The sequence below is a fragment of the Aeromonas sp. Marseille-Q5825 genome, from assembly GCF_946892685.1.
Taxonomy (GTDB): Bacteria; Pseudomonadota; Gammaproteobacteria; order Enterobacterales; family Aeromonadaceae; genus Aeromonas; species Aeromonas rivipollensis.
Window position 1 is genome coordinate 1,368,308 of the sequence record NZ_CAMPOU010000001.1, and the last position, 109,231, is coordinate 1,477,538.

A 109,231-nucleotide genomic window follows, 5' to 3' on the forward strand; every position below is an offset into this window, starting at 1 on the left:
CCGCGCAGCGGGTGCTGGGCCAGCTCGGCACCGAACTGCTGCTGCAACTGGGCCGGGAAGCTGGTGACCAGCATGTTGGCGAGGAAGGGCTCCTCGGTCACTTCCGGGCAGTTGAGCTGCTCTTTCAGTACCATCTTGCCGTAAGCCACCAGCACAGCTAGCTCGGGACGGGTCAGCCCCTGCCCTGCCGCCATCCGCTCGGAGAGCTCCTCGTCGGAGGGCAGGAACTCCAGCGCGCGGTCCAGCTTGCCTTCACGCTCCAGCCCCTGGATGAAACGCTGCTGCTCTTTCAACTGCTCGGCGCCACGGAAAGCGGTGACCGAGATGGACTGGGACTGGCGATAGGCGTTGGTGATGACGATCTGCGCCACATCATCGGTCATCTCGTACAGCATCTGGTTGCGCTGCTTGAGAGTCATGTCACCTGCGGCCACCAGCTGGTTCAGCAGTATCTTGATGTTGACCTCGTTGTCGGAGCAATCCACCCCGCCCACGTTGTCGGTAAAGTCGGTGTTGATGTGACCGCCCTGGCTGGCGTATTCCACCCGACCCAGCTGGGTGAAGCCCAGGTTGCCACCCTCGCCCACGATGCGGGCACGCAGGTCACGGCCATTGACCCGCAGCACGTCGTTGCTGCGATCCCCCACGTCGGCGTCGCTCTCGCGGGCGCTCTTCACGTAAGTGCCTATGCCGCCGTTCCAGAGCAGATCCACGTTGAGGCAGAGCAGCGCCTTGATCAGCTCGTTCGGGGCCATGCTGGCCTTGTCGGTGCCGAGCAGGGTCTGAATTTGCGGGCTCAGCTTGATGGACTTGGCGGAGCGCAGGAAGATGCCGCCCCCTACGGAGATGAGCTCCCGATTGTAGTCATCCCAGCTCGAGCCCGGCAGCTCGAACAGCCGCTGCCGCTCGACGAAGCTCTTGGCCGCATCGGGAGTCGGGTCGATGAAGATGTGCATGTGGTTGAAGGCGCCCACCAGCTGGGTGTGCTCGGAGAGCAGCATGCCGTTGCCGAACACGTCGCCAGCCATGTCACCTATCCCCACGCAGGTGAAGTCGGTGGTCTGGCAGTTGACGCCGATCTCGCGGAAGTGACGCTTGACCGACTCCCAGGCGCCGCGCGCCGTGATGCCCATCTTCTTGTGGTCATAACCGACCGAGCCGCCGGAGGCGAAGGCATCGCCGAGCCAGTGGCCATACTCCTGGCTTATCTCGTTGGCGATGTCGGAGAAGGTGGCGGTGCCCTTGTCGGCGGCCACGACCAGGTAGTAGTCATCCTCGTCGTGGCGTACCACGGATTTGGGCGGGATCACCTCCCCCTTGATGATGTTGTCGGTGACATCGAGCAGACCGCGAATAAAGAGGCGATAGCAGGCCTTGCCCTCTTCCTGGATGACGGCGCGGGGCGCCCCCACCGGCATCTGCTTGCAATAGAAGCCGCCCTTGGCGCCGACCGGCACTATGACGGTGTTCTTCACCTGCTGCGCCTTGACCAGACCCAACACCTCGGTGCGGAAGTCCTCCTTGCGATCGGACCAGCGCAGGCCGCCACGGGCCACCTTGCCCCAGCGCAGATGCACCCCTTCCACCCGCGGCGAGTAGACGAAGATCTCGAATTTGGGCAGCGGCAGCGGCATGTCGGTGATGCTGGCCGGGGCCAGCTTGAAGGAGATGTAGGGCTTGGCTTGACCCTCCTGATCCGGCTGGTAGTAGTTGGTGCGCAGGGTGGCGTCGATCATCTCCATGTAGCGGCGGATGATGCGATCGTCGTCCAGGTTCGCCACCTGATCCAGCTTGGCGGCGAGCTGCTCGTGCAGCTTGACCTGTACCTTGGCATCCTGCTTGATGGCGGGATTGAGGCGCTGTTCGAACAGGGTGAACAGCAGCTCTGCGATGTCGGGGTAACGGGTCAGGGTCTCCTCGATATAGGACTGGCTGAAGGAGACACCGGTCTGGCGCATGTATTTCGCATAGGCGCGCAGCACAGAGACCTGACGACCGGTGAGGCCGGCCCCCAGCACCAGACGGTTGAAGCCGTCATCTTCCAGGGTCTTGTTCCAGATGGCGGCGAAAGCCTGCTGGAAGCGCTGCTGGCTCTGGGCCAGATCGAATGGCTGGGTGCCGCGCAGCAGCATGGAGAAGTCGAGGATCCAGAAGATCTCGCCGCTCGGGGTGCGTACCTGGTACGGGGTCTCGCCGATGACGCGAAGCCCCATGTTTTCCAGCATGGGCAGCACGTCGGAGAGATGGATGGGCTCGGTGCGGTGGAACAGCTTGAGGCGCACCCGGCGATCGTTCTCTTCTTCCTGGGCGCGGTAGAACAGCATGCCCAGGGGCTCGGCTTCACTCAGGCCATCGAGGGCCATGATGTCGGCGACCGCAGAGCCCGGCAGCACGTCCTCTTTATAGGCGCGGGGGAAGGCGGTGCTGAAACGGCGGCGCAGCTCGTTGCCACGGGCCTCCCCATAATGGGAGAGCAGCACGGAATCCAGGCGGTCGTCCCAGCTGCGGGCCGCTTCAATCAGGTTGTTCTGTACTTCGTTCACATCCACATCCACGTTGTTGTTGTTGACCCGCACTATGTAGTGGGTCCGTGCCAGCACGCCCTCGGTGAAGTAGACGTTGAACTCCACCTCTTCGCTGCTGCCAAAATACTTCTGCAAAATCTGTTGGGTCTTGACTCGCAGCGCCGTGTTGTAGCGCTCCTTGGTGACATAGACCATGCAGGAGAAGAAGCGGCCGTAGACATCCCGGCGCACGAACAGGCGCAGCATGTCGCGCTCCTGCATCTCCAGCACGCCAAGACCTGTGGCCAGCAGCTCCTCTTCCCGGGCCTGGATCAACTCGTCGCGGGGATAGGTTTCCAGCACGTTTAGCAGCGCCTTGTAGGCGTGGGAACCCTTCTCGTGACCGGAGGCGGCCATGATGCGCTCGAGGCGATGGCTGATGAGGGGGATCTGGGTGGCGCTGGTGTTGTAGATGGAGGAGGCGTAGAGACCGATGAAGCGATCTTCCCCCACCACCTTGCCGTGTTCGTCGAAGCGCTTGATGCCGATGTAGTCCACATAGGCCGGGCGGTGTACCCGGGACTTGGAGTTGGACTTGGTGAGGATCAGCAAGTCAGAGCTCAGGGCCGCGTGACGGGCACTGGCGGGCATGTTGCCAAGGCGCTGCCCCTCGTCCTTGATGGAGTTCTTCATCAGGCCGAGGCTGGACTCTGGCAGCGGCAGGATCTCGTGATCCCCCTCCACCGCTTTCACGTCATAACGGCGATAGCCCATCAGGGTGAAGTTGTGGGCGGCGACCCACTTGAGGAAGGCCACACAAGAGTCGACCTCTGCCTGGCCGACCGGGTTCTTGCGCTTGGGCAGCTCCTCGATGATCTCGTTGAGGCGACCCAGCATGGGCTGCCAGTCCCCCACCGCCAGGGCCACTTCCCTTGCCACCGAGTTGAGCTCGGCGGTCAGGGCATCCATCTGTTCCTCATCCGTAAGATGATCGATCTCGATGAGGAAAGCGGTCTCGACCGAGGTCTGGGAGGCCGTGTTGTCCAGATCCAGGATGGCGCCTATCTTGCCATCGTTGCCGCGAATCAGGTGCAGCGGCTGGTGCAGCATCATGTGGGCCGTGATACCCCGGCGCTTGAGGGCCATGCGGATGGAGTCCACCAGGAAGGGAGAGTCCTGCAGGATGATCTCGACGATGGTATGGGGAGACTGCCATCCGTGGCGGGTCAGCTCGGGGTTGTAGACCCGGATATAGGGCTCTGTGCTGGTGCGCTGGTTGAGCGCATTCCACAGGCTGAGCGCCGCCCCGTAGAGATCGCTGTCATTGCGATCGTGCAGGTCGGTGCTCGCCATGTTGCCGTAGAACTTGGCGACGAAGCATTCGACCAGGGAGGCGCTGTTCTTGGGCAATTTCTGATGGATCAGGCTGAGAACGTTTTCGAGCAGAACTGAGGTAGGGGCGTCTTTCAATGCCATTGCTAGTTTCCTTATCGGACGACATCACAGACACGGCGACATCCACCCAGGATGCGCGCCGGTACAGAGTTGCTGCGAAGTGTAATGACTTGGATCGCGGAAGGCGAGCAAAGGTGATAACGGGATGTTAAAAACAAGGGGCAGATCACGGCTTGGGTTGTGATAAATTTTGCCAAGTCGCTAAAATTTAGAAAATCGCACTGGTTGTCAGTCGATTTACCGGATAGATAGTGACTTAAAGCAGATATTTACCCGGAATAATGTTCATGTTTTGTTAATTTATGCGTTTTGGGCTATCGGGGCGCTCATCGTCCTGCATTTGACACCGCAAGCAGGGGTATTCCCCTCTAGTAGGACGCTCACACGAGCGGTTCGACTACGGCAAGCTACCCTTTCGAGGCAAAGGCCACCGGGATGAACGGCGCGCTCTTGGATGGTGAGCGGCCCTCAGGAGATCCTCTCCAGGCGAACAAAGCGGTGATCCTCCTGGGTCACCAGCCGAAAGTGACCGTGCACCCCGTTGACGCTGACGAAGGAGCGGATCTTTTCCAGGCCCAACTCTATGGTCAACCCCTGTTCGGTGCGCACCACCAGGCGTCTGGCCTGGCCCTGGTACATCAGCATGATCTCGTCGCGGCCAAGGGCCAGTCGAAAGGTGTACTGCCTCATTCCCCCTCCTCTTGATGAAAAAACGGGCAGGAGAGCCTGGCTCCCCTGCCCGTGACCAGCACGCTTACTGCGCCAGCGCCTTGCTTACCTTCTCGAACAGATCCCGTGCCAGCCCCTCGAGGGTGGCCAGACGGGTCAGCTCGGCCCGGATCAGCGTCTTGCGCCCCTCATCCAGTCGCTTGAACTGGATGAGCGGCGTGATGAGGCGCGACGCCACCTGGGGATTGACCTCGTTGAGCGTGATCAAGAGATCGGTCAGGAAACGATAGCCGCTGCCATCCACCGCGTGGAACTGCACCTGGTTGTTCATGGCAAAGCTGCCGATCAGGGCCCGCAGCCGGTTCGGGTTGCGGATGCTGAAGGTAGGATGGGCCATCGCCTGCTTCACCTCATCCAGCACATCGGCGGCAGGCTTGCAGCCCACCAGGCGCAGCCAGTTGTCCAGCACCAGGCCGTCATGGGCCCACTTGCCTTCGAAGTCCGCCAGCAGCGCGCTGCGGCATGGCAGCAGATGGTTGTTTGCCACCTGCAACGCCGCCAGGGTGTCGGTCATGTTGTCGGCCGCGGCGTATTGCTCGCGCACCAGCACATCGGCCTGCTCCGCATCCAGTGCAGCCAGATAACCGAGCACCACGGCCTTGAGGGCGCGCTTGGCGGTGTCAGCATGGATCACCCTGTAGCCCGTCAGCCGCAGCCCCTCATAGGTGCTGGCCAACCGGGCACCAAAGGCGTGGGCCAGCGAGGTGTGGATCTCGTTGCGCACCCGATGGATGGCATCGATATCGGCCACTTCGAACAGCTCGGCCAGGGTCGCCTCACCGGGCAGCGCCAGGATCTCCGCCTTGAGGGCCAAATCCAGCTCGGCTTCGTCCAGAATGGCGACAAAGGCCGCCAGCAAGGTTGGGGAGAGCTCAACCCCCTGCCCTTGCTGCACCCGCGCCACCCCATCGATGACCGCCTTGTTGATCAGCATCTGGGCCGCATCCCAGCGGGCAAACTCGTTGCGGGCAAAGCGCATCAGGAAGGCCAGCGCCTCGTCGCTGTAGTCATAGTGCAGCTTGACCGGGGCGGAGAAGTCCCGCAGCAGGGAGGGAACCGGCTTGACCGGCACCCGATCGAAGACGAAGGTCTGCTCTGCTTCCAGCACGTCGAGCACGTTGCCGATGGCCTTGCCCTGGTATTGCAGCGCAATGGCGGCACCCTGCTCGTCATAGAGTTCGATGTCGAGGGGGATATGCAGCGGCAGTTTTTGCGGCTGATCCTGGGTCGGCGGGGTGTGCTGGCGCACGTGGAGGCGATAGACGCCGCTGGCGGCATCGTAGTCGTCGGTGACTGTCAGCTCGGGGGTGCCGGACTGGCTGTACCAGCGGCGGAAACGGCCGAGATCCACCCCGGAGGCATCTTCCATTGCCTGCACGAAGTCATCGCAGGTGGCGGCCGAGCCGTCGTGACGCTCGAAATAGAGCCGCATGCCGGCCTGGAAATTATTCTCACCCAGCAGGGTGTGCAGCATGCGGATCACTTCCGAGCCCTTCTCGTAGACGGTCAGGGTGTAGAAGTTGTTCATCTCGATCACCACATCCGGGCGGATGGGGTGGGCCATGGGGCCGGCATCTTCGGCAAACTGCGGGCCGCGCACTGTGCGCACGTTGTTGATGCGGTTGACCCCGCGCGAGCCCAGATCCGAGGAGAACTCCTGATCCCGGAACACCGTCAGCCCCTCTTTGAGGCTGAGCTGGAACCAGTCACGGCAGGTGACGCGGTTGCCGGTCCAGTTGTGGAAGTATTCGTGGGCGATGACCCGCTCTATGCCGTGGTAGTCGCCGTCGGTGGCGGTGGCCGGGTTGGCCAGCACGAACTTGGAGTTGAAGATGTTGAGCCCCTTGTTCTCCATGGCGCCCATGTTGAAGAAGTCCACCGCGACGATCATGTAGATGTCGAGGTCATACTCGAGGCCGAAACGCTGCTCGTCCCAGCGCATGGCGTTGATGAGGCTCTCCATGGCGAAACCGGCGCGATCGAGGTTCCCCTTGTCGACAAAGATCTCGAGGGCCACCTTGCGGCCGCTACGGGTAGCGTAGCTACCCCGCTCCACATCGAAGTCACCGGCCACCAGGGCAAACAGGTAGCTCGGCTTGGGGAAGGGATCCTGCCACTGCACGAAGTGGCGACCGCCGTCCAGCTCGCCGCTGTCGACCTTGTTGCCGTTGGAGAGCAGATAAGGGTATTTGGCCTTGTCGGCGGTGATCCGGGTGCTGTAACGGGCCAGGATGTCGGGGCGGTCCAGATAATAGGTGATGCGGCGAAAGCCCTCCGCTTCACACTGGGTGCAGTAGGCATCGCCGGACTTGTAGAGCCCCTCCAGCGCCGTGTTGGCGGCGGGATCCAGATCCGTGACTATGGTCAGCACGCACTCGGCGGGCAGGTTGAACAGGGTCAGGCTGCTCTCCCCCTGCTCGAACCGGGTGTAGGGGACACCGTCCACGCTGACGCAGTGCAAGACCAATCCTTCCCCATCCAGCACCAGGGGCTCGTTGTGCTCGCCGCTGCGGCGCAGCCGGGAGATGGCGGTCACCCGGGTCAGGGGCTCCTGCAGCTGAAAATCGAGATCGATGCTGTCGATCCAGTAGAGGGGCGCCTGGTAATCCTGGCGATACTTGGCCGTCATGGCCTGGGAGTGATCGGTCATTATTGTGTGCTTCCACGCGTTGTTATCAACGTGTCAGAGGCTGTCACAACGGTCCCGCAGGGTCAAATAGTTTGCATTCAGCCAAAAGAGAGGGCGACCTGAGTCGCCCTTGTATTCATGTGGATGTCACCCAGGACACTCAGCCCTTGCTGAGTTTCGCCAGATCCGCCGTGATGTTCGCGGCTTCGATCTGATACTCGTCGGGGGCCTCGAAATCGGCAGGCAGTTCATCCAGGCTCTTCACCGTCGGCTTGCCAAGGCGGGTCAGTCGCTCGTTGGCTCGCGCCAGCGCCTTCTCGTCCTGCTTGGCCTGATCCGCCAGTCGCTCGGCTTCGTTCAGGGAGACCGACTTCTTGTCCTTGTCCGCCTGATACTCCTTGATGTCCTGCATCACGTAGGCAAATTCAGGATCCTTGGCGATCCGCGCCTCATGAGCCGACTTCAACTTGGACAGCAGACCGGAGAAGTCCCCCAGCTTGTCGTAACTGGCCGAGGCTATCTTGTCCCAGGGCAGAGCGTTGAACTCCCGGCTCTCCCCGGTCTCGTCAGGCGAGACGGCGGTCGGGAAGTTGATGTCCGGCGCCACCCCCTTGTTCTGGGTGCTGCCGCCATCGATCCGGTAGAACTTGGCGATGGTGTACTGCACGTGACCCAGCGGCTGCTCGTAGAAGTCGTAGACCTTGGCGAGGCTGCGATGCTGCTGCACAGTGCCCTTGCCGAACGAGTTTTCACCGAGGATCAGGGCGCGGCCGTAATCCTGCATGGCGGCGGCAAAGATCTCGGAGGCCGAGGCGCTGTAGCGGTCGATCATCACCGACATGGGGCCGCCGTAGTAGACGTTGCCATCATCGTCGCCATTGACGGTGATACGACCCATGTGATCACGGATCTGCACCACGGGACCGCTGGCGAAGAAGAGACCGCTCAGGGCCGAGGCTTCCGTCAGGGCGCCGCCACCGTTGCCGCGCAGGTCGACGATGAGACCATCTATCTTCTGCTTGTTGAGGCTGGAGAGTTCCTTGATGACGTCGTCATGAAGATTGACATAGAAGCTCGGGATCTCGAGTACCCCTATCTTCTTGCCTTCGGCGTTGATCACCTTGGACTTGGCGGCCCTGTCTTCCAGGCGCACCTTGTCGCGGGTCAGCTCCACCAGTTCGGTCTTGGCGGTCGCGCCCTTGCCGCGCTGGATCTCCAGCTTCACCTTGCTGCCCTTGGGCCCCTTGATGAGTTCGACCACGTCGTCGAGACGCCAGCCGATCACATCGACAATCTTGCCATCGTCCTGCCCCACCCCGGTGATCTTGTCATCGGGTTTGAGGTGGTTGGACTTGGCCGCCGGGCCGCCGGGCACCAGGGAGCGGATGACGGTGAAGTCATCTTCCGCCTGCAGCACGGCACCTATGCCCTCCAGCGAGAGGTTCATCTCGGTGTTGAAGCGATCGGCGCTGCGCGGCGAGAGGTAGCTGGTGTGGGGCTCGATGGCACGGGCGAAGGAGTTCATGAAGAGCTGGAACACATCTTCGCTCTCGGTCTGGGACATCCGCTTGATAGCGTTGTTGTAACGCTTGCCAAGCAGCTCCTTGATCTCGGGCCACTCCTTGCCGCTGAGCTTGAGGCTCAGGGCATCGAACTTGACCCGTTGACGCCACAGCTCGTTGAGCTCGGCCTCGTCTTTGGGCCAGGGAGCCCCTTCCCGATCGAAGATGTAATTGTCAGGCTGGGTGAAATCCAGGGGAGTGTCGAGCAGTTTGAGGGCGTATTCGAACCGCTCGTAACGCCGCTGCTGACTCAGGTTGAACATCTCGTAGGCCGGAGCCAGACGCCCTCTCTCGAGGTCGGTGTCAAAACCGGTACGGTACTTTTCAAAACGGCTGATGTCAGAGGCCAGAAACAGGTTGCGGCTGTAGTCCAGATTCTCCAGATACTTGTCAAATATCACGGAGGAAAAGGCATCGTCCAACTTGAACTGTTTGTAGTGAGAGCGGGTAAACAGATTGGCAATTCGCTTGCTGGCCGTAGCATGTTGGCTCTCTTGAGCCAACACAGGCAAATCACTTTCCTTGAGCACCGGCTCGATGGCCTGCGCGAGCCCGGCAAGCGCCAGGCTACAGGCAACGAGGGAAAAACGAATCACGCCATGCTTCAACATTCGTCTCCTTAGAGAACCAGATGCTCGAACTTGACCCGCAACATCATGCCGGTCTGCAATTGAACCTGTACGTCATCCTTGGTCACTTCCTTGATGGTCGCAGGCAGGGGAGACTTGCCCAGCATGACGCGCACGCCTTGATCCACTTTCAGGGTGGCGGCATCCACCTTGACCAGGGGAGCATCGGCTACAGGCGCGGCCTTGGGGGCAGACTTGGGCTTGTCGGAGCGAGGAGCATCGGCCTTGCGCGGCGCGTTGCGGCGCGGCTGCTTGGGCTTGTCTTCCTTCTCCTTGGTGTTGGTGCGGCGGCTGGCAAAGACACGCTCTTTGCTCTCCTTGAGGGCCTGTTTGGCATGTTCGATGTGCTCTTCGGTCAGCAGCTCACCGGGGTTGCCATCCAGATCGACACGGGCCTGGCCAGCCTTGAGGCCATGCAGGTAACGCCAGCTGGAGGTGTATTGACGCAGAGCAGAGCGCAGCATGGTCTTGGAGACTCTCTCGTCATCAGCAAGACGCGCGGCCAGATCCTGGAAGATGCCAATCTTGAGTGGCTTGGCCTCTCCTTCAGCGATGAAGCAGGCCGGGAATTTCTCGACCAGGTAGGCAACGATCTCTTTACTGTTCTTCAGCTTTTCAGTGTTTTCCATGTATAACCTTGGCTTTCATATAGACGCACGGGCATGCCCGAACACAACAAAGGCCCTATTATAGAGAGCTTGGGACCTTTTGCGAACCATCTAGCAATGACTTAGAGCATGCTTTCCAAAATTTGCACCGTTTCTTCGAGGCCAATTCGGTCCTCCTGGTCGAAACGGTTAAAAATCGGACTATCCACGTCCAGCACCCCGATGATCTCACCACCGCGTCGCAGCGGAATCACGATTTCAGAATTGCTGGCGCCGTCGCAGGCGATGTGACCCGTGAACTGATGTACGTCGTCCACCAGCTGGGTCTTGCCCTCGGCCACCGCAGTGCCGCAGACGCCGCGGCCCACCGGAATGCGCACGCAGGCCGGCTTGCCCTGGAAGGGGCCGAGCACCAGGGTCTCCCCTTGCAACAGATAAAAACCGACCCAGTTGATGTCGGCCAGCTCCTGATTGAGCAGGGCAGACAGGTTCGCCAGGTTGGCAATCAGGTCGGGTTCACCCTCCAGCAGAGCCTGGGCCTGTTGGTTGAGGGTGCGATAAAATGCTTGTTTTTCAATCATGATTAAATGAACTTCACTCCTTGATAATGAATGCAAGGTACCGACCTGCCTGAAAAATTCAAATCAAATTTCACCTCTCCCCCCTCCTGGGCCATAAACAACGGCCCCCTGTCAGGGGGAAACCCCCAGCGCCAGTTGCTGGCGCTGGCCATTGCTCCACTCGATATTGAGCAGCCACTCCATGGCCTCAGTGGTGCAACTTCCTACCTGAGCGGCCCCCTGCCAGCCCCCGTCCTTCGCCTCGAGTTGCACCGGGATGACCCCCATGAACATGGTCTTGCCCTCCAGCCAGGCCTTGGTGGGGGTGATGGCGGGGGATCCCCCCTGAAGACGCAACACAAAGTCATGTTCAGGGCGGATCGGCAAGCCCTCTATGCTGGCCGTCAGGGGCATGTCACCGACCAGAAGGGAGCAACTGCTGTGGGACAGATCACAAATCTGATCATTTGTTCCTGTCGCCTCCCCCCTCGGCGGGCCCGAAAACCAGGTCCGATAGGCCATCAGGGAGAGCAAAATAGCCAGCACTATGGTCAAGTGCACGATTTTGCGTGAAGTGAGTCTCTCTTTCATGAAAAAACAGCCCTGTAAGGTACTTTAAAAATGCGATTTTCGTGATCTTGCGCAAGGTAAAAACTGGCGGGCACGAGACCCGCTGGAGCCAAATATATCACTGTTTGTACTGTTATTTTACCGGTCAGTTCAGTATCATTCTCAATGAATTTTCATTTAACCACCTTTTGCTTTTCCTTTTATTAACAGATGTTAACGAGAGGATTTTGCAAATCAGGGGTGAAAATGGCCCCGATTACCGGGCGAAAAACAAACAACAGCATCGGAAGCGGAATACAACGATGAGCCATACAACAAACCACCCTGAGTACAACTACACCGTTGTGCGCCAGTTCACCGTCATGACGATTGTCTGGGGAATTGTCGGTATGTCGGTTGGTGTACTGATCGCAGCCCAGTTGATCTGGCCTGCCCTCAACTTTGATACCCCCTGGCTGACCTACAGCCGCCTGCGCCCCCTGCACACCAATGCGGTCATCTTTGCATTTGGCTGCAGTGCGCTGATGGCCACCTCCTTCTACGTGGTACAACGTACCTGCCAGGTCAGGCTGTTTGGCGGCCCGCTCGCCTCCTTCGTGTTCTGGGGCTGGCAGGCGATCATACTCGCCGCCGCCATCACACTGCCGCTGGGATACACCACTTCCAAGGAGTATGCCGAGCTGGAGTGGCCCATTGACATCGCCATCGCCGTGGTCTGGGTGAGCTATGCCATCGTCTTCTTCGGCACCCTGGTCAAGCGCACCACCTCCCACATCTATGTGGCGAACTGGTTCTTCGGTGCCTTCATCATCACTGTGGCCGTGCTGCACATCGTCAACAACATGGAAGTGCCGCTCTCCGGCATGAAGTCCTACTCCATGTACTCAGGTGCCATGGATGCCATGGTGCAGTGGTGGTATGGCCACAACGCGGTCGGCTTCCTGCTCACCGCCGGCTTCCTGGGGATGATGTACTACTTCGTGCCCAAGCAGGCGGGTCGCCCGGTATACTCCTACCGCCTCTCCATAGTGCACTTCTGGGCGCTGATCTCCCTCTATATCTGGGCCGGTCCGCACCATCTGCACTACACAGCCCTGCCCGACTGGGCCCAGTCCCTTGGCATGGTGATGTCCCTCATCCTGTTCGTCCCCTCCTGGGGCGGGATGATCAACGGCATCATGACCCTGTCCGGTGCCTGGCACAAGCTGCGCTATGACCCCATACTGCGCTTCCTGATCGTGTCCCTGTCGTTCTACGGCATGTCCACTTTCGAAGGCCCCATGATGGCGATCAAGACGGTCAACGCCCTCTCCCACTACACCGACTGGACCATTGGTCACGTCCACTCCGGCGCGCTGGGCTGGGTTGCCATGGTTTCTATCGGCGCCGTGTATCACCTGATCCCGAACCTGTTCGATCAGGGCCGCATGTACAGCATCCGCCTGATCAACGTTCACTTCTGGCTGGCGACCGTGGGCACTGTGCTCTACATCGTCTCCATGTGGATTTCCGGGGTGATGCAGGGTCTGATGTGGCGTGCGGTCAACGATGACGGCACCCTGACCTACAGCTTCGTGGAGGCGCTGCAAGCTTCCTATCCCTTCTACTTCGTGCGCTTCCTGGGTGGCTGCTTCTTCGTCACCGGCATGTTGCTGATGGCCTACAACGCCTACCGCACCGTCACTGCGCCCAAGGGTTCCCTGGAACCCGTCGCACAGCCAGCCTGATCTGAAGGGGTTTAAAGCATGAGCAACAACAACCGTCACGAAATTTTTGAAAAGAGCGTCCCCATGCTGGTGATAGGCATCATCTTTGCCATCAGCCTGGGGGGCCTGGTCGAGATCACGCCGCTGTTCTTCCAGAAGCAGACCAACGAACCGGTGGAGGGCCTCAAGGCCTACACAGCCCTGCAGATGGAAGGACGCGACATCTACATCCGCGAGGGCTGCACCGTCTGTCACAGCCAGATGATCCGCCCGTTCCGCGCCGAGACCGAGCGCTATGGCCACTACTCGGTCGCCGGTGAGAGCGTGTGGGAGCACCCCTTCCTGTGGGGCTCCAAGCGTACGGGTCCGGATCTGGCCCGGGTCGGCGGCCGCTACTCCGATGATTGGCATCGCGCCCACCTCATCAACCCGCGCGACGTGGTGCCCGAGTCCAACATGCCCGCCTTCCCCTGGCTCGAGACCAATGTCCTGACCGGTGAGCTGACCGGCAAGAAACTGGCGCTGTTCCGGGATCACTTCGGGGTGCCCTATACCGATGCCGACATCGAAGGTGCGGCCGAGGCAGTCAAGGGCAAGACCGAGCTGGATGCCCTGGTGGCTTATCTGCAATCACTGGGTCATGCCCTGAAATAAGGAGTCGGGATATGGATTACGGCACATTTCGCGGCCTGTACACCCTGCTGCTGATGATCATCATGATCGGCATCATCGTCTGGGCATACAGCAAGCGCCGCAAGGCCTCCTTCGATGAGGCTGCCAACCTGGTTTTTGCCGATGACGAGCAACCCAGTGCTGATAACAAGAACGCAGGAGCGAAGCAATAATGAGCACTTTGTTTAGCATTTTTGTGACCGTCATAAGTCTGGGCACCATACTCGGCTGCTTCCTGCTGCTGATGTGGTGCATGAAGGACAAGATGGGGACCGAAGAGGGCAAGCCCATGGGGCACACCTTCGACGGCATAGAGGAGATCAACAACCCGCTGCCGAAGTGGTGGTCCTATATGTTCCTCTTCTTCATCGTCACCGGTCTCATCTACCTGCTCGCCTTCCCGGGTCTGGGCAACTGGAAGGGTCTGCTGGGCTGGCAGAGCTCCAACCAGGACGTTCGCTCCCTGGCAGAATCCAAGGCGGCGGCAGCCTCCGCCAAGGACGAAGGGCGCGCGGTGGAATACGATAGGGAACTGGCCAAGGCCGACGAGGTCTATGGCGCCAAGTTCCGCGAGCTGACCTACCAGGCCGACGGCAAGAGCTACAAGGAGATCACCGAGATCGCCAAGGACCCGGAAGCCCTGAAAGTGGGCCAGCGCCTGTTCCTGCAGAACTGCTCCCAGTGCCACGGCTCCGATGCCCGCGGTGGTCGCGGTTTCCCGAACCTGACCGACAGCGAATGGCAATGGGGCGGAGAGCCTTCCCAGATCAAGACCACCATCATGGGCGGTCGCCAGGGTATCATGGCCGCCTGGGGCGAGATCCTGGGTCAGGACGGAGTCAAGGAGGTGGCCTCCTATGTGCTGAGCCTCTCCGGCCGCAAGGTCGACTTGGTTGAGGCCAAGAAGGGGGAAGCCCGTTTCGCCATGTGCGCCGCCTGTCACGGCCCGGATGCCAAGGGCGGCATCGCCTTCGGCGCGCCGGATCTCACCAACAACACCTGGTTGTATGGTGGCTCCCGTCAAGTGGTCGAGCAGACCATCACCCACGGTCGTCACGGCGTGATGCCGGCCTGGAAGGATATCCTGGGAGAAGACAAGGTCCACCTGCTGGCGTCCTATGTCTATAGTTTGTCCCACCAGGCGCAGTAAAATAAGCAGTAACATGTGATAAGCACGTGATTACGCAGCAAAAAGCCTCGACTCTTCGAGGCTTTTTGTTATCTTGTGTTGGCTAAAATCCCTCCATTTCGTTAACCATATGTTTCGGTAGCACCATGACTCAACCCTGGTATCGCCAATTCTGGCCCTGGTTCATCATCGCCCTCCCCTGCGCTGCCGTGATAGGCAGCATCGCCACCGCCATCATCGCCAGCCAGGATGGGGTCAACCTGGTGGCGGAAGACTATTACAAGCAAGGCAAGGAGATTAATCAGGATCTCAGCAAGTTCGATCGCGCCGAGGCCCTCGGCATCCGCGTCGAGCTCTCGGTCAGCGACAAGGAGCTGACCCTGAAGCCCCTGTCGGGGGAGATCCCCGCCGGTCAGGCGCTGCACCTCTCCCTGTTCCACCCGACCCTGGCGGGCCTGGACAGCGATCATCTGCTCACTGCCGATGGCAAGGGGGTCTATCGCCTGATGCTGGACAAGCCCCTCACCGGCAAATGGCACATCCGGGTCGATGCCTTCAACCACGAGTGGCGCCTGCAAGAGACGGCGCAGTTGCCGACCAAGGCCCCGGTGGAACTCGATCCCAAGGGACGCTGAACCCTGGATGAGCGGCTGCGTTCATCCAGACATGACGGCGTCCTCCCTTATCTCGCCCACGCGGGCAGCTTCCAAGAGGGATAATGACCATGACCGGCTGTTTTCACTGTGGTGAACCGGTTTCCACTGGCAGTGACTTTACCCTGGAGATCAAGGGGATAGCGCAACCCATGTGCTGCCCTGGTTGCCAGGCCGTGGCACAGACCATTCTCGAATGCGGCCTTGCCAGTTACTACGAGCACCGCACCGCACCCGGCATCAAGGGGGAGCTGGTACCCAGCGAGCTGGCCGCCCTCACCCACTACGATCTGGCCGAGGTGCAGCAGGAGTTCGTCACCGAGACGGGTACCCTGCGGGAAATCCAGCTCAGCGTGGAGGGGTTGACCTGCGCCGCCTGCGCCTGGCTTATCGAGCGCCACCTGATGGGGTTGCCGGGCCTGCACTATGTCAACGTCAACACCACTACCCACCGCGCCCGCATCAAGTGGGATCCGGACAGGCTCTCGTTAAGCGACATCCTCAAGGGGTTCGCCAAGATAGGCTACCGCGCCTACCCCTTCCAGACCCACAGCCAGGAAGCCCTCTACGCCCGCAAGGTGCGCAGCTACATGTTCCGCATGGCGCTGGCCGGCCTCGGCTCCATGCAGGTGATGATGTGCGCCGTGGCGCTCTACATGGATCTCTTCATCAGCGTGGAAGAGGAGTTCATGATCTACTTCAAGTGGATAAGCCTGCTGCTCTCCACCCCCATCATGATCTACTCGGCCCAGCCGTTTTACGCAGGCGCCTGGCGCAGCCTGAGACAGGGGCACCTCTCCATGGATGTCTCTGTGTCGCTGGCCCTCATCGGCGCCTTCGTCGCCTCCATCTGGGCCACCGTCTTCAACACGGGTGAGGTCTATTACGACTCCATCACCATGTTCGTCTTCTTCCTGCTGCTGGGGCGCCTGCTCGAGCTGAGGGCCAGACGCAAGGCATCCGAGTCAAGCTCCAACCTGGCGCGCCTGGTGCCCATCATGGCCACCCGCATCGACGCAGATGGCGAGCACGAGGTGGCCGCCAAGACGCTGCGGGTGGGGGACAGGGTCCGGGTGCTGGCCGGCGCCACCCTGCCGGCAGACGGCATCATCACTTTGGGGCAGGCCAGCCTCAACGAAGCCATGCTGACCGGCGAGCAACTGCCCCTGCTCAAGCAGGCGGGGGATCCCGTCTTCGCCGGCACCATCAACACGGATGCGCCGCTGGAGATCCGGGTCAGCCACCCCATCGAAGAGTCGCGCCTCGCCCAGATCATGCGGCTGCAGGATCATGCGCTGGATGACAAACCCGCCATCGCCCAGCTGGCGGATGTGCTCTCCCGCCATTTCATCCTGGTGCTGCTGCTTATCGCCGCCGGGGTCTGGACCTTCTGGCACTTCCATGACCCGGAGCGGGCCTTCTGGGTCACCCTGTCGGTGCTGGTGGCAACTTGTCCCTGCGCCCTGTCGCTGGCGACCCCGACGGCGCTCACCTCGGCCACCGCCCACCTGACCCGCAGCGGCATACTGCTGCGCCGCGGCCACGTGCTGGACGTGCTGACCCGGGCCAACCGCATAGTGATGGACAAGACAGGCACCCTGACCACGGGCAACATCAGCCTGGTGGGCGTCCAGCCCCTGGCGGAGCTTGGCGAAGACGAGTGCCTGGCCATCGCCCGCGCGCTGGAAGCCTACTCCGAGCACCCCATTGCCCGCGCGTTTCGCAGCCAGGGGGCAGAGGATGCCGTGCTGCCGGCAGCCAGCGAGGTGACCCCCGTCATCGGCCACGGCATCCAGGGCAGGATCGCAGGCAAGCATTACCGCATCGGCAGCGCCCGCTGGCTAGCGCTGGCTGACGAGCAAGAGGCGACCCAGGGGCTGGCCATCTATCTGGCTGACGAGACAGGGCCGCTGGCCCGCTTCACCCTGGCCGATACGGTGCGGGCGGATGCCGGTGCCCTGATCCAGGCCTTCAAGGCGGCCGGGCTGCAGACCACCATCCTCACCGGCGACAGCTCCCCTCAGGCCGACGCCGTAGCCCGTGAACTCGGGGTCGATGAGCTGGTGAAAGGGGTCACCCCCGACGGCAAGCTGGCCTACCTCAAGGCCCGTGAAGCGGCGGGAGACATCAGCATCATGGTGGGGGATGGCATCAACGACGCCCCAGTGCTGGCCGGTGCCCATGCCTCCTTCGCCATGGCGGGCGGTACGGATCTGGCGAAAAACAGCGCCGACGCCATTCTGCTGGCCGACGATCTCTCCCGCCTGCTGACTGCCCGCGCCCTGGCGCTGCGCACCCGCAGGATCATCCAGGAGAACTTCGCCTGGTCCATCGGTTACAACCTGCTGGTGTTGCCACTCGCGGCCAGCGGCTGGCTGCCCCCCTATCTGGCGGCGGCGGGTATGTCCCTGAGCTCCCTCATAGTCGTCACCAACTCCATGCGCCTCAATCGATGAGCAGGCTGGAAAATAAGCTGAAAATGTGGCCTGCCTTCGATGCAGGCCACATTTCTCGCTGATAGCGGCTGGCCCCCTGCCCGAACAGGGTTACCATAGGGGTCGATTGCCACGGATGAATGCAAGGTAGCTCCCATGAACATCATTTTTGTCCTGATCCCCATCGCCATCCTGTTCGTCATCATCGCGGGAGCCGTCTTCTTCTGGGCCATTCGCTCGGAGCAGTTCGAAGATCTCGACCGCCAGGGCTCCAACATACTGTTTGACGAGGAGCAACCCGCCACCAAGGGCAAGGATCAGCCGAGCGATGACAAGCAGTCTTGATCTGATGGGCGCCCTGCTGGTGGGACTGGCAGGCTCAGGCCACTGCATCGCCATGTGCGGTGGCGTCTCCGCCGCCCTCTCCATGGCCATCCCCGCCGGGAAACAGCACTTCTGGGGGCGACTCGGTTACCTGCTCAACTACAACCTGGGGCGGATCCTGAGCTATGTGCTGGCCGGCGCCCTGGTGGGCGGATTGCTGGCCACCACCAGCGAGCTCGGGGCAGGTAAACACGCCATCGCCGGCTTGCGCCTCGTTGCGGCCCTGCTGATGATAGCGCTGGGCCTCTATCTCGCTGGCTGGTGGCAGGGGATACTGCTGCTGGAGCGGCTCGGCGCCAAGCTCTGGCCCTTCATCAAGCCGCTTGCCGGCAAGTTCATCCCCTTCACGTCGGCCTGGCAGGCACTTCCCTTTGGCATGGTGTGGGGCTGGCTGCCCTGCGGTCTGGTCTACTCCATGCTGACCTGGAGCGCGGCGGCAGGCTCCGCCGGTGGCGGCGCGCTCATCATGCTGAGCTTTGGTCTGGGCACCCTGCCGACACTGTTCGCCCTGGGGGGGCTGGCAGACAGATTGCGCTACTGGTTGACCCTGCGCAGCCTGCGCCTCGGCGGTGCCCTGCTGCTCATTGCCTATGGCCTGCATACCCTCTGGATCGGGCTGGCATCCTTTTGAAACCCTATCCAAAACGGATGAGTTGGTGGTAAACTTGTTTGATATAAATCAATTATTCATATGAGCCTATGATCCCGGACAAGAAACCTGGCAGACGTATTCAGAGCGGTGGCTGTGCAATTCATTGCCAGGATTGCAGCATCAGTCAGCTCTGCATTCCCTTCACCTTGAACGACAGTGAGCTCGATCAGCTGGACAGCATCATCGAACGCAAAAAGCCGATCCAGAAGGGTGAGGAATTGTTCAAGGCCGGCGATGAACTGAAGTCGCTCTACGCCATTCGCTCCGGGACCATCAAGTCATACACCATCACCGAACAGGGTGACGAGCAGATCACCGCCTTCCACCTCGCGGGGGATCTGGTCGGTTTCGATGCCATCCACAAGCAGGCACACCCCTCCTTCGCCCAGGCGCTGGAAACCGCCATGGTGTGCGAGATCCCATTCGATGTGCTCGACGATCTCTCCGGCAAGATGCCCAAGCTCCGCCAGCAGATCATGCGTCTGATGAGCAACGAGATCATGGGAGATCAGGAGATGATACTGCTGCTCTCCAAGAAGAATGCGGAAGAGCGCCTCGCCGCCTTCCTGCACAATCTCTCGGTACGCTTCTCCGAGCGCGGCTTTTCCGCCAAGGAGTTCCGTCTCTCCATGACCCGGGGTGACATCGGCAACTACCTCGGCCTCACCGTCGAGACCATCAGCCGTCTGCTCGGTCGTTTCCAGAAGTCCGGCCTCATCAGCGTCAAGGGCAAATACATTACAGTGCTGGATCACGTGGCCCTCGGCGTCATGGCCGGTGCCACTCGCCCTGCCTGCGGCTGATCACCCCCTTTCCCCTCTGTTGCCGGATCGGTTCACCCTGAAATTTGATCCGGCACACCTTCCCGTCTCCCCCCTTGGGCTAAGCTGTAATGGCTAAAGAATTGCCATCATTGGCGTTTTTGCCAAGGAGGAGAACATGGTCAAGTACCGAAACATTCTGGTGGTGATCAACCCGGAAGAGGAGCGCCAGATCGCGCTCGAACGCGCGGTCAAGGTCGCCGAGCTGGACGAGGGCGCCCAGCTGACCCTGCTCCTGACGATTTACGACTTCTCGTACGAGATGACCGCCATGCTGTCCGTGGATGAGCGGGAAGAGATGCGCCACGGCGTCATTGCCCAGCGCCGGGAGTGGCTTGACGAGATACTGCAACCCTATCGTGCCAGAGGGCTGGAGTGCGAGATCAAGGTGCTGTGGCACAATCGCCCCTTTGAGTGCGTCATCCAGGAAGTGCTGGAGCATCGCCACGATCTGGTGGTCAAGGCGACCCACAAGCACTCCTTCCTGCAAACCTTCATCTTCACCCCAACCGATTGGCACCTGCTGCGCAAATGCCCCTGCCCCGTCCTGCTGGTCAAGGAGGGTCATTGGCAGCGGGGCGGCAACATCATTGCCGCCATCAACTGCTCGAGCGACGATCTGGAGCAGAAAGTCCTCAATGAGCGCATCACTCGCGAGGGCGTCGCCATCGCCGATCTGCTCGGCTCCAACCTCTATCTGGTCAACACCTACCCCGGCACGCCGGTGAATGTGGCCATAGAGCTGCCCGAGTTCGACCCCAACGCCTACAACGACGCCATCCGCAAGCATCACGAAGATCTGCTGCGAGAGCATGCCGATCAATTCGGCATCAATCACATGTGGACCAAGGTGGCGGAAGGATTGCCGGAGGAGGTGCTGCCGGACATGGCGGACGAACTCAAGTCCACCCTGATGATCATGGGGTGCGTCGGTCGTACCGGCCTCTCCGCCGCTCTGCTCGGCAACACGGCAGAGCATGTGGTCGATCGCCTCAACTGCGACATCCTGATCCTCAAACCCGACGATTACAGCTGCCCCGTGGATGACAAGCGTCATCCTGCATAAGCGTTTCTTGCCCTCCCCCGGGACATGGCTATAATAAGCCGCTTATTTTTGTCCCGGGTTTGAGGCCATGCTAGAAGAGCTTAACGCCAAAGAGAAATACAGTTTCAACAAGCTGCAGAAACGCCTGCGGCGCAACGTGGGTCAGGCCATCGCCGACTTCAACATGATTGAAGAGGGTGACAAGATCATGGTGTGCCTGTCTGGCGGCAAAGACAGCTTCGCCATGCTCGACATCCTGATGAGCCTGAAGGCCAGCGCCCCCATCCATTTCGATCTCGTGGCCGTCAACCTGGATCAGAAGCAACCCGGCTTCCCCGAGCACGTGCTGCCGGAATACCTGGCCGCCCTCGGCGTCGACTTCAAGATAGTCGAGGAAGACACCTACTCCATCGTCAAGGACAAGGTACCGGAAGGCAAGACCACCTGCGCCCTCTGCTCCCGCCTGCGCCGCGGCATTCTCTACCGCACCGCCCAGGAGCTGGGCTGCACCAAGATTGCCCTCGGCCACCACAGAGATGACATTCTCGAGACCCTGTTCCTCAACATGTTCTACGGCGGCAAGCTCAAGTCCATGCCCCCCAAACTGGTGAGCGACGATGGCAAGAACGTGGTGATCCGCCCGCTGGCCTACTGCAAGGAGAAGGATCTGGTGCGCTATGCGGAGGTCAAGGCCTTCCCCATCATCCCGTGCAACCTGTGCGGCTCGCAGGAGAACCTGCAGCGCAAGGCCATCAAGCAGATGATGCAGGACTGGGATCGCCGCTTCCCCGGCCGGATAGAGACCATGTTTACCGCCATTCAGGACGTGATCCCGAGCCACCTGCTGGATCACAAGCTGTTTGACTTCAAGAGCATCAACCGCGACTCCGGCATCATAGATGGCGGCGACAAGGCATTCGATCCCCCCGAGCTGCCGACCGCGCCCCTGCTCAACATCGATGAGATGGACGTGCTGGATGTGATAGAGGTGCGCTGAGCGCCCTGCCAACAACCACGAAAAAGGAGCGCCATGCGCTCCTTTTCTTTATCTGTCTGGCTCGAGGCGTCTTCAGCCTTTGTGCAACCAGGGTGTCAGTCGCAGTATATCTCCCTCAAGCTGCAACTTGCCCGCCGCGAAGTCCGCGAGTTGCTCGTTGCGAAGCAGCAGCTGACCATCCTGCCAGGGGAGAGGCTGCTGACGGGCACCGTCGATGAGGTAGGCGGTGCCGCTCGGCTGCACCAGGGTCACCCGTACCCCCGCCATGTCCGGCAGGAAGTGCTTGCCGACCATGCCTGCCAGCTTGTCCAGCAGCGACTGCATCTCCTGCTGACGTGCCACCACCTCGCTCACCCTGAACGCCGGGCCATCCGACGCAGGGGGCGCATCGGCCATCACCTGTACCGACATGTCGCAGGCGGCGTGTGGTTCGGTCAGCTCCACCACCACGGTTGCCTTGTCGAGATTGAGATCGTCGTCATAGGGCAGGCGCAGCTCGCTGTCTATGGTCACCTCGGCGGCAACGTCCCTGTCCAGGGTCGAAACCCGGGCCGAGGCGAGCCCGCAGCGCTGGCCACTTTGCGGATCGGTCAGATAAAACCCCAACCTGGCATCACCAAACTCGCCCTTGGCAAAGGTCTTCATCTGGCTGTAGAAGGTGCTGTATTGCAGATCCAGCGAGGGCGCCGCCGCGCACAGCACCGGCACTATCAGCAGACTTGCCGCCATGCCATGTCGAACCAGCTTCATATGCCATCCTTTTGCATCACGCGTTGAAATGATCGGGCCCTTGCCCGGTGGCGGCATTGTCCGCCACTTCGGTCACCTCCACGGCGACCCCGCACAGATCCCGATAGAGGATCCCCTTGAGATTGAAATAGAGGGGGGCCACCCAGATAAGGCCTATGCCCATGGGGATGATGGCCAGGAAAAACAGCGCCAGCATGACGCCATGCAGCAGCACTATGCTGGGCCAGCCGCGGGCGAACAACTTGAGGGAGACCAGGATGGCCTGGGCCGGCGACAGGCCGCGCTCCAGCACCAGGGGCACGGTGAACACCAGCCCCATGCCCACCAGGGCAGAGGGAATGAAGGCCAGCATCACCGGCAAGCCCAGCAGCTCAAACAGGGGGCCAAACAGGCTAGTGATCAGGCTGCCGAGCAGGCTCAGGGAACCCAGACGCAGGAAGTGACGGAAGAAGTCGAACACCTGGTTCGGGCGAGCCCGCACCCCCACCGACTGCTGCAACCCCAGCATGTCGAGGGAAGAGGTCATGGGAGACATGATGACGGTGATAAGCAGGCTCAATATCAGGGCCATGTCCATGTCACCCCCTTCCTGGCTGACATAGGGGGCCAGCAAGGTGTTGCTCAGCAGGATCCAGATTGCCATGACCCCGGCGATGGCCAGCGTCAGACCGAAACCGGTGCCCCGGGTCTGTTGCCAGGCCTCTTTCAACACCCCTTGCAGGTCCAGACGGTATCCCTGGCTGAGGGACTGTTCGAGGGTTCCACCGATCCGCATTCTATTACTCAATTGACTATCCAACATTCAAAGGCGACTGTTCCAAGGTGGCACATTATAGCGGTTTGACCGGGCATGCGTAGTCGTTTTTCCTGTTATCTTCCGTTCAGAAAGCCATTGATTTCACTGACAAGCGCGCTGTTACCCTGCCCTCTGTTTGTGCCCCGGTCGCCTGGCTTGGCCCTGGCCCGCCATGGGCGTAGGATGGATGACCAAGACTCGACAGACTCGCGCACTTCATCCCGGATCACCCACACAAGGAAAGCTGCAATGTCCGAACTGACGCTCTATCTCGCCCCAGGTACCTGTGCCATGGCGGTGCGCATCGCCCTGGTGGAAGCCGGTGCCCCGCACCAGATCAAGCGCCTCGATCTCGCCGCCGGGGAGCAACGCACCCCCGCCTACCTTGCCATCAACCCCAAGGGGCGGGTGCCGGCCCTGGTGACGGAGCGCGGCGTGCTGACCGAAACCCCGGCCCTGCTGCTCTACGTGGCCCAGCATTTCCCCGATGCCGGGCTCGCCCCCCTGGACGATCCCTTCCTGCTGGCCAGGATGCAGGAGGTGCACAGCTTCCTCGCCTCGACGGTACACGTCTCTCATGCCCACGGCCGGCGCGCCAGTCGCTGGGCCGACGACGAACAGGCCATCGCCGCCATGCAGGCCAGGATGCCGCAGAACATGCGCGAAGGGTTTGCCGAGATAGAGCACCACTATCTGGCCGGTCCCTGGGTGCTGGGGGAACGTTTCAGCCTGGCCGACATCTACCTGTTCGTGGTGGCCAGCTGGCTCGAGATCGACGGGGTCGCCATCGACGAGTTTCCCAAGGTGGCGGCCCATACCAGGCGCATGCAGGCGCGCCCCGCCGTGCAGCAAGCCCTCCTCCTCTGACCCCTTCTTTCCGTGGTACGGGTGCTCTTCTGGCACCCGTTTTTCCCTCCGACGGCCGGATCACTGAGATCGTTTTCACATTTTCGTCATCTGTTCCTAGACCCGTTAACGGTTAGCGCCTATCTTTCGCCCCAACGACGCAACCGGTTGCGTAACCGGTTGCCCAGATAAATATCGACATGCGGTCCCCATGCCGCCGAGGTGTTGTATGAAACGAGGCAAGCTGCTCAATGCTCCCCTGAGTGCCCTGGTGGCACAGATGGGCCACACCGACGAGATCACCGTCTGCGATGCGGGCCTGCCCATTGCGGCAGGGCCGGAGCGGATCGATCTGGCGCTGATGGCGGGCACTCCCAGCCTTGAAACCGTGCTGACCGCCCTGCTCACCGATCTGGTGGTGGAGAAGGTGATCATGGCAAGCGAAATAAAATTGATCAGCCCGGATGCCCATCAGGCACTGGTTGCGCAGCTAGAGGCCCATGCCTTGGCCCAGGGCAAGCCCATCACCATCGAATATTGCCTTCACGAGGCGTTCAAGACCCGCTCCCGCCAGAGCAAGGCTGTGGTACGCAGCGGCGAGGTGACTCCCTACGCCAACATTATTCTCTGCGCCGGTGTGGCGTTTTAAGCCTCTTCAAGGAAGCTGCAAATGAGCACAACCTCCTCCCCCTCACCCATTCTCGAGCTCACCGGGATCGTCAAGACCTTCCCCGGTGTGCGCGCCCTCGACGAAGCAGGTCTGCGAGTCTATCCGGGCCAGGTGATGGCCCTGCTCGGTGAAAATGGCGCCGGCAAATCCACCCTGATGAAGGTGCTGACCGGCATCTATCAGGCCGATGCGGGCACTATCAGCTATCGCGGCCAGCCGGTCCACTTCAAGGGCCCGCGCGACTCCCAGGATCAGGGGATCAGCATCATCCACCAGGAGCTGAACCTGCTGCCGGAGTTGTCGATTGCCGCCAACATCTTCCTCGGCCGCGAGCCGCGCACCCGCTTTGGCAACATCGATCACAAGCAGTTGCGTGAGCGGGCAAGCACCCTGCTGGCCCGTCTCGGCGTCAAGCACGGACCGGACACCCGGCTCGGGGACCTCTCCATCGGCGAACAGCAGATGGTGGAGATCGCCAAGGCGCTGTCGTTCGATGCCAGCGTCATCATCATGGACGAGCCGACCGATGCCCTGACCGACACCGAGACGGAGCAGCTGTTCGTGGTCATCCGCGAGCTGCGCCAGCAGGGCTGCGGCATCGTCTACATCTCCCACCGCCTCAAGGAGATCTTCCAGATCTGCGACAGCGTTACCGTGCTGCGGGACGGCAAGTGGATCGGCGAGCAGGCGGTGAGCGAGCTGGACGAAGACAGGATCATCGAGATGATGGTGGGCCGCCGGCTGGAGGAGCAGTACCCGCGCCTCGTGCGCGAGCTTGGCCCCGTCAGCCTGCAAGTCAAAGATCTGGCCGGTCCCGGCGTGCGCGGGGTGAGCTTCTCCCTGCGTCAGGGGGAGATCCTCGGCTTCAGCGGCCTGATGGGCTCTGGTCGTACCGAGCTGATGAAGCTCATCTATGGCGCCAGCCCCATCCGCAGCGGCGCTGTCAAGGTCGATGGCAAGGTGCTGGTGCCGCGCACCCCGGCCGACGGATTGGCCGCCGGCATCGCCTATATCTCCGAGGATCGCAAGGGGGATGGCCTGGTGCTGGAGCTCTCGGTGCGTGAAAACATGAGCCTCTGCGCCCTCGGCGAGTTCATCAGTCACGGCAAGATTGACGGCAAGGCCGAGCGCCAGGCGGTGAGCGACTATGTGCGTCTCTTCAACATCAAGACCCCGAGTCAGGATCAGCTGATAAAGCTCCTCTCAGGTGGCAACCAGCAGAAGGTGGCCATCGCCAAGGGGCTGCTGACAAGGCCCAAGGTACTGATCCTGGACGAGCCGACCCGCGGCGTCGACGTGGGGGCCAAGAAGGAGATCTACCAGCTCATCAACCAGTTCAAGAAGGAGGGGATGAGCATCATCCTGGTCTCCTCCGAGATGCCGGAAGTGCTCGGCATGAGTGATCGCATCCTGGTGATGCACGAAGGGCGCATCAGCGCAGAGTTCAACACCCGCGAGGCCAATCAGGAGAAACTGATGGCGGCGGCAGTCGGCAAACAGTGGCAAGCAGAGCAAGAGGCAGCACAATGACAACCCAAACCCTTCCCCGCCGTGGCGTCATGAGCAAGGCCTGGTGGATCGAGAACAAATCCCTGGTGGCGCTGCTGGTGCTGATCGGCGTGGTCTCCTTCCTGAGCCCCAACTTCTTCACCGCCGACAACCTGCTCAACATACTGCGCCAAACCTCGGTCAATGCCATCATGGCGGTCGGCATGACGCTGGTCATCCTTACCGCCGGCATCGATCTGTCGGTCGGCTCCGTGCTGGCCCTGTGCGGCGCCCTGGCGGCGACCATGGTGGCCATGGAGCTGCCGATCTGGCTGGTGGTGCCCCTCACCCTGGGGGCCGGTGCCCTGCTCGGCGGCGTCAGCGGCCTCATCATCGCCAAGGGCAAGGTGCAGGCCTTCATCGCCACCCTGGTCACCATGACGGCCCTGCGCGGCGTCACCATGGTCTACACCGAGGGACGTCCCATCTCCACCGGCTTCAGCGACGGCGCCGATCACTTCGCCTGGCTGGGGACCGGCTACCTGTTCGGCCTGCCTGTGCCCATCTGGCTGATGGCCATCGTCTTCCTGCTGGCCTGGTACCTGCTCAACCACACGCGCCTCGGCCGTTACATCTATGCCCTGGGCGGCAACGAGTCGGCCACCCGCCTCTCCGGCATCAACGTGGCCCGGGTCAAGCTCGCAGTCTACGGCCTGTGCGGCATGCTGTCGGCCCTGGCCGGCCTCATCGTCACCTCCCGCCTCTCTTCGGCCCAGCCGACCGCCGGCATGGGGTACGAGCTGGATGCCATCGCCGCCGTGGTGCTGGGTGGCACCAGTCTGATGGGGGGCAAGGGCCGCATCATGGGGACCCTGATCGGGGCCCTCATCATAGGTTTCCTCAACAACGCCCTCAACCTGCTCGACGTCTCGTCCTATTACCAGATGATCGCCAAGGCCAGCGTCATTTTGCTTGCCGTGATGATCGATAACAAAAGCAATCGTTAATAACGTAAGCCATGCACACACAAGGAATGAAATGATGAAAAAGCTCAATACCCTGCTCGCTGCCGCCATCATGTCCGTGCTGGGTACCGCCCAGGCCGCCGATCAGACACTGGCCATGGTGGTTTCCACCCTCAACAACCCCTTCTTCGTCACCATGAAGGAGGGGGCCGAAGCCAAGGCCAAGGAGCTTGGTTACGAGCTGGTGGTGTTGGACTCCCAGAATGACCCGGCCAAGGAGCTCTCCAACGTGGAAGATCTCACCGTGCGCAAGGTCAATGCCATCCTGATCAACCCCACAGACTCCGAAGCCGTGGGCAACGCCATCCGGCTGGCCAACAAGGCCAATATCCCGGTGCTGACCCTGGACCGCGGCGCGGCCCAGGGTGAAGTCAAGGCCCACATCGCCTCCGACAACGTGGCCGGTGGCAAGCTGGCCGGTGACTTCATCACCGAGAAGCTGGGAGCCGGCACCAAGGTGATCCAGCTCGAAGGGATAGCCGGTACCTCGGCCGCCCGTGACCGTGGCGAAGGGTTTGCCCTGGCCGTTGCCGCCAACAAGCTGCAGGTGCTGGCTTCCCAGCCCGCCGACTTTGACCGCACCAAGGGTCTGAACGTCATGGAGAACCTGCTGGCGGCCCACCCGACCGTGCAGGCGGTGTTCGCCCAGAACGACGAGATGGCGCTGGGTGCCATCCGCGCCGTGCAGGCGGCCGGCAAAGAGGTGATGATAGTCGGCTTCGACGGCACCGACGATGGCAAGGCGGCGGTAGCCAAGGGTAAACTGGCCGCCACCGTGGCCCAGCAGCCGGCGCTGATCGGTGCCATCGGCGTGGAAACCGCCGACAAGGTGCTCAAGGGCCAGCCGGTGGAGAAATCCATCCCGGTACCGCTGCAAATCGTCAGCAAATAAACATGACGGGGGAGGTTCGCCTCCCCCTTTGTCTCCTGTGCACAGGCAGAGCCTCCCGGCTTGGGCTCACTCAAGCCAAGATGTTCTCAATCAAGGGTGATCGATATGAATCGTCTCGTAGTTCTCGGCAGCGTCAATGCGGATCATGTGCTGCGCGTCCCCCACTTTCCCCGTCCCGGTGAAACCCTGACCGGTCACAGTTACCAGGTGGTCCCCGGTGGCAAGGGGGCCAACCAGGCGGTGGCCGCCGCCCGCCTCGGGGCTGCCGTCTCCTTTATCGCCCGCATCGGCGATGACGCCATCGGCCGTCAGATGAAAACGGGTTTTGCCAACGACGGCATCGACGTGAGCGCCGTCGAACTCGACGACAAGCTCCCCACCGGCATCGCCATCATCTATGTGAGCGATGAGGGGGAGAACAGCATAGGCCTCTCCACCGAGGCCAACGGCGCCCTCGACACCGCCATGGTCAAACGCCATGAGGCCATGATCGCGGGCGCCCACACCCTGTTGCTGCAACTGGAAGTGCCGCTCGACAGCGTGCTGGAGGCGGCTCGTCTGGCCCGTGCCCACGGCACCCGGGTGGTGCTCAACCCGGCGCCCGCCCAGCCGCTCTCGGCCGATCTGCTGGCGCTGGTGGATCTCATCACCCCCAACCAGACCGAGGCCGAGCTGCTGACCGGGGTCAAGGTGACGGGCGAGGCGAGCGCGGCGCAGGCGGCGGCCCGTTTCCACCAGATGGGGATAGCGGATGTGATGATCACCTTAGGCTCGCAAGGGGTCTATTGCAGCAACGGCCGGCAGCAGGCGCTCATTCCGGGCTTTAGGGTCGAGGCGGTGGACACCACGGCCGCAGGGGACACCTTCAACGGCGCCCTGCTGGCCGCCGAGCTGGCTGGCGCGGATTTCCACAGTGCTGTGCGCTTCGCCCACGGGGCGGCGGCGCTTTCGGTGACCCGCTTCGGAGCCCAGAGCTCGATCCCGGGCAAGCAGGAGGTCGATACCTTCCTCCAGTCCCAAACGGCGCAGGGGCACTGATGGCCAACATCAAGGAGGTAGCGGCGCGGGCGGGGGTCTCCACCACCACAGTCTCCCACGTCATCAACGAGACCCGCTTCGTGGCCGAGGAGACCCGGGAGCGGGTCTTCAGTGCCATGCGCGATCTCAACTACGCCCCCAGCCTGGTGGCCCGCAGCCTCAAGGTGAAGGAGACCAACAGCATCGGCATGCTGGTCACCACCTCCAGCAACCCCTTCTTCGCCGAGGTGGTGCGCGGGGTGGAACGCTACTGCTTCGAGCAGGGCTACAACCTGATGCTGGGCAACACAGAGGGACAGGCCGAAACCGCCCTCTCCTACCTCAAGATGATGCTCAGAAAACGAGTGGATGGCCTGCTTATTATGTGCAGCGAGGGGCAGCAGGAGGTGTTCAACCAGCTCGACTGGCTCAAGAGCCTGCCTGTGGTGGTGATGGACTGGGGCATGGAGAACAAGGAGGTGGATCTCATCGCCGACAACTCCCATCGTGGCGGCTATCTGGCGACCCGTCATCTGCTGGCACTGGGCCACATCGATATCGGCTGCATCACAGGGCCCCACAGCCGCGCCCCCGCCAACCAGCGTCTGGCGGGCTTCGAGCAGGCGATGCAGGAGGCGGGGCTCACCGTCAATCCCGCCTGGATCCAGGAGGGGGATTTCGATTGCGCCAGTGGTTTCAGCGCCATGGAGCGGCTGCTTGCCCTGCCTGCACGCCCCAGCGCCCTGTTTGTGTGCAACGACATGATGGCCATGGGGGTCATCAGCGCCGCCCATCGCGCCGAGCTTCAGATCCCGCGGGATCTCTCCCTCGTCGGCTATGACAACGTGGCACTGGCCCAGTATATGTCCCCGCCACTGACCACCATCAATCAACCCAAGGAGGAGCTGGGTCGCCTCGCCGTCACCCGGCTGCTGGCAAGGATCAATGGCGAGCAAATTGATAATCGCATGATCACCGTGGACCCTGACCTGGTGATCAGAGACTCCTGCGCCCCCTTGTCGCCCTCCACCGGCCCCCAGCAGCATTGATTGTCGCACAATGACAAGGGCGGCCGAGGCCGCCCTTGTCATTCACTATCCGTCACTACCAGGTCAACGGGGCTCCCCCTGTCTTCTTATCTCCCCTTCCTGCACCTCTGCCGGACGGCCCAGCCGCAGCAGCCCCAGTTGCTGCGCCAGGGGTTGCAGCAAGGCATCGTGATCCGAGGGATCGGGCAGCCAGTAGCGCACCGGCCAGCCCGCTCGCAAGAGTACGGGGACCCGACTGCCCAGCTCACGCAATGCCAGCACGCAGCCGCGCTGGCTCAGTTTCTCCAGCAGCAGGGCATCCTCCGTCAGGGTCGGCAGCGCCAGGATAAGCGTTCGCTCTCCCAGGGGCGGCAGATAGGCCAGCACATGGGCCAGCTGGGACTGCTGATGGAGCATCAAGAGCAGCGGCAGCCGCTGTTCGGCGTCAGTCAGCAGCCGTGCCACCACAGGGCCCAGGATACCGCGCTCCTGCATCCAGTCCATGTCGCACACCTGCTGCCCCACCCGCCAGCGCAGGCTGATGCCCAGCACCTGTTGCCCCCGCTCGTCTTCCAGGGTCTCTGAGATGGTCTCCAGCGGCGAGGGCGCCGCCCCCGCCAGCCACTCCCGCAGTTGATGCAGCTGGCGCTGCCCCATGCTCAGGGAGGCCTTCATCGCCGGCTGGTACCAGATCAGGGTCCCGTTGTCTCGCTTGGCCTGGTTCAGCGCCAATATGGCCTGCTCCAGCAGCTGATCCGCATCCTCCCCCTCTATGGCCCTGGCCACCCCGAAGCGGCAGGCCAGATCGAAGCTGCTCTCCCGGGTCACGAACTCGAACTGCAGCAGGCTCACCATGGCCTCCATCTCGGCTTCGAGGCCGGGCTGCTCGCCGGCCAGGACCACGGCAAATTCATCTCCCCCCAGCCGGTAGGCACGGCCAGGATAGGCCTGCCGCAGCCTCGCGGCCACCGCCTGCAGCAGGCGATCACCGACCTGGTAGCCGAGCAGATCATTGACCTGCTTGAACCGCTTCAGATCCAGCACCACCAGGGCCTGGACACGGCCACGCTGCAGGGATTGCCTGAGCTGGCCCTGCAAGGCGCGGCGATTGCCGAGTCGGGTCATGGGGTCGAGCAGGGAGAGACGGCGATTCTGCAGATTGGTGCGGATCAGGGCAAACACCAGCACGCCCCCCATCACCAGCAGGATCAGTTGCCAGATCTGGATCCAGAACAGGCTCTGGCGCAGCTGATTGAGCGAGGCTTCCCGCTCCTGCCCCGAGAGGATCTGATCCCCTATCTGCTCCACCTGGCGGGTCAGCTCGGCAATCCGGGCCTGGGAGCGATCGAGGGCCTTCCCCTCCTGCAGCGCACCGGCCTGTATCTGGGGCTCGAGCGCCTTGATCTCGTCAAACAACCCGGCCAGCACAGTCCCCAGCCCATGGCGCGCACGCGCATCTGCGGTCTCGCTGCTGATCAGGAACACATCCAGTCGATTCCACAGCAGATCGTAATCCAGGCTCAGGGCCTCCATCTCGAGGCCCCCTGCCCGATAGAGGCGCAAGCCATAGAGGAAGCGCTGGGACTCCAGCATGACCTGGCTGATGTTCCAGTGGGTGTTGCGATAGAAGATATCGACCAGCTGCTCGTGCCGACTCTGCAGCAGCAGCCCCCAGACGGAGGAGAACAGAAACAGCAGGGAGATGGCCGCCAGCAGCAGGTTATGACGGTGGCGACGAGTCACGGGATGACCTCGATGCGCACCAGCTGCCACACCATGAAGCTGTGGATGGGAGAGACATCGAACTCAGGGTATTCAGAGAAGGGCATCAGCAGCCAGACGGGTCCCTTGTTGCGACGGGTCAGCGGCTTGTCATCCTGATAGCGCACCAGGGTCAGCGGCACCTGGGCAAACGGGGCAAGGTCGAACTGCTGCTGATAGCCATTGAGGCCAGTCACCCTGACGTGAGTGACATCCTTGAGCCCCTGCGCCGCCAGCATCGCCTTCAGGGTCGGGCCACGATAACGATGAGCCCCGGCGGTCCAGGGAGTCTCGGTCTCGAACTCGGTCTGTGGCAAGGCGGCCAGCGCCGCCTCATCCAGGGGGATCTCCCGCTTGTCTGGCAGGATCAAGTGCAACAGTGGTGAAGAAGCGGTTGCCTGAGTGCCGAACGCCGTCAGCACCAGCAGAAGAAACGCGATTCCATGCTTGAAAATGTCCATATCCCTTGCGCCAGCTGCATCTTCTATTTTACGGGTCAGTTTGGCGGCTTCATTGAGTCAATGCAACTATGTTGTTACTCAATAGTTATGGCCCACGCATCTCCATCCAGTTATGACCGTCTATCTGTTTGGGCTGATGCACCCCGCAGCTTTGCAGCAATTCGTCCACGAAGGCGGGTACCAGCAAGGAGGCCGGGCCATAGCGCTTCTCGTCAAACTGGCTACCCACTTCGCTTGGCTCCAGGTTGAGTTCGACGGTGTGCGCACCATTGAGGCCCGCCTCATGGACGAAGCCTGCCGCGGGATAGACGGCTCCCGAGGTCCCTATGGAGATGAAGAGATCGCATTGCGCCAGGGCCGAGTAGATGCGATCCAGCCCGAGGGGCATCTCGCCAAACCAGACCACATGGGGCCGCAGCGGCTGCGGCAACTGGCAGCAGGAGCAGAGCTCGTGCTGGTGGAGATCTCCGCGCCACTCGATCACCTGTCCCGAGCCAGGGCAGCGCGCCTTGAGCAGCTCGCCGTGCATATGGATGAGGTGCTTGCTGCCCGCACTCTCGTGCAGGTTGTCGATGTTCTGGGTGACCAGGGTCACTCGCCCCGGCAACAGGCGCTCGAGGCGCGCCAGGGCATAGTGGGCAGGATTGGGGTGGATCTCGGCACGTTGCAACTGATGGCGCCGCGCGTTGTAAAAGCGCTGAACCAGTTCGGGATCCCGGGCGTAGCCCTCCGGAGTGGCCACGTCTTCCACCCTGTGCTCCTCCCACAGACCGTCGCAGGCCCTGAAGGTCTTGATACCGGATTCGGCCGAGATGCCGGCACCTGTGAGGATCACGATATGTTTGGCTGACTGCACCATGGTTGACTTCCTCCAACGGATCACAGGCTGACCTTAGCACAGCCGGCTGGCCCGGCACATTCGCCCTTGGTCTTAGGAATGCCGGGGCATCAGGGTGCCCAGTATGCTCAAGTCCAGCCTGACAAAGACCATCTCCCGCCCCGTCACCAGGGTCAGCGGCAGCCCCAGCCCCTTCAGCAGGGCCAGCATGGGCCTGTTCTGGCCGAGCACCTCGGCGGTCCACTCGCGGATCCCCTCCCCGTGCGCCAGCAATGCCAGCGCCAGCAGGATGCGGCGCCCGGCCCCTCTATGCTGAAAATGATCCGCAACTATGCAGGAGAACTCCGCCCTGTCCGGGTGCAGACGCCGCCGGATGGACTGAGCCATGGCCAGCGGGGCGCCTTGCTCGTCGGTGAGCAGCAGCCCTATCTGGGGCGCTCTGGGGTAGTCGAGAAAGAAGGCGAGCTGATCGGCGGTGGCAGGCTGCTTGGCGCGCATGAAGCGCAGGTAGACACTCTGCTCGCTCAGCGCCTCGTAGGCCGCCTTCAGCAGCTCGGGATCGGATCCTGCCAGCTCCTGCAGTCGGCAGGGGATGCCGCCCACCTCCATCATCAGGGGCAGAGAGGCCCGCGAGCCGGGGTGTACCCAGCCCGCCAGCGCCCGGAGCAGGCGCGCCTCGTCGGGAGGCCAGCAAAGGTAGCACGGCACGGGCTACCAGCGCCCCGCCATGCCGAGATCCTGCCACTGGGCGGGATCCTGCAGGTTGAAGGGATCGTCGAGATAGAGGGCCATGCCGAGCTCGCGAGCACGCTGGATGAAGCGGGCGAGCAGAGAGTCGGCGGCCATGGCCTCCAGCTCCGGCAGCAGATGCTGCCCAAGCAGCAGGCTCTGGATCGGCAGCCGCTCCAGCTGATCGAAAGGCAGATGCTGGGCATTGTCGAGCAGCAGGGCGAGCCTGGCCCCGGCAAGACTCGCCTGCAGCACCAGAGCGAAGCGATCCGCCTGGTTCAGCAAGTTATCCCGCCGATGGATGACCAGGGTCAGCTCGCTCGCCTGCCTGCCATGCTGCTCCAGCCATGCCTTGAGGGGCTCCCAGTGAGGGGTCAGGCTGCTCACGGCCAGCCAGATTGGCAGGGGGCTGGAGGCCGCATCCGCCTGCAGACCAAGCTGACCCCGCGCCCCTCCCTGCCAGCTGCGAATGGTACGCTTCAGGCCACCCAGCCTGCGCTGGCGCTGCGGCCCCAGATAGAGCGCCTTGAGCAGGCGCAGCAGATCGTCGCTCTGCAGCGGCTTGGCCAGGGCAGCCAGCACGTTGAAGCCGGCGTCGTGCAGCAGGCGTCTGGCGCCGTCGATCAGGGTCTGATCGTGGGCGGACAGCAGTATGATGGGCAGGCCGCTGTGACGGTACTGGGGATGGCTCATCAGGAGACTGATGGCATCCTGTTTCGCCAGGCTGAGATCGCAGATCAGCAGCCCCACGCCCCCCTCTTCCAGCGCCTGCAGGCAGCCGTCGCCATCCTGCACCCAGTGGCAGGGAAGTCCCAGCATCTGGATCTCCTGCTGGATGCAGGCTCCCTGGAAGGGGTGATCCTCGAGCAGCAGGATCTGGAGCCGGGCTAGCCAGTCCCGCCACCCCTGCTCCCGCGCCTGCAACCCCTCAAGCCAGGGATCCGACAGGCGGTAGATCCCCACCCCCGGGGTCTGCAGCCGCGGCAGATAGTCGGCACCCACGTGGGAGGCGGGATCGAACAGGGCGATGGCCCCGGCGGCGAACAACCCTTCCCACTGCCAGCTCGCGTCCGGCCGGGTACGGTGCAGGCTGGCATAGGCCGGCAGGCCCACCTCCTTTGCCGCCTGATGGGAGACAGCGTCCAGGGCATAGACGCTGACGGGGTGAAATACGGGTTCCTGGCTGACATCTGACTCCAGCAAGGCCAACAACTCTTCATCTGTGATGATCATCTCATTCTCTCTCGCCCAGTTGTCGGCAGACGTCTTCCACGGCCTGCTGCAATTCTTCCACCAAGGGGTGCCCGGGGGCGCGCTGCCAGCGCTCGATCACCTGTACCAGGGCGGCGGCCCCCACCATTTTGGCGGCCCCCTTCATCTTGTGTAAAGCCGTATTGAGGGCGCCTTCATTCCCTGCCGTGACGCACCCCTCAATGTCGGCCAGATCCTGACGAGCCGACACCAGATAGAGGTTGATGAGCGCCGGGTTGAGCAGTGTCGTCATGGGGCTGGCCTTGACCGAGGTCTCCACCAGGGGCGCACTGCTGCGACCGGAGACGGTGCGCAGCAAGATGGCCAGCTCCTTCAGCAGGACGGGTTTGTCCAGATGGCCCTGGCAGCCGCAGTCGGCCAGACGCTGGGCCGCCTGCTCGCTGAGATCGGCGGTGATCACATAGACGGGTAAGTGCTGCCAGCGCGCCGAGGCCCGCAACTGCTTGCAGAGCTCGGCACCGTCCATCACCGGCATCTGCAGGTCCGTCAGCACCAGATCGACAGATTCCCGCCCCAGGATCTCGAGGGCCAGGCGGCCATTGGCGGCGCTCAGCACCCGGGCGCCCAGCTGACTCAGCTGCATGCTGATCAGCACCCGGTTCACCTCGTGATCTTCCACCAGGAGGACCCGCATGCCGGCCCCCGGCAGATCCGCGACCTCCCCGCTCCCCTGAACCAGCCTGGGTTGCAGCAGGCTCACCACGGCGCCCGGGATCCAGGGCTCACCCTGCCAGGACCAGGCACGCAGCCCCTGTTCATCCTGGGTGGCGGCAAGGCCGGGCGCCGTCGCCTCCTCGGTCACGCCAAACTCGGCGAGCCAGGCCCGCACGTACGCCAGCTCCTCGGGGGGGAGCTGCAGGGAAATCTGTTTGAACCTTGGCTGCCAGGGTGCCTTCTCCTGCGTCTCTTTGAGGGGCCATGCGCAGATGAAGCGGCTGCCGCCAGTGGCCACCGGCTCGACCCGGATCTCCCCTCCCATCTGCTCCATCAGCTGGCGACAGATGGCCAGCCCCAAGCCGGTGCCCTGGGCTCTGAGCTGACCCAGCTCCTCCCCTTGCTCGAAGGGCTGGAACAGCCTAGGCAGCAGCTCGGCACTGATGCCGGGCCCCTGATCGTCCACCCCGCACCAGACCCAGTCCCCGTGCCGGCGGGCCCAGAGCACCACCTCGCCGTGCTCGCTGAACTTGATGGCGTTGGAGAGCAGGTTGTGCAACACCTGCTGCACCCTGTGGGGATCGAGCGCCATCAGGGCAGGCAGGGCCGGATCCAGGTTGAGACGCATCTGCAGGTGTTTGGAACGCGCCTTGGACCAGTGCACCGCCGCTACATGCTCGCACAGCTCCACCAGATCGGTCGGCTGCATGGTGAGCCGCAGCTGGCGGTTCTCGTTGCGGCTGAAGTCGAGCACGTCGTTGAGCAGCCCGAGCAACTCGTTGCCCGCCTGCCTGACGTGCGCCAGCACCGAGGTCTGCTCCGCGGAGAGCTCGGTCTGATCCAGCCACTCCAGCAAGCCCAGGATAGCGTTCATGGGGGTGCGGATCTCGTGGCTCACGGCGGCGAGGAAGCGCCCCTTGGCGAGCACGGCCTGCTGGGCCTGCTCGTGGGAGAGTTGCAGAGAGTGCTCCTGCTCGACCCGGTTGGTCACATCCTGCACCACCCCAAAGACGCGCCACCCCTCCCCCTGACGGCGCCCCCTGCCGGAGAACTGTAGCCAGCGCGAGCCCTTGGTCGGATGCTGGTAGCGCAGCAGATGGGAGAAGGGGCGCCCGGCCTGCAACATGGTCAGCATGGGGGCACGCATCTCCCGCCTGTCCTGGTGCGAGATGCGGGTGAGGGTCTCGTTGGGATTGAGACGGATCTGCTGGCTGGCCAGCCCCAGCAGCTCATGGCTGCCGCGGCTGACGAACTCCACCCGGGTGATGGCGCCGCCTTGCAGGGTGAACTGCAGCACTACCCCGGGCACCGTATTGGTGAGGGCCCGCAGGCGGCGCTCCGCCTGGCGCAGCAAGCGGGTGCGCTCGCGCAGGGCGCTGATGTCTGACAGGGCGATGAGATCCCCGGCCGGGGCCTGGGGCCCCAGGCGCAGCGGGATCTGGGCATAGGAGTAGACCTGATCCCGCAAGGCTATCTCCCCCTCAGCCCCTTGCAGCTGCGGGGACGGCAGCACGAGATCGGTGGCGTAGCGTGCCTCCATCCGCTTGGCCCGCTTGTTGCGCTTGATCACCTCCCCCTTGTCATTGCGCAAGAACACGGGCACGGGCAGCGCCTGGAACAGGGACTCCCTGAACTTGCTCTCCAGCGCCAGCGCCTGCTCCGCCTTCTGGCGCTCACGCGCCTCCTGGGCCAGCTGCTGGCGGGAGCGCCAGATTGACCAGATCACCCCCGCGCTGATCAGGAGTGCCAGCAAAATGGAGCCAAGCCAGAAGCCGTAACTGACCCCCTCTTGCTGGTTCAAGACGAGGCGCCGCCAACGCTGGACCAGCTCGCTCACCTGGCGATCGTTGATCGTCGTCAGGCTCTGCTCCAGCACCCCGGCGAGCCTTGGCTGATCCCGCCTGATGGCAAAGCCGAGGCCAAACACCTCAGGCAGCTCCGTGATGCTCAGCTCGCTCAGCTGGTTGTTGCGCAGCGGATATTGCAGTTGATAGAGCTCGGCCAGCATGGCATCGGCCTCACCGCTCTGCACCGCCGCCAGCCCTTGCAGCAGGTTGTCGGTCACCCCCCAGTCGTGTTGCCCGAACCGGGCCAGCAGACTGGGGTCGTAGAGCATGCGGGGCACGACCACCTTGCCCTTGACCTCGGCAAGTGCGTGATATGCCCCCCCCTTGCGGCTGACCAGAGCATAGCGACTGGTTGCCACCGCACGGGTGAACTCGAACTCCTCGTGCAGCGTCGGCGACTCCAGCAGACCGGCCATCATGGCGGCCTCCCCGCTGCGCAGCCTGGCCAGCGCCTCCTCCTTGCTGGCAACGGGGATCAGTTCGAAATTCAGCCCCGTCTGGCGGCTCACCTCCCGCAGCACATCGCCGCTCCAGCCGATGAGCTCACCCTGCTGGTTGACGCCGCTGTAGGGCATGAAGCCGGGATCCGCCACCAGCTTGATGGTGCGCGCGCTGCCGACCAGCCAGGCCTGCTCCTTGTCGGTGAAGTGCAAGGGGTTGATGTCCTGCTCGCTCTGGGGCAGATAGCGCCCCAGATCCCGATAGAGGCTGCCCGGCGGCAGGAAGCGGATCGCCGTGTCTATCAGCTCCTGCAACTGCGGCTTGTCGTCCATCATCAGCCGGTAGCTGATCACCAGATCGTCGCTGCGCATCCGCCGCAGGCGAAGCCCCTCGTCCGGGAATTCCCGCATCAGGTAACGCAGTTGCAGATAGTCACCGAGGTAGGCGCTGCCCCTGCCCGCCACCAGGGCTCCGTACCAGTTTTCCGCATCGGTCAGGAGCAGCTGGGACGAGTGGGGATAGAGCCGCTGCAGGGTCTCCTCTGCCTGCCAGATGGGCGAGACCAGGAAGGTCGCCTGCTCGAGCTCCCCCCGATAGAGGATGGCGGACTCCGCCTCCAGCATGGCACGGCTCAAGGCCGTGCCGGGCATGGTCTCCCGGGTTGGGCCCACATGGGGGATGAGATCGCACTGCCCGCGCTGCAAACCCTGCAGGGTCGCCGCCCAGTTTGGCAATTTTTCGAAACGCAGCGGCACCGGCAGTTGCAGGGCCAGTCGTTTCATCTGATCGATGAGCAGGCCCCCCTGCGCTTCCAGGTAGGGGGGGCGCTGCAGGGCCGGGTAGCAGAAAGTCAGCCCGGTGAGCGTATCGGCATAGGCCTGGGTCTCGGCTGACAGGGGAAGCGTGGCGGCACGCAGCGGCAAGGCCAGCAGCGCACCAAACAGGAAGAGGGTCTTTATCATCGAAACGCAAAAGCCAGGCGGTTGCCTGGCTTTTCATCACTCATTGGGTTCAACATTTTCTACCCTGGCCTTGAGCTTCTGGCCAGGCCGGAAGGTCACCACGCGACGGGCGCTGATGGGAATATCCTCGCCCGTCTTGGGGTTACGTCCGGGACGCTGGTTCTTCTCACGAAGATCAAAGTTACCGAAGCCTGAAATCTTGACTTGTTCACCGCGCTCGAGCGCCTGTCTGATTTCCTCAAAGAAGGCTTCCACCATGTCTTTGGCTTCACGCTTGCTCATCCCGAGCTGGGTGAACAGGTGCTCTGCAATGTCGGCTTTGGTAAGCGCCATAGATCAATCCCTCAAGGATGCATTCAACTCTTCACCAAGGGCCCGCACGACATTGTCTACGGTCTCGGCAATCTCTTTCTCCTCCAGGGTGCGCTGGGTGTCTTGCAACACTAGACTGATGGCCAGGCTCTTCTTGTCCTCTGCCATACCAGCACCCTGGTATACGTCGAACAAGTTTATTCCAACTAACTGATTTCCGCCAACTTTTTTAATTACTGCCAGGACGTCACCGGCCAGAACCGCAACGTCGACCACCACGGCGATGTCACGGCGATTGGCCGGGAAGCGGGAAACTTCGGCTGCAACCGGCACCTTGGCAGGGGTCAGCTTGTCCAGTTCCAGCTCGAACATCACGGCACGGCTCTTGAGACCCAGCTTCTTCTCGAGGCTCGGGTGGATCACGCCGATGTGGCCGATGACGGCGCCATTGCGCAGTATGGCGGCACTCTGACCAGGATGCAGGGCGCTGTGCTCGGTGCGCTCGAAGCTGAAAGTAGCCCCTTCGGCGGTGAGATCCAGCACAGCTTCCAGATCCCCTTTCAAATCAAAGAAGTCGCTGCCACGGCTCTTGACGTCCCAGTGCTCGTCGCTCTGGTTGCCGGTGATGATGCCGGCCAGCATGGGCTCCTGACGGATGCCGTTCTCGGCGCTCGCGTCCTTGATGAAACGCAGGCCCTGCTCGAACAGACGCACACGGCCCTGCTGGCGGTTCTGGTTGTAGACCACAGCCTGCACCAGACCCGGGAAGAGCGACACGCGCATGGCGGACATCTCGACCGAGATGGGGTTCGGCAGCACTATGGCATCGCTCTGGGGGAACAGGGTCTGCTGGGCCTTGGGATCCACGAAGCTATAGGTGATCGCTTCCTGGAAGCCTCTGTCGACCAGCAGGTCACGCACCCGCTTGAGGGTCACCTGGCCTTCGGCCTGCTCCACCATGGCCAGGGAGGCAGCGGGTTTCAGGTTCGGGATCTTGTTGTAGCCGTAGATACGGGCCACTTCCTCGATGAGGTCTTCCTCGATGGCGATGTCGAAACGCCAGGAGGGGGCCAGTGCGGTCCAGCCGTCGGCGTCCACCGTCACCTGCATGCCGAGTCGGGTCAGGATCTCGAGCACCTGGGCGTCGGCCACGCTGATGCCGATCACCTTGTCGAGCTTGGTGCGGCGCAGCTTGATGGGGGCAGCCTTGGGCAGATGGGCATCGGATTTGACTTCGATGACCGGACCCGCTTCGCCGCCGCAGATATCCAGCAGCAGGCGGGTGGCTCTGTCCATCACCTTGGCTTGCAGCTCGGGATCGACCCCGCGCTCGAAGCGGTGGGAAGAGTCGGTGTGCAGACCGTAGGCACGGGCACGACCGGTGATGGAGAGCGGCGCGAAGAAGGCGCACTCCAGCAGGATATCGGTGGTGGTCTCGGACACACCGGTGCGATCGCCGCCGAAGATACCGGCCATGCAGGCAGGGCCTTGTGTATCGGCAATCACCAGGGTGTTGTCTTTGAGCTTCACCTCGGTACCGTCGAGCAGGGTCATGGGCTCATCAGCCTTGGCGCGGCGCACCACCAGCTCCCCTTCCAGCTTGGCCAGATCGAAGGCGTGCATCGGCTGACCATATTCCAGCAGCAGGAAGTTGGTGATGTCGACGATGGCGTCGATGGAGCGAATGCCGCCACGGCGCAGCTTCTCTTGCATCCAGAGCGGGCTCTGCGCTTGCAAGTTCAGCCCCTTGATGACGCGGCCGAGGTAGCGCGGGCAGTCCGCAGACGCCTCAACCCGGATCGGGAAGCTGGCGTCGATAGTGGCAACAGCTGGCGCCCAGGTCGGCTCGACCACGTCCACGCTGTTGAGCACGCCAATCTCGCGGGCAAGCCCGGCGATACCCAGGCAATCGGCACGGTTCGGAGTCAAATCCACGTCGATGGCGACGTCGTTCAGATTGAGGTAGTCGCGAATGTCGGTGCCGATGGGGGCATCAAGTGGCAGCTCTATGATGCCGTCCGCTTCCACCTCGATACCCAGCTCGCTGAAGGAGCAGAGCATGCCGTGAGACGGCTGGCCACGCAGCTTGGCTTTCTTGATGGTGAAATCACCCGGCAGGGTCGCCCCCACCTTGGCCACGCAGACTTTCAGGCCGGTGCGGCAGTTCGGCGCGCCGCAGACGATGTCCAGCAGATCGCTTTCGCCCACGTTGACCTTGGTCACCCGCAGCTTGTCGGCGTCCGGATGCTGGGCACACTCGACCACTTCGCCCACCACCACATTGTTGAACTGGCCGGCCACCGCTTCCACGGCGTCCACTTCCAGACCGGCCATGGTGATCTGCTCGGCCAGTGCGTTGTCACTCAACTCGGTGCGGACCCACTCCATCACCCAGGATTTACTGAATTTCATGTTCTCTCGCCCTTACTTGAACTGCTTGAGGAAGCGCAGATCGTTTTCGAAGAAGGCACGCAGGTCATTGACCCCGTAGCGCAGCATGGTCAGGCGCTCGACGCCCATGCCGAAGGCAAAGCCGGAGTATTTTTCCGGATCTATGCCGACCGAACGCAGCACGTTCGGGTGCACCATGCCGCAGCCCAGCACTTCCAGCCATTTGCCGTTCTTGCCCATCACGTCCACTTCGGCGCTCGGCTCGGTGAACGGGAAGTAGGAAGGACGGAAGCGAATGGTCAAGTCTTCCTCGAAGTAGTTGCGCAGGAAGTCGTGCAGTATCCCCTTCAGCTCGGTAAAGCTGGCATGCTCGTCCACCAGTAGACCTTCAACCTGATGGAACATGGGGGTGTGGGTCATGTCGTAGTCGTTACGATAGACGCGGCCCGGCGCAATAATGCGAATTGGCGGCTGTTGCTGCTGCATGGTGCGGATCTGCACACCTGAGGTGTGGGTACGCAGCATCAGATCGGGATTGAAGTAGAAGGTATCGTGATCGGTACGCGCCGGGTGATGGGCCGGAATGTTCAGCGCATCGAAGTTGTGGAAGCCATCTTCAATCTCGGGACCGCGCTCGACCTTGAAGCCCATCTCGCCAAACAGGCGCTCGATGCGTTCAATGGTGCGGGTCACCGGGTGCAGGCCACCGTTCTCGATGCGACGACCCGGCAGGCTGATGTCGATGGTCTCGGCGGCCAGCTTCTGGTTCAGCACGGCAACTTCGAGGGCTTCACGACGCGCGTTCAAGGCATCCTGAACCAGCTGCTTGGCCTGGTTGATCACGGCGCCTGCGGCGGGACGCTCCTCAGGCGAAAGGGCGCCGAGGCCCTTCATCTGCTCGGTAAAAAAGCCCTTTTTACCCAGATATTTGACCCGGATTTCGTCGAGGGCGGCGATGTCGCTTACGCCCTCAATTTCGGCCTTGGCCTGGCCGACTACTTCTTCAAGCTGTTGCATGTCTTCCTCGTCACCACTCCCGATACAGGAGCATTTAGGCTAAATAAGGTCAAGAGGGGAATAATACAATATGAGTTAGGTTACTCGGTTTCAGCTAACTCGCTGTATCACACTCCATCACTGAGCCGTAAATGATAACCTGCTGATCCCATGGGCAGAAAGGACTTTTCGTTTCACGTGTTGCTTTTCAAGTTTCATCCCGTGTCTTACGTGGCAGCCATGTCGGGCTGCTCCCATCAGGGAAAGGATGGCGGGCTTCGAGAGATGCTTATTGACAATCTTCCGATCATAGCTGGCAAGATAAGATGTCATATAGCTCTAGTGTCAGTAGCAATATGGCGCAATCCACAAATGAGGTACAAAGCCATGTATGAGATCATAGACACCAAACGAAGCCATCGACGTGACCAGTTTCTAGCTGGCCTCCCTCTCACACTCGACTTTGAAAATGCCTCATTTGTATCCGCAATAATTCACGCAACTCATATTGCTGAACGAACCCACTATAGTGGTCAACTAAATCCGGACACTTGGTTAGGCCGATCCTCGGCTTTTGCTGGCGCGATCCCGTCATTGTGTTGATGTGGACGCCGCCAGTTGTAGTAATCCATCAGGTAATAGCTGATATCCCGCTTCGCCTCCCGCAGGTTCATATATCCCGTTGTCGGGAGCCACTCTGTCTTCAGACTCCTGAACAACCGCTCCATCGGTGCATTATCCCAACAGTTGCCACGCCGACTCATGCTCTGGGTCATGCGATGGCGCCACAGCCGCTGCCGAAATGCCCGGCTGCCATATTGGCTGCCTTGGTCGGAGTGAAACAGCACACCTGATGGGCAACCCCGCTGCTGATAGGCCATCTCGAGCGCTTTTATTACCAGCTCTGCATCAGGCTTGTCAGACATCGCCCAGCCCACGACTCGGCGGGCATAAAGGTCGAGCACCACCGCCAGATAATTCCAACGACCACCTGCCCAGACGTAGGTGATATCGCCACACCACACCTGATTGGGCTGCTGGACATCAAATTCACGGGCCAGCAGATTGGGAATATCCGGTCGTTCAGACCGGGCGACCTGATAGCGATGAGCGCCCGGTTGCTTGGATACCAGACCGACCTCCTTCATCAGACTGCGCACTTTGAATCGGCCAATCTGATGCCCCAGCGCTCGCATCATCGACATCAAGGCGCGGCTGCCCGCTGAGTTCCGGCTCTCTTTGAACAAACGGCGCAACTCGCTGCGTTGCTGCATCCGCTCACGGTTAATCGTCAGCTTGCGGGCCAGATAGTCGTAAAAACAGGATGTTGGAACATCGAAAGCGCAGCAGACCAGAGTGATAGGGGCTTGCTCCCTTAATCGGTCTATCAGCGCGTACGTTTGAACTCGTCCGTCATCAAGAGAGCCGTAGCCTTTTTTAGAATGTCCTTTTCGCGCTCGAGCCGGTTGATGCGGGCTTCCAGCTCCTGGATTTTCTGCTGCTCCGGGGTCAGCGCTTTGCCGATTGGGGTGGTGCCGGTTCGTTCGGATTGGAGCTGCTGAACCCATCGGCGAAGTATGGTTTCACCGACATCCAGTGAACGGCTGGCTTCGGGGACAGAGTATCCCTGGTCGAGTACCAGGGATGCGGCTTCGAGTTTGAATTCAGCAGTAAATGAGCGACGTAATCTTGTCATTGAACACCTCAAGTCATGGTGGCGACTGTACCACCTAAAATGGTGTCCGGGATGATTAGACTACTACATACTGCACGCCGCGGTATAAGCTCCCCGCTGCCACGCCGTTGCTTCAGCGCTTGTCTGAACGCCATCGCCACCGACTCGGCGTGCATCCCTTCGTGCACGTGATGACCCACTATCTTGCGTGAGTAAGCATCCGTCACCAGGCTCAGGTACAGCGGCCCGCTCCTGGCTGGCAGATAGGTGATGTCGGCGACCCAGACTTGCTCCGGTGCCACCGGCGTGACCTGCTCCGGCCCGGCCTTGAGCAAGTTGGGATGACGGTAGATACGGTGAAAACTGTGGGTGGTCTTGTGATACGCCCGCTTTGGCTGCACCAGCAGGCGGTGCTCGGCCAATATCTGAAACAGCCTGTCCCGCCCGACCTTGAGCCCGCCATCATCCTGACCCTGAAGCAGATAATGCAGCTTGCGGGTGCCCACCCGTGGTTGTCGCAGCCGTACCTGACGCACGAAGCGCACCACCTGCAGCCCCTGTGCATGGCGCAGGTCGGCAACCCGATTGCGCTTGTAGTAAGCCTGACGGCTTATCCCCAGAAACCGACAAGCCCTGACGATGGTCAGCCTCTGGACTTGCCGCTGCGAGAGGACTTGCCGGGTCGCTTTTTTACGATGGAGACGCCGTAGTCGTTCTTCAATACATCGACGACGGCCTCAAAGAACTGGGCCTTCTGGCTCATCAGCGCCAGCTGCTGCTCGAGCTCCTTGATGCGCTGTTCGGGCGTCTGGTTGTTGGGGTCAGGCATAGTGATGCTCCTGCCGGCGCGCACAGAAGCCCCCTGGCTCCAATCTTGCCGACCATGTTTACGCAACCATACCAGAACGGTGGAGTTGCCCTGAATGCCGTATCGGGCTTGTGCCTGCTGGCAGGTGAGCTCGCCTTTTTCAATCTGCTCGACCAGCGCCAGTTTAAAAGTCAGCGAGTAATCGCGCTGTGTCCGTTTCACACCTTGTCCCATCGGGCTCTCCATTTATGTGGGGGAAAGGTGTAAACCATATTCAGGACGGGACACACAGCTCAAAAAAGTGATGATTCTTTATGTCCTTCAACTGCTGACTAAAAAGAAGGCCCCAATATATGGGGCCTTCTTCTAGTTGTGTGGTGCCCAAGTCAGTGAGCCGCCAACTCACGAAAAAGGTCTGGCTTATCCTGGATAAGCCCCAACACTTTGGCAGCCAATCCCGTTGGATTGCGGCGTCGGGTTTCCCAGCTTTTGACCGTATCCACACTCGTTCCCAGTGCTTGGGCAAACTCCTGTTGCGATACCTTGAGGGCCAGGCGAATGGCCTTGACGTCAGCGACCTCGTATTTGGTCCGTGCAGCAGGCTCTACGCGACCCTGCTTGATCTCGACAGCCTCTTCCAGGGAAGCCTTCAGTTCGTCAAACATATTCATATCAAACCTCCCCTTTCAGTAACGTGGTCAATTTCTTCAGCTCTGCCTTTTCTGCAGCAGTGAGGCTCTCTTTCTCACTCTTCGCATACGCCAGTACCAGGTAAATCGTCTCTACAGTTGCCAAGAAGTAGATTACCCTGGCACTGCCGCTTTTCCCTTGCTGGCCTGTTGCCATGCGAACTTTTCGCAAGCCACCAGTACCTTGGATCAAGTCGCCTTTTTCTGGCTGGGCAATCAGCTCGACTTGCAGTGCTCTGAGCTCATCGTCTGTCGCTAAGGCTTTTATCTGTCTGGTGAAGATAGAGGTTTCAATAAATTCAATCGCGTGACTCACGCATCACTCACTCTGAGCATTCATCATGGTGTACATAGTACACACCACGAGTCTGCAAGGCAACATGGCCACTCTGGCAGTGCCACACCCTTGCAGCCAATACGCCCACCAGGCTCTCAGGCTACGATGGCATTGAGCAAAATAAATGGGGCAATATGTGGACATTAAAAACAAAAAAACCATATAAAACAGCTAATTACAGATACAAAAAAGGAGGCCTGAGCCTCCTTTTATCTTTCATAACAGAACTGGATTAAACCAGAGCTGCTTTGGCCTTTTCAACCAGGGCGGTGAAAGCCAGCTTGTCGTGAACGGCGATATCGGACAGGATCTTGCGATCGATCTCGATAGAAGCCTTCTTCAGACCGTCGATCAGACGGCTGTAGGACAGACCGTTCTGACGGGCTGCAGCGTTGATACGCGCAATCCACAGCTGACGGAACTGACGCTTCTTCTGGCGACGGTCACGGTAGGCATACTGACCAGCTTTGGTTACCGCTTGTACCGCTACGCGGTAGACACGGGAACGGGCGCCGTAGTAACCCTTGGCGGCTTTCATTACTTTCTTGTGACGAGCGCGAGCAGTCACACCACGTTTAACTCTTGGCATTTTTCACATCCCCCTTATGCGTACGGCAGACAAGCGACAACACGTTTGTGGTCGGCAGCAGAAACCATGAACTTCGGCCCCAGCTTACGCTTACGCTTACTGCTCTTCTTGGTCAGGATGTGACGCAGGTGGTTGTGCTTGCACTTGAAGCGACCTGAGCCAGTCTTCTTGAAGCGCTTTGCAGCACCCCGGTTGGTTTTCATCTTCGGCATTTCATACTCCGCATTGTGAGTGACAACAAAATCGCAAGGCGAACCGACTCATGGGACGAACCCATGAGTCAATTTCTTGTGGGCCTTAAGATTTCTTCTTGGGTGCGAGGACCATCACAGCTTGACGGCCTTCGACTTTCGGGAACGACTCGACTACGGCCAACTCTTCCAGATCGTTCTTGACTCGCTCCAGAACCTTGATACCAAGATCCTGGTGGGCCATTTCACGACCACGGAAGCGCAGGGTGACCTTCGCCTTGTCCCCGTCTTCCAGAAAGCGAACCAGGTTGCGTAGTTTTACCTGATAGTCGCCTTCGTCAGTGCCAGGACGGAATTTGATTTCCTTTACCTGGACGACTTTCTGCTTTTTCTTCTGTTCTTTGGTGGTCTTGCTCTTTTCGTAGAGGAATTTGCCGTAATCCATGATTCGGCAAACGGGCGGCTCAGCGTTAGGACTGATCTCGACCAGATCCACTCCGGCTTCAAGGGCCAAGTTCAGTGCATCCTGAATGGTAGTGATGCCAATGGCCTCACCGTCCAAACCAGTCAGACGAACTTCTTTCAGACGGATCTCTTCATTGATCCGGTGAGCGCGGGCTTGCGGTTGCTTGCCCAGTTTTTTTCCGCCTTTTATAGCTTATTCCTCCACTTTCTTTTGTCCGCGGGTCTGAACTTCCTGGGTTAACAAAGCTATCAGCTCTTCAACAGGATAAGAACCCAGGTCAGCCCCTTTACGAGTCCGTACTGCAATCTTGCCGGCTTCTACTTCTTTATCGCCGCAGACCAGCATGAAAGGCACTCGCTTCAAAGTATGCTCGCGGATTTTAAAGCCAATCTTCTCATTTCTCAAGTCCGCTTTTGCGCGAAGGCCCGCATCATTCAATGCCTTGGCAACTTTCACCGCATAATCGGCCTGATTATCCGTGATATTCATGACCACGGCCTGAGTCGGTGCCAGCCAGGTCGGGAACAGTCCGGCGTACTCTTCGGTCAGGATACCGATGAAACGCTCGAGGGACCCGAGAATGGCCCGGTGGATCATCACGGGTACGTGACGTTCGTTGTCTTCGCCCACATAAGTGGCACCAAGACGGCCCGGCAAGGCAAAATCGAGCTGCACGGTACCACACTGCCACGCACGATCAAGACAATCGTGCAGGGTGAATTCGATCTTGGGACCGTAGAAAGCCCCTTCCCCCGGCTGCAAATCGTACTTCAGACCGTTGAGCACCAGGGCTTCAGCCAGGGCGGCTTCCGCGCGATCCCAGGCTTCATCGGAACCGATGCGCTGCTCCGGACGGGTGGAGAGCTTGACCACGATGTTTTCGAAGCCAAAGGTGCCGTAGACGTCATAGACCATGCGAATACAGGCCGAGACCTCTTCCATGATCTGATCTTCGGTACAGAAGATGTGCGCGTCATCCTGGGTGAAGCCACGCACCCGCATCAGACCGTGCAGGGAGCCAGAGGGCTCGTTGCGATGGCAGGAGCCGAACTCGGCCATGCGCAGCGGCAGATCCCGGTAGGACTTCAGACCCTGGTTGAAGATCTGCACGTGACCCGGGCAGTTCATCGGCTTGATGGCGTACTCGCGGTTCTCGGACTGGGTGGTGAACATGGCCTGGGCATACTTCTCCCAGTGGCCGGAGCGTTCCCACAGCACGCGATCCATCATGAAGGGGCCTTTCACCTCCTGATAGTCGTACTCCTTGAGCTTGCCGCGGATAAAGGTTTCCAGCTCACGGAAGATGGTCCAGCCATCGTTGTGCCAGAACACCATGCCGGGAGCCTCTTCCTGCATGTGGTACAGGTCGAGCTGCTTGCCAATCTTGCGGTGGTCGCGCTTGGCGGCCTCTTCAAGACGCTGCAGGTAGGCCTTGAGCTGCTTCTTGTCGGCCCAGGCGGTGCCGTAGATGCGCTGCAGCATCTTGTTGTTGGAGTCGCCGCGCCAGTAGGCGCCGGACATCTTCTGCAGCTTGAAATGGTGGCAGTGACGCATGTTCGGCACGTGGGGGCCGCGACACATGTCGACGTACTCTTCGTGATGATAGAGACCGGGCTGGTCATCACGGGCAATGTTCTGATCCAGGATCTCGACCTTGTAGGTCTCGCCGCGGGCCTCGAACACGTCGCGCGCCTCCTGCCAGGAGACCTTCTTCTTGACGACGTCGTAATCCTTGGCGGCCAGCGCCAGCATGCGCTCTTCCAGGGCAGCCAGATCTTCATCGGTCAGGGTGCGGTCGAGATCAACGTCGTAGTAAAAACCGTTGTCAATGACAGGACCTATGGCCATCTTGGTCTGGGGCCAGAGTTGCTTGATGGCATGACCCAGCAGGTGGGCGCAGGAGTGGCGCAGAATGTCCAGACCGTCTTCGTCTTTGGCGGTGATGATGGCCAGGGAGGCATCGGCTTCGATCAGCTCGCACGCATCCACCAGTTCACCGTTCACCCGGCCGGCAATGCACGCCTTGGCGAGACCGGGACCTATGTCGGCGGCGACGTCCATGACGGAAACGGCGTGGGGAAATTGACGTTGGCTGCCGTCAGGCAGAGTAATGATTGGCATTAGGTGTTTCCTTATACAGTGGTGCCCCCTACCAAAGGGCACATGTAGGCTTTAGAAATCTTTAAATTTCAAGAGGTTCGCTTATGAGTTTCACCGTTCACAATACGGTTGGTACACATAGCGGTACACACTTTATTTTGTGTCTTTAACCACCAATAAGCATGTTCGCTGAGGATTGTATCAGACGTCACGACTCAGACAAGTTGCCTTGCCGATTTTGTATACCATGGAATGGGAAAGCGAGGTGCGCCGTCATCAGTTGATTTGCCTGGTGTCACAGAGGCAATCGGGACGGTGCACATGCGATGCGGGTCCCGTGGCGCCCTCTCTGTGCTAGGGTTCCAGTGAGGCGTCTGCCTGAGCAAGGAGAGCATGATGTACACCTATGAGATTTCGTTTCCGGAGCATGCGGAGAAGATTGTCCACCCGGACCACCTGCTGACGACACACTGCCCCGTCCATCTCGGGGAGCTGGTGATCCTGAGCGATGGCAGCAAGCGAGAGGTATGCAGCATAGTGCACAGCGCCGATCGCAGTACCCTCTATGTCACCGACGTGACACCGGGCAAGATCACCGCCAGCCGCTGAGGGGCTAACCCTCCCCCAGCAGTGACTGGCCATTGAAATCGAAGGCGCTGCGACCCTCTTCGGCCAGCGCCAGCTCCTGCAATACCGTCAACGCCAGCTTGTTGCCCTTTTGCGAGGCCTGATAGAGCCACTGCTTGGCCTCGGCCATGTCGACCCGACCGTTGACCCCCATCAGATGCAGTACCCCCACCTTGAGCATGGCGGGCACATCCCCGTTGCGGGCCGCCCGCTCCATCCAGTGAAAGGCGATACGCAAATCCCGTGGCACACCGACCCCACGCAGATAGAGCTCCGCCAACCGGTACTGGCCAAACGCATCTCCCGCCTCGGCGGACTGACGATAGAGTCGGATGGCCTGCACCAGATCCTGTTCGCTCCCCTGCCCCAGCTCATGGCTCCACCCCATCAGCGCCTGCGCCCTGGGTTGACCCTGCTCGGCCAACGGCTGCCAGATGCCGGTCGCCTGCTCGAAGTGACCTACCCGCCAGGCGCGGTTGGCCGCTGCCAGCTCCTGCTCGGTGGAGAGCGGGAGCAGACGCCAGGCGACCAGGGCAATGACGCCGATAAACAGCCAGCGGTAAGTGGTGGGACTCATGACAATTTCCGTGATCCAGTTCGCATTTTGTCTATGTAAACGAAATGTAGCGACAGATCAAGCAAGAGATCCCGTTCTTTGGCCGAGTGAAATAAGGGAAGACTGGCCGGACTTGATGTTTGGCACTATCCCGAGCAAAATAACTGTATATATAAACAGTGCATGGTGTGATGAGATGGCAGGACGAGGCAGCACCCACAATATCGAACACCGTTTCAGCGGCCCGCGGATCGATGCCGTCGATGATGGCTGGCAGGCGGTGGAATGGGAGGCGGCATTTCGTGCGTCCCAGCCCAGAACCGAGGTGCGGGAGATCCAGGCCAAGAGCATCATCAGCCACAACCTCTCGCCGGATGTCCCCTTCGGCCGCTCCATCAATCCCTATCAGGGATGCGAGCACGGCTGCATCTACTGCTATGCCAGACCCAGCCACGCCTACCTGGAGCTCTCCCCCGGCCTGGATTTCGAGACCAGGCTGTTTGCCAAGCTCAATGCGGCCACGCTGCTGCGCCGGGAGTTTGCCAAGCCGAGCTACCAGCCGCAGACCATAGTGCTCGGGGCCAATACCGATCCCTACCAGCCCATAGAGCACCACTATCGCCTCACCCGCGAGCTGCTGGAGGTGATGCTGGCCCATCGCCACCCGGTGGGGATCATCACCAAGAGCGCCATGATATTGCGCGATCTCGATCTGCTGGCCGAGCTGGCCCGGGAGGGGCTGTGCCAGGTGATGGTGTCGGTCACCACCCTGAACGAGACGCTGAGGCGACAGCTGGAGCCCCGCGCCAGCACGGGCGCGGGTCGGCTCAAGGTCATCGAGAAGCTGGCCCAGGCCGGGATACCTGTGGGGGTACTGGCGGCCCCCATGATCCCCAGGCTCAATGAGCCCGAGCTGGAGCAGATCATCAAGGGCGCCGTGGAGGCGGGCGCCGGCTGCGCCGACTATATCCTGCTGAGACTGCCCCACGAGCTGACCACCTTGTTTTGCGACTGGCTTGAGGAGCACTACCCCGGTCAAAAGGAAGCCATCCTGAACCAATTGCGGGCAAGCCGGGGCGGCAACCTCAACAGCCCCGCCTTCGGTACCCGTATGCGCGGAGAGGGGCAATTCGCCGACTTGCTCGCCCAGCGCTTTCGCCTCATCAGCAAGCGCCTTGGTTTGGGCAAGCGCCACGTGCAGCTCAATGTGGAGCGCTTCTTACGCCCCAACGAGCAGTTGCGCCTGTTCTGATGGCAGCGGCTATCTCTGATCAGCCTCTGGGCCTGGGCGGATAAGGGCTCACCGGCTTGCCCTGTGCGGAGCGCTTCCTGCGCCCCAACGAGCAGTTGCGTCTGTTCTGATGGCTGCGGCTATCTCTGATCAGCCTCTGGGCCTGGGCGGATGAGGGCGCACCGGCTTGCCCTGCGCTATCAGCTCGGCGGGCAGGCGCGATGGCTCATAAGCGACTTCCTCCTGCTCGCTGTGCGCCAATGCCTTGGCATCCTCTCCCCACATCCGGCTCCACCAGATCTCCCACATGATCCAACTGGTCATACCCTGCTCCTTCTGGATGATATTGCCAACGCCGGGCTCGGGCATGGTCGTGCCCTTGCCCCACCTGAACAGCCGCAGTCTGTCCCGCCGGGATGACAACCAGATGACGTCGGGATGAAGGATTGAATGAGCAAGAGAGCCCGGAGCGGGAAAATCCGACGCCAGCACAGGGGTCACTGCAGGCAGTATCGAGTGGCCCAGCGCGGCGGGATGACATCAAGGCTGGAGAAACAAAAAGAGCGACCCAAGGGCCGCTCTTTTATCGAGGCAGGTAACGATTATTCGTCGTCAGCCACACCCTCTTCGCTGGAGCCAGCATCGTCGGCAGCACCGGTGTCTGGCGCAGTCTCTGCCCCTTCCACCTGCTCGCCGTCGATGGCCATGCCCTCAGTGACCAGAGCGTCGTTCTCTTCCTCGTCGCTCTCGGCGATGCGCTGCAGGCCGACCACGGTCTCGTCTTCACCGGTACGGATCAGACGGACACCGCCGGTGTTACGGCCAATGACGCTCACCTCGGCAACGCGAGTACGGACCAGGGTGCCGCCGTTGGTAATCAGCATGATCTGGTCGGTATCTTCGACCTGGATCGCATCGATCACCTTGCCGTTGCGCTCGTCCACCTTGATGGAGCGAACGCCCTGGGTACCACGGCTCTTGGTCGGGTACTCTTCGAGTGCGGTACGCTTGCCGTAACCGTTCTCGGTGGCGGTGAGGATGGCCCCAATCCCGCGCGGAACGATAAGGGAAACCACCTTGTCGCCAGCGGCCAGCTTGATGCCGCGGACACCGGCGGCGGTACGACCCATGGGACGTACGCCCTTGAAGGTACCCTTGCTTTCGGTGCCTTCAGTGCCTTCGCCGTTGTCGCTGCCATCATCGTCGTCGTCGGTCTCGACGTCATCGCTGGCATCCGCATCGGCTACATCGGCGCGACCGCTGCCTTCAGCGAAGCGAACCACCTTGCCCGCGTCGGAGAAGAGCATGATCTCGTTGCTGCCGTCGGTGATGTCCACCCCGATCAGCTCATCACCCTCTTTGAGGTTGATGGCGCGAATACCGGAGGAGAGCGGACGGCTGAAGTCAGACAGGCTGGTCTTCTTCACGGTGCCGTTGGCGGTGGCGAAGAAGACGTACTTGTCGGCATCATATTCCTTCACCGGCAGTATGGCGGTGATGCGCTCACCCTCTTCCAGCGGCAGCAGGTTGATGATGGGACGACCACGAGCGCCACGGGACGCTTCCGGCAGCTGATAGACCTTGAGCCAGTAGACCTTGCCACGGGTGGAGAAGCACAGAATGGTGTCGTGGGTGTTGGCCACCAGCAGACGCTCCACAAAGTCCTCTTCCTTGATCCGGGTGGCCGACTTGCCACGACCACCGCGGCGCTGGGCCTCGTAGTCGGAGAGCGGCTGATACTTCACATAGCCCTGGTGAGACAGGGTGACGACCACGTCTTCCGGGGTGATCAGATCTTCGATGTTGATCTCGGCACTGGACATGCTGATCTCGGTGCGACGCTCGTCGCCATACTGCTCGCGCACGGCCAGCAGTTCATCGCGGATCACTTCCATCAGGCGTTCCGGGCTTGCCAGGATGAACAGCAGCTCGGCGATGAGATCCAGCAGAGATTGGTACTCTTCCAGGATCTTCTCGTGCTCGAGGCCGGTCAGCTTGTGCAGACGCAGGTCAAGGATGGCCTGGGCCTGGATCTCGGTCAGGAAGTACTGCCCTTCACGGATACCGAATTCCGGCTCCAGCCACTCCGGCCGCGCCGCGTCGTCGCCCGCTTTTTCCAGCATGGCGGCCACGTTGCCGAGTTCCCAGCCCTTGGCAACCAGGCCCGCTTTCGCATCCGCCGGGGTCGCACTGTGGCGAATGAGTTCAATGATGGGGTCTATGTTGGCCAGCGCCACCGCCAGACCTTCCAGGATGTGCGCCCGATCCCGCGCCTTGCGCAGTTCGAACACAGTCCGGCGGGTCACTACCTCACGGCGGTGCAGCAGGAAGGCATCCAGGATCTCTTTGAGATTCATCACCTTGGGCTGGTTGTTATCGAGCGCCACCATGTTGATGCCGAACGTGGTCTGCATCTGGGTGTGCTTGTAGAGATTGTTCAGCACAATCTCGCCGGACTCGCCGCGCTTGATCTCGATAACGATGCGCATGCCGTCTTTGTCAGACTCATCACGCAGGGCACTGATGCCCTCGACCTTCTTCTCTTTGACCAGCTCGGCGATCTTCTCGATCAGCCGCGCCTTGTTCACCTGATAGGGGATCTCGTGAACGATGATGGTCTCGCGACTCGTCTTCTCGTCCACTTCCACCTCGGCCTTGGCACGTACATAGACGGAGCCGCGACCGGTGCGGTAGGCCTGTATGATGCCGGAACGCCCGTTGATGATGCCGCCGGTGGGGAAATCGGGCCCGGTGACATAGGTCATCAGCTCGTCAATGGTGAGGGCGCCATTCTCGATCAACGCCAGACAGCCGTTGACTATCTCGGTGAGGTTATGAGGAGGAATGTTGGTCGCCATGCCCACCGCGATACCGGAGGAGCCGTTGATCAACAGGGTGGGTACCTTGGTGGGCATGACAGCCGGGATCATCTCGGTGCCGTCGTAGTTCGGCACCCAGTCCACTGTCTCTTTGTCCAGATCGGCCAGCAACTCGTGGGAGATGCGCGCCATCCGCACTTCGGTGTAACGCATGGCCGCAGCATTGTCGCCATCGACCGAGCCGAAGTTGCCCTGACCATCGACCAGCATGTAACGCATGGAGAAATCCTGCGCCATCCGGACAATAGTGTCATACACGGCGCTGTCGCCGTGCGGGTGATATTTACCGATTACGTCACCGACCACACGGGCCGATTTCTTATAGGGCTTGTTCCAGTCGTTCCCCAACTCGTTCATAGCAAACAGAACGCGGCGGTGAACCGGTTTCAAGCCATCACGCACATCCGGCAGAGCTCGTCCTACGATCACGCTCATGGCGTAATCCAGATAGGAACTCTTGAGCTCTTCTTCGATGTTGACCGGCGTGATCTCTCTGGCCAGATCGCTCATAGAAAGCCTTAATCCCTAATTAGTTGTTCTTTGGCTTAAACAGCGCGACATGGTAACACACTGAGCCAAATACCTTAAGCCACAAATCCGGGTAACACGTCGGGCTGGTGTGACCAAGTCCGTCCGTTATAATGCCCGCCAGGACAATAGATTGCGCGCGCCCTGCCCGCTGCGCGCCCTGCCACAGGATCATCAAAAAATGAACAGTGATGCCAATGTCGATCTGACAGAAATCGCCAAATTTGAAGCCATCGCCTCCCGCTGGTGGGACATGGAGGGCGAGTTCAAACCCCTGCATCAAATCAACCCGGTGCGCCTTGACTGGATCACCGACAAGAGCGGCGGCCTGTTTGGCAAACGCGTGCTCGACATCGGCTGCGGTGGCGGCATCCTCTCCGAGAGCATGGCCCGCCGTGGTGCTCGCGTGACCGGCATCGACATGGGCAAGGAGCCCCTCGGGGTCGCCCGTCTGCACGCTCTCGAGCAGGGGGTGGAGCTCGAATACCGCCAGATGACCGCCGAGGCCCACGCGAACGAGGCCCCGGGCCAGTATGATGTGGTCACCTGCATGGAGATGCTGGAGCACGTGCCGGATCCGGCCTCCGTGCTGCGCGCCATCGCCACCCTGGTGCGTCCGGGGGGCAAGGTGTTCGTCTCCACCATCAATCGCAACCCGAAAGCCTACCTGATGATGATCCTGGGGGCCGAGTACCTGCTGAAGATGGTGCCCAAGGGCACCCACGATCACAAAAAGTTCATCACCCCCGCCGAGCTGTGTCGCATGGGTGAAGCCGCGGGCCTCTTGGTACGGGACATGAGCGGGGTACACTACGCGCCGCTCTCCAACAGCTTCAAGCTCGGCAAGAACGTCGACGTCAACTACATGGTGGCCTTCGTGCGCCCGGAGTCAGTCTGATGAACACCGGCAAGGCGCCCCTGCGCTGCGTGCTGTTCGATCTGGACGGCACCCTGCTCGACACGGCCCCGGATCTCGGTGCCGCCGTCAACCATGTGCTGATAAGCGAAGGCTTTGCCCCGCTGCCCGAGGCCATCATCCGCCAGACCACCTCCCACGGGGCGCTCGGGCTGCTCAAGGCGGGCCTCGGCGACGATCTGCTGGAAGAGCTGGGGGCCACGCGCCTTCGCACCGCCCTGCTCGACCATTACGCGGCCAACCTCTGTGTCGGCACCCGTCCCTATGAGGGGATGCTGGATCTCATCGAGTGGCTCGATGAGAAGAAACTGCCCTGGGGCATAGTCACCAACAAGCCGGGTTTTCTCACCGAGCCGCTCTTGGCGGCCCTGCCGGCGCTGGCCAGTTGCGGGGTGACGGTCAGCGCCGATACCCTGCCGGTGCGCAAGCCCGACCCCGCCCCCATGTTCTTTGCCTGCGAGCGGCTCGGGGTCGAGGCGAGCCAGTGTCTCTATGTGGGGGATCACGTGCGGGACATAGAGGCGGGGCGCAACGCCGGCATGCGTACCGCGGTGGCGGGTTGGGGCTATCTGAGCGATGACGAGGATACCGCCGACTGGGGGGCGGATCTGCAGTTCGACACTGTGCAGGCCCTCCACCATTGGCTGCGCTACGAGCTGAGCTGAGCCAGACCAGCACTGCACTGCACTGCACTGCACTGCACTGCACTGCATAAACGGTATAAGTGGAACATCGGGGTATGTATCTGCAGTTCGACGCCCTACAAGGCAGGCCCAGCACCACTGGCTGCGCTACGAGCTGACCTGAGCCAGTCCTGTGCCGGCACTGTTCTGCATAACGCTTATAGATGGATCATCCGGGCAGCTTTAGCGTCAGAGGGTTCCCAGATGAGCACGACGCTCATTCACCGATCCTCACAATGGCAATGACAGGGGGCGCAGATGCGCCCCCTGTTTTGAGGGGATGACAACTGCATGCCTGCGGTGACAGGACAGCTTTTGACCCTGGCTGCACAAGGGATAACCAGGCTGAATTTGCTAGTAAAAACACCCTCTTTTCGCAAGCAAAAAAAGTTATTTAAATTTTCCATCTTCGATCATCGGACTTGCATTTGCCGGATCGGACGGATGAAAACCCACTCACTGTGAGCAGTCACTAACTCGAGCCCGAACACCCACAATTTATCCACAGCTAATGCGTTATCCACAGATTGCAATGCCGTGCCGACCTCACTATCTTGTAGTTCGAATTTAAAATAACACTATATCTTGTGATTCATGGCGCAGTTCGCCCCCAGGCCACCCTAGAGAAGGGAACCCTGGATGCGTGGCGCCATGGTTTTTCGGGAATCAACTAAAGGTCATCAGCCAATGAACTTGTTTGTGACGAAGCGTAACGGCCACAAAGAACCCATCGATCTGGATAAAATTCACCGCGTGCTCGACTGGGCCGCCGAGAAGCTCGACAACGTGTCGGTTTCCCAGGTGGAGCTCAAGTCCCACATCCAGTTCTATGACGGTATCCGTACCGCCGATATCCACGAAACCGTCATCAAGGCCGCTGCTGACCTGATCTCCGAACAGAGCCCGGATTACCAGTACATGGCCGCCCGCCTGGCCATCTTCCACCTGCGCAAGAAAGCCTACGGCCAGTTCGAGCCGCCCCACCTCTACCAGCACGTCGCCCGTCTGGTAGACATGGGCAAGTACGACAAGCACCTGCTGACCGACTATACCCAGGCCGAATTCGAGGAGCTGAACGAGCACCTGGATCACTGGCGTGACATGGACTTCTCCTACGCTGCCGTCAAGCAGCTCGAAGGCAAGTACCTGGTGCAGAACCGCGTCACCGGCGAAATTTACGAGAGCCCGCAGTTCCTCTACATCCTGGTGGCGGCCTGCCTCTTCTCCAAGTATCCGAAAGATACCCGTCTGGACTACATCAAGCGTTTCTACGATGCGGTCTCGACCTTCAAAATCTCCCTGCCCACCCCCATCATGAGCGGCGTGCGCACCCCGACTCGTCAGTTCAGCTCCTGCGTGCTGATCGAGTGCGATGACAGCCTGGATTCCATCAATGCCACCGCCAGCGCCATAGTGCGCTACGTCTCCCAGCGCGCAGGCATCGGCATCAACGCCGGCCGCATCCGTGGCCTGGGCAGCCCCATCCGTGGCGGCGAAGCCTTCCACACCGGCTGCATCCCCTTCTACAAGTACTTCCAGACTGCCGTGAAGTGCTGCTCCCAGGGCGGCGTGCGCGGCGGTGCCGCCACCCTCTTCTACCCCCTGTGGCACACCGAGGTGGAGAGCCTGCTGGTCCTGAAGAACAACCGCGGCGTGGAAGAGAACCGGGTCCGTCACATGGACTACGGGGTGCAGATCAACAAGCTGATGTACCAGCGCCTCATCAAGGGCGGCGACATCACATTGTTCTCCCCCTCCGATGCGCCGGGTCTGTACGACGCCTTCTTCGCGGATCAGGACAAGTTCGAGCAGCTCTACGTCAAGTACGAGCAGGATCCGTCCATTCGCAAGAAGACCCTCAAGGCGGTGGATCTCTTCTCCCTGATGATGCAGGAGCGCGCCGGTACCGGTCGCATCTACATCCAGAACGTGGATCACTGCAACACCCACAGCCCCTTCGATCCGAGCGTGGCCCCGGTGCGCCAGTCCAACCTCTGTCTCGAGATTGCGCTGCCCACCAAGCCGCTCAACAACGTGGATGACGAAGAGGGCGAAATCGCCCTGTGCACCCTGTCTGCCTTCAACCTCGGCGCCATCGAGAAGCTGGAAGACCTGGAAGAGATGGCCGATCTGGCGGTGCGCGCCCTGGATGCCCTGCTCGACTATCAGGACTACCCGCTCAAGGCCGCGATGAAGGGCAGCATGAACCGCCGCACCCTGGGGATAGGCGTCATCAACTACGCCTACTACCTGGCCAAGAACGGCGCCCGCTACTCCGACGGCTCAGGTCTGGCCCTGACCCACCGCACCTTCGAGGCGATCCAGTACTACCTGCTGAAGGCATCCGTGCAGCTGGCCCGCGAGTTCGGCCCCTGCCCGGCCTTCAACGAGACCACCTACGCCCAGGGTATCCTGCCCATAGATACCTATAAAAAGGATCTGGATGTGCTGTGCAACGAGCCGCTGCACCTGGACTGGGAAAGCCTGCGTGAAGAGATAAAGACGGTGGGTCTGCGCAACTCCACCCTGACCGCCCTGATGCCGAGCGAGACCTCCAGCCAGATCTCCAATGCCACCAACGGCATAGAGCCGCCGCGCGGCCTGGTGTCGGTCAAGGCCTCCAAGGACGGCATCCTCAAGCAGGTGGTGCCCGAGTACCATCGCCTGAAGGATCAGTACGAACTGCTGTGGAAGCAGCCGAGCGTCGACGGTTATCTGCAGCTGGTCGGTATCATGCAGAAGTTTGTGGATCAGGCGATCTCCGCCAACACCAACTACGACCCGGCCCGTTTCGAAGGCAACAAGGTCCCGATGAAGCAGCTGCTCAAGGACTTGCTGACCGCCTACAAATACGGCCTCAAGACCCTCTACTATCACAACACCCGTGATGGTGCGGACGATGCCCAGACCGATCTGCAAGACGACGGTTGCGCCGGCGGGGCTTGTAAAATATAAGTCGCAGCACGATCTGATGAACCGGGCGGGAGCATGAAGCTCCCGCCCTCCTGTTTCCTCTCATTCAAGATATTCAAATCACCATGGCTTATTCAACTTTCTGCCAGACCCAGAACGACCAGCTCAAGGAGCCGATGTTCTTCGGCCAGTCGGTCAACGTGGCCCGTTATGATCAGCAAAAGCACGACATCTTCGAGCGGCTGATCGAGAAGCAACTCTCCTTCTTCTGGCGTCCGGAAGAGGTGGATGTGTCACACGATCGCATCGACTACCAGGCGCTGCCGCCCCACGAGCAGCACATCTTCATCTCCAACCTGAAGTACCAGACCCTGCTGGATTCCATCCAGGGTCGCAGCCCGAACGTGGCGCTGCTGCCGCTGGTCTCCATCCCGGAGCTGGAGACCTGGATCGAGACCTGGGCCTTCTCCGAGACCATCCACTCTCGCTCCTATACCCACATCATCCGCAACATCGTCAACAATCCGGGGCAGGTGTTCGACGACATCATCACCAACGAGCAGATCTTGAAGCGTGCCGGCTCCATCAGCCACTACTACGACGATCTGATCGAGGCGACCGCCCTCTACCATCTGCACGGGGAAGGCACCCACAGGGTGGGTGAGCGCGAGCTGACCATCACCCTGCGGGGGCTGAAGAAGAAGCTCTATCTGTGCCTGATGAGCGTCAATGCCCTGGAGGCGATCCGCTTCTACGTCAGCTTCGCCTGCTCCTTTGCCTTCGCCGAGCGCGAGCTGATGGAAGGCAACGCCAAGATCATCAAGATGATCGCCCGCGACGAGGCCCTGCACCTGACCGGCACCCAGCATATGCTGAACCTGATGCGCACCGGCCAGGACGATCCCGAGATGGCGGAGATCGCCGCCGAGTGCGAGCAAGCCTGCTTCGAGATCTTCAAGGAAGCCGCCATTCAGGAGAAGGAGTGGGCCGAGTACCTGTTCCAGGACGGCTCCATGATAGGCCTGAACAAGGACATCCTCTGCCAGTACGTGGAGTACATCACCAACCTGCGCATGAGTGCGGTCGGTCTGCAGCCAGCCTTCGCCGGCGCCAAGCAAAACCCCATCCCCTGGATCAACACCTGGCTCTCCTCTGACAACGTGCAGGTCGCCCCCCAGGAAGTGGAGGTGAGCTCCTACCTGGTCGGCCAGATCGACAGCGAAGTACACGCAGACGATCTCGGTGACTTCGAGCTGTGATGAGGTTTACCCTGATGACCTCGGTGACGTCACACCGTGAGTGACGCCACCAACATGCTACCCCCTGCCCCCTGCTCTGCCTCCGCGCAGAGCGAGGTGGGTTCGCCACGGGTGCATACCCAGGATGGCGTCCTGCACGCCCATCCCGGCGAGAGCCTGTTGGATACCCTGGAGCGCCACGGTCACAGGGTGGAGTTCCAGTGCCGCAGCGGCTATTGCGGCGCCTGCCGCACCCCGCTGCTGGCAGGCTCTGTGCACTATCCCAATGTGCCGTTGGCATTCGTCTCCCCAGGGGAGTGCCTGCCCTGCTGCTGCAAACCGGTCGGTGCCATCCGGCTGGATATCCAGAAGGATTGACCCCACCAGGGCTGAATCGCGCCCAATAAAAAGCCGCCGGAGCAATCCGGCGGCTTTTTATTGCGTCATCTGATCAGGGCGCCCTGCGCAGGCGCCCGAACCCTCAAAGGGTCATAACCAGGGAGCGGCGGTCGGCCCCTGGTGCAGGCCCAGCTTCCAGACCCGGCCAAAGTGCTTGTAGTGACCCGCGGCCACCCCGGCCTTCTCTCCCATGCCGTGATAGAGATCGAGGTGACCCTTCTTCACGGCGCCGCCCACATCCAGCGCGATCAGCAGGCGCAGCTGGTGTTTGCCGGTCCAGTTGCCGGCTTTGTCGAGCAAGGGCACTTCCGCGAGGATAGGTGTCCCCATGGGCAGCAGCGTCTTGTCGGCGGCCACCGCCGCCATGGGCAGCAGCGGAATGCCGGCGGCGCCCACCACGTCGTTGGTGGGGCGACGTTCGAAGAAGACGTAGGAGGGGTTCTGCTCCACCAGCTCCTTGACGTTCGCCTCCGGCTGGCGGTTCGCCCACTCCTTGATGGCCTTCATGGACATCTGCTCCTTGGGCACCTCGCCCCGGTCGATCAGCACCCGGCCTATGCTCACATAGCCGTGGCCGTTCTTGCCGCTGTAGCCTAGGTACTGCAACCTGTCGTCATCCCCGTAGTGCACGAAGCCGGAGCCCTGTACGTCCATCAGGAAGTTGTCGATGAGGGACTTGCTGTAGCCCAGCTCCAGCCCACGGTTGGCCAGGGCCCCTTGATGGATCTCGGCACGGCTCGGGCAGCGGCCACCGCACTTGGGCATGGCATAGATGGGGTACTTGTACTTGGCATCCGGGCGGTGGCGCACCTCCAGCACCGGCGAGTAGTAGCCGGTGAAGAGCACGTTGCCCATGCGATCGGCGCCGCCGAGCTGGGCCAGGCTGATGCCGTACTGGGTGATATGGGCCGGATCACCGCCATTGGCCACCCAGCGGGAGAGCTGGCGATAGAGTTCGCCATAGCGGCGGGTCATCTTGCCGGAGCGCTCCAGCACCAGGCGGCTCTGGGGGCCGAACTTGCTGTAGTCGGCACGCTGGCGACTGTTGACCCGCTCCACCCGCACCAGATCCCCGGGCAGGGCACCATCCAGATACTGCTTGCCCAGATTCTCGGGCACCTCGCAGTTCAGAAAACATCCGGATTCCGCCTTCTTCTGGGGCACCTTGGCGGGTTCAGGGTTGCCCGCACAACCGGCCAGCCCCACGACGGCGGCGGCAAGCCAGTACGCATGTTTATTCATATGTCCTCATATAACACCGAGCATCATGTTCGGCGGGGAAGATGCCAAATTTGCCGGGGGAAAGCAAACGCCATCCGCCCCCGGACGCCCTATTTCTCCAAAGGGGATCTTCTGGGTTATAACAAGGTGACAAGATGTGAGAGGTCGTGGATGGAACAGCTCGAAATCTTCCCCCTGACAAGCCCCTGTGTCGGGGTGTGCGAAGTGAACAACAAGGGATATTGCAAGGGGTGCCTGCGCAGCCGGGAAGAGCGCTTCAACTGGCAGGTCATGACCCCGACCCAGCAGCAGGAGGTGATGCGCCTGTGCCGCAATCGCAAGGCGCGGGTCGACGCCGCCCGCCGCAAGGCCAGAGAGGGTGAGCCCGTCGAGCCGCCATCGCAACCCGGCTGGGATTTCTGACCCCTTCCCTGCCCTCCTTCTGCCCACCAAAACAAAAGGCGGCCCGCAGGCCGCCTTGTCATTCATCGGAGGGATGCCCGTCAGGCCGTTGCCAGCTTGGCCTGCTCCTCGCCGCGCTTGAGCATGGCGTAGGAGACCCCGGTCAAGAGCGAGCCTGCGGCAATCGCCAGTATGTACATCATCACGTGGCTGATGGCGTTCGGGATGAAGAGCACGAACAGACCGCCGTGGGGCGCCACCAGCTCGCAGCCGAACAGCATGGAGAGCGCACCTGTCAGGGCACCGCCCACCATGCAGGCCGGGATGACCCGCATCGGATCCTTGGCCGCGAAGGGAATGGCCCCCTCGGAGATGAAGCACAGACCCAGCACAAAGGAGGCCTTGCCCGCTTCCTGCTCCGCCTTGATGAACTTCTTGCTGGCCAGGAAGGTGGCTATCCCCATCCCCAGGGCCGGCACCATGCCGGCGGCCATCACGGCAGCCATGGGGGCATAGGTCTTGGAGGCGAGCAGGCCGACCCCGAAGGCGTAGGCCGCCTTGTTGACCGGGCCACCCATGTCAAAGCACATCATGGCGCCTATGATGACACCCAGCAGCACGGCGTTGGCAGAGCCCATGTTGTTGAGGAACTCTGTCATGGCATTCATGATGCCGGCCACCGGGCCGCCCACCACGTAGATCATCACCAGGCCGGTGAACAGGCTGGCAAAGAGCGGAATGATGAGGATGGGCTTGAGCGCTTCCAGGGTCACCGGCAGGCGCACCTTGTCACTCAGGTACTTGGCGCTGTAACCGGCGAGGAAACCGGCGACTATGCCACCGAGGAAACCGGCGCCCAGCGAACTTGCCAGCATACCGCCAATCATGCCGGGGGCGAGACCCGGACGGTCGGCGATGGAGTAGGCGATGTAGCCGGCCAGTACAGGTATCATCAGGGCGAAGGCGGAGCCGCCGCCAATCTTCATCAGGGCAGCCGCCAGGGTGCCCTCTTCCTTGAACGCCTCTATGCCGAAGATGAAGGAGAGTGCGATGATGAGGCCACCGGCCACCACCATGGGCAACATGAAGGAGACACCGGTCAGCAGGTGCTTGTAGGGGCCGACCTTCTCCTCTTTCTTGGCCGCGGCGGCGCCGCTGTGGCGATAGGTCTTCGCCTCTGTCCACGCCTTGTCGAGCTCGGCGCGGGTCTTCTTCAGGGCTGCTCCCGTGCTGGTGCGATAGACGGGCTTGCCATCGAAGCGGGCCATGTCCACTTCGATGTCGGTAGCGAGGAACACCAGATCGGCGGCGGCGATCTCATCGGCAGTCAGGGCGTTCTGGGCACCGACCGAGCCCTGGGTTTCGACACGGATCTGGTGACCCAGCTGCTTGGCCATGGTCTCCAGCGCTTCCGCCGACATAAAGGTGTGGGCCACGCCGGTCGGACAGGCAGTGACGGCAACGATGCGCTTGGCACCGGTGGTCGCCTTGGGAGCGGCAGTGGCAACCACGGGCGCGACCTGATGGCGATAGAGGCTGGCACCGCTCGCGGCGGCTTCCAGCAGGGCGGCAGGATCCTGCAGCGCCAGATCCATGCTGCCCTGATAGACGCGCTTGCCGTCATAGGCGGCGAGATCCACAGGGGCACTAGCGACTACCAGCACCAGTTCGGCGGCGGCAATCTGCTCTTTCGAGGGAACCTGGCGGGGCTGCACGCTTGAGCCGACGTCGAGGGTGAGCTCCCAGCCCGCCAGCTTGGCCTGCTGTTCTATCCGTTTTGCAGCGAGAAAGCTGGTGGCAATGCCCGCCGGGCAAGCCGTAACCAGAATTGCTTTCATTGGGCATCTCCTGAGTGTGTCATCGAAAGGGGATTGGATTGAGCCGGTGCCAGGTCATCCAGACGCTGCACGCGCACCTGCTCGAGTAAGGGGGTGAGTACCTTGATATCGTCAAAGCCGACCGCCACCTGGCTCACCGCCAGGGCAGAGACGGCGGTGGCCAGGCGCAGGGTCTGCTCCGGCGCCCAGCCAAGGCTGAGACCATGGGCCAGCCCCGCCACCAGGGAGTCGCCGGCACCCACAGTGCTGACGACATTCATGCGCGGCGGAATGGCCTGCCAGACGGCATCGGGGCCAAACCAGATGAGGCCGTCGGCGCCGTTGGAGATCACCACATGGGGGATACCGGCGGCCTGCAGGGCGCGGGCACAGTCGGCCTGATCGCTCAGGGTCTTGATGGGGCGACCTGCCCATTGCTCAAGTTCTTCCAGGTTGGGCTTGACCAGGGTCGGCGCCGCCTTGATGCCCTCGCTCAGGGCCGCGCCGCTGCAATCGAAGATCACCTGCTTGCCCTTGGCCTTGAGCAGGCTGATGAGCTTGGCGCAGTAGCCAGGCTCGACCCCCTTGGGCAGACTGCCCGCCAGCACGAACCAGTCGGCGCGCGGCGCCAGTTTCTCTATCTCGGCCTCCAGCGCGCTCACTTCCCCTTCGTGGATGGTGAGCCCCGGCAGATTGAGATCCGTGACCCGACCCGATTGCTCGGAGATCTTGACGTTGATGCGGGTGCTGCCCGCCACGCGCACGAAGTGATCGGCCAGTGAGCGTTCGGCAAACAGGGAGACGAAGCTCTGCTGGTTATCCTCGCCGAGCCAGCCGGTCAGGCCCACGTCACGGCCGAGATCTTTCAGGACCATGGCGACGTTGATCCCCTTGCCCGCAGCGCGCAAATTGGCGTCGCTCACCAGGTTCACCTCGCCCAGGGTCATGGCCTCGAGGCGGGCGGTGAGATCCAGCGCGGGATTGAGGGTGATGGTCATTAGTGTCATGAGAGTGCCCCCTCGCCCAGACCGGCGGCAATGGCTTCGCCTATGCCCTTGAGGGCCGCCTCGGCATCCGCCCCTTCGGCACGGAAGGCAAGACGGTGACCGCACTTGACGCCAAGGCCGATGACCTTCATCAGGCTCTTGGCGGAGACGGCTTCGCCGCTGCCATCCAGGTTCGCCACCCGGATGTCGGATGCAAACTCCTTGGCCACCTTGACCAGCATGGCGCCCGGGCGGGCGTGCAGGCCATGGGGGTTGATGATGGTGAAGGTCTCGGCAAGACCGCTCGCCGGGCCCGATTGCAGCATGGCCAGACCGTCGCTGCCGGCAAGAGTTGCGAGCTGACCGGCGGCGGCCAGTTTGGCCAGATTCTCCAGCTGGGGCAGATGGCTGCTGTCTGCGGCGCACAGCAACAAGAGGGCGCTGACGGGCAGATCCCCTGCGCTCAGCGCACTGCTCGGAGTCGCCACGACCCAGCCGGTCTGGGCTGCCGGCGTGCGGGCCAGCCAGACGCCATCCCCCAGATAGGCAGGCTCGCTTGCCAGCAGGGAGGTCACCATGGCGGCCTCCCCCCAGCCGGCGGATTTGGCGCGGGCGGCGGCTCCCAGCAGCAGCTGGTCGCGATCGTCGGCCGGGAAGTCCGCCAGGGTCAGGTATTGCACCTCTTTGGCGGTCGTTGCCCCGGTCAGGATATTGATGATGGTGTCGGCATCGGTGGCATTTTTAAGGGCCTCGGCCGCCTGCTCGTCACCCAGTACATGGGTGAGCTGGCGCAAGATGCCCAGATGCTCGTCGGACTTGGCGGCGATGCCGATGGCCACATAGGCAGTCTGCCCCTCATCCCACTCGATGCCCTGGGGGAACTGGGCCACCATGACACCTGTGCTCTTGACCAGATGGCGGGTGTCAGTAGTGCCGTGAGGAATGGCGATGCCGCTGCCAAGGTAGGTGGCGTGCTGGGCTTCCCGCGCCAGCATGCCGTCCACATAACCGGCCTCCACCAGACCCGCTTCGGTCAGTTTGCCTGCCAGCAGGGCGATGGCGTCCGCCTTGGTCGTCACCGATTGTCCCAGCAGGATTTGCTGTCGCGCCAACTTCAACATAGAGATTCTCCATCAGGTCCGGCTTCGCCTCGCGGCACACCGGCTCAACTCAACTTGGATTTCGGGTAATTTGCCTGCTGACAATAGACGGGAATCTTCCCCCGGGGATGCCGCTACGGCATTTCCTGGTCGAACATTCATCGCTTACTGACAAGCTGAATCGTTTCACTTACACTCAGACTGAATCGTTTCAGCCAATTGTTCAAGATCCCACTGAGAGTGCTTTTCAATGATATGATCCCGCGCACACTTTTCGGTGCCCCCACCTGAAACCGTCGCGGGCCTTGCAACTCAAACAGAGCCAATATGATGAAACTGGATGAAATCGCCGCCCTGGCCGGTGTCTCGCGTACCACCGCCAGCTATGTGATCAACGGCAAGGCGGATCAATATCGCATCAGCCAGGCCACCCGTGACAAGGTGATGGCCGTGGTCCTGGCCCACAACTATCAGCCGGACAGCCGCGCCGCCTCCCTGCGCGGTGGCCAGACCAGGACCCTGGGCTTCATCCTGCCGGACCTTGAGAACGCCAGTTACGCCAAGCTCGCCAAGCGCCTCGAGCAAGGCGCCCGGGCTCAGGGCTATCAGCTGCTGATCGTCTGCTCGGAAGACGAGCCGGACACAGAGAAAGAGCTGGCCCGGATGCTGGTCAGCCGCCATGTGGATGCGCTGCTGGTGGCGAGTTGCCTGCCACCGGCGGATCCTTTCTATCGGGAGCAGCAGACCCATGGCGTGCAGATCCTGGCCATAGACCGGGCCCTGGCCGCCGAGCACTTCATCACTGTGGCGAGTGAAAACCAGAAGGCGAGCTGCGATCTCACCGCCTCCCTGCTCACCCCCGCCCTTCGCCACGTGGCCCTGATCACAGCACTGCCGGGTCTCACGATCAGCCAGGAGCGCCGCGCCGGTTTCGAGCAGGCGTTGAGCAGCTACGCCAGCGCCGCCCTGCTGACACCCCATGTCTGCGAGGGAGCCCACTTCTCCCGCGCCGAGGGCTATCGCCTGATCAAGGAGCTGCACCAGCGGCTCGGCCAGTTGCCCGAGGCGCTGGTCGCCACCTCCTACATATTGATGGAGGGAGTGCTCGACTATCTGCTGGAGCAGGAAGCCGACATGAGCCGGATTGCCATGGCCACCTTCGGGGACGATAGGCTGCTGGACTTCCTCCCCTTTGGCATCAACTCACTGCCCCAGCAGCACGACGCCCTGGCTGCCCAGGCCCTTGCCCTCGCCTTCGAGGCCATCAACGGCCACTACCGCTCTGGCCTGCACTATGTGAGCCGCACCCTCAAGCGTCGCCGCTGACACCCCCTCACGCGCCGGCGGCCTCCTGCCACGTCGGCGCGCTTTTCCACCAGTCAAGACCGCTTGCTGTCATCTTTTATTTCCACTCACTGCCACCTCACAGTACAAAATCCGCCTTTCCAGGCTTGTTTCCACTATTTTGATCCGTTAACGTGGCAACCATATTTTACAACCCACAGGGTTTTCGTAACGATGCGTCCACTCCGATATTGCTAGCCTCCGGTCTCGCCCCCGGAGGCACCCGGCCAACAGCGCCATTGACACGCTTTTTTGAATACGCAGTTTCTCTATCTGGATGGACACCATGAACACCAAAACCCTGGGTTGCACCCTGCTGATAGCCGGCACCACCATAGGCGCCGGCATGCTGGCCCTGCCGCTGGCCTCCTCGTCGCTGGGCGGCCCCGCCACCCTGCTGCTGATGGTCGGGCTCTGGGCCCTGATGGCCTTCACCGCCATGCTGCAGGTGGAGGCCAGCCTCAATACCGGCAAGTGGTACCTGCACCAGTTGGCGGATCACCTGCTCGGCCCCTGGGGCAAGCGCATCGCCTCCTTCTGCATACTGATGCTGTTCTACTCCCTGGCCTCCGCCTACATCAGCGGCGGCAGCAGCCTGTTGGCACAGGCGCTGGCGGATGCGGGCACCACCGTCAGCCAGGAGCAGGCGGCCTGGGCCTTCACCCTGCTGTTTGGCGGCATGGTGTGCGTCGGCACCAAACAGGTGGATTACCTCAATCGACTGATGTTCACCGTCAAACTGGTGATCATGGTAGGGGTGCTGGCGCTGCTGCTGCCCCGCGCCGAGGGGCAGCATCTGCTCTCCATGCCCCTCGGTCAGGGCTTGCTGCTGGCGGGCCTGCCGGTCATCTTCACCTCGTTCGGCTTCCACGGCTCCATCCCGAGCGTCATGCTCTACTTGGGCGACTGCCCCAAGCAGCTGCGCAGGGTCTTTGTGTGGGGCTCTGCCCTGCCGCTCATCCTCTATGTGCTGTGGCAGGTAGCCATCCTCGGCCTGCTCGGTCAGCAGACCCTGATCCAGACCGGCGGGGCCCTCGACAGCCTGCTCGCCAGCGTCGGCAACCTGGTCAGCTGGCCCGCCTTCAATCAGGCGATGCATCTCTTTGCGGATCTGGCGCTCGCCACCTCCTTCCTCGGGGTGACCCTGGGGCTCTTTGACTTCATGGCCAAGGTGACCCGCCGCAAGGACAACTGGCAGGGCCGCAGCCAGACCGGCATGATCACCTTCGTGCCTCCCCTGCTGTTTGCCCTTTATTTCCCACAAGGCTTCATCATGGCGCTGGGTTACGCCGCCATTGCGCTGGCGGTGCTGGCGGTGCTGCTGCCGGTGGCCTTGGTGTGGCAGAGCCGCAAGCAGGCCGAGGCGCACCATTACCGTGTCCCGGGCGGCATACTGGCTCTGGGCCTGGCCGGCGCCATGGGGGTGCTGATCGTCGGCGTCCAGGTGAGCGTCAGCCTCGGCATGCTGCCCGCGCTCTGATCCTACCGGCTTTGGATGCCCCATATTGAAAAGCCCCGCCAGCATAAGTTGGCGGGGCTTTTTACTCTTTGGGTCCAGGCGTTCTCGGCAGCGGGTTGCGCCCTGGTTCGCCAATTCGCCACATCTTGCTGCTACCCTCAGAGGCAAGCCATTGAGGCGCCAAGCAATATCAAAGCAAACACATCCACTCGAGAGCCAGATACCATGACCATAGCGCCCATCTACGCAGCCCTGCTCGCCCTGCTCTTTGTCTTGCTCAGCGTGCGCACCATTCGCACCCGCCACAGCCGCGGGGTGGCGCTGGGGCACGGGGAAGATCCCGCCATGCTGCGAGCCATGCGGGTGCATGCCAACTTTGCCGAGTATGTTCCCCTGGCCCTGCTGCTCATCTATTTTGTCGAAGCCTCCAGCCAGACCCCCTGGCTTGTCCATCTGCTGGGAGCCAGCTTGCTGTGCGGCCGTCTCTGCCACGCCTTTGGCATGAGCCGCACGCCGGAGAACTTCCGCTATCGGGTGGTGGGGATGGGGCTGACCTTCAGCGTGATCCTGGTGAGCGCGGCCCATATCTTGATCACGGCGCTCATCTCTTGACCGCTTCACGACCGGCCAGAAAGACAAAAGCCCCGCCAGATTGGCGGGGCTTTTTTAGCAACCGAACAGCCGGGGAGCCTGGCTCCCGAGCCGCTTACTGGTTGTGGCTGGCGCGGCGGGGACGACGGGCCTGAGCCGGTTTGGCGGCACCCTCGGCGGGACGCTGTCCACCTTGCGGCTTTGGCTTGCCCGCGTTGCCACCGGTGCGCGCACCGCCAGCATTGCCGGAGCGACCGGCCCCCTGACGCTGACCCTGCGGGCGCGGCGCACGGCGCTCTTCGCTCGGGTCGCGCGGCTCTTTGCGAAGGGGCGCGCCAATGCCACGGGCGATGTTGTCAAGCGTCTCGCGGGAGGCTTCAAAGCCAGCCACCTGCTCGCACTTGATGTTCTGCTTGGTCAGACGCTCGATCGCCTTGATGAGCTTGCCTTCATCGGCCGCCACCAAAGAGATGGCGTGACCGGCGGCGCCGGCACGACCGGTACGGCCGATGCGGTGCACGTAGTCTTCTGCCACATTGGGCAGCTCGAAGTTGACCACTTGCGGCAACTTGTCGATGTCCAGGCCACGGGCGGCAATGTCGGTCGCCACCAACACCTTGACACTGCCTTCCTTGAAACCGGCCAGGGCACGGGTACGGGCACCCTGGCTCTTGTTGCCGTGGATGGCGGCGGCGCTGACGCCGTTCTTGTCGAGGGTCTCGGCAACACGGTTGGCCATGTGCTTGGTACGGGTGAACACCAGTACCTGCTGCCAGTCGTTGCTGGTGACCAGGTGGCTCAAGAGCGCGATCTTGTTGGCCTTGTCGCAGGGGTGCACCAGCTGCTCGATACGCTCGGCAGTGCTGTTGCGCGGGGCCACTTCGATCACCGCCGGGTTGTCCAGCAGGCCGGTGGCCAGCTCGCGGATCTCGTCGGCGAAGGTGGCGGAGAAGAGCAGGTTCTGGCGCTTCTTCGGCATCAGGGCGAGGATCTTGCGGATGTCGCGGATGAAGCCCATGTCGAGCATACGGTCCGCTTCGTCCAGTACCAGGATCTCGACTTCGTCGAATTTCACGGCGTTCTGGTTGTAGAGATCCATCAGGCGGCCCGGGCAGGCCACCAGCACGTCCAGACCACGGCGGGTTGCCATCATCTGCGGGTTGATGCTGACGCCGCCGAAGACGACGTGGCTGCGGATCGGCAGGTGCTTGCCGTAGTTGCGCACGCTCTCGCCCACCTGGGCAGCCAGCTCGCGGGTCGGAGTCAGCACCAGGGCACGAATGCGGTTCGGGGATACTTTGCGCTTGCTCTCGGTGAGGCGCTGCAGCATCGGCAGGGTAAAGCCTGCGGTCTTGCCGGTCCCGGTCTGGGCGGCGGCCATCAGGTCACGGCCAGCCAGGACGGCCGGGATCGCTTGTTGCTGGATGGGAGACGGGGTGTCGTAGCCTTGCTCGGCAACGGCACGCAACAAGGGTTCGGCCAGACCGAGGGAAGTAAAACTCATAATTACCTGCTAGGGATAGGGGCGCCGGGGATCTGTGGTGGGGCTCCTCTGCTGAGCCGATGCCATCTCACAGGATCTGGGCCTATAGAGAAAACAACGATTTCCCCGGGGAGCAGAGCAAAGGGGAAAGAATAGAGGCGCAGTCTAACGGAGTTGGCGCTGTTACACGAGAAAAATGTGATATGCCTCCCAGCCCGGGTGGAAAAGCCCGCTATGGCTGGGCAGAATGGCGATGATGACGCTCGCCAGGGCCCCTGCCCATTCTGGGGCGCGTATTCATACACTCACGACACAGAACAGGGAGGTTCTGCTTGATCAGGAAACATATCCAGACCGCTATTCACTGCGCATTGAGCCTGGGCCTGCTGTTCGCACCGAGCCTGCCCCTTGGCGCCAAAGAGACACTGTCGGTGGCCTGGAGCCACTGGCCCCCCTTCAGCGAGATCGAGGCCAACGGTGAGCTCGGCGGACTGGACGTGACCCTGACCCGCCAGATCCTGAGTAGCGCCAATCTTGAGCCCGCGTTTCGCAACCTCCCCTGGGCCCGGGCCCTGCACCTGATGGCACGCCAGCAGCTGGATGTCGCCATGGGGGCCCTGAAGACCCCGGAGCGGGAGCGCTTCGCCCGCTTCTCGGCCCCCTACAGACGCGCCAGCTTCGTGCTGATCAGCCACAAGGCGGCCCCCGGGAACCCCGATCCCTGGCAGGGGATAAGGGGCCTCGCGGATCTGTGCCAGCAGACGGGGCTGCGCCTTGGCAAGCTGCGAGGCACCCGTCCCCTCCCCCTCAGCGACGCCTGTGCTTCCCTTCGGCAGGCGAGCGAATACAACTCGGATGACAGGCTGATCGCCCTCCTGCTGGCGCGACGCCTCGATGGGGTCATCATAGAGTGGCAATATGCCCGCCATCGGCTGGCCCAGCTGGGGGCAGAGGAGTTCACCCTCTGTCAGGTGCTGTTGCACCAGCAGCCGGTCAGCCTGATGTTCGCCAGCCAGGCGGTGAGCGACGCAGCGCTCGCCCGCATCGATGCCGCCATCGCCGACCTCCCGGCGCTGGACGCGGCGTTTGCCCCGCCGGTGTGCCGCCTAGATGGCAGCCAGCCCCGGGAGGCAGGCACTCAGGGCTGACCCTGACGACACCGCACCAACGAGAAAGGCGACCCTGGGGTCGCCTTTTGCCGTTCATGGTGATCAGCTGACAGCGCTGCTTGCAGATCAGCGCAGCAGCGGGGTCTGGGTATGCACGCCCTGGTTCTGGGCACGATGGCGCAGCAGGTGATCCATCAGCACCAGGGCCAGCATGGCCTCGGCGATGGGCACGGCACGGATGCCGACACAAGGATCGTGGCGCCCCTTGGTGATCATCTCGGTGGCCTCGCCGCTGGTGTTGATGGTCTTGCCCGGCACAGTGATGCTGGAGGTGGGCTTGAGCGCCATGCTCACCACTATGTCCTGGCCGGAGGAGATGCCGCCGAGGATGCCGCCCGCATGGTTGCTGGCAAAGCCTGCCGGGGTCATCTCGTCGCGATGCTCCGAGCCTTTTTGCTCTACCACGGCGAAACCGTCACCTATCTCGACCCCTTTCACCGCATTGATGCCCATCATGGCGTGAGCGATGTCGGCGTCGAGCCGGTCGAACACCGGCTCACCCAGACCCACCGGCACGTTGCGCGCAATGACAGCCACCTTGGCGCCTATGCTGTTGCCCTCTTTCTTGAGGGCCCGCATGTACTCGTCGAGAGCCTCCAGCTTGCCCGCATCGGGGAAGAAGAAGGGGTTCTGCTCGATCTGCGCCGCGTCGAAGGCCTCGGCCTTGATGGGGCCGAGCTGGGAGAGAAAGCCCACTATCTCGATGCCGTGCATCTGCTTGAGGTACTTCTTGGCGATGGCCCCCGCCGCCACCCGCATGGCGGTCTCGCGCGCCGAGGAGCGGCCACCGCCGCGGTAGTCACGCTGACCGTACTTCTGGTGATAGGTGTAGTCGGCGTGGCCCGGACGGAACAGATCCTTGATCTCGGAGTAGTCCTTGGAGCGCTGATCGGTGTTCTCGATCAAGAGCCCGATGGAGGTGCCCGTGGTGCGTCCCTCGAACACCCCGGCCAGGATCTTCACCTCGTCCGCTTCGCGGCGCTGGGTGGTGTAGCGGGAGGTGCCGGGCTTGCGCCTGTCCAGATCGATTTGCAGATCCGCTTCGCTTATCTCCAGCCCCGGGGGGCAGCCGTCGACCACGGCGCCGAGCGCGAGGCCGTGGCTCTCGCCAAAGGTGGTGACCCGAAAAAGTTGGCCAAAACTGTTCCCTGCCATGGGTGCTCCTTGCTGCTTAGCTCTTGTAAATCGCGAAATGGGCCTGGTACTGCACCAGCTCGGCGCGGGTCATCACGAAGACGCCGTGACCACCGTTCTCGAACTCGACCCAGGTAAAGGGCACCTCGGGGAATTGGGCTTCCAGGTGGATCATGCTGTTGCCCACCTCGACCACCAGCACGCCGTCATCCTTGAGGAAGTCCGCGGCGTTGGCCAGGATGCGCTTGGTGAGCTTGAGGCCATCGGAGCCCGATGCCAGGGCCAGCTCCGGCTCGTGGCGAAACTCCTCCGGCAAGTCCGACATGTCCTCGGAGTCCACATAGGGCGGGTTGGAGACGATGAGATCGTACTTGTCACCGGCGGGCAGGTCGCGCATCAGATCGGAGCGGATCGGAATGACCTGCTGCTCAAGGCCATGGTCGTTGATGTTGCGCTCGGCCACGTTGAGGGCATCGACGCTGATGTCGATGGCATCCACTTCCGCATGGGGGAACTCGTGGGCCATGATGATGGCGATGCAACCCGAGCCGGTGCAGAGATCCATGATCCGGGTCGGTTCATGTTTGAGGAAGGGGGCGAAGCGGTTGGCCACCATCTCGGCGATGGGGGAGCGCGGAATGAGCACCCGCTCGTCCACGTAGAACTCCCAACCGGCATACCAGGCCTTGTTGGTCAGGTAGGCGGCAGGCACCCGCTCCTGCACCCGGCGGATGATCAGCTCGGCGATGCGGTGACGCTCGCTGGTGGTCAGGCGGGAGTGGCGCATGCCGGGATCCACGTCCGGCGGCAGATGTAACGCGGGCAGCACCAGTTGCACGGCCTCATCCCAGGCGTTGTCGGTACCATGTCCGTAGAAGATCCCGGCGTCGTTGAAACGACTCATGGCCCAGCGCAACATGTCCTGGATGGTGTGCATCTCGGCAACCACCTCGTCGATAAATATCTTGTCCAAATCCACCTCCAAGTCGAGTAATATCCGGCCCGAGAATTCTATACAGCGAGCAAGACGAGTACCTGATGAAAAAATCGCCCTCACCCACAGACGAGGAAAGCCTGCTGTTTCGTGATGCTGTCAAAGGTACCCGGAAAATTAAGCAAGATACCATAAGGGCCTCCTCAAGCCCGGTCAAGCAGAAACGCGAACTGCGCGAAAGCCGCGAAAAGCTTGGGGTTGACCACTTTTTCAGCGACGAGTACCAGCCTCATCTGGACGAAGAGGGCCCGACCCGTTTTGTGCGTGAAGACGTGTCAAAATTCGAGCTGAAAAAGCTCAAGCGCGGCCTCTATCCGCCGGAGATTTATCTGGATCTTCATGGCATGAGTCAGCTCCAGGCCAAGCAGGAGCTGGCCGCCCTGCTCACCCTGTGCCAGAAAGAGAACATTCACGTCGCCTCCGTGATGCACGGCATCGGCAAGCATGTGCTCAAGCAGCGCATTCCGAGCTGGCTGGCCCAGCACCCCAATGTGCGCGCCTTCCATCAGGCCCCCCGGGAATGGGGTGGCGAGAGCGCCATCCTGGTGCTGCTGGATATCGAGGAGTAGCCCGGCGCCGGGTAGGAGAAGGTTGAAGGTTGATCGAAAAGCGCGCCTCAGGGCGCGCTTTCCATATAGCGTTTGAAGTTGTCGAGTATGCTCTGCCAGCCGGCACGCTGCTGCTCGCCGCTGTGTTCGGATTCGGCGTCGAACTCCTCGTGCACCCAGGAGCCTCCCTGCTCCGCCACGAACGTCACCCTGACGGCGCGGCCATCGTCCATGACGTAACCCAGGGAGGTTAGGGGCACCACCTCGGTGAAGGTGCCCTCGAAATCAAACTCCATGCTGCCATCCCGGGCGGCCATACGGTGACAAAAAAGCCCGCCGACCCGCAGATCCACCCGACTGCCGGGGCAGTGCCACTCGGGGGAGGCGGCATTCCATACCATGATGCTGGCGGGGGTGTTCCACCCCTCCCATACCAGAGCGAGTGGCCGCTCGACCCGGACGCTGACGCTTATCTTCATCCCTCTTCTCCTCTGCCTTTCCTGCGTTGCGGCATTTTTATGCCACGCCAGGCGCATCGGGCTGCGCCAAAAAGTGGGCCACCAGGGCATTGGCATGGCCGTGGCCCAGGCCGTGCTCGGCCTTGAGCCAGGCCACCAGCGCCATGTGTTTGCGCTCCTCCCGCCCCGCCAGCAGGGCCAGCCAGTGGGCAATCGGCTGCCCGTAGGTTTTCTCGATGGAGGGAAAATAGGAGGCAGGCCCCCTCACCTTCTGTTGCTCATCCATGACAGTCTCCTTGGGGTTTTGCCGACACGGCTGGCGCAGCGACGGGCTCAGGGTTTGGGGGCGAACTGCTCGAACACCTGCTGCCCGGTCAGGGTCGGGGTGTCGTTTTTCAGCTCGTAGAAGTCCGGTTTCTCGTCGATAAAGATCTGCCCGGTGAGCTCGAACGCCTGTTCCTGAAACAGCCCGGCACAGAGGATGTACTCGTCCGTCGGCAACAGATGGTAGAAAAGGTGGGTGCCGCAGGTGGGGCAGAAGCCGCGCTCCGCCCACTCGGACGAGCGGTAGGCCACAGGGCTGAGCCCCTTGAAACTGACCCCCTTGCCGCCATGCACCGCGAACATGGGCCCGCCGGACCAGCGCCGGCACATGGCGCAGTGACACAGGTTGACCTCCTTGTGATCGCCGCTTGAAACGGTGATCCCGCCACACAGACAATGACCTTCCATGATGCCTCCTTGAGTGCTGAGCGGCAGACGGGGCTAAGTGGATCTTGACTCCTTGCCGCACCAGATGAAGTAGCACGGGATCCGGGCGGCGGCAACTGACCATCCCGGGGCCACACCGCAGGGCCCACGACCCTGGCCTCCCCCCAAAAGGGGACATTCGCCGCCTTCATTCATGACATGAATGATTAAGCAGCCACCATGCACCGGATGAATAACACTCAGGGCCCCTCCTGCAGGGCGATGCGGTTGCCCTCGCAATCCCTGAGCTCGGCCACCCGGATGTGCTCGCTCACCCGGGTGATGGTATAGAGACACTCGCCTCCTGCCGTCAGCGCCCGGGCCATGGCCCGCTCTATGTCCGCGACCTTCAGATAGACCCGGGTACCGTCCTGGCTCGGCACATAGCTCTCCCCCTTTGCCAGGGCGCCGGAGCAGCCCGCCATGCCGTCAAGGAGCGGAAACAGCGCCATCTCGTTGCCATCTATCTGCGCCCGCTCGAGGGCTATCTCGAAGAGCGCTTCATAGAAGCGGATGGCCCGCGTCAGATCCTGCACCGGAATTTCAAAATGGATGGCGATATTCATGTGTCACTCCTCTGTGTGGGATGAGATCCCAAGCTCCCTCGAATAGATGAAGAGCGCAGGCAAGTGCCCGCCGGGCCCGTCAGAGGGCCCCTTGCGCCGGATCCCCATGAAAGAGGGGAAGAGAGGCCCATCACCCCCCTTCCCCATCATGACCGATGACACGCCCTCGCCGGGATCAGTTCACCGGCGCCCAGGGGTCTCCCTTGCCTGGCTCGTTGCCCTGGGTCCACCACTTCGCCTGATACACCACGCCCTTGTGGCTGACTTTATTGCCTGCGGTGTAGACCTTGCTGGCCACCCAGGCAGGCACATCTCCCACTGGCGGGTCGGTCGGATCAACGGGCGCGGGATCGAGCTTGGCCACCACCCGCACCTTGGGCCAGTTGGCGTGGGAGCCGTAGAAGTTGGTCACGCACTTCTCGTAATCCCCCGGCACCAGGGCCGAATAGGCGGTCTGGAATCCCACCAGCTCGCACTCGAACGAGTAGCCACCTGGCCTGTCGGCATAATATTTCCAGTTGCCGTCCCAGTTGGTGTAAAGCACGTCGGTGGCGCCGTTCAGGTTGAGGCTGCCATAGGGGGTCTGCTGCCAGCAGGTGTTCTTCTCGTCCGGGAGCAGCGGGATCCCGTAGTGGGCGGCCAGCCCTTCCCAGTAACGGATGCGGTTGACCGGCTGCCCCTTGTTCTTGTTCTGCTCGCCACACTCTATGCCACCGTTGATGACATTGATGGTGGTGCCAAAGCCATAGCCGATGCCCGCCGCGACCTCGCGCTGGGAGGGCTCCCAGGTTCTGTCGATGACATGCAACATGGCGGGTTTGGGGGCTTGCGGCGTCAGGAAGAACCAGATGGCGGAGGCGAGGTTGAGCCAGGAGTCGGCCACCAGGCCGGGGTTGTTCAGCAGCACAGAGGCGTTGCCGTCAAACATCGCCTCGGAGAAGGCGCCGTAGTTGAAGTGGTAGGAGAGCTGTTTAGCGCCACGGCCAAAGTAGCCCTGCCCCGTGCTGCAGGACCATTTCCTGTTCTGCCAGTCATTCTGGCCACAGCCGGTGGTATAGCCGAGCTGCCCCTCGGCCCAGCCCATCTCGCGCACATGCACCAGCGCCTGCTGCCACTCCTCGAGCCCCAGCGGGTTGTCGGACACATTGTCCTTGCCGATATGGCCGCCGGTCTCCTGGGCGAAGTGGGCGAAGGCGGTGACGATGGATTTCTTGCAGATGGCGTCCGCATTGCGCCCGTCCGTGTAGTCGCCGCAGAAGGCGGGGAACTTGCCGACCGCCCGCAGGAAGCGCTCATAGGTATATTCAGGCGCCGCCATCTGGGTCAAAAAATCCCAGTCCGACTCGGTAAAGACCCGCTCGGCCCGTTTGACGTTGTCCGGGTTGTCGGCTCGCCTCGGCACAATCGCCTCCACCAGGGTGTTGGGTCGGGTGGCCAATGCCTTTGACCAGATGCCGTACATGGGGTTGGCCGTCTTGGCCTTTTCAACGGCCGTTATATCGGAGGCGGCAATCACATAGCCACCGCTATTTTGTGGGTCGGGCTGAATATTCATGGCCGCATAAGTTGGCGAGGCGCAGAGCCCCGCAACCAGCCAGGCGGTGCGCTTGAGCATGAACATGGGTAACCATCCTTGTCTTGAAAATGTCAGGGCGAGCATAGGCATCCTGACAACTAAATTCACGACAAGAATTAAGAGTTTGGCGATTTTGTGAGCCATTTCACTCTGCACTCAGATGAAACCTCGCCACAGCCTCATGTTGGCCCCTGCTCGCTCGCTTTTTATGCAGCCTGAACGCGCACCGCCCGGATCAGCAGATTGCGAGGGGTCATGGGCTTGTCGCAAAACGCCCCCAGCTCTACCTCATAGCCCTGCTCCTCGAGGAAGAGGGCGCGATCCAGGGCGAGCCAGATCTCCAGCGGACGACGAAACAGATGGCGCACCAGCTCCATGCGGGCGACGTCCCCAAAGCGCCGCTCCCCCCTGGCGAGGAAATCGCCATGGTCTATCTCCCCAGGCAGCACCAACCCCTTGCGCTCGGCGGCCCAGTCACAGAAGGCCTCGAAACTGCCTGCCAGCAGGCTCTTTTGCAGATTGGGCACCGGCAGGTACTGATCCACCCCGCGCACCTCCCGTTGCAGGCAATCGAAGGCGAGACGCCAGATCACCTCCTGCTCGCGCAGGCGGGAGATGCGGGCACCGCCGGTCACCGTCTCCTGCAGCGGCAGCTTCAAGTCACTCTTGCCAAGGTGCAGGGCGCTGGCCTTGGCGGCCTGTGACAGGGGGCGGTAATGAGAGGTGCGGATCAGGTGATAGCAACAGGGGGACAGGGTCACGCCCCGGGCGCCGCGCTCGGCCACCTGCTCCAGCAGATGGGTATGCAGCTCGCCACAGGCATGGAGCGCCATGGCGTGATGGTGCGGGGCTATGAGCGCCCCCGACTCGGCAGCGAAGGCGTCGGCCTCCACAAACTGCATGCGGGCACCATCCCGCGCCGCGAGCTGCCGCCCCTCCTCGCAGAGCGTGCGCTGCAATTCGAGGCTCAGGATCTCGGCCCCCCTGTGCAGGGAGACCAGGCGCCCCAGGTGGCCCTTGCCGGCGCACCACTCCAGATAGGGGCCCTGATGGGCGGGCAGGCAACCGGTGAAGGCTTCTATCTGCGCCTGCTTGCGCCCCGGCATGTACATCGCCATGGCCCTGGCGCAGTGAATGGGCTCGGGGACAAAGGCGTCTAGCTCGCTCAGGGTATGAAGCTCGGCCCCTGCCGGGATCCAGGGGGCAAGCAGGGTGCAAAGCGCCTCCATGTCGCCGTCAAGCCGCGCTATCTCGTCAAGGCTGAGGCCATTCAGGCAGGCGGCAAGCTCGGGGGCCTCATCGGCGAAGGCCAGGCTCAGATGATGATAGGGCTGATATTGCCACCAGCGTCTCTCTTCGGTCAGCAAGCGATCCAGTTGTCGAAAACGGTGAGCCAGCACGGTGAGCTTGTCCTGCTATCCAAAAGGGAGGCTCATTCTAGCGATCTGCCATCAAAAAGCACTCGCCAGCGCGCCTGCCCCCACCCCTTGCTGGTAGCCTGACAAAAAGCAGGGATTTGTGCTATATTCCGCCCCCTCATTAGCGCGACTCGCCCACGCGGGTCGTTTTACCCATATGAACGGAACCAAAACATGACCATCAATGCCATCCTGCAAGCGCGTGCGGACGCCAAGTGTGAGCTGTGTGGAGCAGAACATGCGCTGACTGCCTTCCCTGTGCCACACTCCCCCGCCAGTGACGATGACCACAGCGTGGCGCTGTGCACTACCTGCCGTGGCCAGCTGGAGCAGCCGGACACCACAGAGGTCAACCACTGGCGCTGCCTGGGTGACAGCATGTGGAGCCAGGTGCCGGCGGTGCAAGTGATGGCATGGCGCCAGCTTAAGAACCTGTCCGCCCGGGGCGAGATCTGGGCCCAGGACATGCTGGACATGATGTACATGGAAGAAGAGACCAAGGCCTGGGCCGAAGCGGGCAGCGCCAGCGACGATGACGACAGCGTCCCCACCGTCGACTCCAACGGCGCCGTGCTGCAGGAGGGGGATTCCGTCACCCTGATCAAGGATCTGGAAGTCAAGGGCGGCGGTTTCACCGCCAAGCGTGGCACCCTGGTCAAGGGCATCCGCCTCACCAACAACCCGCTGCACATCGAAGGCAAGGTCAACGGCGTGCAGATAGTGCTGGTCGCGGCCTACCTGAAGAAGGCCTGATCCCCTCGCTTGTGGTTCGGATGATGCAAAAAGCGCCCCCGGGGGCGCTTTTTTGTTGCCGGCCACCGACAATGTCGGCGCGGCAGAAGTGGCGCCGCCGGGAAACTGGACTATCCTGCAAACCAGTCCCGATGAGCGAGCCCCCCTTCGCCGGATTTGCGTCAGGGGAGCATCCGCTCCCGGAACCGCGAAACACTGGCCCGGATGGAATTCATGTGGCACTCTGGGCTCTTGACATGGACAGATCCTGAACATCATGACCCCATGATGACCTCTTGACACAAGGAGCACTACCTATGGCCAAAGCCAGCAAGAAAGATATCAAGAAGAAAATCGCTGCCCGCAAGGATAAAATTGCCAAGCACGAAGGCAAGATCAAGAAGCTGAAGAAAGCCCTGAAATAAGGGCCGGCACCATAAAAAAACCGCCCACTTCACAAGGGCGGTTTTTTATTGTGCGATTTCCCTCTCAACACCAAGTGCCCATAACTGCCAGCGTCTGGCTGTGACCAGGACTTCTTGTTCCAACCAGGCTTTATTGGCTGTCAAATGAGCCAATGCCTCTGCCAGCACTGTGCCCCCCTGAACGGGTGCTATGTTGCCTCGCCAAGCAATTTTGCCTCGCTGCCGCTTTTGTTCTTTCGGCTGACGGAGTAAGTCGCGGGCATAGTGATGGACGTAATCCATGAGATTGTCGGGTAACCAGAGCGCCAGAGGACGACCCAGAGCCCCCGCCAGTTCGGTGGCAATGTCCAGGCCACGTTGATCCAGATCCCCAAAGTGTGCCCAGGGGAGGCTCTCTGGCAATAGGGGGAGCAGTTGCTTTGCCAGGGCGGTATTGCGGCCAGGGACATACAGCAGCAATTCGCCCTCTTGCAGCGGGTAGTCCACGAAGGCACCCTTGTTTTCCACCGTGACTAACTGCCGCCCTTGCCATTCCATGCCTTCCAACCCGACCAAGGCTCGTTCTGGCAATGCCAACTCCCCCAGAAGCATCATCACAGCGGTCATGTCGTGCCGTCTGCCCTCCACATCGACCAATATCAGCGGTGTCAAGGTACGTAATCGTATGACCTCATCACCAAATACCCTAAGCCCCAGCGCTGCAACCTGCTCCATGTGATTCTGTGACAATCTGATCTTGCAGTCTCGGTGCCAAAGGCCGCTCAGGGTTGCACCGTTAATGCGCCGAGGCAGTTGGCAACCCAACTCTGTCAGCACGGCATCACCCGACCAAACATTGTCGTCTGCTGCCTCTGCGAGCTTGTCCATCAAAAAAACACGACCCCGCTCGGTAAGCTGACGCCGCGCACCCAAACCGAGCGGTTGCACACCGCCAACGCGCATGAGCATGTCATCCAACTCTCGGCCTGCGGCGCTAGTCAGTAGCATCCCCTGCCCCTGTGACAACCCCAGCAGCTTTTCGCTCAATACACGAATATCCGCTCGCTCAAACAATCCCATCGACATCGTCCTCCTGCCTCAATTGACGTGGTATTGCGTATGATGCCGGTTCAGATCCACCGCGCCGCGCCTGACACCCGAATTGAACTGCCGGATTCCGCCGGGATCTCGGCATGCAACCGCGACGGCATGCCCATGTCTTCCCCCTGCACTATGTCGATGGCGCCGCCGTGGGGCCAGTGGAGGTCGCGCAAATAGCCGGCGAAGGCGGCGGTCGCGGCGCCGGTGGCCGAGTCCTCATAGACGCCGCCGTAGGCGAAGGCATTGCGGGTGTGGAATAACCGATCTCCGGCCACATGCACCAGCAGTATGGTCACCAGGCCCTCGCGGCGCATCAGCAGGCGCCCCTGCGCCTGCGAATAGTGCATGGCCGAGAGCGTTGCGCGATCCTTGAGCGCCAGCACCAGATGATCGGCGCCGCCGTGGATGATCGCCGGGGGTATGCGGGGATCCAGGCTGGCCGCGTCATAGCCAAACAGCGCCAGGGTTTCGCGCATCAGATCCGCCGGCGCAGGTTTGCTGCGGGTTGGCGGGGATTGCAGCGCCGCCTGCCATTGCCCCTGCTCATCCTGCCAGCCCGAGACCCGAATCTGGGTCTGGCTGAGACGCAAGGCATGGTCCCCTGCCCCGAAGCGGCGCGCCAGCGCCACCCCGAGGGCTATGGTGGCATGGCCGCAAAACGGCACCTCCGCCTCGGGAGAGAAGTAGCGCACCCGCCATTGGCGCACCTCTGCGCCTTGCCCTTCGCTGTGCAGCGGGGCGGCGAAGGCCGTCTCCGAGAATCCAACCTCGGCGGCGATCCGCTGCATCTCTTCCGCCGTCGGCAGTTGGGCCCCTACCCAGACACCGGCGGGATTGCCCCCGCGGGCTCCTGCGGAAAAGGCGGCGATCCGCACCAGCTCAGTGACCAGCTCCGTCATGACAACTCCTTGGCTTCTTGCTTCACGAAAAGTGGGGTTCATAGGCTCATCCTTGCGGCCCCTTCCGGGGGCGCCCATCAGGGGGTCAGCTTACCCATAAAATTAACGGCCGCACAGGTGCCGCTTGAGCGCCGCGGATCCGGGCACTGGCGACTAGAGTTGGGAAACCTGTCTGTATATGCGCCTGCAGTGGAGTGCCATATGTATTCATACACCCTCATCTTCAGGGAAGAGGTCGACAAGCTGACGGCCCCCGAACACGAGATCCTCTTGCAAAGCCCGGCCCAGGCCGGGGATTTCGTCATCCTCTCCGACGGCAGCCGCCACCAGGTGATGTTCGTCACCCATCGCGCCCACTACAGCAGCCTCTACCTCGACAAGGGGATAAGAGTGCCCCAAAGCTGAGTCCGCGGGCTCAGGGATCCCCTGGATGGCACCAATTTTTTCGCCCCCCTGTGCGAGTCCCGTTCCAGCTGCTAACGTGAAACAGGCCTGCCACCTCGCACCCAGGATATTGCCGCGAACCCAGGCTGTTGCTCATGGCAGTCAAGGCTGCGATGAACCGGCAAGACTCACATTTTGAGGGATGAATTATGTCCAGGAATGCTGCTCTGATCGTGACCCTGACCCTGCTTGGCATGGCCCCGGCTCACGCCATCAACGCAAAATATGCCCAGCAGCTGGAGCGCTCCGGCTGCACCCAGGTGACCGAGGCCCAGGGCTGCGATATTCACAAGACCAAGGCGGAGAACGCCAAGGCGGGATTCGGTGCTGCCGCCCCGGCCACCGACAGCGGTCTGAACATGAGCTATGAACAGAAGCTGGAGCGCTCCGGCTGCACCCAGGTGAGCGAGCTCAGTGGTTGCGACATCAACAAGACCAAGGCCGAGAACGCGGCCGCCGGGTTTGGTGATGCTCCGGCGGCCACCAGCGGCAGCCCCTACGCCGGAAACTGGGTCGCCACCTTCCCCGAAACGGGCGCCACCGTTGCCACCATCCGCATCGATGACAAGGATCAGGTGTGGGTCAACGACAAGAAGGTCAGTGCCAAGAAATCCGACGGGGCCCTGGTGTTCAAGGACGGCATGGTCATCTACACCATACAGGGGGATCGTCGCATCAAGGGGGAGGATGGCTGGGTCGATAACGATGCGGGCACAAAGGGGCCGATCGCCGCCAAATAAGCGACATGACGGAAATGCGAAGGGGAGCCTGGGCTCCCCTTCTTGTTTGATCTCTTGCCGGCGGCTTCACCAGACCCCGGTGAGCGACAACCCTGCGCTTCCTCTTGCTATTCACTTACCCCTTTTTCGGATAGTCGAGCACGGCCGTCACCGGCGTTTGCGACGCGGCGGCCGACCAGGAGGGAGAGTCAAAGGTGAAGCGGGCGACGGCGCAGGTCGGCATCCGGGTGATCCTGCCGCAAAAGCAGTGGGCAAGGTCGGTGAACTCGGGATCGTGACCAAAGAGCATGACGCATCTTAACTCGTCACCAAGCTCACCCATCACCTCCATCAGGGTCCTCACATCTGCGCCATAGAGCCGCTCGTCCGTGATTATCTCCTCTGGCCGGTAGCCGAGCACCTCGGCGATGATGTTCGCCGTCGACAAGGCCCGGCAGGCGGGGCTCGAGAGGATGAGATCAGGTCGCACCTTATCGTGCGCCAGCCGTCTGCCCATCAGGGGCGCGTCGCGCAGGCCCCGCTCGGCGAGCGGCCGCGCCCTGTCAGGCAGCCCCTGCTCTTCCCAGCTCGACTTGCCGTGACGCACCAGGATCAGGGTTCTCTTCATGACGCCTCCCTCTTGGCCAAGACTGGCGTCCCCTCAGGGGGCGCGCCCTTTTCCGGCATGGATGGGTAGCAGCACCATGACCACCATGGTCAGCAGCACGCCCCCGACACCCCAGCCTACCTGCTCCCAGTGTACTGCCTCCCCGGTCAGCATGCCGGTCAGCAGCACCAGCACGGGGATAAGGTAGGTGTAGGCCGACACCTGCTCGGGTTGCAGCGCCACGCTCCCTTGCTGGAACAAAAAGAAGCTGAGCGCCGTGGCAAAGAGGGCCAGGTAGCCGAGCCCCAGCGCCACCGGGACGGATACCAGGATCCAGTCGGTCGCGATCAGACGGGGCACCGCCACCAGGGTGAGCAGCAGGGTAGCGCAGATCAGGGTCCAGCAGGTCAGGTGGAGAAAGGACTCACCCCTGTAGTAGCGCTTGATAAGTATGGGGTTGAGGGCCATGGCCACACAGCCGAGCAGGTAGATACGATTGCCGGGGCTGAGGCTGAGGTTAGCCACCTGCCCCAGATCGCCGCGAAAGATGATGAGCGCCGCGGCCACCATGCCCCCCAGCAGGGCCAGCAACATTCCCCAGCCGATGGCCCGCCGAAAGATCAGCATGCCGGCCAAGGCGCTGATCAGCGGCACTGTGGTGTAGAAGGCGCTGGCATCGAGGGCGCTGGTCTCCTGCAGGGCCACGAACATGGCAACGAAATAACAGAGGGCCGGCAGCGAGATCAGGGTGTAGCGCCCCAGATCCCGCAGTGAAGGCAGCGCGAAACGCCCCAGGTATCCCTGCACACCAACGAAGATGAGGGAGGCCAGCAGGTAGCGCACCCAGGTGACCACCAGGGGATCCAGCACCGCCGTCAGGGCGCTGCCGATGGGAAAGGAGAGGCTGATGAGCAGGGTGAACAGCAGCACCTTGCCGTGGGCCTGCGCAAGAGAAACAGGGGGGTGAGACATGCAATGCACCTGTACCAAGGGGCGCCCGCAGGCGCCGCAAGAAAGAGATCAGTAACCGCTGTCGGCAGCAGGCGCTATCTTGCGCTCGCCAAGCGTCACCAGCAACTGGCCTAGCAGGCTGGACGCGCCGAAGCGAAAGCGTTCCGCCACCAGCCACTCTTCGCCAAAGTGCGCGGCCGCCATGGCGAGATACTCTGCCGCCTCCCGGGCGCTTTTCACCCCGCCCGCCGCCTTGAAACCTACCCGCTCCTGCGCGCCGCACTCGGCGATGGCTGCCAGCATGGTGCGACACGCCTCTGGGGTGGCATTGACCGCCACCTTGCCGGTGGAGGTCTTGATGAAGTCGGCCCCCTCCTCGATGGCGAGCAGGGAGGCGGCGCGGATAAGCGCTGGGGTCTTCAGCTCGCCGGATTCGATGATCACCTTGAGCACCCGCGCTCCGCACAGGGCCTTGCAGCCGCGCACCAGCGCCCGGGCTTCGGCCTCATCCCCCGCCATCAGTGCACGCCAGGGGAGCACCAGATCGATCTCGTCGGCGCCATCCATAAGGGCGGCGCGGGTCTCGGCAAGCACGACATCTAGCTCATCGTCCCCATGGGGGAAGTTGACCACTGTCGCCACCTTGATATGCGGGGTACCCTGAGCCGCCAGAGTGAGCTTGGCCAGCCCCACGAAACGCGGGTAGATGCAGACGGCGGCCGTGTTGCCAAAGGGGGTCTGCGCCTGCTGGCAGAGCGCTATGATGCGCGCATCGTCGTCCTCCTCGTTGAGGCTGGTGAGATCCATCAGTTGGATTGCCCGGGTCGCGGCCAAGAGAGAATCGATAGGGGTGATATGGGTCATAAAAGGATCCTGATAGGGGATGAAGAAGGGGCGCCGCAGCGCCCCGGGACAAGCGATGAGACGCTCAGACCAGGGAGAAGAAGACCCCGGCAATGGCGGCGCTCATCAGGTTGGAACAGGTGGCGGCCAGCACTGTGCGCAGGCCGTGGCGGGCGATGAAGTCGGTGCGGGACGGGCACAGGGTGCCAAGGCCCCCGATCAGTATCCCCATGGAGGCCAGGTTGGCGAAGCCGCACAGGGCGAAGCTGATGATCACCTTGGACTTCTCCTCCAGCACCTGCAGACCGGCTGCCGTCACAGTGCTTGCGTCCTTCAGGTAGGGGGCCAGATCGCTGTAGGCCACGAACTCGTTCACCACCAGCTTCTTGCCGATCATGGCGCCGGCGATGCCGATGTCCGCCACCGGCACCCCGAGCAGGAAGGCGAGCGGCGAGAAGATCCAGCCCAGGATGATCTCAAGCGAAAGCGACATGCCCACCATGTCCCCCACCCCGCCGAGCAAGGTGTTGACCAGGGTCACCAGGCCTATCATGGCGATCAGCATGGCGCCGATGGCTGCCGCCAGCTTGAGGCCGCTGGCGGCCCCCTCGCCTGCCGCCGCCAGCACGTTCTCCGGCTTCTTGCCGTCAAACTGGATGCTGTGGTCGAAGGCGTAGTCGGGCTGGTGGGTCTCGGGGATGATCAGCTTGGCAAACAGGATCCCGCCCGGCGCCGCCATGAAGGAGGCCGCCAGCAGGTACTGCATGTCCACCCCCATCATGGCGTAGCCCGCCAGCACAGTGCCGGAAACCGAGGCCATGCCGCCGCACATGACGGCGAAGAACTCGGAGTCGCTCATCTTCGGCATATAGGGCTTGACCACCAGCGGCGCCTCGCTCTGGCCGACGAAGACGTTGGCCACTGCCGACATGGACTCCGTCTGGGAGGTGCCGAGCAGGCGGGCCATGGCGCCGCCGATGAAGCGGATCACCAGCTGCATGATGCCGAGGTAGTAGAGCACGGCGATGAGTGCCGAGAAGAAGACCACCAGGGGCAGCACGTTCAGGGCAAAGACGAAGCCGATGCCATCCACCGAGAAGTTGACCAGGTTGCCGAACAGGAAGTGGATCCCCGCCTTGCCGCTCGCCAGCACGGCATCGACCCCGTGGGCCATGCCCTCCAGCGCCCGGCGCCCCAGCGGCACATAGAGCACCAAGGCACCTATGGCCACTTGCAAGGCAAGGGCCAGTCCCACTGTACGCAGGCGTATGGCCCTGCGGTTGGTCGAGGCGAGCACGGCGATGAGGATCAGCGCTGCCATACCGAGAAATCCTGCTACAAACATAGGTGACCTCCTGGTCGTTCCTGCTTACTGGAAGTGGTGCTGGATGAAGGCGTTGATGAGGCGGATGAAGTCCGCTTCCGCCAGCTTGGCGCACTTGAGGGTCTGCTCGTGGGAGAGCTGGACGTCGCCGAGCCCCTCCGCCATGTTGGTGATGGCGCAGATGGCCAGCACCGGCAGACCGCAGTGGGCGGCACTGATCACCTCGGGCACCACAGACATACCCACCACGTCGCCACCGATGATCTGCATCATGCGGATCTCGGCGGCGGTCTCGAAGCAGGGACCGCTGTAAGAGACGAATACCCCCTGATTGACGGCGATCCCCTCCCGCTCGGCCAGCGCCAACGCCTCACTGCGCAAGGACTTGTCATAGGCATTGGCCAGGCTGAAGAAGCGCGGGCCGTAGGCCTCGTCGTTGGCCCCCGTCATGGGGGTGCCCGGCATGGTGTTGATGTGATCGTTGAAGATGACCAGGGAGCCGACCCCGATCCGCTCCGGGCGCAGCGAGCCTGCCGCATTGGTCACCAGCAGCAGCTCGCAGCCCAGGCGCTTAAAGGTGCGCACCGGTGTGGTCATCACCTTCATGGTTTCGTGTTCGTAGTAGTGGCCGCGCCCCTTCATGCAGACCACGTCCACCCCGTGCAGCTTGCCGAGCACCAGCTCGCCGCTGTGACCGGCCACGGTACTGACCGGGAAACCGTCCAGATCCTCGTAGGGGATGGTGACTTTATCTTCCAGTGCATCGGCCAGCACGCCGAGGCCTGAGCCTAGGATCATGGCGGCGCGGGGAGCGAAACCCGGCTTGCGGGCGAGAATGGTGGCGATGGCGTTCTGAACCGGATCTTGTTGCATGAGCTGCACCTCGTTGAGGGTTGGGATGAGAAGTGGGCTCACTTTAGGGGAGGCATTGGGCGAGAAGAATCGCTAAAATCGGCCAAATTATCCCGCTAATCAGCACAATAATCCTCTTCATGGGGCGCGACCGTGTACAAAACCGCAAAAAAAGCGCCGATTGATGCCTCTCTATGGTCAGAGTGACCCCGAGGGGGACGAAAACGGGAGGCCGGGATGTGATGCGGATCGACGGACAGGGGCTAAGCCGCCCCGCTGCGTCTGGAAGTTCGTGTCCAATCTTTGACGGCGATCTCACCCTTGCCCTTTTGCCAGGAGAAACCATGTTCCCGGACAGCCACTGGCGCGATCGCGTCACCCTCAAGATGCTGCGCTACTTCCATGAAGTGGCGAATCAGGGTCACTTCAGCCGGGCCGCCCTGCGACTCAATGTCTCCAAGTCGCCGCTGAGCGCTCAAATAAAGGAGCTGGAATCCGTGCTGAGACTGACCCTGTTCGAGCGCAACACCCGCCAGGTGAGCCTGACCCCCACTGGTCGCCTGCTGCAGGCCGAGTGCGATCGGCTGTTCGACGTGCTGGAGAGCGGCCTCAACCGGGTGGTGCAGGCGGGGCGCATGGAGCGCAACCAGATCCGCATCGGGCTGGTCAGCTCTATCTTCTGGGCCGGCTTTGGCGAGGTGACCCGCCAGTGTCACCAGAGCCAACCCGAGTGCGAGATAGCCTTCACCGAGCTATCCCCCGAGCGCCAGAAGCAGGCGCTCGCCAGCAAGGAAATAGATCTCGGCCTCGCCCGCTTCGCCGACACCCTCAACATACATCCGCTGCAGGCCGAGACCGTCTATCGCGAATCCATGGTACTGGTGGTATCGGACGAGCACCCCTTGCGGGATCGCAAGCGGGTCTCCCTCCTCGAGCTCGCGGCGGAGCCGTTCGTGCTGATGAGCCGCACCAACTCGGCCTCCACCGATCTCATCATCAACGCCTGCCTGGTGGAGGGCTTTTACCCCCGCCTTCACCAGGAGGTGGTCGAGCCCAATACCCTGATGGCGGTGGTGGCCACCAGCCAGCAGGTGGCTCTGGTGCCGGCCAGCTACGGCCGTCAGAAGTGGCCCCATGTGCGCTTCATCCGCCTCGAGCAGGCCATACCGGCGGATCTCTGCGTGCTCTATGCCCCGCCCCTGGCTGGGCAGCCTGCGACCACCGCCATACGCCACTTCATCGATACCATGAGCGAGCAGATGAATCTCCCCGAACGAAGCTGAATACAAAAAGGCCCGATGGGGTGATCATCGGGCCGGATGCTATTGCCAGAGGTCAGGGCCTCACTTCCTCCATGAAGACCAGTCGCAGGGGCTCTGCCAGCAAGTCGTCCGCCTGGCAGGCGAAGGCCTGGAAATAGTCCGTCTCGCAGTGGGCATCCAGGGCGGCCTGACTGACGAAGGCTTCGCGCATGTAGAAGGTGCCGGGTTCGTCCTTCAACTCGAACAGCACATAATCGAGATTGCCAGGCTCCCGGCGGGTGGGCGCTATCAGCGCGAGCAACTCGTGGCGCAGGCGCTCTCTCATGCCGGCTTTGGCCTTGAGCACGGCGATCGACACTATCTTGTCCGACTCTCTCTTCATCTCTACCTCTCCACTGTCACATCATCAAGAGACCGGGAGGTGGCGGCTCTCTCATGGCTGCCGCCTCCCTCAACATGGCGCCCAGTGTAGGCATGGCGGCCAGGCCGATATAGATGGGCAGGATGGACAGAGTGTTCACCCGGGTGAACAACGGGGCGACGGCAGGGACATAAGCGCGGCCAGAGGCAGGCGCGTGGCTCGCCGTCAGGGCCTGCTCCAGATCTAAACGCTGAAGTAATAGGTGGTGAAGGGGTGCCCCGACAGTGTCGTCTTTGTCACCCTGGTGGCGCGCCTGGCGAGGGACCTGTATAAGGGGCGGGTGTCCAGCAGATGAAAGACGACCTCCTGATGGCTCATGCTGCGCGCCCACCCCATCATCTCGTTGAAGATGGCGAGCCCCCTGCCCCAGCCCGCCCTGGCGATGACGATGGCTATCTCGATCCCCTCCTCATCGGGCTGAAGACCGCACCACCCCACCAGAGCGCCATCGATGAGAACGGCTCGCACGCGACAACCGGGCAGCGCATCTATCGCCATCTTCTCCTCCATCCAGCGCCGCACCGTGCCCAGCTCGAAGGAGGGATGGTCAATCAGGTGCTTTCGCAGCGTCTCGTCGTTGACCAGGGGCAGAAAATCCTCTGCGCGCACCTCACCTAAAGGTATGAATTTCATAGGCTTATCATGCTTTCCCAAAGAGTGATGGGCCCCTAATAGGGGGTCCCGTCCTTATGTCTGGCAGCCCAGGCGCCATCGGCGCCCTGAATCAGGGCCAGATCGTCGTCAGGGTATTGGACTGTGTCCCCCGCCAGCCTGTCCCCCAGCTCGAGATAAACCGCCTCCACCTCCCCAGGGTTGAGCAACTGGTGGGCCAGGCCGTTGCCGCCCTTGAAGCCGATGCACTCCCCCGGCGACATCAGGTACTCCTCCTCCCCATAGCGCAGCATAGGGGTGCCCGAGAGCACATAGATGAACTCATCCTGCTTGCTGTGGTGATGTTTGAGCGCAGAGATGGCGCCCGGCGCCAGGGTCGTCAGGTTCACCCCAAGATTGGCAAGACCGAAGTGGTCCCCCAGCCTGCGTCTGGTGCGGTGTTTGACCAGGGAGGCGAAGGGCTCCGGATAGAGGGACTTTGCCTTGTTCTCCGGGATCTTTGTGGCCTGAATGGGTGTGCGGTTCGTCATCTCAACAACCTCCATATTGGCGCCCTAGCGAGGGGCAGCAAGAGACAAGCCGAGTGCCTTGAGCGGCAGTCATGCAATAACACAGATACGACTGGAGGCTGGAGGCTGTCAACGCTGAGATGCAGTGTCCGGGGCCTTGCCGTTTCCCGCTGTGCAATGGGCCGGGCTTATGGCCCTCTACAACACCTCGACCTTGACCTTGAGAAGGCCGGATCGGGTGTTGCCTATGCTGCTAAATGCCGCCCTTGAGAGATCGATGATCCGGCCTCTGGGGAAGTTGCCCCTGTCATTGACCCGCACCACCACGCTCTTGCCGTTGGCAAGGTTGGTCACCCGCACCATGGCGCCGAAGGGCAGCGTCATATGAGCGGCGGTGTTGGCGCTCTTCTGGTAGGGCTCGCCGCTTGCGGTGCGCTTGTTGTGGTAGCGATCGGCATAGTAGGAGGCCAGCCCAGTCTGGGTATAACCTCGCCCGTTGCCCGCACTGCCCGCATCAGGCTGGCTGCTGCAGGCCGCGAGCAGCAGGCACAGGGAGGCCAGCAGCCCTTTTTGTAATTTCCACGTCATGCTTTATTCCCTCGATGCGATGTCAGGTTGATGTGCCGTGGCCGTTATCCTGCATCGCCAGTCTGGTTCCCGCGAACAGGCGCCTACTCTCTCATATTTTCCATGGAAAACGGGAGGCCCAAGCCTCCCGTTTGTGTGTTCACCCGTCAGCCCCTGTCAGGGGAAGAGGTCAGGCGATCAGCTTGTCATCGGCGAAACCGAAGCCCCGCAGCCCCACCACGTGCACGTGCTCGTGCTTGCCCTGCACCTTGCGGATGAGCTTGTAGGTGGTGCCCTTCTCGGGGCTGATGTTCTCCGGCGCCGCGATGAGCAGCTGCATGTCCTGGCGCTCGCACAGCTCGAACAGGGTGGCGATGGACTTGCCGTCCAGGCGCGCCGCTTCGTCGAGGAACAAGAGACGGCAGGGGGCTATATCCTTGCCGCGCAGACGGCGGGACTCCTCCTCCCAGCTGATCAGCACCATCAAGAGGATGGCCTGACCTGTACCTATCGCCTCGCCGGTGGAGAGGGCCCCGCTCTCGGCACGCAGCCAGCCATCGGCACCACGCTGTACCTCGATTTCGAGCTCCAGGTAGTTGCGATAGTCCAGCAGCACGTCCCCCATCACCTGATAGTTGCGCTCCCCCTGCTCTATCTGCGGGTTCAGGCGCTGGAACAGCTTGGCCATGGCCTCGGAGAAGCTGAGCTCCTTGTCGGCGAACAGATCGTTGTGCATGGCGCTCTGATCGGCGAGCGCGGTCAGCAGGCGAGTGTGGGCCTCTCGGATATTGACGTTGAGGCGCACCCCGCGCACCAGGCCGAAGGCGATGTTCTGCAGGCCCTGGTTGAGCACCCGGATGCGGTTCTGCTCCCGGCGGATGATGTTGGTGATCTTGGCCGCCACCTCGTGGGAGGAGAGGGACAGATGGTTCTCCCGCTGCTTGAGCTCGTCGGCGAGCCGCGCCAGCTCGATCTCCATCTCCTCGATGGCCTCCACAGGATCGTCCGAGCGGATGATGTCGTTGCGGATGCGATCTTTGAGGTAGCGGTAGACCTGCACGTAGAAGGCGACCTTCTGCTCTGTGCTGCGATTGCCTTCAGAGAGGCGCAGCGCATCGCGCAGGGCCTCGTCGTGGGCCACCGCCACCCGCAGGGCGCCGAGGGCCTTGTCCGACATGGAGCGCAGCTCGTCGCTGTCAAGATAAGCCAGCTCGCGCTTGTTGAGGCGCTTCTCGACGTCTGTCTCCCGCGCCAGCCGCACCACCCGCGACCAGTTCGCCTTGTGGCCCACCAGGGATTTACGGGCGCCGAAGTAGTCCTTGCCTTCCAGCTTGAGACGCCCGCCCAAGGATTCAATCTCGCGCTTGGTCACCTGCAACTGGGCCTCGGCGCTGGTGCGACGGGAGCGGGTGCGAATGAGCAGTTCTTCGATCTCCTTCTTGTGGGCGCGGGATTTCTCCTCCATGTCGTCCGACAGCGTCAGCCCCATGGCCCCCAGCTCCTGCTCGAACTCCGCCAGGGTCTGGCCCTTGGCCGAGGCGCTGGAATCGAGCGCGGTACGCAGCTGCAACGCCTCGGTGTGGCGCTGGGCAATTTGCTTGTGCTGCTCGCCGGCGGTACGGGCAGCCAGCTCGGCGGCTTTGAGCTTCTCTTTGAGCCGCTCGCTCATCTCCGAGGCCTTGCCGAGCAGGTCTTGTGCGTCCTGATAGGCAAAGTGCGGCAGACGGGCCACCAACTGATCCAGCGCGTAGCAACGGCGCTTCTGCTCGGCCAGCAGTTCGCTCGCCTCATCAAAGGCTGCCTGCAGGGCAGAGAGATCCTGGGGATCCTGGCGCAGCACCTGCACCAGGGTCTCGAGCTTCTCGAGCCCCTTGCCGTGCTGGGCGATAAAGGCTTCGGCTGTTTTAAGGGCCTCGACGTCGGCGTGGGCCGCCTCGAGGCGGGCCGCCAGATCAGTCTCGGCAAACAGATGGGCAAAGGGCAGCATCCCCTGTACCAGCTGGATATGGCGAGTCAGCTGGGCGGCGGCCGCCTTGGCCTCACTCAGCTGCTTGTCGCACTCGCCGATGGCCCCTTGCAGCGCGCGCAGCTCGGCCTGTTTGGCCTGCACTTCGGCTTCCGGATCGGGGCGGAAGGCGATATCCAGATGCTGGCCGATAAAGTCTCGAAAATGCCCGTAGAGGCGGTGGTACTTCTGTTGCTCGAAGGCGGCCTTGGCGTAGCCCTCGATAAGATTTTCCCGCTCGAGATCGAGCTGCTCGATGCGTTTTTCCCGGGCGGCGCGACCAAAGAGCGGCAGCTCGGGATAGCGGGAGAAGCGCACCTGACGCTTGCTGGTGCGCACCAGCACGGCGTCACCCAGTTCGTCCGCTTCCACCAGATCCTCGTCAAAGGAGTCGGGGTTGCCCTGGATGAGGTAGATATCCTCGGGGCAATCTTCCAGCTTTTTCAGTCGCTCTATGGCGCCCTCAAGGTCGAGCACCACCAGGGCGCTGCGAGCCGGGCCGTAGAGCGCGGAGTAGTAAGGGGCATCGTCGATGGAGATGTCGTCATAGACGTCGGAGAGCAGCACGCCCCCCACCTGCTCGGCGACGCGGGCCAGGCGCGGATCTGCCTCCCCGGCGCCCAGCTGCAGGTTGCGAATTTGCAGCTCCAGGGCCTGCTTCTGGCTCTGGATGCGGTTGCTCTCCTGTTCGAACTCCCGCTCCTTGTCGAGCACGCTCTGCATGCCGGCCGAGAGTTCCTCGGCGGTAGCCAGCGGCAGACCGCTCTGCTCGCGCAGCTGTTCGAGCTTCTCGAAGGATTTCAGCCAGCGCGGCGCCAGCTTGGTGAGATCGCTGATATCGCGGCCCAGCTGGACGCCCTGATGCTCGAGGCTGGCGCGGCGTTGGTTCGCCTCCGCCTGCTGATCGGCGAGCTCCTCCTGACGGTTGCGCTGGGCTTCGAGGAAGATCTCCAGCTCGTCCTGGCTCGCGATCAGCTGGCCAGACGCCTGCTGCAACTCGTCGCGCAAGCGGAAGAGCGCCTGCTGGCTGTCGCTCTCTTTCTCGAGGCGGGCCAGCGCGGCGCGCAGCCCCTGCCCCTGCGCAATGCGGGCCTTGTCTTCGATGTGACGCTTGAGCAGTGCCTGCGCCGTGGGCCAGGCGGCCTCGCGGGCGGTCTCGGGGGCGATGCTGAGCAGCAGCGCCAGCGCGGCCTGATGCTCGGCCACCGCCGCCTTGGCCAGCGCCAGCTGCTGCTCGGCCCCCAGCACCCGGCTGGTGAGGCTCTGCTCGGCGGCGCGGAACTGGTGCAGGGTGTCGCTCGCCTGTTCGGCGGTCAGTCCCGGCAGTTCGCACTGCGTGCGGGCCGTCTCCAGCGCCTGCACCGCCTGGCGGTACTGGATGGCGCGGGTCTGCTGAATGTCCAGCGCCTGCTGATAGTCGGCGAGCTGGGTCTTGAGGCTGTCTACCTCTGCCTGGGCCAGCTCCTTGCGCTCTTCCACTTCCAGCAGCTGGCCGTGGATCTCTTCCACCACCGCCTGCTGCTGCTCGAGCTTGTCATTGAGCTCCCGCAGATCGGCGCGATACAGCTCTATCTTCTTTTGCAGCGCCACTGCGGCCATCACCTTGGCCAGGTGCTCGGCGGCGGACTCCAGCTCGTCGGTCAACAGCTTCTCGCGGTTGCTGAGCTGATCCACCTCGTCCGCCAGATAGATGGCGCGCTGCTTCTCTTCCGCCAGCAGGCGACGCTTGCCGGCGAGCTCAGAGCGCGCCTTCAGGGCCAGCTCGGAGAGACGGCTCTTCTCGGCGGCGCCCCGCACATACTCGGCCGCCACATAGTGGGTGGTCTCGGTAATGAGGTTCTTGAACAGATCCCGCTGGCCCTGGGTCTCCTTGATGGCCTCCAGGGTGCGACGGTTCTCGTAGATGGCCGCCTCCATGTCCTGGAACGCCTTGCGCACCCCGGAGTTCTCCGGCAGCAGGTATTCCCGCAAGGAACGGCTGATGGACGAAGAGATGCCGCCATACAACGAGGCCTCGATCAGGCGATAGAACTTGCCGCGATCCTTCTGGTCGCGCAACTTCTTCGGGGTGATGCCGAACTCGAACATGAAGTTGTGATAGTCGGTCACCGTATTGAACTTGGCGACCTTCATGGCCCCCAGCTCGGCGGCGGCCCCCTTCAGATCGGCGAAGGCGCGCACCCGCCCCTTGCCGTCATGGAGTTTTTCCAGCAGCAGATCCGTGGGTTGCAATTGCTCAGGCACGTCCACCAGGGCGAAGGGAGTGATGTTGACCTTGTTGTCGCGATTCGCCACCTGCTCCAGGTGCACGCCGACCCAGATCCGCTGCTCGCGGCTGTTCATCACTTCCAGCAGCGAATAGCAGTGGCCGCGCTGCAGCTTGCCGTAGAGCCCCTTGTCACGGGAGGCGCTGCTGGAGCCCGCTTCCGTGGTGTTGCGAAAATGCAGCAGGGACTGATCCGGGATCAGGGCCGCGATAAAGGCCGCCATGGTGGTGGACTTGCCTGCCCCGTTGCCGCCGGACAATGTGGTGACCAGCTGGTCGAGATCGAAGGTTCGGGCGAAGAAGCCGTTCCAGTTGACCATGGTCAGGGATTTGAATTTGCCTCTCACGCCGCACTCTCCATCAAACCGGCCGACTCCATCTGTGCCAGACCATTAACGTTGCAGATCATCTTCCACCTCCAGCTCCAGCTGCTCTTCATCCAAATCTCCCTCGATATCGTCAAACAGCGAATCGCTGCTCGGCATCTCGTCGTCGTGGAAGATGGCCTCCCCTTCCTGGATCATCCGCAGCTGCACGGCGCGGGGATCCTCGTCGGAGCGCACGTCGGCGGCAAAGCGGAACACGGATTCGTTGACCCTGAACTTGTCGCTGTTGCCAAGGGCGGTGATCATCCCGAGGCGCTTGAGACGGCGCATGGAGGTGCGGATCTTCTCGAGCAGCTTCTTCTTGTCCAGATCGGTGCCGCCGGAGCGGCTGTTGACCATGCGCAGCAGCTGCTTCTCGTCGGCCAGACCGAGCACCTCCTCCTGCAGCTCGCCCATGGTGAAGACACCCTCGGAGGCAAGCCTGTCCGGACTCAAATAGAGGTAACAGAGCACCTTGCCCACCAGCATATCGAGCTCGGATAAAACTGTTGTTCCTATGTCGGCGCTGGGGCGCGGGCGCAGGTAGAAGAAGCCCTCAGGCGCCTTGATGAGTTCGACCTGATAGCGGCCGTAGAAGATCTCGAGCTCGCCATGGAACTCCACCAGGGCCGAATGCTGTTCGAAATCGTCGGCACTGATGTGGCGCCCCGAGCGCAGGGCGGTGTCGATGCGCGGAAACAAGGGGTTGGCGATGGCCTCTGCGAGCCGCAGGGGCAAGGGAAACTCAGAATTGATCAATGACATAGGCCTGAACCTTGGATCCAGCTTGGTTAATGGGTTTCCATGCGGGTTGGCGGTGCAGCTCGCGCTCACCGCTGGCATGGCCGAGGCGCACGGCCTGGTCTATCAGCAGACGCGCCACATCGAAGTGGGCGTGGGCCGGGAAATCGAGCAGGTATTCCCGCAGCACGTCGGCAAGGTCCAGCTGCTGTCCCTGCTCGGGATAGCGGGCCAGATAGCGCTCGATGCGCTCTGCCAGCGCCTGGTTGATGTCCACCATCTCCATGAATTCCATCTCGAGGGGCACCTCGCCGGTCACCTCCTCGTCGTGGATGGCGATGGTTTCGTCCCGCAGCTCCAACAGGCGCGGCTCCTCGGCAACTCTGAGCAAGAAGTTGTGCTGCTCGAAGTTGCGGATGGATTCCCGCAGCCGCTGGCTGAAGGCGCGGTTTTTGTCCATGTCGATGGCGTTGCGGATGAACTTGTGGACGTGCCTGTCATAGCGGGACCAGAGCTCGATGCACTGCTGGCCCCAGGAGGTGATGACGTCGAGCCGCCCCTGCAGGGCATGGGTCAGCTCCTCGACGTGGAAGAGATCGTCGCGCCCCTGTGCCGCCTCCTGAATGTTGAGCAGCCCCGCCTGCAGGCGGTGGCCGGCGGCGTCCAGGGTATCCTGCAGCTCGCGCAGGGTCTGGCCCGTCTCGCGCAGCAGCTTCTCGCAGCTGTGGATGGCGTCGATCCAGTTCTGGGTCAGCAGGGCCGCTATCTCGTTCTTGACCTGATTCTGCTGCTCGTCCATGGCGCGCTGGGTGAGATCGATGCGCCCGAGCGTCTCCTCCAGGGAGAAGGAGAGGCGCGGCAGCACCTCTGCATCCCACTGTTCGCGGGTATTGGTCTCAAGCGCCGCCTTGCGGGCGGTGTCGAGCTCGGATGCCAGGTGTTCGAGCAGGATGGAGAGCTTGATGGAGTCGACCTGGCGCTGATCCATGAAGAAGTCGACGATGCTCATGCCAAGGCGCGACAGGCGATAGAGGCTCTCCCCCGCCACCATGTCGGTGGTGAAGCGCGACAGCAACTGCTGGCGAATGAGATCGTTGATGGCGTTGTTGGCGCGACCGATGAGGGTCTCGTCCATCTGGCCGAAGGCGCTGCTCACATAACCGAAGGCGTCGTGCAGCGCGGCTTCTGACAAATCCGATTCATCCTCGGAGAGTGTCTTGATCGCAATCAGAAAGGCCAGCCTGTCGGTGGGCAGATTCAAGGAGAGGCCCTCCTGTCTGACCCATCCCACCGTCTCTGGCAGGGTACGGGATGTACTCATCATGACGTTATCATCTCGTTGTTATAAACGGGGGCACAAGACCCCTCGTGGTGATTTGGACCCGGGGATGGGCAACCCCGGCGGCGGTATCCCGGCCGCATAAACCCTTGCATCCCGACCATTCAGGCCCCCATGACCACCCTCAGCCGACCGGCTTCTGGGCCATCACATGGATGTAGCGCCCGAGGGAGACAAAGGGTTCCTGACGACAGTAGTGCTGCTCCATGGCCAGCAGATCGTCGAATTTCTCGACCTGCTCCTGCTTGTGGCGCATGTAGTCGTGAATGACCCGCACCCCTGTCTTGCCGATGATCTTGAGGCCCCCCCGGCCTATCCAGTCATAGACCTGTTCCGGCAACTGGGGGTTGGTGGGCGTAAGCGCGGTCTGACGCTTCTTGTTCAGCCCCTGGCGCACATAGTCGAAATTGCCCACCACCAGGCTCTGGAACAGCAGGCCATGACGATTGTAAAAAAGCAGCGACAGTATGCCCCCTGCATTGACGAAAGGGAACAGACCGAGCAGGGTCTGGCGGGGCTCGGCGAGCCACTCCAGCACCGCATGGCAGAGCACCAGATCAAAGGTGCCGGTCACATGTTGCTTGAGATCCTGAATGGGGCAATGGATGAGACGGATTCTGTCTTCCAGCCCCTTCTCCGCGATCTGGCTGCGGGCCAGTTCCAGCATTTCTGCCGAGAGATCGCACAGCTCCACCTGGTGGCCCATGGCCGCCAGCTTCTGGGCGAAGTAGCCAAAGCCGCCGCCGGCATCCAGGATGCGCAGCGGCCTGTTGCCAAGGCGCGCCAGGCAGGCTTCGATGTCGCTCCACACCACGGTGGTGCGAATGCGCCCCTTGGTGGAGTCATAAATGTTGCGGGCGAACTTGTCGGCGCGCCCGTCAAAACTCTGATCTTGCTTCAAGACACACTCATCTTCGGCCGCCCCGCTGTGGGGGCTCGCAGGAGGAACCACACAGGATTGGGCCACAGGAAAAAAGAGGGGTATTCTGTCACATCCCGGATCCGCTGAAAACTCAAGGACGACACCACAGTGTTTGAGCTTAAAAAATGGTTAGGCCAGTTGCTGATGCCGCTGCCCTTCTCCCTCTCCTTATTGCTGCTGGCGCTCGCGCTGCTCTGGTTCACCCGCTTTCAGAAGAGCGGCAAGCTGCTGGCGACCCTCTCCTTGGTGATCATCGCCCTGATGGGGATGAGACCCGTCAGCTATGAGTTGGCCCGTTCACTGGAGCAGACCTATCCGCCCTTCGAGGTGAGCCAGCATCCGGATATCGAGGCCATAGTGGTGCTCGGCAACGGCCATGTGAGCGATCCGGTGGTGCCGATGCGCAGTTGGCAGAACAACATAGCCCAGGCCCGCACCCTGGAAGGAGTGCGGCTGGCCCAAGCCTATCCAGAAGCCGAACTCATCTTCTCCGGTTATGTGTCCGGGGATCCGCTGTCCAATGCCGAGGTCAACGCCCGCATGGCGCAGAGCTTAGGGGTAGACAGATCCCGAATGACGTTGTTTGAAAACAACAAAGACACTCACGACGAGGCGGTCAGCATCAGCGCCCACCTCAAGGGCAAGCGGGTGGCGCTGGTGAGCTCGGCCACCCACCTGCCAAGGGCCATGGCGCTCTATCGCGGCCAGGGACTCGATGCGGTGCCGGCCCCCACCGACTACACCGCCAAGCAGAGTCAGGTGGCGCAGCCCCTCTACAGCTACCTGCCCAAGGGGCGTTATCTGATGTATTCCGAGGCTGCCATTCACGAGTGGATTGGGGTATGGTGGGCCCGTTTGCGGGGGCAGGTTAACGATTGAGCGATCGGTTCTTGCATTCCTGATTTGGATCAGGAAAGCGAAAAAAAATTACGTCATTTGCCGCCGGGTCAGCTATCTTGGGCTCGGTTCAATTCATATAATGTTGCGCAATCAAATGCCTAGGAGATTGAGAAGATGAGACAGCACCTGGTAATGGGTAACTGGAAACTGAACGGCACCAAAGCTTCTGTCGAAGCTCTGATCAAAGGACTGACCCCGGCTGCTGCCGCTCATCCTTCCGTGCAAGTCGCCGTCTGCCCGCCGGTTATCTTTTTGGGTCTGGTTGAACAGCTGACCGCTGGCAGCAAGATTGCTTACGGTGCCCAGAACGCCGACGTTCACGAGTCCGGCGCCTTCACCGGCGAGAACGCCCCCTCCATGCTCAAAGCCTTCGGTTGCACCTACTCCCTGGTCGGCCACAGCGAGCGTCGCACCCTGCACGCAGAGACCGACGACGTGGTAGCTGCCAAGTACGAAGCCATCCAGAAAGGCGGCCTGGTGCCGGTTCTGTGCATCGGTGAGACCCTGGAGCAGTTCGAAGCCGGCGTGACCAAGAACGTGGTTGAGACCCAGCTCAAAGCCGTCATCGACCGTTGCGGCATCGCCTCCTTCGAGAACGCCGTCGTGGCTTACGAGCCGGTATGGGCCATCGGCACCGGCAAGACTGCCACCCCGGAAATCGCGCAATCCGTTCACGCTCACATCCGTCAGTACCTGGCCGGTTTCGACGCTGCCGTGGCTGCCAAAGTACAGATCCTGTACGGTGGCTCCGTGACTGGCGCGACCGCTGCCGATCTGTTCGGTCAGCCGGACATCGACGGTGGCCTGGTGGGTGGTGCGTCCCTGAAAGTGGACGACTTCTCCCAGATCATCGCTGGCGCCGCCCAGTAAGTGACGCAAGAGAGGGGCCTGGCCCCTCTCTTGATATCGCTTTCCTATGGGTCCCCTTCTTCCATAGGAAAGCCGATATAGTAAAAACGGCTGGCCCCATTTTCAGATATTGATATTCGACAACTCAGATCCAGAGGCACTCATGACCAAACAAATCAAACGTATTGGTGTTTTGACCAGCGGTGGTGACGCACCGGGTATGAACGCAGCCATCCGCGCCGTGGTGCGCGCCGGTCTGCATCATGGCCTGGAAGTCTACGGCATCTATGATGGCTACCTCGGTCTGCATCAGGACAGGATCGTCAAGCTCGAGCGCCACAGCGTCTCCGACGTGGTCAACCGCGGCGGCACCTTCCTGGGCTCTGCCCGTTTCCCCGCCTTCAAAGACCCTGCAGTGCGCGCCGAAGCGATCGAGAACCTGAAGAAACACGGCATCGACGCCCTGGTGGTGATCGGCGGTGACGGCTCCTACATGGGCGCCAAGAAGCTGACCGAAGAGGGTTTCCCCTGCATAGGTCTGCCGGGCACCATAGACAACGACATCGCCGGCACCGACTTCACCATCGGCTTTGACACCGCCCTCAACGTGGTGGTTGACGCCATCGACCGTCTGCGCGACACCTGCAGCTCCCACCACCGCATCTCAGTGGTCGAGATCATGGGCCGCCACTGTGGCGATCTGGCCATGTCTGCCGCCGTTGCCGGTGGCGCCGAGTACGTGATAGTGCCGGAAGTGGCTTTTGACAAAGAGAAGCTGCTGCAACAGATCAAGGAAGGCGAAGCCAAAGGCAAGAAGCACGCCATCATCACCATCTGTGAGCACGTCACCGACGTCAACGCCCTGGCCAAAGACATCGAAGCCATGACAGGCCGTGAAACCCGCGCCACCATTCTGGGTCACATCCAGCGTGGCGGCTCGCCGACCGCTCGCGATCGCATCATGTCCAGCCGCATGGGCGCCTTCGCCGTCGAGCAGCTGCTGGCCGGTCAGGGTGGCCGCTGCGTCGGTATCCAGGGCAACGAGATGGTGCACCACGACATCATCGACTGCATCGAGAACCTCAAGCGCCCCTTCGATCAGGAGCTGTACGATCTCTCCACCACCCTGTTCTAAGCCCCCTGGCGCTTCATGCAGGTTGTTGTGACAAAAACCCTCCGTTGGAGGGTTTTTTCATGCCTGCCGGTTGTCATCAGCGCAGTCTGCTGGCAGACAGGGGCCACCACCCTCCCTGCCCCGACCATAAGCCAGCCTGCCGATCCGCACCCTGCTGCGTTTCTGCCAGATTAAGGTGGCGATATAGGCGCGCACTCTTTTCTCCCCTTTCTCTTCTCACCTCTCTCATTCACCCCTCTTCAGCAGACGCCTGCTCCCTTCACTCCCCCGTCTTGCTCGCCCTCTTGCCTGTACTTCTTCCTGCCACTGGACCATAGGGCTCGCTCGGCCTGGAACCCGCACGTCCCTGGCCGATGTGCTTCTCAGGGCGGCTCTCGTCCTGCCCCTTGCGCCCTCTGACAGGAGCCCATGCCTCGTGCGTGCCTGTCCCTGTGCACCTGTGAATGCAAGCTCATGCCCCCAACCATGACGCAGCCCAAAAAGAGCGGCTTGGCGGGCTGTGCTGAGGGTCTTTCTCCTGCCGAATGTCTGCTGTTTTGCCCTGTTTTCCTCTGTGAATTGAAATTCTGCCGGGAGGTGATGACGATAAAGCACCGCCCCCACTGGGCTTATCCCATGGCGGGCAGGTAAAAGTGATGAGACAAGGGAAATGGTGATACCAGCCAGCCAACCCACCATTGGCGACACTCTCAGGCGCATCTCCCTGCCATTTTCCGTCACAAAAGTTGAAGATCATTAAAAGAGCTTCGTACAAAACCCATCAAAAAACACAAACGATAAACAGTAACTATCTGTATATAAAAGGAATAATGGCATCCATGACATGCATGAAATTGTTCTCCCCATGACAAGACGATAAAACAGCCACAAAATTACAAAAACATGGCACTACATCGCCACCAAGTGAAATTGGCCATATAAATACATTTTTCATTGTTATCCCCTGTCATTGTGGTATCTTGGTCTCATCATCAGTCAGCCAAGGGAGACAAAATAATGAAAGAGTTCGTTGTTACCGCCGTTTTTACCGTGTTTTTCACTCTGGTTGCCGTCTCTCTGCCCTCGCTGGCACAGCTATAAGGCGGTTAATCGGTCAGGAAGCCGCTTGCCCTGGGTCTTGATAGGGTCACCAGGCCGCAAAAACACCCACAAAGATGGATTTTTGAAGCTTTGTGCAAGAACAGGATGTCAGTCAGTACTTATTGGCCATCTGTGAGCATTTAACGACCAGGGCGTCATGATCGCCGTTCTTGCAAGGGGAGCCTCAGTGCTCCCCTTGCCGCATCTGTCTCTGCGGGATTTACTCTTGCCCCCCTGCCCGTCACAATGTCCGCTGAATTTGCCATGCAGGAATCACCATGACTCAGGATGCTCTGCGCCACTGGCGCCGTGACCTTCACCGTCTCCCCGAAGCCGCCTGGTGTGAATTTCGCACCAGTGCCCTCATCGCCCACCACCTGTCCGAACTCGGTTTTTCCGTCATGCTGGGGGACAAGCTGCTGGCCAGCAACCTCATCATGGGACGGGAGATCGACGTCGCGGCCCAGAAGGAGCGAGCCCTGCGTCAGGGGGCCCACCCCGACTGGCTGGCCCGCATCGACGAGATCACCGGTGTGATGGGGGTCTGGGACAGCGGCCGCCCCGGCCCCACCCTGGGCTTTCGCTTCGACATAGATGCGGTAGAGGTGGAAGAGAGCCGGGAGCCGGCACACCAGCCCTGCCAGGAGGGGTGGCACTCCGCCAACCCGGGCTGGATGCACGCCTGCGCCCACGACGGCCACACCGCCATCGGGCTGGTGCTGGCCGAGCGGATCAGCGCCCTGGCCGAGCGGCTCAACGGCCGCATCAAGCTGTTCTTCCAGCCTGCCGAAGAGGGGTGTCGCGGCGGCAAGGCGCTGGCGGCGGGCGGTCAGCTCGACGACGTGGATGCCTTGCTGGCGCTGCACATCGGCATTCATGCCAACAGCGGCGAGCTGGTGGTCAACCCCACCGAGTTTCTCTGTTCAACAAAATTTGACGTGGAATTTATGGGGCGTGCCGCCCACGCGGGGCTCGAGCCCAACGCCGGCAGCAACGCCCTGGCGGCGGCCTGCACGGCCACCACTGCCATGCTCGGCATTGCCCGCCATCGGGACGGCATGACCCGCATCAACATAGGCCAGCTCAATGGGGGCAGCGGTCGCAACGTGATCCCGGGTCACGCTCGCCTGCAGGGAGAGACCCGTGGCGCCACCCCGGCCCTCAACGACTACATGTTTGGCCAGGTGCAGCAGATAGTGGAAGGGGCCGCCATGATGCAGGGGGCCAGCTACCTCATTCGCAAGCAGGGGGAAGCCATCGGCATAGAGAACAGCCCGGCCCTGCTCGAGGAGATAGTGCCCCTGGCCGAGGCACTCAAGCTCGAGACCATCCACAGCCGCCGCTTCGGTGCCAGCGAGGATGCCGGTTTTCTCATCGAGCGGGTGCAGCAAAATGGCGGCCAGGCCGCCTACCTGATCCTGGGGGCCAATCTGGCGGCGCCTCATCACCATCCGGAGTTCGACTTCGACGAGGCCGTGCTGGCCCCGGGCGTCGCCCTGCTCGAAGCCTGGCTGCTCAGCCGCCTCGGCACCTGAGAACGCCTCAGATGAAAAAAGGCAGCCCTGGGGCTGCCTTTTGTGTCTTTGCGGATCCGCTTAGCGCCTGGCTCAGCGTCCCAGCACTATGTCAGAGAGGTGGGCGAAGTGATGGATCTCGTGAGTCGCCTCGCAGGGCCCCTGCTGGCGGGCGGGGTTGTACCAGCAGGTCGCCAGCCCCTGGGCGGCGGCACCGGCGATGTCGGTCTTGGGGTTGTCCCCCACCATCAGCACTCGCGCCGGGCTCGGTTGCCCCATCAGATCCAGAGCATGCTGGAAGATGGCGGCGGCCGGCTTGGTCACCTGCACCTCGTCGGAGATAACGAGGGGCTCAAACCACTCATTCCAGCCCAGCTTGTCGAGACGACCGCGCTGGGGCAGGCTGAAACCATTGGTGATGATCCCCATCCTGACCCGGCTCTTCAGGGCCAGCAGGGTCTCCTCCACCCCCTCCAGCGGCACGCTCAGGGCGATGATCTGCTGCAGGAAGGTGTCATTCATCGCCATGGGTGCCACATCCACCTGCTCGGCAAACATAGAAAAACGGGTCTGCTGCAGCCAGGTGGCGTCTATCTCGCCTGAGTTGTATTGCTGCCACAGCTTGTGGTTCAGCTCGTGATAGGCCGCCATCCTGGGGGGCGTCGGCGTCACGCCATAGATCTGCAGGGTGCGCTCCAGTGCCTTCGCGACCGGGAAATCGAGCAGGGTCTCGTCCAGATCGAACAGCACCCAGTCATAGCTTGCTTGTTTCACGCTTGTCCTCATTGGTTGTACTTGGCGATTCATGTGGCGGGCTCGGCCATCCCGAGCGGGCTGGCGAGCAGCGCCAGCGACAGCCTGACGCCAAACCCGGTCACTTCGCTGCCGACCACGCCGTTGCCCCCCTTGTTGCGAAAACCGCTCAAGTCGAGGTGCAACCAGGGTGTCTGCCCGGGCACGAAGCGGCTGAGGAAGCGGGCGGCGTCGATGTGATCCGGCGAGGTTCCCGGCGCGCACTGTAACAGATCGGCCCACTCGCTATCGAGGTTGTCATCGAAATCCTCGTCCAGCGGGAAGGGCCAGATGCGTTCACCGCTCTGCTGCCCCAGGCGTATCAGCTCGGGAAGCCAGTCGGGACGATTGGTGAAGGCGCCGCTGTAACGGCTGCCGAGCGCCCGCTTGCAGGCGCCGGTCAGGGTCGCATAGTCAATGAGCAGATCGGGCTCCCCTTTGGCCGCGAGCGACAGGGCATCCGCCAGCACCATGCGCCCCTCGGCGTCGGTGTCCACCACTTCTATGGTGGTGCCATTGAGGGCGGTCACCACCTCCCCCGGTCGGTAGGCACGGGGGCCTATGTGGTTCTCGGCGATGGCGAGCCAGCAGTGTACCTCATAGGGCAACTTGGCCCGGCTGATGGCATGCAGGGTCCCGAGCGCCACAGCGCTGCCCCCCATGTCCAGGTGCATGCCATACATGCTGCCACCGACTTTCAGGTTATAGCCCCCGGAGTCGTGACAGATCCCCTTGCCCACCAGCGCGATGCGACGCACCGGATTGGCCGGGCAATAGCTGAGCTTGACGATGGCGGCCTGGTTGTCCTCAGAACCCCTGGCCACCGCCAGGAAGGCGCCGGCACCGAGCTTGGCGAGGGCCGTCTCGTCGAACTCCTCCCATTGCCACCCCTCCGCTTGCGCCAGCTGCCGTGCGAAGGCACGGTAGCTACCGGCGCTCAGTTCGGAGGCGGGCAGCACGGCCAGGTGACGGGCCAGCCCGTTGCCCTGAGCCTCGGCCTCGATGCGGGCCAGATCCAGGATGCAGGGGGGAGACAGGGTCAGGCTTTGATAGCCGATGGGCGCCTCGTCGGCGCGTTTCTGGGTGGGCAGCGGCACATTGGCCGCCAGCAGGGTGGCGAGCACCAGCTCGGCAAGCAGCGCCCGGGGCGCCTCATCGAAGCCCTCCAGGTGCAGCGCCAGCTGCGCCACCTTGAGACCCGCAAGGGGGGCTGTCCAGGTGCGGATCTGCTTGTAGAGCCGGTGATCCAGCACCGGCGCCGAGTCCACGAAGAGTACCAGCTGCAGGCCCTGGCCATCCACCAGCCGGTAAGGGGCCGGCAGACCCAGGGCTATCTGGGCCGTCACCCCGGCGAAGGCCGGTTGCGCCAGCAGGGCGTCGCGCCCGGTCTCGGCGACCAGCAGCAGTTTGACGGGAATGTCGCTCGCCATCACCTCGTTCAGGGTGCTGGTCTGCATGGTTATCTTGGGGGCAAGGTAGTTGAAAGCGTGCATCACAGGGAGAGGCCTCATCCATGAACAGAAGCCAGAATGATACCGAACAAATGGGACAAAGGATCGCCACCACATAAATTAATGTGCTGGATCAGGGTGATAGAGAGGAAAGTCGAGATGGATATGGAGAAGGGGAAAAGATAATAAGTTGGTTGCGGGGGCCGGATTTGAACCGACGACCTTCGGGTTATGAGCCCGACGAGCTACCGAGCTGCTCCACCCCGCGTCCGAATTGTGTGTCCGTTGCCAGACCTTTCCCGCAAGCTGCCGAGCAGTAGCACCTTGCGTCTTCGCCTCACCGCTGCGATGCAAGACCGCGCCATGAGGACAAATAGTTGGTTGCGGGGGCCAGATTTGAACTGACGACCTTCGGGTTATGAGCCCGACGAGCTACCGAGCTGCTCCACCCCGCGTCCGAATTGTGTGTCCGTTACCGGACCTTTCCCGCAAGCTGCCGAGCAGTAGCACCTTGCGTCTTCGTCTCACCGCAGCGACCTGAGCCGTGCCATGAGGACAAATAGTTGGTTGCGGGGGCCAGATTTGAACTGACGACCTTCGGGTTATGAGCCCGACGAGCTACCGAGCTGCTCCACCCCGCGTCCGAATTGTGTGTCCGTTGCCGGACCTTTCCCGCAAGCTGCCGAGCAGTAGCATCTTGCGTCTTCGTCTCACCGCTGCGGTGCAAGACCGAGCCATGAAGACAAATAGTTGGTTGCGGGGGCCAGATTTGAACTGACGACCTTCGGGTTATGAGCCCGACGAGCTACCGAGCTGCTCCACCCCGCGTCCGAATTGTGTGTCCGTTGCCGGACCTTTCCCGCAAGCT

At 61.8% G+C, this 109,231-nt stretch carries 97 protein-coding genes, 4 tRNA genes and 1 pseudogene (1 of these 102 only partly in view); 39 read left to right on the forward strand and 63 right to left on the reverse strand.

Annotated elements, in window-relative coordinates:
* From OC537_RS06295 to OC537_RS06325, 7 genes are all read right to left on the reverse strand, one after another.
* Positions 1-3,980 carry the 5' portion of an NAD-glutamate dehydrogenase gene (locus OC537_RS06295; protein ID WP_262110384.1) on the reverse strand. 862 nt of this gene lie to the left of the window's left edge, so 3,980 of the gene's 4,842 nt are visible here — the first part of the coding sequence; the start codon lies at positions 3,978-3,980; the stop codon falls past the left edge of the window.
* Between the two features lie 447 nt (positions 3,981-4,427).
* Positions 4,428-4,649, reverse strand: coding sequence for a DUF2835 family protein (locus OC537_RS06300; RefSeq protein ID WP_106886756.1), 222 nt, complete (start codon positions 4,647-4,649; stop codon positions 4,428-4,430).
* Positions 4,650-4,713: 64 nt separating this feature from the next.
* Positions 4,714-7,338 (reverse strand): aminopeptidase N, encoded by a 2,625-nt coding sequence (gene pepN, locus OC537_RS06305; protein ID WP_262110387.1) that lies wholly within the window; start codon positions 7,336-7,338, stop codon positions 4,714-4,716.
* A 139-nt stretch (positions 7,339-7,477) separates the two neighbouring features.
* Positions 7,478-9,490 carry a carboxy terminal-processing peptidase gene (gene prc / locus OC537_RS06310; RefSeq protein WP_106886754.1) on the reverse strand — a complete coding sequence of 671 codons (2,013 nt, stop codon included), beginning with the start codon at positions 9,488-9,490 and terminating at the stop codon, positions 7,478-7,480.
* 8 nt (positions 9,491-9,498) lie between these two features.
* Positions 9,499-10,137, reverse strand: coding sequence for an RNA chaperone ProQ (gene proQ, locus OC537_RS06315; RefSeq protein ID WP_106886753.1), 639 nt, complete (start codon positions 10,135-10,137; stop codon positions 9,499-9,501).
* Between the two features lie 101 nt (positions 10,138-10,238).
* Positions 10,239-10,697: a GAF domain-containing protein gene (locus OC537_RS06320; RefSeq protein ID WP_005329612.1), complete on the reverse strand. Its 459-nt coding sequence runs from the start codon at positions 10,695-10,697 to the stop codon at positions 10,239-10,241.
* Between the two features lie 111 nt (positions 10,698-10,808).
* Positions 10,809-11,267, reverse strand: a complete 459-nt coding sequence (locus tag OC537_RS06325; RefSeq protein WP_111910627.1) for a hypothetical protein — start codon at positions 11,265-11,267, stop codon at positions 10,809-10,811.
* Between the two features lie 281 nt (positions 11,268-11,548).
* Here OC537_RS06325 and ccoN point away from each other — a divergent pair, with 281 nt between their 5' ends.
* From ccoN to ttcA, 11 genes are all read left to right on the forward strand, one after another.
* Positions 11,549-12,973 carry a cytochrome-c oxidase, cbb3-type subunit I gene (gene ccoN, locus OC537_RS06330; protein ID WP_106886751.1) on the forward strand — a complete coding sequence of 475 codons (1,425 nt, stop codon included), beginning with the start codon at positions 11,549-11,551 and terminating at the stop codon, positions 12,971-12,973.
* A gap of 18 nt (positions 12,974-12,991) precedes the next feature.
* On the forward strand, positions 12,992-13,606 hold the full coding sequence (ccoO, locus tag OC537_RS06335; protein ID WP_106886750.1) for a cytochrome-c oxidase, cbb3-type subunit II: 615 nt from the start codon (positions 12,992-12,994) through the stop codon (positions 13,604-13,606).
* Between the two features lie 11 nt (positions 13,607-13,617).
* Positions 13,618-13,797 carry a cbb3-type cytochrome oxidase subunit 3 gene (locus tag OC537_RS06340; RefSeq protein ID WP_005329633.1) on the forward strand — a complete coding sequence of 60 codons (180 nt, stop codon included), beginning with the start codon at positions 13,618-13,620 and terminating at the stop codon, positions 13,795-13,797.
* Positions 13,797-14,774 (forward strand): cytochrome-c oxidase, cbb3-type subunit III, encoded by a 978-nt coding sequence (gene ccoP / locus OC537_RS06345; protein ID WP_106886749.1) that lies wholly within the window; start codon positions 13,797-13,799, stop codon positions 14,772-14,774. The genes OC537_RS06340 and ccoP overlap by 1 nt, the downstream gene beginning before the upstream one ends.
* A gap of 125 nt (positions 14,775-14,899) precedes the next feature.
* Positions 14,900-15,388, forward strand: a complete 489-nt coding sequence (locus OC537_RS06350) for a FixH family protein (RefSeq protein ID WP_106886748.1) — start codon at positions 14,900-14,902, stop codon at positions 15,386-15,388.
* 89 nt (positions 15,389-15,477) lie between these two features.
* Positions 15,478-17,862: a heavy metal translocating P-type ATPase gene (locus tag OC537_RS06355; RefSeq protein ID WP_262110395.1), complete on the forward strand. Its 2,385-nt coding sequence runs from the start codon at positions 15,478-15,480 to the stop codon at positions 17,860-17,862.
* A 135-nt stretch (positions 17,863-17,997) separates the two neighbouring features.
* Positions 17,998-18,186, forward strand: coding sequence for a cbb3-type cytochrome oxidase assembly protein CcoS (gene ccoS / locus OC537_RS06360; protein ID WP_139743874.1), 189 nt, complete (start codon positions 17,998-18,000; stop codon positions 18,184-18,186).
* A complete protein-coding gene (locus OC537_RS06365) occupies positions 18,170-18,856 on the forward strand; it encodes a sulfite exporter TauE/SafE family protein (protein ID WP_262110399.1) in 687 nt (228 codons plus the stop codon). Before ccoS ends, OC537_RS06365 begins: the two co-directional genes overlap by 17 nt.
* Positions 18,857-18,924: 68 nt before the next feature.
* Entirely contained in the window at positions 18,925-19,680 is a 756-nt protein-coding gene (locus tag OC537_RS06370; protein ID WP_025327016.1) for an FNR family transcription factor, read from the forward strand.
* Positions 19,681-19,816: 136 nt separating this feature from the next.
* Positions 19,817-20,764 (forward strand): universal stress protein UspE, encoded by a 948-nt coding sequence (gene uspE, locus OC537_RS06375; protein WP_168235130.1) that lies wholly within the window; start codon positions 19,817-19,819, stop codon positions 20,762-20,764.
* Between the two features lie 67 nt (positions 20,765-20,831).
* Entirely contained in the window at positions 20,832-21,740 is a 909-nt protein-coding gene (ttcA, locus tag OC537_RS06380) for a tRNA 2-thiocytidine(32) synthetase TtcA (RefSeq protein WP_025327018.1), read from the forward strand.
* 72 nt (positions 21,741-21,812) lie between these two features.
* Here ttcA and OC537_RS06385 read toward each other — a convergent pair whose 3' ends face one another.
* Together OC537_RS06385 and OC537_RS06390 are read right to left on the reverse strand one after the other, a co-directional pair.
* The gene (locus OC537_RS06385) at positions 21,813-22,490 is read right to left on the reverse strand and encodes a DUF2987 domain-containing protein (RefSeq protein WP_139743872.1); all 678 of its coding nucleotides are present in this window, start codon (positions 22,488-22,490) and stop codon (positions 21,813-21,815) included.
* A gap of 16 nt (positions 22,491-22,506) precedes the next feature.
* Entirely contained in the window at positions 22,507-23,265 is a 759-nt protein-coding gene (locus OC537_RS06390) for a hypothetical protein (RefSeq protein WP_262110405.1), read from the reverse strand.
* A gap of 270 nt (positions 23,266-23,535) precedes the next feature.
* Here OC537_RS06390 and OC537_RS06395 point away from each other — a divergent pair, with 270 nt between their 5' ends.
* The 7 genes from OC537_RS06395 to OC537_RS06425 all read left to right on the forward strand — a co-directional run bounded on the left by OC537_RS06395 (position 23,536) and on the right by OC537_RS06425 (position 30,273).
* Positions 23,536-24,153, forward strand: a complete 618-nt coding sequence (locus tag OC537_RS06395) for a glutathione S-transferase family protein (RefSeq protein ID WP_262110407.1) — start codon at positions 23,536-23,538, stop codon at positions 24,151-24,153.
* 208 nt (positions 24,154-24,361) lie between these two features.
* On the forward strand, positions 24,362-24,781 hold the full coding sequence (rbsD, locus tag OC537_RS06400; RefSeq protein ID WP_111910634.1) for a D-ribose pyranase: 420 nt from the start codon (positions 24,362-24,364) through the stop codon (positions 24,779-24,781).
* Positions 24,782-24,802: 21 nt separating this feature from the next.
* On the forward strand, positions 24,803-26,332 hold the full coding sequence (gene rbsA, locus OC537_RS06405) for a ribose ABC transporter ATP-binding protein RbsA (protein ID WP_262110410.1): 1,530 nt from the start codon (positions 24,803-24,805) through the stop codon (positions 26,330-26,332).
* On the forward strand, positions 26,329-27,297 hold the full coding sequence (gene rbsC / locus OC537_RS06410; RefSeq protein WP_043131801.1) for a ribose ABC transporter permease: 969 nt from the start codon (positions 26,329-26,331) through the stop codon (positions 27,295-27,297). Before rbsA ends, rbsC begins: the two co-directional genes overlap by 4 nt.
* Before the next feature lie 34 nt (positions 27,298-27,331).
* A complete protein-coding gene (gene rbsB / locus OC537_RS06415; RefSeq protein WP_106886740.1) occupies positions 27,332-28,207 on the forward strand; it encodes a ribose ABC transporter substrate-binding protein RbsB in 876 nt (291 codons plus the stop codon).
* A 105-nt stretch (positions 28,208-28,312) separates the two neighbouring features.
* A complete protein-coding gene (gene rbsK, locus OC537_RS06420; protein ID WP_262110417.1) occupies positions 28,313-29,245 on the forward strand; it encodes a ribokinase in 933 nt (310 codons plus the stop codon).
* Positions 29,245-30,273: a substrate-binding domain-containing protein gene (locus OC537_RS06425; protein WP_262110420.1), complete on the forward strand. Its 1,029-nt coding sequence runs from the start codon at positions 29,245-29,247 to the stop codon at positions 30,271-30,273. Before rbsK ends, OC537_RS06425 begins: the two co-directional genes overlap by 1 nt.
* A 63-nt stretch (positions 30,274-30,336) precedes the next feature.
* Here OC537_RS06425 and OC537_RS06430 read toward each other — a convergent pair whose 3' ends face one another.
* The 17 genes and pseudogenes from OC537_RS06430 to thrS form a co-directional block, all read right to left on the reverse strand.
* Entirely contained in the window at positions 30,337-31,995 is a 1,659-nt protein-coding gene (locus tag OC537_RS06430; RefSeq protein WP_262110422.1) for a sensor domain-containing diguanylate cyclase, read from the reverse strand.
* A complete protein-coding gene (locus OC537_RS06435) occupies positions 31,992-32,474 on the reverse strand; it encodes a hypothetical protein (protein WP_234676806.1) in 483 nt (160 codons plus the stop codon). The genes OC537_RS06430 and OC537_RS06435 overlap by 4 nt, the downstream gene beginning before the upstream one ends.
* A gap of 85 nt (positions 32,475-32,559) precedes the next feature.
* Positions 32,560-33,333, reverse strand: coding sequence for a Sir2 family NAD+-dependent deacetylase (gene cobB, locus OC537_RS06440; protein ID WP_106886735.1), 774 nt, complete (start codon positions 33,331-33,333; stop codon positions 32,560-32,562).
* Between the two features lie 72 nt (positions 33,334-33,405).
* The gene (locus OC537_RS06445) at positions 33,406-34,020 is read right to left on the reverse strand and encodes a GNAT family N-acetyltransferase (RefSeq protein WP_262110427.1); all 615 of its coding nucleotides are present in this window, start codon (positions 34,018-34,020) and stop codon (positions 33,406-33,408) included.
* 3 nt (positions 34,021-34,023) lie between these two features.
* Entirely contained in the window at positions 34,024-35,274 is a 1,251-nt protein-coding gene (locus OC537_RS06450) for a response regulator (RefSeq protein ID WP_262110429.1), read from the reverse strand.
* A gap of 1 nt (position 35,275) precedes the next feature.
* Positions 35,276-39,199 carry an ATP-binding protein gene (locus tag OC537_RS06455; protein WP_262110566.1) on the reverse strand — a complete coding sequence of 1,308 codons (3,924 nt, stop codon included), beginning with the start codon at positions 39,197-39,199 and terminating at the stop codon, positions 35,276-35,278.
* A 54-nt stretch (positions 39,200-39,253) separates the two neighbouring features.
* Complete coding sequence (gene ihfA, locus OC537_RS06460) at positions 39,254-39,550, reverse strand: integration host factor subunit alpha (RefSeq protein WP_005300715.1); 297 nt, start codon at positions 39,548-39,550, stop codon at positions 39,254-39,256.
* Between the two features lie 3 nt (positions 39,551-39,553).
* Entirely contained in the window at positions 39,554-41,941 is a 2,388-nt protein-coding gene (gene pheT, locus OC537_RS06465) for a phenylalanine--tRNA ligase subunit beta (RefSeq protein WP_262110431.1), read from the reverse strand.
* 12 nt (positions 41,942-41,953) lie between these two features.
* Positions 41,954-42,937 (reverse strand): phenylalanine--tRNA ligase subunit alpha, encoded by a 984-nt coding sequence (gene pheS / locus OC537_RS06470; protein WP_106886730.1) that lies wholly within the window; start codon positions 42,935-42,937, stop codon positions 41,954-41,956.
* 512 nt (positions 42,938-43,449) lie between these two features.
* Positions 43,450-44,612 (reverse strand): IS3 family transposase gene (locus tag OC537_RS06475; protein ID WP_262110434.1). Its coding sequence is split into 2 segments (ribosomal slippage): positions 43,450-44,357 and positions 44,357-44,612, totalling 1,164 coding nucleotides; the frame shifts between segments, so codons are not numbered across the junction.
* Positions 44,613-44,695: 83 nt separating this feature from the next.
* A pseudogene (locus OC537_RS06480) lies at positions 44,696-45,633 on the reverse strand (IS3 family transposase); the annotation flags it as partial.
* 152 nt (positions 45,634-45,785) lie between these two features.
* Positions 45,786-46,070, reverse strand: coding sequence for a NadS family protein (gene nadS / locus OC537_RS06485; RefSeq protein WP_113995677.1), 285 nt, complete (start codon positions 46,068-46,070; stop codon positions 45,786-45,788).
* A 1-nt stretch (position 46,071) separates the two neighbouring features.
* Positions 46,072-46,404, reverse strand: coding sequence for a type II toxin-antitoxin system RelE/ParE family toxin (locus tag OC537_RS06490; protein ID WP_113995678.1), 333 nt, complete (start codon positions 46,402-46,404; stop codon positions 46,072-46,074).
* Positions 46,405-46,657: 253 nt separating this feature from the next.
* On the reverse strand, positions 46,658-47,014 hold the full coding sequence (gene rplT, locus OC537_RS06495; protein ID WP_010674800.1) for a 50S ribosomal protein L20: 357 nt from the start codon (positions 47,012-47,014) through the stop codon (positions 46,658-46,660).
* Positions 47,015-47,028: 14 nt separating this feature from the next.
* Positions 47,029-47,226: a 50S ribosomal protein L35 gene (gene rpmI / locus OC537_RS06500; protein WP_005315535.1), complete on the reverse strand. Its 198-nt coding sequence runs from the start codon at positions 47,224-47,226 to the stop codon at positions 47,029-47,031.
* Positions 47,227-47,311: 85 nt separating this feature from the next.
* Complete coding sequence (gene infC / locus OC537_RS06505) at positions 47,312-47,842, reverse strand: translation initiation factor IF-3 (protein ID WP_205597183.1); 531 nt, start codon at positions 47,840-47,842, stop codon at positions 47,312-47,314.
* Positions 47,843-47,863: 21 nt separating this feature from the next.
* The gene (gene thrS, locus OC537_RS06510) at positions 47,864-49,792 is read right to left on the reverse strand and encodes a threonine--tRNA ligase (protein ID WP_043131783.1); all 1,929 of its coding nucleotides are present in this window, start codon (positions 49,790-49,792) and stop codon (positions 47,864-47,866) included.
* A 372-nt stretch (positions 49,793-50,164) separates the two neighbouring features.
* Between thrS and OC537_RS06515 the strand changes: the two genes are divergently transcribed.
* Positions 50,165-50,380: a hypothetical protein gene (locus OC537_RS06515; protein ID WP_139743859.1), complete on the forward strand. Its 216-nt coding sequence runs from the start codon at positions 50,165-50,167 to the stop codon at positions 50,378-50,380.
* Between the two features lie 4 nt (positions 50,381-50,384).
* Here the strand turns inward: OC537_RS06515 and OC537_RS06520 are convergent, their stop codons facing one another.
* Positions 50,385-50,975, reverse strand: coding sequence for a tetratricopeptide repeat protein (locus OC537_RS06520; RefSeq protein WP_162627226.1), 591 nt, complete (start codon positions 50,973-50,975; stop codon positions 50,385-50,387).
* Positions 50,976-51,150: 175 nt separating this feature from the next.
* Between OC537_RS06520 and OC537_RS06525 the strand changes: the two genes are divergently transcribed.
* A complete protein-coding gene (locus OC537_RS06525; RefSeq protein ID WP_262110445.1) occupies positions 51,151-52,206 on the forward strand; it encodes a PA0069 family radical SAM protein in 1,056 nt (351 codons plus the stop codon).
* 129 nt (positions 52,207-52,335) lie between these two features.
* Here OC537_RS06525 and OC537_RS06530 read toward each other — a convergent pair whose 3' ends face one another.
* Together OC537_RS06530 and gyrA are read right to left on the reverse strand one after the other, a co-directional pair.
* Complete coding sequence (locus OC537_RS06530; RefSeq protein ID WP_174218660.1) at positions 52,336-52,509, reverse strand: hypothetical protein; 174 nt, start codon at positions 52,507-52,509, stop codon at positions 52,336-52,338.
* Between the two features lie 278 nt (positions 52,510-52,787).
* Positions 52,788-55,574 carry a DNA topoisomerase (ATP-hydrolyzing) subunit A gene (gyrA, locus tag OC537_RS06535; protein WP_262110448.1) on the reverse strand — a complete coding sequence of 929 codons (2,787 nt, stop codon included), beginning with the start codon at positions 55,572-55,574 and terminating at the stop codon, positions 52,788-52,790.
* 199 nt (positions 55,575-55,773) lie between these two features.
* On the opposite strand from gyrA, the gene ubiG reads away from it, so the two are divergent.
* The 5 genes from ubiG (at position 55,774) to yfaE (ending at position 61,720) form a co-directional block, all read left to right on the forward strand.
* Positions 55,774-56,490 (forward strand): bifunctional 2-polyprenyl-6-hydroxyphenol methylase/3-demethylubiquinol 3-O-methyltransferase UbiG, encoded by a 717-nt coding sequence (gene ubiG / locus OC537_RS06540; RefSeq protein ID WP_167402252.1) that lies wholly within the window; start codon positions 55,774-55,776, stop codon positions 56,488-56,490.
* Positions 56,490-57,173 (forward strand): HAD family hydrolase, encoded by a 684-nt coding sequence (locus tag OC537_RS06545; RefSeq protein ID WP_262110451.1) that lies wholly within the window; start codon positions 56,490-56,492, stop codon positions 57,171-57,173. The genes ubiG and OC537_RS06545 overlap by 1 nt, the downstream gene beginning before the upstream one ends.
* Before the next feature lie 705 nt (positions 57,174-57,878).
* Entirely contained in the window at positions 57,879-60,146 is a 2,268-nt protein-coding gene (nrdA, locus tag OC537_RS06550) for a class 1a ribonucleoside-diphosphate reductase subunit alpha (RefSeq protein WP_262110453.1), read from the forward strand.
* 83 nt (positions 60,147-60,229) lie between these two features.
* The gene (gene nrdB / locus OC537_RS06555; RefSeq protein WP_033130037.1) at positions 60,230-61,363 is read left to right on the forward strand and encodes a class Ia ribonucleoside-diphosphate reductase subunit beta; all 1,134 of its coding nucleotides are present in this window, start codon (positions 60,230-60,232) and stop codon (positions 61,361-61,363) included.
* Between the two features lie 36 nt (positions 61,364-61,399).
* Positions 61,400-61,720: a class I ribonucleotide reductase maintenance protein YfaE gene (gene yfaE, locus OC537_RS06560; protein WP_262110457.1), complete on the forward strand. Its 321-nt coding sequence runs from the start codon at positions 61,400-61,402 to the stop codon at positions 61,718-61,720.
* A 111-nt stretch (positions 61,721-61,831) separates the two neighbouring features.
* Here yfaE and mltA read toward each other — a convergent pair whose 3' ends face one another.
* Positions 61,832-62,983 carry a murein transglycosylase A gene (gene mltA, locus OC537_RS06565; protein ID WP_139743854.1) on the reverse strand — a complete coding sequence of 384 codons (1,152 nt, stop codon included), beginning with the start codon at positions 62,981-62,983 and terminating at the stop codon, positions 61,832-61,834.
* A gap of 150 nt (positions 62,984-63,133) precedes the next feature.
* On the opposite strand from mltA, the gene OC537_RS06570 reads away from it, so the two are divergent.
* A complete protein-coding gene (locus OC537_RS06570) occupies positions 63,134-63,385 on the forward strand; it encodes a DUF1289 domain-containing protein (protein WP_106886721.1) in 252 nt (83 codons plus the stop codon).
* Between the two features lie 80 nt (positions 63,386-63,465).
* Here OC537_RS06570 and fruA read toward each other — a convergent pair whose 3' ends face one another.
* The 3 genes from fruA to fruB are packed head-to-tail and all read right to left on the reverse strand — an operon-like array spanning position 63,466 to position 67,288.
* Positions 63,466-65,202 (reverse strand): PTS fructose transporter subunit IIBC, encoded by a 1,737-nt coding sequence (fruA, locus tag OC537_RS06575; RefSeq protein WP_106886720.1) that lies wholly within the window; start codon positions 65,200-65,202, stop codon positions 63,466-63,468.
* Positions 65,199-66,188, reverse strand: a complete 990-nt coding sequence (gene pfkB, locus OC537_RS06580) for a 1-phosphofructokinase (RefSeq protein ID WP_262110462.1) — start codon at positions 66,186-66,188, stop codon at positions 65,199-65,201. The genes fruA and pfkB overlap by 4 nt, the downstream gene beginning before the upstream one ends.
* A complete protein-coding gene (fruB, locus tag OC537_RS06585; protein WP_262110464.1) occupies positions 66,185-67,288 on the reverse strand; it encodes a fused PTS fructose transporter subunit IIA/HPr protein in 1,104 nt (367 codons plus the stop codon). The genes pfkB and fruB overlap by 4 nt, the downstream gene beginning before the upstream one ends.
* A gap of 306 nt (positions 67,289-67,594) precedes the next feature.
* On the opposite strand from fruB, the gene cra reads away from it, so the two are divergent.
* From cra to OC537_RS06600, 3 genes are all read left to right on the forward strand, one after another.
* Positions 67,595-68,593: a catabolite repressor/activator gene (gene cra, locus OC537_RS06590; RefSeq protein ID WP_262110466.1), complete on the forward strand. Its 999-nt coding sequence runs from the start codon at positions 67,595-67,597 to the stop codon at positions 68,591-68,593.
* A gap of 304 nt (positions 68,594-68,897) precedes the next feature.
* Positions 68,898-70,091 (forward strand): aromatic amino acid transport family protein, encoded by a 1,194-nt coding sequence (locus OC537_RS06595; protein ID WP_262110469.1) that lies wholly within the window; start codon positions 68,898-68,900, stop codon positions 70,089-70,091.
* A 204-nt stretch (positions 70,092-70,295) separates the two neighbouring features.
* Complete coding sequence (locus tag OC537_RS06600; RefSeq protein ID WP_262110471.1) at positions 70,296-70,682, forward strand: MAPEG family protein; 387 nt, start codon at positions 70,296-70,298, stop codon at positions 70,680-70,682.
* A 94-nt stretch (positions 70,683-70,776) separates the two neighbouring features.
* On the opposite strand, the gene OC537_RS06605 is transcribed toward OC537_RS06600, so the two are convergent.
* Entirely contained in the window at positions 70,777-72,165 is a 1,389-nt protein-coding gene (locus tag OC537_RS06605; RefSeq protein ID WP_111910662.1) for a DEAD/DEAH box helicase, read from the reverse strand.
* Positions 72,166-72,479: 314 nt separating this feature from the next.
* On the opposite strand from OC537_RS06605, the gene OC537_RS06610 reads away from it, so the two are divergent.
* Entirely contained in the window at positions 72,480-73,292 is an 813-nt protein-coding gene (locus OC537_RS06610) for a substrate-binding periplasmic protein (protein WP_410050461.1), read from the forward strand.
* A gap of 87 nt (positions 73,293-73,379) precedes the next feature.
* Here OC537_RS06610 and aroC read toward each other — a convergent pair whose 3' ends face one another.
* Positions 73,380-74,468 carry a chorismate synthase gene (gene aroC / locus OC537_RS06615; protein ID WP_111910664.1) on the reverse strand — a complete coding sequence of 363 codons (1,089 nt, stop codon included), beginning with the start codon at positions 74,466-74,468 and terminating at the stop codon, positions 73,380-73,382.
* 16 nt (positions 74,469-74,484) lie between these two features.
* Positions 74,485-75,420, reverse strand: a complete 936-nt coding sequence (gene prmB, locus OC537_RS06620) for a 50S ribosomal protein L3 N(5)-glutamine methyltransferase (protein WP_106887942.1) — start codon at positions 75,418-75,420, stop codon at positions 74,485-74,487.
* 65 nt (positions 75,421-75,485) lie between these two features.
* Here prmB and smrB point away from each other — a divergent pair, with 65 nt between their 5' ends.
* On the forward strand, positions 75,486-76,010 hold the full coding sequence (smrB, locus tag OC537_RS06625; RefSeq protein WP_025327061.1) for an endonuclease SmrB: 525 nt from the start codon (positions 75,486-75,488) through the stop codon (positions 76,008-76,010).
* Between the two features lie 47 nt (positions 76,011-76,057).
* Here the strand turns inward: smrB and OC537_RS06630 are convergent, their stop codons facing one another.
* The 6 genes from OC537_RS06630 to OC537_RS06655 all read right to left on the reverse strand — a co-directional run bounded on the left by OC537_RS06630 (position 76,058) and on the right by OC537_RS06655 (position 80,739).
* Positions 76,058-76,468: an SRPBCC domain-containing protein gene (locus tag OC537_RS06630; RefSeq protein ID WP_262110479.1), complete on the reverse strand. Its 411-nt coding sequence runs from the start codon at positions 76,466-76,468 to the stop codon at positions 76,058-76,060.
* A gap of 37 nt (positions 76,469-76,505) precedes the next feature.
* Entirely contained in the window at positions 76,506-76,733 is a 228-nt protein-coding gene (locus tag OC537_RS06635; protein ID WP_106886712.1) for a DUF4287 domain-containing protein, read from the reverse strand.
* Positions 76,734-76,780: 47 nt separating this feature from the next.
* Positions 76,781-77,179, reverse strand: coding sequence for a GFA family protein (locus tag OC537_RS06640; RefSeq protein WP_025327064.1), 399 nt, complete (start codon positions 77,177-77,179; stop codon positions 76,781-76,783).
* A 218-nt stretch (positions 77,180-77,397) separates the two neighbouring features.
* On the reverse strand, positions 77,398-77,763 hold the full coding sequence (locus OC537_RS06645; protein ID WP_262110485.1) for a VOC family protein: 366 nt from the start codon (positions 77,761-77,763) through the stop codon (positions 77,398-77,400).
* A 175-nt stretch (positions 77,764-77,938) separates the two neighbouring features.
* On the reverse strand, positions 77,939-79,384 hold the full coding sequence (locus tag OC537_RS06650; RefSeq protein ID WP_262110487.1) for a chitinase: 1,446 nt from the start codon (positions 79,382-79,384) through the stop codon (positions 77,939-77,941).
* 161 nt (positions 79,385-79,545) lie between these two features.
* The gene (locus OC537_RS06655; protein ID WP_262110489.1) at positions 79,546-80,739 is read right to left on the reverse strand and encodes an SAM-dependent methyltransferase; all 1,194 of its coding nucleotides are present in this window, start codon (positions 80,737-80,739) and stop codon (positions 79,546-79,548) included.
* Between the two features lie 192 nt (positions 80,740-80,931).
* On the opposite strand from OC537_RS06655, the gene OC537_RS06660 reads away from it, so the two are divergent.
* The gene (locus OC537_RS06660) at positions 80,932-81,510 is read left to right on the forward strand and encodes a PhnA domain-containing protein (RefSeq protein ID WP_025327068.1); all 579 of its coding nucleotides are present in this window, start codon (positions 80,932-80,934) and stop codon (positions 81,508-81,510) included.
* 449 nt (positions 81,511-81,959) lie between these two features.
* Here the strand turns inward: OC537_RS06660 and OC537_RS06665 are convergent, their stop codons facing one another.
* Positions 81,960-82,973 (reverse strand): Wadjet anti-phage system protein JetD domain-containing protein, encoded by a 1,014-nt coding sequence (locus OC537_RS06665; RefSeq protein ID WP_262110568.1) that lies wholly within the window; start codon positions 82,971-82,973, stop codon positions 81,960-81,962.
* Positions 82,974-83,023: 50 nt separating this feature from the next.
* On the reverse strand, positions 83,024-83,893 hold the full coding sequence (locus OC537_RS06670; protein ID WP_262110493.1) for a PhzF family phenazine biosynthesis protein: 870 nt from the start codon (positions 83,891-83,893) through the stop codon (positions 83,024-83,026).
* A 201-nt stretch (positions 83,894-84,094) separates the two neighbouring features.
* On the opposite strand from OC537_RS06670, the gene OC537_RS06675 reads away from it, so the two are divergent.
* Both OC537_RS06675 and OC537_RS06680 read left to right on the forward strand, forming a co-directional pair.
* The gene (locus OC537_RS06675; RefSeq protein WP_106886705.1) at positions 84,095-84,298 is read left to right on the forward strand and encodes a hypothetical protein; all 204 of its coding nucleotides are present in this window, start codon (positions 84,095-84,097) and stop codon (positions 84,296-84,298) included.
* Positions 84,299-84,486: 188 nt separating this feature from the next.
* Positions 84,487-85,077: a hypothetical protein gene (locus OC537_RS06680; protein ID WP_262110496.1), complete on the forward strand. Its 591-nt coding sequence runs from the start codon at positions 84,487-84,489 to the stop codon at positions 85,075-85,077.
* Between the two features lie 115 nt (positions 85,078-85,192).
* Here OC537_RS06680 and OC537_RS06685 read toward each other — a convergent pair whose 3' ends face one another.
* The 5 genes from OC537_RS06685 to xapA form a co-directional block, all read right to left on the reverse strand.
* Positions 85,193-85,684, reverse strand: coding sequence for a SixA phosphatase family protein (locus OC537_RS06685; protein ID WP_262110498.1), 492 nt, complete (start codon positions 85,682-85,684; stop codon positions 85,193-85,195).
* Positions 85,685-85,717: 33 nt separating this feature from the next.
* Positions 85,718-86,635, reverse strand: a complete 918-nt coding sequence (locus tag OC537_RS06690; RefSeq protein ID WP_262110502.1) for a DMT family transporter — start codon at positions 86,633-86,635, stop codon at positions 85,718-85,720.
* Positions 86,636-86,683: 48 nt separating this feature from the next.
* Positions 86,684-87,478: a deoxyribose-phosphate aldolase gene (gene deoC, locus OC537_RS06695; protein ID WP_262110504.1), complete on the reverse strand. Its 795-nt coding sequence runs from the start codon at positions 87,476-87,478 to the stop codon at positions 86,684-86,686.
* 64 nt (positions 87,479-87,542) lie between these two features.
* Positions 87,543-88,802 carry a NupC/NupG family nucleoside CNT transporter gene (locus tag OC537_RS06700; RefSeq protein WP_262110506.1) on the reverse strand — a complete coding sequence of 420 codons (1,260 nt, stop codon included), beginning with the start codon at positions 88,800-88,802 and terminating at the stop codon, positions 87,543-87,545.
* Between the two features lie 24 nt (positions 88,803-88,826).
* The gene (xapA, locus tag OC537_RS06705; protein WP_262110509.1) at positions 88,827-89,654 is read right to left on the reverse strand and encodes a xanthosine phosphorylase; all 828 of its coding nucleotides are present in this window, start codon (positions 89,652-89,654) and stop codon (positions 88,827-88,829) included.
* 323 nt (positions 89,655-89,977) lie between these two features.
* Here xapA and OC537_RS06710 point away from each other — a divergent pair, with 323 nt between their 5' ends.
* Positions 89,978-90,916, forward strand: coding sequence for a LysR family transcriptional regulator (locus OC537_RS06710; protein WP_262110511.1), 939 nt, complete (start codon positions 89,978-89,980; stop codon positions 90,914-90,916).
* 52 nt (positions 90,917-90,968) lie between these two features.
* Here the strand turns inward: OC537_RS06710 and OC537_RS06715 are convergent, their stop codons facing one another.
* The 8 genes from OC537_RS06715 to cmoM form a co-directional block, all read right to left on the reverse strand.
* The gene (locus tag OC537_RS06715) at positions 90,969-91,277 is read right to left on the reverse strand and encodes a putative quinol monooxygenase (protein WP_262110513.1); all 309 of its coding nucleotides are present in this window, start codon (positions 91,275-91,277) and stop codon (positions 90,969-90,971) included.
* Between the two features lie 222 nt (positions 91,278-91,499).
* Positions 91,500-91,949, reverse strand: a complete 450-nt coding sequence (locus tag OC537_RS06720) for a GNAT family N-acetyltransferase (RefSeq protein WP_262110515.1) — start codon at positions 91,947-91,949, stop codon at positions 91,500-91,502.
* Between the two features lie 35 nt (positions 91,950-91,984).
* The gene (locus tag OC537_RS06725) at positions 91,985-92,458 is read right to left on the reverse strand and encodes a cupin domain-containing protein (RefSeq protein WP_262110517.1); all 474 of its coding nucleotides are present in this window, start codon (positions 92,456-92,458) and stop codon (positions 91,985-91,987) included.
* 177 nt (positions 92,459-92,635) lie between these two features.
* Positions 92,636-93,025 carry a septal ring lytic transglycosylase RlpA family protein gene (locus tag OC537_RS06730; RefSeq protein ID WP_106886699.1) on the reverse strand — a complete coding sequence of 130 codons (390 nt, stop codon included), beginning with the start codon at positions 93,023-93,025 and terminating at the stop codon, positions 92,636-92,638.
* A gap of 169 nt (positions 93,026-93,194) precedes the next feature.
* Positions 93,195-97,622, reverse strand: coding sequence for a chromosome partition protein MukB (gene mukB / locus OC537_RS06735; protein WP_262110521.1), 4,428 nt, complete (start codon positions 97,620-97,622; stop codon positions 93,195-93,197).
* A 45-nt stretch (positions 97,623-97,667) separates the two neighbouring features.
* On the reverse strand, positions 97,668-98,405 hold the full coding sequence (gene mukE / locus OC537_RS06740) for a chromosome partition protein MukE (RefSeq protein ID WP_041205837.1): 738 nt from the start codon (positions 98,403-98,405) through the stop codon (positions 97,668-97,670).
* A complete protein-coding gene (mukF, locus tag OC537_RS06745; protein ID WP_106886697.1) occupies positions 98,386-99,705 on the reverse strand; it encodes a chromosome partition protein MukF in 1,320 nt (439 codons plus the stop codon). Before mukF ends, mukE begins: the two co-directional genes overlap by 20 nt.
* Positions 99,706-99,844: 139 nt before the next feature.
* The gene (cmoM, locus tag OC537_RS06750) at positions 99,845-100,621 is read right to left on the reverse strand and encodes a tRNA uridine 5-oxyacetic acid(34) methyltransferase CmoM (protein WP_106886696.1); all 777 of its coding nucleotides are present in this window, start codon (positions 100,619-100,621) and stop codon (positions 99,845-99,847) included.
* A 129-nt stretch (positions 100,622-100,750) separates the two neighbouring features.
* Between cmoM and elyC the strand changes: the two genes are divergently transcribed.
* The 4 genes from elyC (at position 100,751) to OC537_RS06770 (ending at position 106,141) form a co-directional block, all read left to right on the forward strand.
* Positions 100,751-101,521 carry an envelope biogenesis factor ElyC gene (elyC, locus tag OC537_RS06755; RefSeq protein WP_111911898.1) on the forward strand — a complete coding sequence of 257 codons (771 nt, stop codon included), beginning with the start codon at positions 100,751-100,753 and terminating at the stop codon, positions 101,519-101,521.
* Between the two features lie 135 nt (positions 101,522-101,656).
* Complete coding sequence (gene tpiA, locus OC537_RS06760) at positions 101,657-102,412, forward strand: triose-phosphate isomerase (RefSeq protein WP_111911896.1); 756 nt, start codon at positions 101,657-101,659, stop codon at positions 102,410-102,412.
* A 142-nt stretch (positions 102,413-102,554) separates the two neighbouring features.
* Positions 102,555-103,526 (forward strand): 6-phosphofructokinase, encoded by a 972-nt coding sequence (gene pfkA / locus OC537_RS06765; protein ID WP_163138008.1) that lies wholly within the window; start codon positions 102,555-102,557, stop codon positions 103,524-103,526.
* A gap of 1,358 nt (positions 103,527-104,884) precedes the next feature.
* Positions 104,885-106,141 (forward strand): amidohydrolase, encoded by a 1,257-nt coding sequence (locus tag OC537_RS06770; protein ID WP_262110529.1) that lies wholly within the window; start codon positions 104,885-104,887, stop codon positions 106,139-106,141.
* A 72-nt stretch (positions 106,142-106,213) separates the two neighbouring features.
* Here OC537_RS06770 and yjjG read toward each other — a convergent pair whose 3' ends face one another.
* The 6 genes from yjjG to OC537_RS06800 form a co-directional block, all read right to left on the reverse strand.
* Positions 106,214-106,894 carry a pyrimidine 5'-nucleotidase gene (yjjG, locus tag OC537_RS06775; protein WP_106886692.1) on the reverse strand — a complete coding sequence of 227 codons (681 nt, stop codon included), beginning with the start codon at positions 106,892-106,894 and terminating at the stop codon, positions 106,214-106,216.
* Positions 106,895-106,923: 29 nt separating this feature from the next.
* Complete coding sequence (locus tag OC537_RS06780) at positions 106,924-108,408, reverse strand: M17 family metallopeptidase (protein ID WP_262110530.1); 1,485 nt, start codon at positions 108,406-108,408, stop codon at positions 106,924-106,926.
* A gap of 146 nt (positions 108,409-108,554) precedes the next feature.
* Positions 108,555-108,631: transfer RNA gene (locus tag OC537_RS06785), tRNA-Met, on the reverse strand.
* Positions 108,632-108,741: 110 nt separating this feature from the next.
* Positions 108,742-108,818 (reverse strand) — tRNA-Met (locus tag OC537_RS06790).
* A gap of 109 nt (positions 108,819-108,927) precedes the next feature.
* Positions 108,928-109,004: transfer RNA gene (locus tag OC537_RS06795), tRNA-Met, on the reverse strand.
* 110 nt (positions 109,005-109,114) lie between these two features.
* Positions 109,115-109,191: transfer RNA gene (locus OC537_RS06800), tRNA-Met, on the reverse strand.
* Positions 109,192-109,231: the final 40 nt, after the last annotated feature.

Bases quoted from the DNA above. Each gene is read 5' to 3' on its own strand.
- OC537_RS06570 (WP_106886721.1), top strand. From the start codon at position 63,134: ATGGAACAGCTCGAAATCTTCCCCCTGACAAGCCCCTGTGTCGGGGTG.
- OC537_RS06630 (WP_262110479.1), bottom strand. From the start codon at position 76,468: ATGAAGATAAGCGTCAGCGTCCGGGTCGAGCGGCCACTCGCTCTGGTA.
- deoC (WP_262110504.1), bottom strand. From the start codon at position 87,478: ATGACCCATATCACCCCTATCGATTCTCTCTTGGCCGCGACCCGGGCA.
- nrdB (WP_033130037.1), top strand. From the start codon at position 60,230: ATGGCTTATTCAACTTTCTGCCAGACCCAGAACGACCAGCTCAAGGAG.
- ihfA (WP_005300715.1), bottom strand. From the start codon at position 39,550: ATGGCGCTTACCAAAGCCGACATTGCAGAGCACCTGTTCACCCAGCTC.
- OC537_RS06605 (WP_111910662.1), bottom strand. From the start codon at position 72,165: ATGAGTTTTACTTCCCTCGGTCTGGCCGAACCCTTGTTGCGTGCCGTT.
- OC537_RS06720 (WP_262110515.1), bottom strand. From the start codon at position 91,949: ATGAAATTCATACCTTTAGGTGAGGTGCGCGCAGAGGATTTTCTGCCC.
- OC537_RS06545 (WP_262110451.1), top strand. From the start codon at position 56,490: ATGAACACCGGCAAGGCGCCCCTGCGCTGCGTGCTGTTCGATCTGGAC.
- OC537_RS06435 (WP_234676806.1), bottom strand. From the start codon at position 32,474: ATGGACATTTTCAAGCATGGAATCGCGTTTCTTCTGCTGGTGCTGACG.
- OC537_RS06525 (WP_262110445.1), top strand. From the start codon at position 51,151: ATGGCAGGACGAGGCAGCACCCACAATATCGAACACCGTTTCAGCGGC.
- OC537_RS06640 (WP_025327064.1), bottom strand. From the start codon at position 77,179: ATGGAAGGTCATTGTCTGTGTGGCGGGATCACCGTTTCAAGCGGCGAT.
- xapA (WP_262110509.1), bottom strand. From the start codon at position 89,654: ATGCAACAAGATCCGGTTCAGAACGCCATCGCCACCATTCTCGCCCGC.
- OC537_RS06670 (WP_262110493.1), bottom strand. From the start codon at position 83,893: ATGACGGAGCTGGTCACTGAGCTGGTGCGGATCGCCGCCTTTTCCGCA.
- mltA (WP_139743854.1), bottom strand. From the start codon at position 62,983: ATGAATAAACATGCGTACTGGCTTGCCGCCGCCGTCGTGGGGCTGGCC.
- OC537_RS06635 (WP_106886712.1), bottom strand. From the start codon at position 76,733: ATGGATGAGCAACAGAAGGTGAGGGGGCCTGCCTCCTATTTTCCCTCC.
- ccoO (WP_106886750.1), top strand. From the start codon at position 12,992: ATGAGCAACAACAACCGTCACGAAATTTTTGAAAAGAGCGTCCCCATG.
- OC537_RS06680 (WP_262110496.1), top strand. From the start codon at position 84,487: ATGTCCAGGAATGCTGCTCTGATCGTGACCCTGACCCTGCTTGGCATG.
- OC537_RS06355 (WP_262110395.1), top strand. From the start codon at position 15,478: ATGACCGGCTGTTTTCACTGTGGTGAACCGGTTTCCACTGGCAGTGAC.
- rbsK (WP_262110417.1), top strand. From the start codon at position 28,313: ATGAATCGTCTCGTAGTTCTCGGCAGCGTCAATGCGGATCATGTGCTG.
- OC537_RS06700 (WP_262110506.1), bottom strand. From the start codon at position 88,802: ATGTTTGTAGCAGGATTTCTCGGTATGGCAGCGCTGATCCTCATCGCC.
- rplT (WP_010674800.1), bottom strand. From the start codon at position 47,014: ATGCCAAGAGTTAAACGTGGTGTGACTGCTCGCGCTCGTCACAAGAAA.
- rbsC (WP_043131801.1), top strand. From the start codon at position 26,329: ATGACAACCCAAACCCTTCCCCGCCGTGGCGTCATGAGCAAGGCCTGG.
- OC537_RS06690 (WP_262110502.1), bottom strand. From the start codon at position 86,635: ATGTCTCACCCCCCTGTTTCTCTTGCGCAGGCCCACGGCAAGGTGCTG.
- pfkA (WP_163138008.1), top strand. From the start codon at position 102,555: ATGACCAAACAAATCAAACGTATTGGTGTTTTGACCAGCGGTGGTGAC.
- cobB (WP_106886735.1), bottom strand. From the start codon at position 33,333: ATGGTGCAGTCAGCCAAACATATCGTGATCCTCACAGGTGCCGGCATC.
- pheT (WP_262110431.1), bottom strand. From the start codon at position 41,941: ATGAAATTCAGTAAATCCTGGGTGATGGAGTGGGTCCGCACCGAGTTG.
- rbsB (WP_106886740.1), top strand. From the start codon at position 27,332: ATGAAAAAGCTCAATACCCTGCTCGCTGCCGCCATCATGTCCGTGCTG.
- nadS (WP_113995677.1), bottom strand. From the start codon at position 46,070: ATGAATATGTTTGACGAACTGAAGGCTTCCCTGGAAGAGGCTGTCGAG.
- pepN (WP_262110387.1), bottom strand. From the start codon at position 7,338: ATGACCGATCACTCCCAGGCCATGACGGCCAAGTATCGCCAGGATTAC.
- OC537_RS06715 (WP_262110513.1), bottom strand. From the start codon at position 91,277: ATGAAGAGAGAGTCGGACAAGATAGTGTCGATCGCCGTGCTCAAGGCC.
- ccoS (WP_139743874.1), top strand. From the start codon at position 17,998: ATGAACATCATTTTTGTCCTGATCCCCATCGCCATCCTGTTCGTCATC.
- OC537_RS06645 (WP_262110485.1), bottom strand. From the start codon at position 77,763: ATGAATATCGCCATCCATTTTGAAATTCCGGTGCAGGATCTGACGCGG.
- fruA (WP_106886720.1), bottom strand. From the start codon at position 65,202: ATGAAAGCAATTCTGGTTACGGCTTGCCCGGCGGGCATTGCCACCAGC.
- uspE (WP_168235130.1), top strand. From the start codon at position 19,817: ATGGTCAAGTACCGAAACATTCTGGTGGTGATCAACCCGGAAGAGGAG.
- OC537_RS06595 (WP_262110469.1), top strand. From the start codon at position 68,898: ATGAACACCAAAACCCTGGGTTGCACCCTGCTGATAGCCGGCACCACC.
- proQ (WP_106886753.1), bottom strand. From the start codon at position 10,137: ATGGAAAACACTGAAAAGCTGAAGAACAGTAAAGAGATCGTTGCCTAC.
- OC537_RS06425 (WP_262110420.1), top strand. From the start codon at position 29,245: ATGGCCAACATCAAGGAGGTAGCGGCGCGGGCGGGGGTCTCCACCACC.
- OC537_RS06385 (WP_139743872.1), bottom strand. From the start codon at position 22,490: ATGAAGCTGGTTCGACATGGCATGGCGGCAAGTCTGCTGATAGTGCCG.
- OC537_RS06390 (WP_262110405.1), bottom strand. From the start codon at position 23,265: ATGCGGATCGGTGGAACCCTCGAACAGTCCCTCAGCCAGGGATACCGT.
- OC537_RS06600 (WP_262110471.1), top strand. From the start codon at position 70,296: ATGACCATAGCGCCCATCTACGCAGCCCTGCTCGCCCTGCTCTTTGTC.
- mukF (WP_106886697.1), bottom strand. From the start codon at position 99,705: ATGATGAGTACATCCCGTACCCTGCCAGAGACGGTGGGATGGGTCAGA.
- fruB (WP_262110464.1), bottom strand. From the start codon at position 67,288: ATGTTGAAGTTGGCGCGACAGCAAATCCTGCTGGGACAATCGGTGACG.
- prc (WP_106886754.1), bottom strand. From the start codon at position 9,490: ATGTTGAAGCATGGCGTGATTCGTTTTTCCCTCGTTGCCTGTAGCCTG.
- OC537_RS06325 (WP_111910627.1), bottom strand. From the start codon at position 11,267: ATGAAAGAGAGACTCACTTCACGCAAAATCGTGCACTTGACCATAGTG.
- OC537_RS06725 (WP_262110517.1), bottom strand. From the start codon at position 92,458: ATGACGAACCGCACACCCATTCAGGCCACAAAGATCCCGGAGAACAAG.
- OC537_RS06530 (WP_174218660.1), bottom strand. From the start codon at position 52,509: ATGACCAGTTGGATCATGTGGGAGATCTGGTGGAGCCGGATGTGGGGA.
- rbsA (WP_262110410.1), top strand. From the start codon at position 24,803: ATGAGCACAACCTCCTCCCCCTCACCCATTCTCGAGCTCACCGGGATC.
- ttcA (WP_025327018.1), top strand. From the start codon at position 20,832: ATGCTAGAAGAGCTTAACGCCAAAGAGAAATACAGTTTCAACAAGCTG.
- aroC (WP_111910664.1), bottom strand. From the start codon at position 74,468: ATGGCAGGGAACAGTTTTGGCCAACTTTTTCGGGTCACCACCTTTGGC.
- OC537_RS06730 (WP_106886699.1), bottom strand. From the start codon at position 93,025: ATGACGTGGAAATTACAAAAAGGGCTGCTGGCCTCCCTGTGCCTGCTG.
- OC537_RS06675 (WP_106886705.1), top strand. From the start codon at position 84,095: ATGTATTCATACACCCTCATCTTCAGGGAAGAGGTCGACAAGCTGACG.
- smrB (WP_025327061.1), top strand. From the start codon at position 75,486: ATGAAAAAATCGCCCTCACCCACAGACGAGGAAAGCCTGCTGTTTCGT.
- OC537_RS06365 (WP_262110399.1), top strand. From the start codon at position 18,170: ATGACAAGCAGTCTTGATCTGATGGGCGCCCTGCTGGTGGGACTGGCA.
- ccoP (WP_106886749.1), top strand. From the start codon at position 13,797: ATGAGCACTTTGTTTAGCATTTTTGTGACCGTCATAAGTCTGGGCACC.
- rpmI (WP_005315535.1), bottom strand. From the start codon at position 47,226: ATGCCGAAGATGAAAACCAACCGGGGTGCTGCAAAGCGCTTCAAGAAG.
- pfkB (WP_262110462.1), bottom strand. From the start codon at position 66,188: ATGACACTAATGACCATCACCCTCAATCCCGCGCTGGATCTCACCGCC.
- tpiA (WP_111911896.1), top strand. From the start codon at position 101,657: ATGAGACAGCACCTGGTAATGGGTAACTGGAAACTGAACGGCACCAAA.
- OC537_RS06370 (WP_025327016.1), top strand. From the start codon at position 18,925: ATGATCCCGGACAAGAAACCTGGCAGACGTATTCAGAGCGGTGGCTGT.
- OC537_RS06665 (WP_262110568.1), bottom strand. From the start codon at position 82,973: ATGGGATTGTTTGAGCGAGCGGATATTCGTGTATTGAGCGAAAAGCTG.
- ccoN (WP_106886751.1), top strand. From the start codon at position 11,549: ATGAGCCATACAACAAACCACCCTGAGTACAACTACACCGTTGTGCGC.
- nrdA (WP_262110453.1), top strand. From the start codon at position 57,879: ATGAACTTGTTTGTGACGAAGCGTAACGGCCACAAAGAACCCATCGAT.
- OC537_RS06515 (WP_139743859.1), top strand. From the start codon at position 50,165: ATGATGTACACCTATGAGATTTCGTTTCCGGAGCATGCGGAGAAGATT.
- OC537_RS06395 (WP_262110407.1), top strand. From the start codon at position 23,536: ATGTCCGAACTGACGCTCTATCTCGCCCCAGGTACCTGTGCCATGGCG.
- thrS (WP_043131783.1), bottom strand. From the start codon at position 49,792: ATGCCAATCATTACTCTGCCTGACGGCAGCCAACGTCAATTTCCCCAC.
- OC537_RS06770 (WP_262110529.1), top strand. From the start codon at position 104,885: ATGACTCAGGATGCTCTGCGCCACTGGCGCCGTGACCTTCACCGTCTC.
- OC537_RS06300 (WP_106886756.1), bottom strand. From the start codon at position 4,649: ATGAGGCAGTACACCTTTCGACTGGCCCTTGGCCGCGACGAGATCATG.
- ubiG (WP_167402252.1), top strand. From the start codon at position 55,774: ATGAACAGTGATGCCAATGTCGATCTGACAGAAATCGCCAAATTTGAA.
- OC537_RS06320 (WP_005329612.1), bottom strand. From the start codon at position 10,697: ATGATTGAAAAACAAGCATTTTATCGCACCCTCAACCAACAGGCCCAG.
- OC537_RS06650 (WP_262110487.1), bottom strand. From the start codon at position 79,384: ATGTTCATGCTCAAGCGCACCGCCTGGCTGGTTGCGGGGCTCTGCGCC.
- cra (WP_262110466.1), top strand. From the start codon at position 67,595: ATGATGAAACTGGATGAAATCGCCGCCCTGGCCGGTGTCTCGCGTACC.
- rbsD (WP_111910634.1), top strand. From the start codon at position 24,362: ATGAAACGAGGCAAGCTGCTCAATGCTCCCCTGAGTGCCCTGGTGGCA.
- OC537_RS06660 (WP_025327068.1), top strand. From the start codon at position 80,932: ATGACCATCAATGCCATCCTGCAAGCGCGTGCGGACGCCAAGTGTGAG.
- gyrA (WP_262110448.1), bottom strand. From the start codon at position 55,574: ATGAGCGATCTGGCCAGAGAGATCACGCCGGTCAACATCGAAGAAGAG.
- OC537_RS06520 (WP_162627226.1), bottom strand. From the start codon at position 50,975: ATGAGTCCCACCACTTACCGCTGGCTGTTTATCGGCGTCATTGCCCTG.
- mukE (WP_041205837.1), bottom strand. From the start codon at position 98,405: ATGTCATTGATCAATTCTGAGTTTCCCTTGCCCCTGCGGCTCGCAGAG.
- OC537_RS06685 (WP_262110498.1), bottom strand. From the start codon at position 85,684: ATGAAGAGAACCCTGATCCTGGTGCGTCACGGCAAGTCGAGCTGGGAA.
- OC537_RS06350 (WP_106886748.1), top strand. From the start codon at position 14,900: ATGACTCAACCCTGGTATCGCCAATTCTGGCCCTGGTTCATCATCGCC.
- pheS (WP_106886730.1), bottom strand. From the start codon at position 42,937: ATGCAACAGCTTGAAGAAGTAGTCGGCCAGGCCAAGGCCGAAATTGAG.
- OC537_RS06710 (WP_262110511.1), top strand. From the start codon at position 89,978: ATGTTCCCGGACAGCCACTGGCGCGATCGCGTCACCCTCAAGATGCTG.
- OC537_RS06340 (WP_005329633.1), top strand. From the start codon at position 13,618: ATGGATTACGGCACATTTCGCGGCCTGTACACCCTGCTGCTGATGATC.
- OC537_RS06450 (WP_262110429.1), bottom strand. From the start codon at position 35,274: ATGATCATCACAGATGAAGAGTTGTTGGCCTTGCTGGAGTCAGATGTC.